General features: G+C 69.3%; 80 protein-coding genes, 1 tRNA gene and 2 pseudogenes (1 of these 83 only partly in view). 50 read left to right on the top strand and 33 right to left on the bottom strand.

Translation table 11 applies throughout. The features are described from left to right. Positions 1-162 precede the first annotated feature (162 nt). From ACIQPT_RS25570 to ACIQPT_RS25540, 7 genes are all read left to right on the top strand, one after another. A complete protein-coding gene (locus ACIQPT_RS25570; RefSeq protein WP_401158829.1) occupies positions 163-603 on the top strand; it encodes a DUF6507 family protein in 441 nt (146 codons plus the stop codon). Next, on the top strand, positions 600-3,224 hold the full coding sequence (locus ACIQPT_RS25565; RefSeq protein ID WP_401158828.1) for a hypothetical protein: 2,625 nt from the start codon (positions 600-602) through the stop codon (positions 3,222-3,224). Before ACIQPT_RS25570 ends, ACIQPT_RS25565 begins: the two co-directional genes overlap by 4 nt. Continuing rightward, positions 3,221-3,997, top strand: coding sequence for a hypothetical protein (locus ACIQPT_RS25560; protein WP_401158826.1), 777 nt, complete (start codon positions 3,221-3,223; stop codon positions 3,995-3,997). The genes ACIQPT_RS25565 and ACIQPT_RS25560 overlap by 4 nt, the downstream gene beginning before the upstream one ends. 163 nt (positions 3,998-4,160) lie before the next feature. After that, complete coding sequence (locus tag ACIQPT_RS25555) at positions 4,161-4,928, top strand: hypothetical protein (RefSeq protein ID WP_401158823.1); 768 nt, start codon at positions 4,161-4,163, stop codon at positions 4,926-4,928. A 648-nt stretch (positions 4,929-5,576) separates the two neighbouring features. After that, positions 5,577-5,771 carry a hypothetical protein gene (locus ACIQPT_RS25550; RefSeq protein ID WP_401158821.1) on the top strand — a complete coding sequence of 65 codons (195 nt, stop codon included), beginning with the start codon at positions 5,577-5,579 and terminating at the stop codon, positions 5,769-5,771. Positions 5,772-5,915: 144 nt separating this feature from the next. After that, a complete protein-coding gene (locus tag ACIQPT_RS25545) occupies positions 5,916-6,149 on the top strand; it encodes a hypothetical protein (RefSeq protein ID WP_401158820.1) in 234 nt (77 codons plus the stop codon). Between the two features lie 203 nt (positions 6,150-6,352). Further along, positions 6,353-6,997, top strand: coding sequence for a hypothetical protein (locus ACIQPT_RS25540; RefSeq protein WP_401158818.1), 645 nt, complete (start codon positions 6,353-6,355; stop codon positions 6,995-6,997). 84 nt (positions 6,998-7,081) lie between these two features. Here ACIQPT_RS25540 and ACIQPT_RS25535 read toward each other — a convergent pair whose 3' ends face one another. Further along, positions 7,082-7,483 carry a hypothetical protein gene (locus tag ACIQPT_RS25535; RefSeq protein WP_401158816.1) on the bottom strand — a complete coding sequence of 134 codons (402 nt, stop codon included), beginning with the start codon at positions 7,481-7,483 and terminating at the stop codon, positions 7,082-7,084. Between the two features lie 127 nt (positions 7,484-7,610). Between ACIQPT_RS25535 and ACIQPT_RS25530 the strand changes: the two are divergent. The 8 genes and pseudogenes from ACIQPT_RS25530 to ACIQPT_RS25495 all read left to right on the top strand — a co-directional run bounded on the left by ACIQPT_RS25530 (position 7,611) and on the right by ACIQPT_RS25495 (position 13,886). Beyond that, positions 7,611-8,848: pseudogene (locus ACIQPT_RS25530) on the top strand (IS701 family transposase). 73 nt (positions 8,849-8,921) lie between these two features. Beyond that, the gene (locus tag ACIQPT_RS25525) at positions 8,922-10,079 is read left to right on the top strand and encodes an Imm49 family immunity protein (protein WP_401158814.1); all 1,158 of its coding nucleotides are present in this window, start codon (positions 8,922-8,924) and stop codon (positions 10,077-10,079) included. 32 nt (positions 10,080-10,111) lie between these two features. Next, positions 10,112-10,333 (top strand): hypothetical protein, encoded by a 222-nt coding sequence (locus ACIQPT_RS25520; RefSeq protein ID WP_401158812.1) that lies wholly within the window; start codon positions 10,112-10,114, stop codon positions 10,331-10,333. A 124-nt stretch (positions 10,334-10,457) separates the two neighbouring features. Further along, a complete protein-coding gene (locus ACIQPT_RS25515) occupies positions 10,458-11,105 on the top strand; it encodes a pentapeptide repeat-containing protein (protein WP_401158810.1) in 648 nt (215 codons plus the stop codon). 166 nt (positions 11,106-11,271) lie between these two features. Then, positions 11,272-11,562, top strand: a complete 291-nt coding sequence (locus tag ACIQPT_RS25510; protein ID WP_401158808.1) for a hypothetical protein — start codon at positions 11,272-11,274, stop codon at positions 11,560-11,562. A gap of 396 nt (positions 11,563-11,958) precedes the next feature. Beyond that, positions 11,959-12,351, top strand: coding sequence for a hypothetical protein (locus ACIQPT_RS25505; protein WP_401158807.1), 393 nt, complete (start codon positions 11,959-11,961; stop codon positions 12,349-12,351). A 168-nt stretch (positions 12,352-12,519) separates the two neighbouring features. Beyond that, positions 12,520-13,335, top strand: a complete 816-nt coding sequence (locus tag ACIQPT_RS25500) for an immunity 49 family protein (protein WP_401158805.1) — start codon at positions 12,520-12,522, stop codon at positions 13,333-13,335. Between the two features lie 272 nt (positions 13,336-13,607). Continuing rightward, positions 13,608-13,886, top strand: coding sequence for a hypothetical protein (locus tag ACIQPT_RS25495; protein WP_401158804.1), 279 nt, complete (start codon positions 13,608-13,610; stop codon positions 13,884-13,886). Between the two features lie 9 nt (positions 13,887-13,895). On the opposite strand, the gene ACIQPT_RS25490 is transcribed toward ACIQPT_RS25495, so the two are convergent. Beyond that, positions 13,896-14,522: a DUF1707 domain-containing protein gene (locus tag ACIQPT_RS25490; protein WP_401158802.1), complete on the bottom strand. Its 627-nt coding sequence runs from the start codon at positions 14,520-14,522 to the stop codon at positions 13,896-13,898. 393 nt (positions 14,523-14,915) lie between these two features. On the opposite strand from ACIQPT_RS25490, the gene ACIQPT_RS25485 reads away from it, so the two are divergent. Beyond that, positions 14,916-15,887 (top strand): S1 family peptidase, encoded by a 972-nt coding sequence (locus ACIQPT_RS25485; RefSeq protein ID WP_401158801.1) that lies wholly within the window; start codon positions 14,916-14,918, stop codon positions 15,885-15,887. A 24-nt stretch (positions 15,888-15,911) separates the two neighbouring features. Here the strand turns inward: ACIQPT_RS25485 and ACIQPT_RS25480 are convergent, their stop codons facing one another. After that, entirely contained in the window at positions 15,912-16,958 is a 1,047-nt protein-coding gene (locus ACIQPT_RS25480; protein WP_401158799.1) for a hypothetical protein, read from the bottom strand. A 117-nt stretch (positions 16,959-17,075) separates the two neighbouring features. Between ACIQPT_RS25480 and ACIQPT_RS25475 the strand changes: the two genes are divergently transcribed. After that, positions 17,076-17,570 carry a hypothetical protein gene (locus tag ACIQPT_RS25475; RefSeq protein ID WP_401158798.1) on the top strand — a complete coding sequence of 165 codons (495 nt, stop codon included), beginning with the start codon at positions 17,076-17,078 and terminating at the stop codon, positions 17,568-17,570. Here ACIQPT_RS25475 and ACIQPT_RS25470 read toward each other — a convergent pair. Beyond that, complete coding sequence (locus ACIQPT_RS25470) at positions 17,567-17,965, bottom strand: Dabb family protein (protein WP_401158796.1); 399 nt, start codon at positions 17,963-17,965, stop codon at positions 17,567-17,569. The genes ACIQPT_RS25475 and ACIQPT_RS25470 overlap by 4 nt on opposite strands. 77 nt (positions 17,966-18,042) lie before the next feature. Here ACIQPT_RS25470 and ACIQPT_RS25465 point away from each other — a divergent pair, with 77 nt between their 5' ends. Together ACIQPT_RS25465 and ACIQPT_RS25460 are read left to right on the top strand one after the other, a co-directional pair. Continuing rightward, the gene (locus tag ACIQPT_RS25465; protein WP_401158795.1) at positions 18,043-18,720 is read left to right on the top strand and encodes a TetR/AcrR family transcriptional regulator; all 678 of its coding nucleotides are present in this window, start codon (positions 18,043-18,045) and stop codon (positions 18,718-18,720) included. A gap of 196 nt (positions 18,721-18,916) precedes the next feature. Then, positions 18,917-19,798 carry a class I SAM-dependent methyltransferase gene (locus tag ACIQPT_RS25460; protein WP_401158793.1) on the top strand — a complete coding sequence of 294 codons (882 nt, stop codon included), beginning with the start codon at positions 18,917-18,919 and terminating at the stop codon, positions 19,796-19,798. 24 nt (positions 19,799-19,822) lie between these two features. Here ACIQPT_RS25460 and ACIQPT_RS25455 read toward each other — a convergent pair whose 3' ends face one another. Continuing rightward, positions 19,823-20,557, bottom strand: coding sequence for a GPP34 family phosphoprotein (locus ACIQPT_RS25455; RefSeq protein ID WP_401158791.1), 735 nt, complete (start codon positions 20,555-20,557; stop codon positions 19,823-19,825). A 192-nt stretch (positions 20,558-20,749) separates the two neighbouring features. Between ACIQPT_RS25455 and ACIQPT_RS25450 the strand changes: the two genes are divergently transcribed. Next, positions 20,750-21,679, top strand: coding sequence for an alpha/beta hydrolase (locus ACIQPT_RS25450; RefSeq protein ID WP_401158788.1), 930 nt, complete (start codon positions 20,750-20,752; stop codon positions 21,677-21,679). On the opposite strand, the gene ACIQPT_RS25445 is transcribed toward ACIQPT_RS25450, so the two are convergent. Both ACIQPT_RS25445 and ACIQPT_RS25440 read right to left on the bottom strand, forming a co-directional pair. Beyond that, entirely contained in the window at positions 21,663-22,250 is a 588-nt protein-coding gene (locus ACIQPT_RS25445) for a GNAT family N-acetyltransferase (RefSeq protein ID WP_401158786.1), read from the bottom strand. The genes ACIQPT_RS25450 and ACIQPT_RS25445 overlap by 17 nt on opposite strands. A gap of 40 nt (positions 22,251-22,290) precedes the next feature. Further along, on the bottom strand, positions 22,291-22,635 hold the full coding sequence (locus ACIQPT_RS25440; protein WP_401158784.1) for a hypothetical protein: 345 nt from the start codon (positions 22,633-22,635) through the stop codon (positions 22,291-22,293). Between the two features lie 133 nt (positions 22,636-22,768). Between ACIQPT_RS25440 and ACIQPT_RS25435 the strand changes: the two genes are divergently transcribed. Both ACIQPT_RS25435 and ACIQPT_RS25430 read left to right on the top strand, forming a co-directional pair. Next, entirely contained in the window at positions 22,769-23,566 is a 798-nt protein-coding gene (locus tag ACIQPT_RS25435; RefSeq protein WP_401158783.1) for a helix-turn-helix domain-containing protein, read from the top strand. Continuing rightward, positions 23,559-23,780 carry a DUF397 domain-containing protein gene (locus tag ACIQPT_RS25430; protein WP_401158781.1) on the top strand — a complete coding sequence of 74 codons (222 nt, stop codon included), beginning with the start codon at positions 23,559-23,561 and terminating at the stop codon, positions 23,778-23,780. The genes ACIQPT_RS25435 and ACIQPT_RS25430 overlap by 8 nt, the downstream gene beginning before the upstream one ends. A gap of 46 nt (positions 23,781-23,826) precedes the next feature. Here the strand turns inward: ACIQPT_RS25430 and ACIQPT_RS25425 are convergent, their stop codons facing one another. The 4 genes from ACIQPT_RS25425 to ACIQPT_RS25410 form a co-directional block, all read right to left on the bottom strand. Next, complete coding sequence (locus ACIQPT_RS25425; RefSeq protein ID WP_401158780.1) at positions 23,827-26,214, bottom strand: ATP-binding cassette domain-containing protein; 2,388 nt, start codon at positions 26,212-26,214, stop codon at positions 23,827-23,829. Positions 26,215-26,385: 171 nt separating this feature from the next. Further along, positions 26,386-26,799 (bottom strand): VOC family protein, encoded by a 414-nt coding sequence (locus tag ACIQPT_RS25420; RefSeq protein WP_401158778.1) that lies wholly within the window; start codon positions 26,797-26,799, stop codon positions 26,386-26,388. 10 nt (positions 26,800-26,809) lie between these two features. Then, positions 26,810-27,229 (bottom strand): helix-turn-helix transcriptional regulator, encoded by a 420-nt coding sequence (locus ACIQPT_RS25415; RefSeq protein ID WP_401158776.1) that lies wholly within the window; start codon positions 27,227-27,229, stop codon positions 26,810-26,812. Between the two features lie 77 nt (positions 27,230-27,306). Beyond that, a complete protein-coding gene (locus ACIQPT_RS25410; protein WP_401158775.1) occupies positions 27,307-27,648 on the bottom strand; it encodes a DUF5713 family protein in 342 nt (113 codons plus the stop codon). 234 nt (positions 27,649-27,882) lie between these two features. Between ACIQPT_RS25410 and ACIQPT_RS25405 the strand changes: the two genes are divergently transcribed. The 3 genes from ACIQPT_RS25405 (at position 27,883) to ACIQPT_RS25395 (ending at position 31,006) form a co-directional block, all read left to right on the top strand. After that, positions 27,883-29,040, top strand: a complete 1,158-nt coding sequence (locus tag ACIQPT_RS25405) for an acyl-CoA dehydrogenase family protein (RefSeq protein WP_401158773.1) — start codon at positions 27,883-27,885, stop codon at positions 29,038-29,040. 17 nt (positions 29,041-29,057) lie between these two features. Then, positions 29,058-29,948 carry an acyl-CoA thioesterase gene (locus tag ACIQPT_RS25400; RefSeq protein ID WP_401158772.1) on the top strand — a complete coding sequence of 297 codons (891 nt, stop codon included), beginning with the start codon at positions 29,058-29,060 and terminating at the stop codon, positions 29,946-29,948. Positions 29,949-30,028: 80 nt separating this feature from the next. Beyond that, on the top strand, positions 30,029-31,006 hold the full coding sequence (locus ACIQPT_RS25395; protein WP_401158770.1) for a cation diffusion facilitator family transporter: 978 nt from the start codon (positions 30,029-30,031) through the stop codon (positions 31,004-31,006). A 43-nt stretch (positions 31,007-31,049) separates the two neighbouring features. Here ACIQPT_RS25395 and ACIQPT_RS25390 read toward each other — a convergent pair whose 3' ends face one another. Both ACIQPT_RS25390 and ACIQPT_RS25385 read right to left on the bottom strand, forming a co-directional pair. Then, a complete protein-coding gene (locus ACIQPT_RS25390; protein WP_401158769.1) occupies positions 31,050-31,484 on the bottom strand; it encodes a YdeI/OmpD-associated family protein in 435 nt (144 codons plus the stop codon). A gap of 73 nt (positions 31,485-31,557) precedes the next feature. Then, the gene (locus ACIQPT_RS25385) at positions 31,558-32,373 is read right to left on the bottom strand and encodes a phosphatase (RefSeq protein WP_401158768.1); all 816 of its coding nucleotides are present in this window, start codon (positions 32,371-32,373) and stop codon (positions 31,558-31,560) included. Positions 32,374-32,714: 341 nt separating this feature from the next. Between ACIQPT_RS25385 and ACIQPT_RS25380 the strand changes: the two genes are divergently transcribed. Further along, positions 32,715-34,406, top strand: coding sequence for a glycosyltransferase family 2 protein (locus ACIQPT_RS25380; protein ID WP_401158766.1), 1,692 nt, complete (start codon positions 32,715-32,717; stop codon positions 34,404-34,406). A 23-nt stretch (positions 34,407-34,429) separates the two neighbouring features. After that, the gene (locus ACIQPT_RS25375) at positions 34,430-37,426 is read left to right on the top strand and encodes an acyltransferase family protein (RefSeq protein ID WP_401158764.1); all 2,997 of its coding nucleotides are present in this window, start codon (positions 34,430-34,432) and stop codon (positions 37,424-37,426) included. On the opposite strand, the gene ACIQPT_RS25370 is transcribed toward ACIQPT_RS25375, so the two are convergent. Continuing rightward, complete coding sequence (locus ACIQPT_RS25370; RefSeq protein ID WP_401158762.1) at positions 37,416-38,018, bottom strand: TetR/AcrR family transcriptional regulator; 603 nt, start codon at positions 38,016-38,018, stop codon at positions 37,416-37,418. The two genes, ACIQPT_RS25375 and ACIQPT_RS25370, sit on opposite strands and share 11 nt — an antisense overlap. A gap of 191 nt (positions 38,019-38,209) precedes the next feature. Here ACIQPT_RS25370 and ACIQPT_RS25365 point away from each other — a divergent pair, with 191 nt between their 5' ends. Beyond that, positions 38,210-39,121 carry an NmrA family NAD(P)-binding protein gene (locus ACIQPT_RS25365; RefSeq protein WP_401158850.1) on the top strand — a complete coding sequence of 304 codons (912 nt, stop codon included), beginning with the start codon at positions 38,210-38,212 and terminating at the stop codon, positions 39,119-39,121. 23 nt (positions 39,122-39,144) lie between these two features. Here the strand turns inward: ACIQPT_RS25365 and ACIQPT_RS25360 are convergent, their stop codons facing one another. Next, the gene (locus tag ACIQPT_RS25360; RefSeq protein ID WP_401158760.1) at positions 39,145-39,810 is read right to left on the bottom strand and encodes a GPP34 family phosphoprotein; all 666 of its coding nucleotides are present in this window, start codon (positions 39,808-39,810) and stop codon (positions 39,145-39,147) included. 113 nt (positions 39,811-39,923) lie between these two features. Continuing rightward, a complete protein-coding gene (locus ACIQPT_RS25355; protein WP_401158758.1) occupies positions 39,924-40,541 on the bottom strand; it encodes a TetR/AcrR family transcriptional regulator in 618 nt (205 codons plus the stop codon). A 121-nt stretch (positions 40,542-40,662) separates the two neighbouring features. Between ACIQPT_RS25355 and ACIQPT_RS25350 the strand changes: the two genes are divergently transcribed. From ACIQPT_RS25350 to ACIQPT_RS25325, 6 genes are all read left to right on the top strand, one after another. After that, positions 40,663-42,285, top strand: coding sequence for a carboxyl transferase domain-containing protein (locus tag ACIQPT_RS25350; RefSeq protein ID WP_401158756.1), 1,623 nt, complete (start codon positions 40,663-40,665; stop codon positions 42,283-42,285). Between the two features lie 7 nt (positions 42,286-42,292). After that, complete coding sequence (locus ACIQPT_RS25345) at positions 42,293-44,236, top strand: acetyl/propionyl/methylcrotonyl-CoA carboxylase subunit alpha (RefSeq protein ID WP_401158754.1); 1,944 nt, start codon at positions 42,293-42,295, stop codon at positions 44,234-44,236. Then, the gene (locus ACIQPT_RS25340; protein ID WP_401158752.1) at positions 44,233-45,204 is read left to right on the top strand and encodes a hydroxymethylglutaryl-CoA lyase; all 972 of its coding nucleotides are present in this window, start codon (positions 44,233-44,235) and stop codon (positions 45,202-45,204) included. The genes ACIQPT_RS25345 and ACIQPT_RS25340 overlap by 4 nt, the downstream gene beginning before the upstream one ends. Before the next feature lie 8 nt (positions 45,205-45,212). Continuing rightward, positions 45,213-46,379 (top strand): acyl-CoA dehydrogenase family protein, encoded by a 1,167-nt coding sequence (locus tag ACIQPT_RS25335; protein WP_401158750.1) that lies wholly within the window; start codon positions 45,213-45,215, stop codon positions 46,377-46,379. Between the two features lie 409 nt (positions 46,380-46,788). Next, complete coding sequence (locus tag ACIQPT_RS25330) at positions 46,789-47,583, top strand: GntR family transcriptional regulator (protein WP_401158748.1); 795 nt, start codon at positions 46,789-46,791, stop codon at positions 47,581-47,583. Continuing rightward, positions 47,580-48,230, top strand: a complete 651-nt coding sequence (locus tag ACIQPT_RS25325) for a YdcF family protein (protein ID WP_401158746.1) — start codon at positions 47,580-47,582, stop codon at positions 48,228-48,230. Before ACIQPT_RS25330 ends, ACIQPT_RS25325 begins: the two co-directional genes overlap by 4 nt. Before the next feature lie 61 nt (positions 48,231-48,291). Here the strand turns inward: ACIQPT_RS25325 and ACIQPT_RS25320 are convergent, their stop codons facing one another. From ACIQPT_RS25320 to ACIQPT_RS25295, 6 genes are all read right to left on the bottom strand, one after another. Next, positions 48,292-48,846 carry a hypothetical protein gene (locus tag ACIQPT_RS25320; protein WP_401158743.1) on the bottom strand — a complete coding sequence of 185 codons (555 nt, stop codon included), beginning with the start codon at positions 48,844-48,846 and terminating at the stop codon, positions 48,292-48,294. Positions 48,847-49,376: 530 nt separating this feature from the next. Beyond that, a complete protein-coding gene (locus tag ACIQPT_RS25315) occupies positions 49,377-51,722 on the bottom strand; it encodes a hypothetical protein (protein ID WP_401158741.1) in 2,346 nt (781 codons plus the stop codon). Between the two features lie 78 nt (positions 51,723-51,800). Next, positions 51,801-52,286: a hypothetical protein gene (locus ACIQPT_RS25310; protein ID WP_401158740.1), complete on the bottom strand. Its 486-nt coding sequence runs from the start codon at positions 52,284-52,286 to the stop codon at positions 51,801-51,803. A 176-nt stretch (positions 52,287-52,462) separates the two neighbouring features. Continuing rightward, complete coding sequence (locus ACIQPT_RS25305; RefSeq protein ID WP_401158738.1) at positions 52,463-56,809, bottom strand: GH92 family glycosyl hydrolase; 4,347 nt, start codon at positions 56,807-56,809, stop codon at positions 52,463-52,465. Positions 56,810-57,017: 208 nt separating this feature from the next. Further along, positions 57,018-57,527, bottom strand: a complete 510-nt coding sequence (locus ACIQPT_RS25300) for a DUF1707 domain-containing protein (protein ID WP_401158847.1) — start codon at positions 57,525-57,527, stop codon at positions 57,018-57,020. A 91-nt stretch (positions 57,528-57,618) separates the two neighbouring features. Then, on the bottom strand, positions 57,619-58,062 hold the full coding sequence (locus ACIQPT_RS25295) for a winged helix-turn-helix transcriptional regulator (RefSeq protein ID WP_401158737.1): 444 nt from the start codon (positions 58,060-58,062) through the stop codon (positions 57,619-57,621). Positions 58,063-58,278: 216 nt separating this feature from the next. On the opposite strand from ACIQPT_RS25295, the gene ACIQPT_RS25290 reads away from it, so the two are divergent. The 10 genes and pseudogenes from ACIQPT_RS25290 to glmS all read left to right on the top strand — a co-directional run bounded on the left by ACIQPT_RS25290 (position 58,279) and on the right by glmS (position 70,074). Beyond that, complete coding sequence (locus ACIQPT_RS25290; protein WP_401158845.1) at positions 58,279-59,718, top strand: MFS transporter; 1,440 nt, start codon at positions 58,279-58,281, stop codon at positions 59,716-59,718. A gap of 148 nt (positions 59,719-59,866) precedes the next feature. After that, complete coding sequence (locus tag ACIQPT_RS25285) at positions 59,867-60,544, top strand: GNAT family N-acetyltransferase (RefSeq protein WP_401158735.1); 678 nt, start codon at positions 59,867-59,869, stop codon at positions 60,542-60,544. 123 nt (positions 60,545-60,667) lie between these two features. Next, a pseudogene (locus ACIQPT_RS25280) lies at positions 60,668-61,522 on the top strand (siderophore-interacting protein); the annotation flags it as partial. Positions 61,523-61,759: 237 nt separating this feature from the next. Further along, positions 61,760-63,208 carry a pyridoxal phosphate-dependent decarboxylase family protein gene (locus ACIQPT_RS25275; RefSeq protein WP_401158733.1) on the top strand — a complete coding sequence of 483 codons (1,449 nt, stop codon included), beginning with the start codon at positions 61,760-61,762 and terminating at the stop codon, positions 63,206-63,208. After that, complete coding sequence (locus ACIQPT_RS25270) at positions 63,192-64,469, top strand: lysine N(6)-hydroxylase/L-ornithine N(5)-oxygenase family protein (RefSeq protein ID WP_401158731.1); 1,278 nt, start codon at positions 63,192-63,194, stop codon at positions 64,467-64,469. Before ACIQPT_RS25275 ends, ACIQPT_RS25270 begins: the two co-directional genes overlap by 17 nt. Continuing rightward, positions 64,466-65,035: a GNAT family N-acetyltransferase gene (locus ACIQPT_RS25265; protein ID WP_401158729.1), complete on the top strand. Its 570-nt coding sequence runs from the start codon at positions 64,466-64,468 to the stop codon at positions 65,033-65,035. Before ACIQPT_RS25270 ends, ACIQPT_RS25265 begins: the two co-directional genes overlap by 4 nt. Then, positions 65,032-66,810, top strand: a complete 1,779-nt coding sequence (locus tag ACIQPT_RS25260) for an IucA/IucC family protein (RefSeq protein ID WP_401158727.1) — start codon at positions 65,032-65,034, stop codon at positions 66,808-66,810. Before ACIQPT_RS25265 ends, ACIQPT_RS25260 begins: the two co-directional genes overlap by 4 nt. Before the next feature lie 118 nt (positions 66,811-66,928). Further along, positions 66,929-67,810 (top strand): DUF4429 domain-containing protein, encoded by an 882-nt coding sequence (locus tag ACIQPT_RS25255; RefSeq protein ID WP_401158725.1) that lies wholly within the window; start codon positions 66,929-66,931, stop codon positions 67,808-67,810. Positions 67,811-67,896: 86 nt separating this feature from the next. Then, positions 67,897-68,172 (top strand): hypothetical protein, encoded by a 276-nt coding sequence (locus ACIQPT_RS25250; RefSeq protein WP_003968990.1) that lies wholly within the window; start codon positions 67,897-67,899, stop codon positions 68,170-68,172. A gap of 72 nt (positions 68,173-68,244) precedes the next feature. After that, a complete protein-coding gene (gene glmS, locus ACIQPT_RS25245; protein WP_401158722.1) occupies positions 68,245-70,074 on the top strand; it encodes a glutamine--fructose-6-phosphate transaminase (isomerizing) in 1,830 nt (609 codons plus the stop codon). A 163-nt stretch (positions 70,075-70,237) separates the two neighbouring features. On the opposite strand, the gene ACIQPT_RS25240 is transcribed toward glmS, so the two are convergent. Continuing rightward, positions 70,238-70,759, bottom strand: coding sequence for a universal stress protein (locus ACIQPT_RS25240; protein ID WP_359764919.1), 522 nt, complete (start codon positions 70,757-70,759; stop codon positions 70,238-70,240). Positions 70,760-71,796: 1,037 nt separating this feature from the next. Between ACIQPT_RS25240 and ACIQPT_RS25235 the strand changes: the two genes are divergently transcribed. The 3 genes from ACIQPT_RS25235 to ACIQPT_RS25225 all read left to right on the top strand — a co-directional run bounded on the left by ACIQPT_RS25235 (position 71,797) and on the right by ACIQPT_RS25225 (position 73,823). Further along, entirely contained in the window at positions 71,797-73,014 is a 1,218-nt protein-coding gene (locus ACIQPT_RS25235) for a helix-turn-helix domain-containing protein (RefSeq protein WP_401158720.1), read from the top strand. A gap of 10 nt (positions 73,015-73,024) precedes the next feature. Then, positions 73,025-73,630: an oligoribonuclease gene (orn, locus tag ACIQPT_RS25230; protein ID WP_401158718.1), complete on the top strand. Its 606-nt coding sequence runs from the start codon at positions 73,025-73,027 to the stop codon at positions 73,628-73,630. Between the two features lie 120 nt (positions 73,631-73,750). Next, a tRNA-His gene (locus tag ACIQPT_RS25225) sits at positions 73,751-73,823 on the top strand. Positions 73,824-73,894: 71 nt separating this feature from the next. Here the strand turns inward: ACIQPT_RS25225 and ACIQPT_RS25220 are convergent. From ACIQPT_RS25220 to ACIQPT_RS25190, 7 genes are all read right to left on the bottom strand, one after another. Next, positions 73,895-74,485, bottom strand: coding sequence for a lytic polysaccharide monooxygenase (locus tag ACIQPT_RS25220; protein WP_401158716.1), 591 nt, complete (start codon positions 74,483-74,485; stop codon positions 73,895-73,897). A 185-nt stretch (positions 74,486-74,670) separates the two neighbouring features. Further along, positions 74,671-76,761, bottom strand: a complete 2,091-nt coding sequence (locus ACIQPT_RS25215; protein WP_401158843.1) for a TerD family protein — start codon at positions 76,759-76,761, stop codon at positions 74,671-74,673. Positions 76,762-76,945: 184 nt separating this feature from the next. Further along, positions 76,946-77,983, bottom strand: coding sequence for a LacI family DNA-binding transcriptional regulator (locus ACIQPT_RS25210; RefSeq protein WP_401158713.1), 1,038 nt, complete (start codon positions 77,981-77,983; stop codon positions 76,946-76,948). 167 nt (positions 77,984-78,150) lie between these two features. Then, on the bottom strand, positions 78,151-79,620 hold the full coding sequence (locus tag ACIQPT_RS25205; RefSeq protein WP_401158711.1) for a GH1 family beta-glucosidase: 1,470 nt from the start codon (positions 79,618-79,620) through the stop codon (positions 78,151-78,153). A 59-nt stretch (positions 79,621-79,679) separates the two neighbouring features. Next, positions 79,680-80,600 carry a carbohydrate ABC transporter permease gene (locus ACIQPT_RS25200; protein WP_401158709.1) on the bottom strand — a complete coding sequence of 307 codons (921 nt, stop codon included), beginning with the start codon at positions 80,598-80,600 and terminating at the stop codon, positions 79,680-79,682. 14 nt (positions 80,601-80,614) lie between these two features. Continuing rightward, positions 80,615-81,613 carry a carbohydrate ABC transporter permease gene (locus tag ACIQPT_RS25195; RefSeq protein ID WP_401158707.1) on the bottom strand — a complete coding sequence of 333 codons (999 nt, stop codon included), beginning with the start codon at positions 81,611-81,613 and terminating at the stop codon, positions 80,615-80,617. Positions 81,614-81,777: 164 nt separating this feature from the next. Beyond that, positions 81,778-83,100, bottom strand: a complete 1,323-nt coding sequence (locus ACIQPT_RS25190) for an ABC transporter substrate-binding protein (RefSeq protein WP_401158705.1) — start codon at positions 83,098-83,100, stop codon at positions 81,778-81,780. Positions 83,101-83,394: 294 nt separating this feature from the next. Between ACIQPT_RS25190 and aspT the strand changes: the two genes are divergently transcribed. Continuing rightward, entirely contained in the window at positions 83,395-85,071 is a 1,677-nt protein-coding gene (aspT, locus tag ACIQPT_RS25185; RefSeq protein WP_401158702.1) for an aspartate-alanine antiporter, read from the top strand. 50 nt (positions 85,072-85,121) lie between these two features. Beyond that, the gene (locus ACIQPT_RS25180; protein ID WP_401158700.1) at positions 85,122-86,789 is read left to right on the top strand and encodes a bifunctional aspartate transaminase/aspartate 4-decarboxylase; all 1,668 of its coding nucleotides are present in this window, start codon (positions 85,122-85,124) and stop codon (positions 86,787-86,789) included. 91 nt (positions 86,790-86,880) lie between these two features. On the opposite strand, the gene ACIQPT_RS25175 is transcribed toward ACIQPT_RS25180, so the two are convergent. From ACIQPT_RS25175 to ACIQPT_RS25165, 3 genes are all read right to left on the bottom strand, one after another. Continuing rightward, entirely contained in the window at positions 86,881-88,380 is a 1,500-nt protein-coding gene (locus tag ACIQPT_RS25175) for a cellulose binding domain-containing protein (RefSeq protein WP_401158698.1), read from the bottom strand. A 213-nt stretch (positions 88,381-88,593) separates the two neighbouring features. After that, the gene (locus tag ACIQPT_RS25170; protein WP_401158696.1) at positions 88,594-90,021 is read right to left on the bottom strand and encodes a sensor histidine kinase; all 1,428 of its coding nucleotides are present in this window, start codon (positions 90,019-90,021) and stop codon (positions 88,594-88,596) included. Beyond that, positions 90,018-90,761 carry a response regulator transcription factor gene (locus tag ACIQPT_RS25165; protein WP_401158693.1) on the bottom strand — a complete coding sequence of 248 codons (744 nt, stop codon included), beginning with the start codon at positions 90,759-90,761 and terminating at the stop codon, positions 90,018-90,020. Before ACIQPT_RS25165 ends, ACIQPT_RS25170 begins: the two co-directional genes overlap by 4 nt. A gap of 133 nt (positions 90,762-90,894) precedes the next feature. Here ACIQPT_RS25165 and ACIQPT_RS25160 point away from each other — a divergent pair, with 133 nt between their 5' ends. Beyond that, a protein-coding gene (locus tag ACIQPT_RS25160; protein WP_401158691.1) for a hypothetical protein crosses the window boundary here: on the top strand, positions 90,895-90,982 show its beginning. Its footprint extends 479 nt past the window's final position; 88 of the gene's 567 nt are visible here — the first part of the coding sequence; its start codon is at positions 90,895-90,897; its stop codon lies off the right edge, out of view.

Here is a 90,982-nt window from a genome sequence, read left to right as displayed (position 1 = left end):
GGACGACGCTGGTGAAGAACGACGGGACGGCTGCGCAGACGCTGGCGCGGGCGAAGGCCGCGGTCGACAGTATCGGCTGACTGCCGGGCTGGTTCGTGGTTGTTGGTGCCCACCGTGCGGGGCGGGGTGGGTGGGTTTGTGGTGTGTACGGGGGTGTGTGGGATGACCGGGTGGGATATCAGGCCGCAGGGTGTGCAGGGCCGGTTGAAGGTGGTCGGGGGGCATGCCGGTGAGCTGGAGAAGGCGCTGAACGCGATGCTGGCGGATCTGGGGGCGGCGGCGCGGGCGGCGGGGACGGTGGCGGTGGGTGGCACGAAGTCGGGTGCGTCGGTGGGGCCGGTGGCTCCGGGGCGGGAGCAGGGCCCGGTCGCGGCGATCGCGCCGCCTGCGATGGGTCCGGTGGCGGCGGCGCTGGGTGAGTACGCGAAGGCGCGGAAGCCGCAGCTGAAGTCGATGTCGGAGCGGGTCCAGGCGGCGGTTGTGGGTGCGGCGACGGCGACGAACGAGTACATGGAGGGCGACCTCGATACGGCGAAGCAGGCGCAGAACGCGGCGAAGGCGGTCCGGCTGGACCTGCTGAAGGAACTGCGGGGCACGAAGTGAGCGGCGGCAAGGAGCCGGTCGACCCGTACGGCATACCGGTGTTCACCGGCAATCTGACGGTGCTGGACCAGCAGGTGAGGGCCCTGGCCAAGGACGGGGCGAGGATCGCCACGGCCACGGGGGACATCCACAGCAGCTTCGGCGGCCTGCAGGCCTTCTACAAGGCGCCGGAGGCGGATCAGCTGTTCGCGACGACGAAACCGGTCGCGGACCGCGGGGCAGCCTTGAAGTCGGACCTGGCCACCATCACCGGTGCCCTGGGCGCTTACGCGGACGACGCGCAGCCGCTGGTGGCGAAGCTTGAGCGGCTGCGGCAGGAGGCTTCGGCCTTCCGGGACAAGGCGGACGCGGACGACACGTGGCGCGAGGACGGCGACCTGATCGAGGAGAACAGACGCCGCCACGACGAGATCACCGAGGCCTGGGCCGCGTTCCAGGCGGTGGAGCGGACCTGCTACAACAAGATCATCGCCCTGGTCCCCGGCGGCAAACCGCTCACCCTGAACGACGGGTCCGGCGGCAAGCACATGCACGGCTGGGACCCCGAGGCCCTGAAGCAGGCCAAGGGCCTGCCCTGGGGCGACCCGGTCGAGGAGTCGACGCGCTGGTACCAGGTCCATGAACACGCCTGGGACTTCGTCAAGGGCTTCGCGGTCGACGGCGTCTGGGCCACGGTCAAGGGCCTGGGCACCCTCGTCGGCACCGAGGGCTGGGACAGCATGAAGCAGTCCTGGAGCGGTCTGGCGGACCTCTCCATCGGGGTATCCATCACCCTGTTGACCGCAGGTGCCGGGGGGACGTATCTCCTCACCACACCTGAGGAGGAGCTGCCCTCCTGGCTGCGGGACTCGAGCCGGGCGATGAAGGAGACCGGCAAAGCGCTGATCGCCTACGACCAGTGGAGCGAGAACCCGGCCCGCGCCGGTGGCGCGGTCACCTTCAACGCCCTGACGACCATCTTCACCGGCGGCACCGGGGGCGGGGTCTCCGGCGCCGGCAAGGCAGCACTCGCGGGCAAGGCCCTCTCCTTCGCGAACAAGGCGAGCCGCATCGTCGACCCCACCGCGTATCTCTTCAAGGGCGCCGGCGCGGGCCTGACCAAGATCAGCGACGTGATGGCCGGCCTGAAGGGCACGGGCAACCTCGAGATCCCGCCGCTGCCCGCGGGGACGGTCACCCTGCCGGACGGGGCGTACAAGGCAGCCGACGGCACGCTGACCCTGCCCAGGGGTGCGACCGTGCCGGATGCCGCGTTCGAGATCCCGAAGGGCTCGGTCAAGCTTCCGGACGGGGCACAGATCCCCACCGGAGCGGTCGACCTCGGCGACGGCATCGTCCACCTCCCCGAAGGCATGGCCCCGCCCGCGGGATCACTGCCGATCCAGGAGGGCACCCTCAAACTCCCCGAAGGCACCACCGCCCTGCCCGAGGGCACCCTCAGGGACTTCGACGCCAACGGCAACGTCACCCACCTCGACCGCCAGGGCAACATCCTCGGCGAGGACGGCACCCTCAAACAACACCACACCGACGCCCGCCGCGAGAACCCACCCACCGGCGCCTTCACCAGGACGGACGCGGACAGCCCCCTGCCCCGCACCCCGGCCGAACAGCCAGCCCTGGTCGGCGCGGGCGCACGCGGCGGCAGCGACACGGCCCGGCTGAGCTCGGACCCGGGCGATGCGGGCCGGGTCGGCAACAACCTCGGCCGCACGGGCGGCGACGCCACGAACCCCAACAGGCCACCGGGCGGCACCGCGAACAACCTGCCGGGCGGCACAGCTGGCAACCACCTGCCGACCAACAGCGTGGACAACGGCACGCCGGGCGGTAGCCCGCGAGGCGGCCAGGGCGACCACATCCCGGCGAACAGCCTGGACGGGAGCAATCACACGGACGCCCCGACGACCAGCGGCGGTCACAGCACCGACACCAAAGGCACGTCCGGTCATGGGGACGGCCATGAGCCACCTCCACTTGGGGGTGCCTCCGAAGTGAGGCCGGACGGTGCCCGGTATGTCGAGGAGCCTACCGCCGAGCACACCGCAGCGGCAGAGTTCTACGACCGAGTGCGGGCTGACCCAGGTTCCCTTGACATCACGCGCATCTCCGAGAACACCGGCGTGAGCAAGGGTGTGCTGGACCGCGTCAGAACGCATTTCTTCCTCACCGAGCACGTGGTGTCTGATGCTCCGGGCAGTGCGCGCACGGCATACTTTACACCTCGTAAAGATATTGCCGATATCCTCGAAGTTGCAAGTCAACGCAACTTGAATCCAGCGGAAGTTGTCAAGTTCGAAAGATTTATCGCTCATGAATACATCGAGAGCCACCTAATGGAGGCGGGTATGCCCTACTTGCGCGAGTATCCGGACGCGTGGGACATTTTCTCCAATGATGGCGGCAAGACGGTTGATTATTATCATGTTTGGCCCCGGGATGCGTTCCACGCGGGTGCCCATGATCTCTCCTTGAATGAAGGTGCGGGCGGGTTCGGCCATTGGCGCTCATTGGGTATGGATGCTTCGCAAGTCGAGGTGGCACCCCAACTGGCAAATATTGACGAGGTTGTTGCAGCTCTCAAGCAGGAGCTGCGATCTAAGGGGATCGATCTGAAATGACTGACGGACAAGGCGAACAGGCAGCATCCAAGGTAACAGATCGTCTCCGCACAGCGGAATGGGATAGAGATTGGGGTGAGGTCTTCGAAAAATCGATGTCGCGGCGGCTGTTGATGCGAGAATACCTACGGCGATCCGCATTGTGGGCCCAGACCTACTCCGCCGAGAGCGTCTGGCCATTCTTCGACATCACGGAGTACATGGATCCGAAATTTAAACTTTCACCCGACACGGAACGCGAATTGGAAGAGTTTCTTCGCGCACGAACGAGTGGAGATGTCAAGGTAACCTGCCGTGGCGCCGTACGCCTTGCGGAACTACGTTCGCATAATCCGACGATCGTGGCTAATAATCTCCCTGACCTCTATGAGCCGCTAATTCTCCTGTATGAGCGAGGCGGCGAGTTCATCACAGACAACGCGGGAGCCCTGGATCTGACAGGTGTCTCGCTTCGGCCCGGAAGCTTGCAGAGCAATGCGAGCAACACCCCAGTCGTCGCGCTCCACGGCATCGTGCTCGACGCGCTGGACGTTGAAGGACGCGTCAAATTCTACGCCTATGATAGTGATCGAGGGCCCGTCTTCAGGCGCCTTTTGCCGCAGGGGGGTGGGCAGCGCGATGAGGTATTCAGTGGGCACCTGGGATGGCAGCCAACGACCCAACTGTCCGCCTCGGAGAATGATATGGACTGCGTTCGCATCTACGACCAGGATGCTGCCAGGATTATCGAGGGCGCCGTACTTGGTGTACCTCGAGTCGCGGGCCAGGAGTGAATCACGTCCGCCCAGTGATGCCCATCAGTAGTCAACAGCCCAGCGGAAAGTTCATGCCGGGAGAAGCATCATGATCACCAGTGCGCCTATTGCGCGATAGACTTGGGGGCGAGATCAAGAGGTCGAGGATGAAATTCTCACCTGCTTCCAAGAATTGTTTGCCATGTATGCCGTCATGATGGACGAACTCCTCATGGCGGGCACGTCGACAATCTCCATCTCCATCCACGAGGCAGGGAAGTCGAATAGCTATCTATTTCATGAGGAAATTGAACTCATTCCTCCCACCTCCCCTTCGAGGACTGCGCGCGAGTTGACGCTTCACGTTCAGTCGACGCTGCGCCGCGGAGGGATTGGGAGTGTCTCCGCCCGCATAAAAAGTGATGGCGTGATCCTCGACGAAGACGGCCGGGCTGATGAGCAAAGCTTGTTTGCGCTCGGGTGCACCGCTTTCGATGAATATGTCAGCGCCCGCCTGATGACGTACTCCGACGCATGGATGACTTATGACCTCAAAGGTAATCCTCAGCCGAAAATTCATGCTACAAACGCACCACGACTGACCTCGACGCTGCGCAGGTTGATGGCAAGGTTCGGTTCAGAAATCGATCCGGATGATTCTTCCCACTTTGGTACGCCAACCGAAACGGGAGTCGACAACCATTTCGAAGATGATGGCACAGCATTTGACGCATGGTCCAGATTCGAGACCCCCAGCAGGAATGCAATTTCCTACGAGACTCCAAAGTTCACTTCTTCCTACAGTCGGCAGCCGGTAGGTCCCGTATCCTATTTCCCTGTGCGCGGAGACCAAGGGATCCTTGGCTATCTTTGGGCCTCGGATGACCAGAATTCTGCTGGCTTCGCGCCACGCGAAGCAGCCGATCTCGATGCCTACAAGGCTGGACTGATCTGGCTGAGCCGATTGTAAAAAGCCTACGATAGCGGCATTGCCCCCTTCGAGGCACAGAGGGAACTCCGACTGGCACCGGCGGACCCCATCGCGGGATGTATCACCAGTACTGAGCCGACGGTAGCGAATGAGCTCTGGATTTTGCGTGATCTAGGCAGTGAATGAGTCCAGCACGAGAGTTGCCCGTCACGACTTCCCAGTAGAAGAAGTTCAGGAGGACTTGGCCAGTCTCACAGAAAGCACCAACCGGGTACTCTCGAGGCTGGATTCTTCGGACATGTCCCGTTCTCGGGCACTCGGCTGCTGCATGACCGTAGCCATGCCCTGCTGCGCAAGAGACCCCCAGGCGAATGAGTTCTTTGCCTGGGAAGCATGGGTCACAGCCATGCTGGTGGGCTCCGCACTTTTCGACTCAGCTATGGCTACAAAAGGCCCGGTGGTCCGGCGGCGAGCACAAACACGGGTACGACGCCGATGCCCTGAAACAGGCCAACATTGTCACGAGCCGTGCCAGGCTGAAGATTCTCGACGCGGCCGCCCAGAAGCGCTACTTCGGAATTCAGTAGTCCTGGGCGGGGCGGACAGGTGCATTCGGTGACCCCACTTCGTGGGGCCGCCGGGCTGAAGGCGCTGGGGCCCTGTCGGCATCCGTAGGGAAGTGTCTCGATGGACGCACATTTCAGAAATTTCTTCAGGGCGTATCTGGATCTTGAGCGGGGGTATGAGAATACAGGTGAGCTGAGGCCCACGTTGTGGGGCTTCAGCGATTCCTACGTGAAACTGATCCGCGAGGGATTCGAGCAGATCATGGCGGACGATTCCTTCGGGCCGGATGAGTATGAGGGGATGACCGATATCTAATTCCCCGACAGGGAAACTCTTCGTACCTATCTCCGGGACATGTGCGACTACCTTTTCAACGATGCACCGGAACAGCCGATGCCGCCAGGCTACTAGTGTCTCGTAACCCCGCCCACGTCAGTTCGAGTCAAGCAGAAGGGCATGATGCCGACTGCTCACCAAGCGATGGAGCACGCTGCGGAGCTCCAGGCCAGGGGAATGAAGGGAATCGAGTTCGAGGTGAAGATTCCCGGAGAAAATCTAGACCTCGACGTGCTGATTGGAAACGACGGGCACATCGATTACGCCGCCCAACTCAAAGACGTCGATACCGTCGGGGGCATCAAATCAGCGGTCAAGAAGATTTCGAACAAGCAGCTCCTGGGAGCCCTGGGCTAAGCGGGCCTACCGAACACCCCGATCGGCGCAATAGCGGGAATTCTAGATATCCGAGGGCTCATGGGCGAAGTCACGGAACGCGATATCCAGGCTGTTCAACGGGCTGCCGACCGCTACAACGCCCCTTTTGATCTAAAGTTCGACGACGGGTCCATCACGGTATATCCGACCAACGCCATCGAACCGTAAGGAGTTTGCCGACCATGCTGATGCGTGCGCCCAGAGAGAGCTGCTCGTGGTCCTGGAACCTGGAGGACGTCGAGGAGGCCGGTCCGGGGATCGCGCTCGTGACCGCTGCGCGTATGAGTGCGGTGCTGGAGAAGCACGACCTGCTGGTGCCGTCTTCACTTGAGTGGGCCTGGTTCGAGACCGGCAGGGGCGGCCTCGGTGTCCATAGTCGCCTGAACCTCGGCACGCGTTCGCTCGACGATCCTGCACTGCCCGATGCGCTCCACGCCTGTCGGCCTATCGGTCATCCGGAGGCAGAAATCGGCGGAATCCGCGTGCTGGGCTTGGGTACCTGGTTCGACGCGGACGGGGAACGGCACAGGGAACACCGTCTGGTGGAGCTCATGGTGGCGCCGGACGAGACGGACCTCTGGGTCGAGCTGTCCGTGCATCATGACGTCTGGGGCCAGTGCGATTTCCGGGGCGAGCCGCATCCGGCCATCCACGCCGCCAACGCGCCGCGGCTCGCCTCCGCCCTCCAGGAGCTCGTTCAGGTGCTCGGAGCCGAGGCGGAGCCCGGCGAGCCGACGTACTACGGTCGAGCGGAGGGATACGGGCCAGAGGCGCCCGACATTGTTGAGGGGCGAGGACCGGACCTCACCGATGCGGTGCTCGGCTAGCACTCCAGCTGTAGATCGCGATCTTGATCGCGGTGCGGCCGCCGCGCGTTGAGCGGTCTCATGCTGGATTGGGCGTCTAGCGGGTCACTTGCTCGAGCCGGCGATGACGATGTCGATGGCGTTGGCTTCTGGCCCCGGTGCGTTTACGGCGACGCGTACGTTGAACTGGCCGCGGTCGCCCACTCGGTGCACGAAGCGGGTCTGCTGCTCGACATCGCCGACTGCGATGCGCCCGTCGGACAGCAGGAGGGGGCCGTGGAAGACGGTGGTGAACGCCGGGTCCGGGCGTTGGACCTGCAGATCATCAGGCGGTGTGAAGAGACGCACCTTGATCAGCCCTCTTTGGGGTCGAACCCGGACGGCCACGTGGGTGGCGCAACTGGCTGCAGGGGCGGCGTCCAAAGCGAGGGAAAGTGGCACCCAGTCGGTTGCCCCGAGGTGCAGAACGGGGTGATTGACGTAGATGTCGACGCCGGCGATCTGCATGGTGTTCCTCCTGGCCGGTATGGCTGCGGCCACCGTTGATCATCAGCATGTGAAGACAAACGATCATGCGGTGGCCGCAGGTCACAGCGTAGACCCTGCCCGCTGGCAGGAGGGGTTCGAGGGCCTGATGGGACGCATAGCCGGACGGTTCGCGCGGGTGAAGGCCCGGAGCCGGGCGGGACGGCTCGTGCTCGGGTTGCTGTCGGACCTGCCGCGCAAGAACTGCTGGACGATCGCCGAGTGGGCCGGGGAAGCGACACCGCATGGCATGCAGCATCTGCTGTGCCGGGCGTCCTGGGACGCTGACGCGGTTCGGGACGACGTACGCGACTATGTCGTGGAGCAGTTGCACGATGGGCGGGCAGTCCTCGTCGTCGACGAGACCGGCGACCTGAAGAAGGGCACCCACACGGTCGGGGTGCAGCGTCAATACACCGGCACTGCGGGCCGGATCGAGAACTCTCAGGTCGCTGTCTACGTCGTCTACGCGGGAGCGCGCGGGCACGCGGCGGTGGACCGTGAGCTCTATATCCCGCGTTCGTGGACAAGCGAGCCGGACCGCTGCCGGGCCGCCGGCCTCCCCGAGGACACAGCCTTTGCGACCAAGCCGGAGCTGGCCAGCCGTATGATCGGCCGGTTCCCTCGACGCCGGACACCGCGTGGACTGGGTCACGGGCGACGAGGTCTACGGCGGCAACCCGCGCCTGCGGACCGCACTGGAAGAACGTGGGGTCGGCTTCATGTTGGCCGTCGCCTCCTCGGCGGGCGTCATCACGGGAGCGGGCAAGTTCCGGGCCGACGCGCTGGCCGCGAAGGTGCCCAAGCGGGCCTGGCAGAAGCTGTCGGCTGGGGCCGGGTCCAAAGGACACCGCTTCTACGACTGGGCAGTCATCGACTTGGCCGACTCCGGACCGAATCATCACCAACTGCTGATCCGCCGCAACCGTACAACCGGCGAACGGGCCTACTACCGTTGCTCCTCGCCTGCTCCGGCACCCCTTGCCACGCTAGTCCACGTCGCCGGGTCGAGATGGAGAGTTGAGGAGACGTTCCAATCGGGGAAGGGTCTTGCGGGACTGGACGAGCACCAGGTGCGCCGCTTCACCTCCTGGTCGCGCTGGGTCACCCTGGCCATGCTCGCGCACGCTTTCCTGGCGGTCACCCGTGCGGCAGAACATGCCCGCCATCCCGCTCCGGACGGGGTTGGTCCCGCTCATCTGCAACGAGATCCAGCGGCTGTTCACGGCGCTCGTTGGCCCCGCGCCCGATGCGGTCCACCGGCTGCGCTGGTCCCTCTGGCGGCGCCGCCACCAGGCCCGATCCAGAACCAGCCACTACCACCGACAAGCCACCGATCAGACATGAAGATCACGATCTACAGTTGGAGTACTAGGCACCCGATCCGCTTCGCCTCGCCCTTCCGTAGCAGGTCCAGGCGATGATCGGCCAGGAACCAGGCCTACGCACTTTCCTGGAAGAGCGGTCGCCGTCCTATGCCATGTCGGAGCCAAAGAACATCGAGGTCACCGACGTGCACGGGAGCACCGTCCGGATCGGCGAACTGGTACGCGCGGTCGCCTCGCGATGGCCGGTCGAGGAGCGCTTCGAGGCCACCAGACAGGAGGCCGAACTCGACCAGTACCAGGTCCGCAAGTACAGCGTGTGGCACCGGAAGCTCACCATGTCCATGCTCGCGGTGGTGCGCCGACGACTCCAAAAGAAGGGCCCTTCCATGACTGTAGAGGTCTCCCGCCATACGTTGCCAGCGGGGGTCGAAGTCGAGATATTCACGGAACGCGTTGGAGCACACCTGTCCAAGGGAATCGGACGTCTCGATCATTCTCCTGAAGCTATCCGCTCAACTTTCGGCACAGCCCTCATGACGTTGCGCGCCATGTGCATCACCGATCCGCGATCGGCAGCGGTGGAAACATGGGAGTCCGCCGTCACCGCAATGCAGGTGGGTTCGGCCCTCTTCGCTGTGACCACCACAAACGATGGGCGGGTGGAATGCCGCATCGACAGGAAGCTCCACTCCATCCCCGCCACCGGCCCTCGTTCATTCGCTGATGCGGGAACCTGGCTGTCCGCGTTCTGGCTGGCCGTAATCTGCCGTGACCAGGAACGCATGACCCAGCTCAGTGAGATCCCCCTGGAACGGCTCCGTTCACCCGAGGGCTCTTGCGACGCGTACATCTACCACTGGGTCGACACGCTCCAGAGCTGGTGGCTCCGCCGGCCCGACCTCGCGGACAAACTCATCGCCACCATCGAGGCATCCGATCCCGCCGTCGCCCGCATCGCACCACAAGACCTGCTCCAGGCCGTGCTCTACCCGCCGATCAACCTCTTCTACCACTACGTCCGCAACGACCGCGACGGCTTCGCCCCCGCCCTCGCGGACGCCCTCAAACTCCACAAGACCTACTGGACCCTCAACGAGGACCGCGCAACGGACATCGACGGCAGCATCGCCCTCAGCCCCCTCGCCATCGCCTGCCTCGCCTACGACGCCGACTTCCCACTCGACATCGAATCCGACTACCTCCCCAAACACCTCCTCCAGCGCACCTGGCTCGGAGAGTTCCCTACCTGACCGTATCTCTTAGGTCTCCGAGGACATATGTCATGAGGCCGTTGATGAGCCCGGCGATGTGGGTGGCCCTCTTCGCCGCCTTGGGCCGGCTGCCGGGCGAAGCGCAGGGCCTCGCGGTGCCGTTCAGCAGTTCCAGCAAGAACCGCGAAACAGAAGGCGCCGAGCCATTCGTCTCCACTGACGTGCGCAATCAAAAGCTACGCGCCGGCCCGTGCCCAGGCGCGTACAACCCAGCCAGGGACGTCCAGACTTGAGTGAATACCTTCACTTCTATGATTCTCGAAAAGGATCCCATAGTAATTATCGACCTACGCAACGCGAACCAAGCGGCAATTGATAGCATGAAGGAAATTGTCGAAACCCACGACTGGGGAGATCATGTCATCTGGTATCCATAGAAAATGGAAGCCGATTGCGTTCCCGAACGACCCTCAAGCAACCCATCAAATGCAGGAGTGGATGGCCGAGGAGGGCTACATCCTCTTCGGCATCGAGCACGATTTCCGGGGTGCCGATCTCTCGGGCGGAGACTTCACGAAGGCATGGTTCACCCAGGCGGTTTTGGTGAACGTACGGCTTACCGAGGCGATCTTCTATCGAGCCGACCTCCAGTCGGCCGATCTCACCGGCGCTGATCTGACAGGCTCAGACCTCGTCAGGGCGAATCTTGACGGGGCTGTACTCCGGTCAGCGCGACTCGACAGCACCGACATGACTAAGGCTTCGCTGCAAGGGGTCGATGCGTCAGGAGCAAGCTTCAGAGACACACGGATCATGGGAGCCTCTCTATTCGACGTCAATATGAGGGGGGCGGATCTGACCAACGCGATCCTGTTCCAGAACACCTTTAAGGTCACCGTCGATGACGCCACAATCATCCAAGGCCTGACAGGTACCGTTTTCGGACCGATCACTGCTTTCGAAGGCAGGTCTTCCCGTGAGTTGGCCGGGGCGGAACTCGAGGCATGGATCACTGAACGGGGTGGACAGGTGCAGGTGATTCCTCCCTCCCGCACACCGCGATAGGAGCCGTGACTCGAAGTTCGCAGCAGAGCGATACAGGAAATCTGCACGACGTTCCATATTCACTATCACACCCAGGGCGACTCTGGTGAGTCCCACTTCGTGGTACTCACCAGGCTGAAGGTGCTGGGGCCGTGGGGCGCTGCCGTCATCCGTAAGGAAGCATTCAATGGACGCGCGTTTCAGGAATTTCTTCAGGGTGTATCTGGATCTTGAGCGGGGATATGAGAACACAGGCGAACTGAGGCCCACATTGTGGGGCTTCAGCGATTCCTACGTGAAACTGATCCGCGAGGGATTCGAGGAGATCATGGCGGACGATTCCTTCGGGCCGGATGAGTATGAGGGGCTGACCGATATCGAATTCCCCGACAGGGAAACTCTTCACACCTATCTCCGAAACATGTATGACTACCTTTTCAGTGATGCACCGGAGCAGCCGATGCCGCCAGGCTACTAGTATCTCGTAACCCTGCCCACGCCAATTCGAGTTGTTATTGACGAGCTTCTTCACGTTGTCCGCGATAAGTCGGACCTTCGCGAGGACCCCTCATCCAGTGGTTGTGGTCCAAGTAAAGTACTGGTCAGCCGAACCAGATGCCACTGACTCCCGTTATGGATGGGTTGCCTTGGCGCCACTCGCTATGACCTGAACACCGAGATTCCTATAGAAGTTCGAGTCGGACTACATGCCTAAACACCTCCTCCAGCACACCCGACTCGGCGAATTCCCTACCTGAATGCTCTCCCAGCGCCACGGCAAAACTGCATGAGCACCGACATAACCCCCAGACCTTGCGGCAATGGGCTAGCGCTACAGTGCAAGCGAAGTCGAAAGCGAGGGGTCAAAATATCAATGAAAATTGCAGGATTCTTCGAAGAACTCTGGCCGCCTTCGTTCGGCGCCCCAGTTGGCAGCATGCATGATTTCACTTTGCCAACACCACACGAGGACTCCGAGGGGATCGTAAAATATCTCCTGGCAGGACATTCTCTGTTTAGTGTGATGGGCTCTTCCCAAGACATCTTGGGGTCGGGCGAGACCGTACTCAGCGGCGACTCAATCTTCAGCGATGGCGACTGGATCTGGCGAGGTGACCTCTGGTTCTATGTGCGGAAACACTACGTGCGACTACCTGACGAATTCCTCGCACGCATGAGAGAGAAGCAATATGCCATACCTGCCGAGAATGATCTCGAACTATGGGAGATTTCCCGGGAGGTTCATGATGGCCTTACGGCAGAGTAACGAAACCAAATGCTAGTGGACCATGGCCTGCGAGGCAGATATACCCATCATAGTCGGATCCGACTACCTCCCAGAACACTTACTACGACGCGCCTGATTCGGTGAGTTCAGCACGTGAAAACGAGAGTGATCCGTCATGTCTTCCCAGCAGAAGAAGCCCAGAAGAACATGGCAAGCTTCACGGAAAGCACCAACCGGGTGCTCTCGCAACTGGAAGTTTCGGAGATGTCGCGTTCCCGAGCCCTCGGCTGCTGCATGACCGTGGCCATGTCCCGCTGCGCAGGAGACCCCCAGGCGAATGAGTTCGACACCTGGGAAGCATGGGTCACATCCATGCAGGTGGGCTCGGCGCTCTTCGACTCAGTTATGGCTGTAGAAGGCCCCGTGACTTGCCGCATCGGAGTCAACGACGAGGTGAAACAGCTTCCCGCGACCGGACCCGCCCGCTACGCGCACGCAGGGGCATGGCTCACGTCTGTTTACTTGGCAGTGATCTGCCGTGAGGAAGCCCGGCTGGACCGGCTCATGCGAGTTCCGGTGGCGTTCCTCCGTGAATCCGGAGCCATTTTTGACGAGTACGTCTACAAGTGGGTCGAGGCGCTGCAAAGCTACTGGTCGCGCCGAGGCGACGACATGTGGAGCAGTCTGGTCGCGGCGATCGAAGGGGCTCGTCCCGGGACAGCGAGGATCGCCGACGAGGAGACTCTGCTCAAAATCCTGTATCCGCCGCTTGAACTCTTCCAGCTCTACAACCGCGGCGAGGCTGAGAAGTTCAATGAATCACTGGCTGAATTCCTCACCTGGCACAGGCAGTATTGGACCGCGGATGAGGCGCGAGCCACAGACCGTGATGGCCTAGTGGCGCTGGCCCCCTTGGCCATTGCCTGCATGGCTTACGACAACGGGTTCTCGATCGATGTCGAGTCGGAATACCTGCCCAGAGAACTCCTTCAGTTCGGGTGGGCGGGTGAGGTTGACGCCTGATTCAGCGAGTTCACCCATTCCTCCAAGCGCCTGCCTCGGCGAATTCCCAGTACCTTTCAACTCCGTGGGACCAGAGAGTGAGCACCGATTCCCTGTGCGGCAGCGGGCCGGCACGACGTCAGGCAGATCCTCGCCGCCGGTGTGGCGTACCCCGGCCAACCCGCCTCCAGGCAACTGGACTTCCGCCCGCCTGATCCGTCAGGAAGCCGACGAGGTTGGATGGCTCCGTGGTGAGACGAGCTCACGTGGAGAAGAGACGGCCTCCCTTCGGCATGCCGAAGAGCATCGTCCTGCTGGCGACGCCGGAAGGTTGGCGCCACAGTGTTCTCACTGAGGAGGGCGGGACGCTCTGCGGGCGCCTTAACGGCGTGCCAGCCGGCACCGACCCGGCCGGGGCGCAGGCCGCCGTGGCCGCCATGGTGGTGGGGCTCGCGCACGACTTCCACGAAGCCGGCGTCGGCGTCGACGTGGCCTGGGATCCGCCTCGGGAACCCGGGGCCTGGACGGCCCAGGTCACCGTTGCCGCAACCCCGCCGAACTACCGGAGTTGAAGGACAAGCTCAGTCCCGCGTCGGGTTGTTGTGCAGCTTCCGTCGTTCCCGGTTGTTGGGGTGGCGGACGACTACTCCGCCCACGCCACCCGAACCGGTGAGCCGGATCAGCGGAGTTCCCGGGAGCCGGTCGGACGTGGTCTCGTCCGTCAGGCCGCCGAGGCCCGGGTCCATGCCGCTGGTGTCCGCGGACCAGCCGTCGGGGATGACGATCGTGACGCCCGAGGTCTCCCCGTACGCCTCCACCGCGACCTCCGTGAGGCGGCACTCGACCCGGGTGAAGTCGATCTGCACACCCCCCATGCCTCCGTGAGCGATCACGCGCCCGGGAACCTCCCAGCGCCCGGGGCCTCGGGACGCGCCGTACAGGCCGCCCTTGAGCACCAGCGGCGGCCCGCTCTCGGCAGAGTTGTGCGACCTCGGCAAGTCGGCGGTCAGGACGGCCAGTTCGGCGTGCGTCTTGGACTTCAGCGCCTGCTCCAGGCGTGAATCCAGCTCATCGAAGTCGATGCGTCCCTCGGCTGCCGCATCCCGCAGCTGATCCACCACTGCTTCCCGGTCGTCGTGAGAGGCGCGGAGCTCTCCTGATGGCACAGGGCGCGGAGGCGGAGAGGGCTCCGGAGGCTGGGCAGTCATGGTCACCAGGATAGGCAGCCGGTGGACCGAGCGGACCGGAGCCGCACCTCTCGAAGCGCTGCCTGGAAGGGAAGGGTTCGGCGCCGGAGCAGGCCTTGGGGAAGGAAGGTAAGGGGATTCGACCCGGATCGGCTGGCCTCGGCAGCGGGCGTGGCAGGCCAGGACGTCGGCGGGTACTCCTCCTCGTCGCCGGTGTCGTCCAGGAGCACGGCCATCAGTCCGGTGGTCGGCTCCCCGGCGGGAGTGCCCTGTATCTGCCGTCGACGGCTCGGCTTTCCCCAGGTCAGGGCTGGGGCTGGCCCCAGTGTCGACCGGCCTGGTGTCCGGATGGTCCAGCAGACGGCACACGACGAGGCTGGCTGCGTAGAGATCCACCGAGCAAGGGAACCACCTGTGTTCAGCTTCACGCCGCTGCGCCTCCGTACCGTCCGGCTCGCGACCGTCGGTGCGCTCGCCGCCGCATGCACGGTCGGTATGGCCGGAACCGCCGGAGCCATCGTCAACGGGTCGGACTCCACCGAGGAGTACCCGTTCATGGCGACCATCCCGGAGTCGGCCCCGGAGCACGGCCTCTTCGACGGGACCTGCGGGGCGTCGCTGATCGACCAGCAGTGGGTACTGACAGCGGCCCACTGCGTGACGGGCGACGGTCTCGAGCTGGACGGCATCGTGCGCGTCGGCAGCGAGCAGCGCAAGTCCGGCGGCACCGTCCGAAAGATCGACCGGACCTTCATCCACCCCGGTTACGTGAACGGCGATGCCAAGGCCGCCAACAAGAACGACATGGCGCTGATCCGTCTGGACCGCCCGGTCGGGCAGAAGCCCATCGGCATCGCGGACCGGGTCGGAAGGCCCGGAACACCGACCCGGCTCCTCGGCTTCGGCACCACCGTCGACACCGAGTTCGCTTTCCCGGACCGGCTCCAGGAGCTGAACACGCGCAGAGGCGCCGAGTCCGAGTGCGCGCCCGGCTACGCGGACAGGACCCGGCTGTGCACCATCTCCACCGTGCCCGCCTCCATGGCGTGCTTCGGTGACTCCGGCGGGCCGCAGGTCGTGAAGGGCCGGGACGGCCGCTGGGAGCTGATCGGCGTCACGTCCGGGCCCGGGGCCCCCGACGTCCCGTGCTCGCAGGGCCCCGGCCTCTACACCAGCGCTCCCGCATACGCCGACTGGATCTACAGGACCTTGAAGAGCAACAGTGCCCAGCCGATCGCGGACAGCGCGGATAAGGGGGCCGGCCTCGCCGCGACCGGTACGAGCGGCAACACCGTGGCCATCGCCGGTGCGGCCGTCGCGCTGATCGCCGCCGGTGGCGGTACCGCGCTCGCGGTGCGCCGTCGCACGGCCCGCCGCACAACCTGACCTGGGCGCCGGTCCCCCATCCCCCTATGTCCCGGCCCAGTACGCTGCCCGCACCTCCCCCTCCGCGAAGTCCCGGCGCGGCAGACGCAGGCCGAGGGACTCCTCCAGGGCGTGGAAGTACAGCTCGAACGTGCTGGTCAGTTCCGGGTGGTCCAGCTCGGCACGGCGTACGGCCCGGTTGAGGAAGTCCAGTTCACCGCCCCGCAGATACGGGGCGCAGCCGCGCTCGTACCAGATCAGCTCCAGGATGCCCCAGTCGTCGTCGACCCGGCGGCCGTCCCTCATGTAGTCGAAGGTGTAGATGGCCTTCGCGGAGGTGGCGGTCAGCCGCACGTTCTCCTTGATCCCGAGCGCCTCGTACGCCTCCTTGTCGGCGAAGGACCCTTGCGGCGTGTCGTGGTACAGCAGGTAGGTCCACTCGCCCGCCTGCCCGAAACAGCAGCTCTCCCACTGACGGTCCCCGCGGGCCCGGCCGTTGTCCACGGCCTGGAGGTCCTTCAGCCGCGTTCCCGCCGCGAGTTGGGCGGGATCGGCCCCGTGCAGCAGGGCCAGCCGCTCGGCGTCGACGGTTTGCCCGGGCGCCGCGCGGAAGAAGTCAAGGTTCGTATACGGGGCCTGCTCCCGCCAGGACCCGGCTATCCAGGCGAGCCCCTCCAGCGGGTCGCGCCCGCACGCCTCCACCGTCCCCGTGTCGTCCAGGCCACCACTGCGGAACCGTCGGCCCCACGTGGGATCGATCCGGTCCAGGGCGTCGGCCACCTCCCCGAGGCTGCCGCCGCGCCGACGTATCGCGGCCTCGGCGATCAGGTAGAGCACCTGCTCTAGGTCGCGGGTGGCGAAGACCTCCCGGTAGGGACCGTGACGGCCGCGAACCGTGCCGTCGTCCTCCACCAGCAGGCACAGGCCGCCGCCGTCCGCCTCCGCCTCCCCCGCCTCCTCGGCGAACTCGGCCAGCTCCTCGAGCTCGTCCTCGGATTGCGCCACCGGCGGCAGACCGACGCCGTCGAGCAGGGCATGGCGCGCGGCCGTCCGCTGCCAGGCCTCCGCGAGTGTCCGCTGATTGATCTCCATGACGTCAAAGTACAAGGGGCCACTGACAACAGGCCGACCCCGCGCACCGGTTCACCACACGCGGCCGCCGAGGACCGGCACGGGACCACCCGTCGCCGCGAGCAGCACCATGGCACGATGCCTGGCGTGATCGGATGGATGAGCCGTACGCCCCGGCCGGTGGTGGCTGTGGTCTGCGTGATCGCGGCGGTGCTCATCCTCGTGGGCGGCGTCGCGCACGTCGCCGACCTCGTACGTCATGGTCTGCGGCCCTACGCGTGGGCCCCGCACCTGCTCAACCTCTACTGGTCGTCGCTCGCCGTCCTCGATCCGCTCGCCGCCGTGCTCCTGCTGCGCGGCAGACGGCTCGGCCTCGACCTCGCCTGCGGTGTCATGGTGACCGACCTGGCTACCAACCTGTACGCCGCCTACGGACTCCTCGACCGTGGGTTCCTCGCCGAGCCGGGGCTCCAGCGGATTTCCGCCTTCGCCGTGTTCGTGCTCGGGTCGGCGCCGTTCGTCCGCAGGCACCTCGCGCCGTCGCGCCGGCCTCCTTCCGGTGAGCCCGCGCCCGGTGAGCCCGCGTCCGGTGAGCCCGCGTCCGGTGAGCCCGCGTCCGGTGAGCCCGCCTAGCCCGCCGGGGCCAGGAGCGGTTCGAGCGTGGCGGCCCACTCCGGGTACAGCTCGGTCTTCTTCCCGTGCAGCGCCATGATCCTGGCGTCCAGTTCCGGGTCCATGTCGTCCGAGACGTCCGGGCCGATCGCGATTCGGGCCAGGTGCGGAAGGATCTCGTCGTCCCCCGCCAGATGGACCGGGTCGTGCATGTACCGCTCCAGGGCGTCCAGGTCCTCGATCGCCACGCAGTAGGCGTGGGTGAAGTCGTCGCCGGGGCCGATCAGGCTCTGGCCCACCGTCGCGAAGGAGACGGATTCCACCGAGGCCGTACGTCGCATCAGGCCGAGCACATGGGCCTTCCGCTCCTCCGTCGCCCCGTCCTTGAAGGTGAACCGCAGCATGTGGACGATCATCGTTCGCTCCTTCTTATTGAACGCATGCGTTCAGAAAAGCTTCCCGATTGGTAACCATCAACCCCTAGACTGAACACATGAGTTCAGTCGAGTCAAGGGGTTCCCGGGCCGCCCCGCGCCGACGTGCCGACAAGCGCAAGGCGATCCTGGACGCCGCGTTCCTCGTCTTCGCCCGGCGCGGGTACGCACAGGCGTGCGTGCAGGAGGTCGCGGAAGAGGCGGGGGTCGCCAAGCCGACCGTCTACAACCACCTCGACGACAAGGAGACTCTCTTCCGCCACGCCGTCGAAGCGGCCGCCGACGTCCTGCTGGCCGAACTCCTCGCCGCGGTCGAGGAGTTGCGCGACCGCGCGGCCGAGCAGGACCCACGCGCGGCGATGACGGACCTCGCCGTCCGCCTGGCCCATATCTGCTGCGGCGAACGCGCCGTCGCCCTGCGGCGGCTGACCTACGCCGAGGCTCCGCATTTCGCCGATCTGGCCGATGCCGTCCAGGAGCGCACCGCCCGCCGGCCCCTCGCCGCGCTGGCCGACCGCCTGGCCCGGCTCACCCTCTCCGGCCGGCTGCGCCCGTGCGATCCGGAGCAGGCCGCCGGCCACTTCTTCGCCCTGCTCACCGGCCCACTGGAGCTCCTGTCCCGACTGGGCGCACGGCCCGTACCGGCGGCCGAGCTGCGGTCCACGGCGGAGGGGGCCGTGGACGTCTTCCTGCGCGCGTACGGAGACGCCCCGAGCGGGTGCGCCCCGGGCGGGTGACCCTGCGACGAGGGCACCGCAGGCCCCGGCCCGGCCGCCTCCCGTTCCGCCGCCTCCCGTTCTGCCCCCTCCCGTTCTGCCCCCTCCTGTTCCGCCCCCGTTCCGCCTTGCGCGCGAGGCCGCCGCGATCGCCTTCTCCTTGCGTTATCAGCAAGCTGATATGCCCCTTGCGCAATCCAGCCGTACGCTCGACGGCATGGCTCACCACGCACACCCCTCGGCCCCCGCTCACGGTCACTCCACCCACACCCACACCCACGGCTCCGACGCGACGCCCAACGGCCTCCCCGAGATCCTCGACCTCGACGCCGCCCTCTTCGCGCCCCACCTGACCGCGCTCACCGGGCGTATCGCCTGTCTGGCCGGTGACGACGTCCAGCACATCGTCGACCTCGGCTCGGGCACCGGGACCGGCACGTTCGCCCTGCTGGAGCGGTTCCCCACCGCCCGGGTGACCGCCGTCGACAGCTCCCCCGCGATGCTGGAGCGGCTCGCCTCGGCGGCCCGGGACCGGAGGCTGGGCGACCGCGTGCGCACGCTGGAGGCCGACGCCGGTGCGGGGCTGCCCGGGGTCGTCGACGCCGACCTCGTCTGGGCGGCGGCCTCCCTGCACCACCTGGACGACCCCGCGACCGCCCTCGCCGGTATCCGCGCCGCGCTGCGCCCCGGAGGGCTGCTGGCCGTCGCCGAGGTGGACGGGATGCCGAAGTTCCTGCCCGAGGACGGGGACGCGGGTGAGCTGGAGGCCCGCTGCCGCGAGGCCCTCGGTGGCCTGCACGCCGAGCGGCTGCCGCACCGGGGGGCCGACTGGGGCTCCCTGCTGGCGGCCGCCGGCCTCCCCGTCGAGCAGGAACGCGCCGAGCGGTGGGAGCTGCGCACCCCGCTGCCGGAGGGCGCCGGCCGGTACGCCTACCTCGTCTTCGAGCGGATCCGCGGCACGCTCGAAGGGCGCATCGGCGCCGGCGACCTGGCCGCGCTCGACCGGCTCATCGGCGGCGGGCCCGAGGACGTACGCCACCGGGACGACCTCGTCGTACGGTCCACCCGTGAGACGTGGATGGCCCGCCGCCCCACCTGAGCCGAACGGGAGCCCGAACGCCTTTCAGCTGGTGACCGCGACGACCGTGCCCGCCGAGATCGCCGCCACCGTCCGCAGCACCGCGGCGTTCACCGCTTCCGCGCCCCAGCTGCTCTGCTCCAGTTCCTTCGCCCGCTGGTAGACCTGGCCGGACCACGGGACGGAGCGGTGCAGGGTCGGCAGCGTGCCGCTCGCGGAGAGCAGTCCCGTCAGCGCCGCCGTACGGTCGTCGGGTTCCGCGCCGTCGATCAGGACGGCCCGGACCTTCTCCACCAGGGCCTTCTTGTACCCGGTGTCCGCGACCGTCGTCGACGTCGTACGGAACAGACCCAGCGTCTTCTTGGTCTCCTGGCGCAGCATGCCCCGCTCGACGAGCCGGTCGAGGACCGTCTCCCGCATGCCCGTACCGATCTCGATGAGGAGGGTCTGGACGCCGCGCACGCGCTCGCCGACCTTCGCATGCGCTGCCCGGAGCAGTGGATCCGACGGCGTACGACCGGCGACGGCGTGGACCTTGACGCCGTTCAGCCCCTTGTCGTTCTCATCGGCCCTGATCCGGCCGCCGAGGCCGAGCTCGACGAGGACCGCGCCGCCCAGCGTGTAGTACAGCGTGCCCGCCCCCGCGATGGCCCCCGACCTGTCGTCCATCATCAGCAGCGTCAGGTCTTCGACGATGAGCAGGCCGTGCTGATTCTCGTACGCGTTCCCGTTCTCGTACGCGTTCCCGTCCTCGTCCTCGTACTCGTTCCGCTTCTGCATGGTCCGTTTCCAACCGTCGGGTTCGGCAACGCGGGCTTTCGTTCACGCTAGGCCCGGAGGCGCGCGGAGGGCCCTGCGTCCTGTCACCACTGTTCATGACAGACGTCATATCCGGCTCCGGGGCAAGGCCGCCCGACCTCACGGCAGCGCCGATAGCATCCGGACGAGACCCGAATGGATGAGGAGCGACGCGTGCGATTCGCACTGGAATCACTGTTCACCGACGTGCCCGCCGAGCAGATCGCCGAAGCTCGCGCCTTCTACCGGTCGAGGGCGGCGGGGCGGGGACCCGGCACCTTCGAGGAACTCAAGGAGGCGCGAGCGAAGAAGCCCGCACCTCGTGCGACCGTTCCGCCTGCCGTCGAGGAGACGATCGAGGCCGCCGGAGTGCGTGTCCCGGTCCGGATCTTCCTGCCGGCCGATGGCCGTCCGCCCCAGGGTGTCTACCTGGGCATCCACGGCGGCGGCTTCTACATGGGCACCGCGTCGCAGGGCGACGAACGCCACCGCGATCTCGCGGACGCCCTGCACATCGCCGTCGTCGCCGTCGACTACCGACTGGCGCCCGAGCATCCCTGGCCGGCCGCGCCCGACGACTGCGAAGCGGTGGCGCTCTGGCTCGTCGAGCAGGCCGAGGACCGTTTCGGGACCTCCCGGCTCGCGATCGGCGGAAGCTCGGCGGGCGCCACCCTCGCCCTGGCGACCCTGCTCCGGCTGCGCGACCGGGGCATCGCCGACCGGTTCACCGGGGCCGCGCTCCGCTTCGGCGCCTACGACCTGAGCGCACAGACTCCGGGCGGCCGGCTGTACGCGGACGAGTACTTCATCCACGCGTACGTCGGCCACGTGCCGGACCGCGACCGCACCCTTCCCGACATCTCGCCCCTCTACGCCGACCTGAGCGGCCTTCCCCCGACACTGCTGGTCGTCGGCAGCGACGACGTCCTGCTGGAGGACAACCTGATCATGGCCGGGCGGCTGTCGGCGGCCGGCAACGACGTCGAGCTGCGCGTCTACCCTGCCTCGCCCCACGGCTTCACCGGCCATCCCACCGCCCTGGCCGCCACCGCGATCGACGGCGTCACCTCCTGGCTGCGTGACCGGATCAGCGGTCACCTCTGACCCGGGCGTGCAGATGCATGTCGTGCCGCCCGTCGTCGTGCACGGCCGCGTTGCGCTTGGTGCCCTCCAGCCGGTAGCCGGCCTTCGTCGCGACCCTGCACGAGGCGTGGTTACGCGTCGAGTGGTCCAACTCCAGGCGGTAGAAGCCGACGTCGTCCAGGGCCCACGCGCTGAGCACCGCGAGCGCCCGGGTGGCCACGCCCGCTCCGCGGGCGGCCGGGAGCACCCAGTACGCGGCGATCGCGACGCCGTCGTCGAAGTCCAGACCACGCAGCGCCATCCGGCCGAGCACTTCGCCGTCGTCGCGCGCGACGGCGAAGTGGCAGCCCTTCTCGCGCTCCCAGTCCTGGCGGTACGCGGCGAACCACTCCTCCACCTGGGCCTCGCTCGTAGGACGGTTCGGATGCCAGCGGCGCGTCTCGTCGTCCTGGTAGGCGGAGAGGAACGCCGCCGCGTCGGCCCGCTCCCAGGGGCGCAGCAGCAAGCCGTCGTCGTCCGTGAGCACGGGCTGCGGGGCACCGGAGAGGGAGCCGGAGGCCATGGCGGGAGGCGTCGACAGCGTACGAGTCATGGCCTCATGATCCCCCGGCGACGAACCCGGGCCCGTGCTCTTACGGTCGCAGCCGGACCAGCCCCGGTCCCGACGGGTGACCCGGCTCGAAGGCGTCCGGGATCCCCAGCCTCAGGCCCCGGCTCCGGGCGACCCGGTGGACGTCCCGCAGCGAGTGCGCCAGCGCGGCGGCGACATGGCGGAGCTGGACGGCTGTGGACCCGTCGTCCGCGACCATGTCGTCGGCGTGGTCGAGGAGTTCGTACGCCATACCGAGCTGCATGGCCTCGACCTTGTCGGCCTCACGCGAGACCTTGCCGTCGCCGTTGCCGAAGACGTAGCACGGCCTGCCTGCCGTGCCGGCCCAGGGGAGCAGGCGGACGGTGGTCGGCAGTTGTTCGTTCATGAGGGCGTCAACTCCGTGAGCAGTGGGGGCGAATTCTTCGCTGCGTAGCGATCCACTCACAGCGTGCGAGCGGCGCGGCTAGGCTCGCCAGAGGGTTTGTGGTGACACCGCGTTCGTCGCACGGGAGTTGGCTGTGAGTAATACCTATGGCGCATGGTTGAAGGCTCAGCGGGAAGCGGCCGGCCTGACCCAGCAGCAGCTCGCGGACCTGGCGATCATGACGCGGTCGCATATTTCGCACATCGAGGCCGGTCGTCGCATGCCGAGCGAGGAGGACGCCCGGCGGCTCGACATGGCCCTGGGGACGGGCGATGTGCTGACCACCTTCCGCCCCGGCGCGGACAACGAAGTGCTCGCGAACTACTTCGCACCTGTACAACACCTTGAGCAGCAAGCGACGGTGATCCGTGAGTTCGCGCCCTCGCTGGTTCCGGGAATCCTTCAGACCGAGGCGTACGCACGAGCGGTTCTCGGCAGAGCGTTTCCCTCAATGAGCCCCGCGGAACGTGACAGGGCGGTCGTCGCACGCCTGAAACGCGCCCAGATCCTCGAGAATCCGGCGACACCGGTGGTCTGGGCAGTGCTCGACGAGGCAGTGCTACGACGCCCGGTCGGCGGTGCAGCAGCCATGGCCGAGCAGATCGACCACATCGTCGCCCTGACGGAATCGGAACGCATCCGCACGCATGTGATGCCGCTGGGACTCGGATACCACCCGTTGCTGGACGGGATGCTGACGTTGATGTGGTTCGACGACCAGCCTCCGGTCGCCTACAGCGAAGGGCTGCGGATGGGGAAGCTGCACGATTCGCCATCCGTGGTCGAGGCGTTCCAGGGCAACTACACTCTCGGCCTGAGCGACGCGCTGCCGCTGAAGGAGTCTCTGGCAGCGATGAAGGCGACATCGAAGGGCTTCAGAGACCATGGCTAGCGAAACCGTTCCGATGACGTCGCTCCTCGACGACTGGCGCAAGTCGTCCTACAGCAATGGTGACAGCGGCAGCTGCCTGGAGGTCCAGGACCACCACCCCACCGCCGTCCCCGTCCGCGACTCCAAGGTCCCCGGCGGGCCCGCCCTGCTCATCCCCGCCGCCGGGTGGACCTCCTTCGTGGACGCGGTCAAGCGCGGGGCCCTCTCCGCCTGACCCGGAAGAGCAGGCGGAGAGGGCCCTGAGGGCTGGCGCCCTCGCCTCACTCCCCCACGTACTCCGCCAGGTGTTCGCCCGTCAGGGTCGAGCGGGCCGCGACCAGGTCGGCCGGGGTGCCCTCGAAGACGATCTTGCCGCCGTCGTGGCCCGCGCCGGGGCCGAGGTCGATGATCCAGTCGGCGTGGGCCATGACCGCCTGGTGGTGCTCGATGACGATCACCGACTTTCCGGAGTCGACCAGGCGGTCCAGCAGGCCGAGGAGCTGCTCGACGTCCGCGAGGTGCAGGCCGGTGGTCGGTTCGTCGAGGACGTAGACGCCGCCCTTGTCGGCCATGTGCGTTGCCAGCTTCAGGCGTTGGCGTTCGCCGCCGGACAGGGTGGTGAGGGGCTGGCCGAGGCTCAGGTAGCCGAGGCCGACGTCCGCCAGGCGGTCGAGGATCTTGTGGGCCGCCGGGATCGCCGCCTCTCCGGAGCCGAAGAACTCCTCGGCCTCGGTGACCGACATCGCGAGGACCTCGCTGATGTCGCGGCCGCCCAGGTGGTAGTCGAGCACCGAGGGCTGGAACCGCTTGCCCTCGCAGTCCTCGCAGGGGCTGGAGACGCTGGCCATCATGCCGAGGTCGGTGAAGATGACGCCCGCGCCGTTGCAGGTGGGGCAGGCCCCCTCGGAGTTGGCGCTGAACAGGGCGGGCTTCACGCCGTTGGCCTTGGCGAAGGCCTTGCGGATCGGCTCCAGGAGGCCCGTGTACGTCGCCGGGTTGCTGCGGCGGGAACCCTTGATGGGGCTCTGGTCGACCGAGATGACGTTCTCGCCCGCCGGGATCGAGCCGTGGACGAGCGAGCTCTTTCCGGAGCCGGCGACGCCGGTGATGACGGTGAGGACGCCGAGTGGGATGTCGACGTCGACATCCTGGAGGTTGTGCGAGGTCGCGCCACGGATCTCCAGGGCACTGGTGGACTTGCGCACCTCGTCCTTGAGGACGGCCCGGTCGTCGAGGTGGCGGCCGGTGACGGTGTCGGAGGCGCGGAGGCCTTCCAGGGTGCCTTCGAAGCAGACGGTGCCGCCCGCCGTACCGGCCCCGGGGCCGAGGTCGACCACGTGGTCGGCGATGGCGATGGCTTCGGGCTTGTGCTCGACCACCAGGACCGTGTTGCCCTTGTCGCGCAGGCGCAGCAGCAGGTCGTTCATGCGCTGGATGTCGTGCGGGTGCAGGCCGATGGTGGGCTCGTCGAAGACGTACGTGACGTCGGTGAGCGAGGAGCCGAGGTGGCGGATCATCTTGACGCGCTGGGCCTCGCCGCCGGACAGGGTACCCGAGGGGCGGTCCAGGGCGAGGTAGCCGAGGCCGATCTCCACGAAGGAGTCCAGCGTCTGCTGGAGGGCTTCGAGGAGAGGGGCGACCGAGGGTTCCTTCAGGCCGCGGACCCACTCCGCGAGGTCGCGGATCTCCATCGAGCAGGCGTCGGCGATGGAGATCTTCTTGATCTTCGAGGAGCGGGCGCCCTCGGTGAGCCGCGTTCCCTCGCACTCCGGACAGGTGGCGAAGGTGACCGCGCGGTCCACGAACTCCCGGATGTGGGGCTGCATGGACTCGCGGTCCTTGGACAGGAACGACTTCTGGATCTTGGGAATCAGCCCTTCGAAGGTGAGGGTCGAGCCCTCGACCTTCACCTTGGTCGGCTCCCGGTAGAGGAAGTCCTGCATCTCCTTCTTGGTGAACTTGGCGATCGGCTTGTTCGGGTCGAGGAAGCCGGAATCCGCGTAGATCCGTACGGTCCACCAGCTGTCCGACTTCCAGCCGGGGATGGTGAACGCGCCCTCGGCGATCGACTTGGAGTCGTCGTAGAGCTGGGTGAGGTCGATGTCGGAGACCGTGCCGCGGCCCTCGCAGCGGGGGCACATGCCGCCGGTGCGGCTGAAGGTCGCCTTGACGGCCTTCTTGTTGCCGCGCTCGACGGTGATCGCGCCGCTCGCCGTCACCGAGGGGACGTTGAAGGCGAACGCGCCGGGCGGGCCGATGTGCGGCTTGCCTAGCCGGCTGAAGAGGATGCGGAGCATGGCGTTGGCGTCGGTGGCGGTGCCGACCGTGGAGCGCGGGTCGGAGCCCATGCGCTGCTGGTCGACGATGATCGCGGTCGTCAGCCCGTCGAGCACGTCGACGTCGGGGCGTGCCTGCGTGGGCATGAAGCCCTGGACGAAGGCGGGGTAGGTCTCGTTGATCAGCCGCTGGGACTCCGCGGCGATGGTGCTGAACACCAGCGAGCTCTTGCCCGAGCCGGATACTCCGGTGAACACCGTCAGCCGGCGCTTCGGGAGCTCGATGCTGACGTCCTTCAGGTTGTTCTCCCGCGCACCGTGCACGCGGATCAGGTCGTGGCTGTCGGCAGCGTGCGGCGCGGGCGGCTGCTGGGTCTTCGTTCGCGGAGCCATGCTCGTTGTCTCTCCATAACTGGCCATTAGCTGGTGCGCGGAGCCTGCTGGTGCTGACTGCTGGTGCTGATCGGTGGTGGTGGCTGCTGGTGCTGACTGGTGCGCGGAGCCTAGTGGTCGTGCGTGAGGGCCGGGGCCCGCATCGGGCCCCGGCCCCTGGTGGGGCGGGTGCTACTTCTTGGCCTGGGTGATGCGCAGCATGTTGCCGGAGGGGTCGCGGAAGGCGCAGTCGCGGACGCCGTACGGCTGGTCGATCGGCTCCTGGAGCACTTCGCCACCCGCCGCGCGGACCTTCTCGAAGGCCGCGTCCACGTCATCGGAGGAGAGGATGACGCCGCGCAGCATGCCCTTGGCGAGCAGCTCGGCCATGGTCTGCCGGTCGGCGGCCGGGGCGTTCGGGTCGGCGAGCGGGGGTTCGAGGACGATCTCCACGTCGGGCTGCGCGGGGGAGCCGACGGTCACCCAGCGCATGCCTTCGAAGCCGACATCGTTGCGCACCTCCATTCCGAGGGCGTCGCGGTAGAAGGCGAGCGCCTTGTCGTGGTCGTCGACGGCGATGAAGCACTGCGAAAGGTTGATGTCCATGCATTTCACGCTACGGGCGGGCGGTGGGATTCGCTTCTCCATTCCTGACCGGTCGTGTGAGCATCTTGGCCACGCACGCGGGGATGGTCTCGCCCGCGTCGTGGGAGCGGGCCCGGTAGGCGCTCGGGGTCTCCCCGACCAGCTCCGTGAAGCGGGAGCTGAACGAGCCCAGCGACGTACAGCCGACGGCGAAGCAGACGTCCGTGACCGACAGGTCGCCCCGGCGCAGCAGGGCCTTGGCCCGCTCGATGCGGCGGGTCATGAGATAGCTGTACGGGGTCTCGCCGAAGGCGGCGCGGAAGCTGCGGGAGAAGTGGCCGGGCGACATCAGCGCGGCGCGGGCCAGCGAGGGTACGTCGAGCGGTTCGGCGTACTCGCGGTCCATGCGGTCGCGGGCCCGACGCAGCCGGGCCAGGTCCTCCAGCCTCACTCCTTCACCTTCCTCTCCTCACCCTCCCACGGCCGCCGGCGCCCGGCCCGTCATCCGGAAACCGGTCGCCGAACCGGTCACCACTCGCGCTCGGCGATCAGCTTCTCCGGGTCCGCGTCCGTGAAGCCGTACGCCGTCGCGATCGTCCAGAAGGCCTCGCCTATCTCCTCGCGGGCGACCGTCTCGATCTCGCTGTCCGCCGCCTCGAACTCCGCCTCCAGATCGTTGAAGGCCTCGGTCGCCACCGCGGTCAGCGCGTACAGGGCGGTGAGGTCCTCGGGCCGCTCGGCCTCGATCCGCTCGCACAGGGCGTGCAGGATCGCCGTTCCCTTGTCCAGGAGGTGGTCCGGGAAGTAGTCGTCCTCGTACAGCAGGGCCATGAAGGTGTGGCCCGTCAGCTGCTCGTTCGTGATCGTCATGGTGCTCCCCCGGTGCGGTCCGTGCGCCGTCGTTCACACGCCGTCGTTCGCCGTTCTTCGCCGTTCTTCGCCGTCGTTCCGATACTCCCCCATGCCACTGACAATCGGTCCGGGTGCCGAGCATCACCCTGGACAGCGGCCACAACCGGCGGGTAACTTCGAAGGGAGTCTGAGCAAGCGCTTAGCCCATGACCGCAAGTTCTGCGAATCGACTGCCGACCTAGGAGGCATCCCGTGCGCCGTACGGTATTCAACGAGGACCACGAGGCGTTCCGGGAGACCATCCGCGCCTTCATCGCGGCCGAGGTCGTGCCGGTCTACGACGAGTGGTTCGCCGCGGGCCAGGTGCCGCGCGACTTCTACCTCAAGCTCGGCGAGCTGGGCATCTTCGGCATCGAGGTCGACGAGGAGTACGGCGGCGCGGGCATCGACTCGCACAAGTACGAGGCCGTCATCTACGAGGAGACCGCCCGCGCGGGCGTCTCCTTCGGTGGCTCCGGTGTGCACACGCTGCTCGGCCTGCCCTACGTGAAGATGCTCGCCACCGACGAGCAGAAGAAGCGCTGGCTGCCGAAGTTCGCCACCGGTGAGGAGATGTGGGCCCTCGCGATGACCGAGCCGGGCACCGGCTCCGACGTCGCGGGCATGAAGACCACCGCCAAGCTCTCCGAGGACGGCACGCACTACGTCCTCAACGGCGCGAAGACCTTCATCACCGGCGGCGTGCACGCCGACCGCGTGATCGTCTGCGCCCGCACCGCCGCCCCGCGCGAGGACGACCGCCGCTTCGGCATCTCCCTCTTCGCCGTCGACACCACGTCGGAGGGCTACTCGGTCGGCCGCAAGCTCGACAAGCTGGGCCTGAAGACCTCCGACACCGCCGAGCTGGCGTTCGTCGACGTCAAGGTCCCGGTCGAGGACCTCATGGGCGAGGAGAACAAGGGCTTCGGATACCTCGGCACCAACCTGGCCTCCGAGCGCTGGGGCATCGCCTTCGGCGCGTACGCCCAGGCCGCGGCCGCCGTCCGGTTCGCCTCGGACTACGTGCGGGAGCGCACGGTCTTCGGCAAGACGGTCGCCTCGTTCCAGAACACCAAGTTCGAGCTGGCCGCCTGCCAGGCCGAGGTCGACGCGGCCCAGGCCGTCGCCGACCGCGCGCTGGAGGCCCTGGACGCCGGTGAGCTGACGGCGGCGGAGGCCGCGTCGGCGAAGCTGTTCTGCACCGAGGTCGCCCACCGCGTCATCGACCGCTGCCTCCAGCTGCACGGCGGCTACGGCTTCATGAACGAGTACCCGATCGCCCGCCTGTACGCGGACAACCGGGTCAACCGCATCTACGGCGGCACCAGCGAGGTCATGAAGTCGATCATCGCCAAGTCCATGGGTCTGTAAGGGGTTACCTTCCCTCCATGAACGAGAGTCCCGATCCCGATCCCCTGCTCGATCTGCTCCACCTGCTCGACCTGGAGCAGATCGAGCGGGACATCTTCCGGGGCGTGAGCCGCAGTGCGCTCGTGCCCCGGGTGTTCGGCGGCCAGGTCGCGGCCCAGGCGCTCGTCGCCGCGGGCCGCACCGTCCCCGCCGACCGGGCCGCCCACTCCCTCCACTCGTACTTCCTGCGGGCCGGCGACCCCGGCGCGCCCATCGTCTACAGCGTCGACCGCATCCGCGACGGGAAGTCCTTCACCACCCGCCGCGTCGTCGCCGTCCAGCACGGGCAGCCGATCTTCCACCTCTCCGCGTCCTTCCAGACGTACGAGGAGGGCATGGAGCACCAGGCGCCGATGCCCGCCGCCCCGGACCCGGAGACCCTGCCGACGGCCGCCGAGATGCTGCCCCGGTACGCGGACCGCTTCAGTGATCCGGGGGTCGTGGACCGGCTCATCGAGGCGCGGGCCGCGGTGGACCTGCGGTACGTGGACGAGCCGCCGTTCGCCACGGTGGGCGAGGCCCGCGATCCCCGTTCGCAGGTGTGGTTCCGGACGAACGGCAAGCTCGCCGACGACCCGCTGCTGCACGTGTGCCTGGCCACGTACGTCTCGGACATGACCCTGCTCGACTCGGTGCTGCTCGCCCACGGGCGGGGCGGCTGGGCGGTCGGGGACGTCGTCGGCGCGAGCCTGGACCACGCGATGTGGTTCCACCGGCCGTTCCGGGCGGACGAGTGGCTGCTGTACGACCAGGAGTCCCCGTCGGCCTCCGGCGGGCGCGGACTTGGCCAGGCCCGTATCTACACCGCCGACGGGCGGCTGGCGATCACGGTCATCCAGGAAGGCGTCGTCCGCGTCCCCCGGGGATGACGCGCCCCCGGGGGACGCCCTCGGGGGACGCCCCCGGGATGAGCACCACCTGAAGTGCCATTTCGGACATACTCCCCACCATGAGTGACGCGAGAGCGGGCAGTGAAACTGATGGTGGGGAGTCCACTTTCACGGTGATCGTGGCGGCCGTCGCCAACCTCGGCATCGCCGTGGCGAAGGCCGTCGCCGGGCTGATCAGCGGCTCCAGCGCGATGCTCTCCGAGGCGGCCCACTCGGTCGCCGACACCGTCACCGAGGTCATGCTCCTCACCGCGCTCAAGCGGAGCGAGAAGCCGGCCGACGAGGACCATCCCCTCGGCTACGGCCCCGAGCGCTACATCTGGGCGATGCTCGCGTCCATCGCCACCTTCGTCGGCGGAGCCGTCTTCTCGATCTACGACGGGGTGCACACCCTGGTCGCGGGCGAGGAGCTGGGCGATCCGCTCGTCTCCTACCTCGTCCTCGGCGTCGCCTTCCTGCTGGAGGGCTACTCGCTGCGCACCGGGGTCAAACAGGTGCGGCGCGAGGCGTCACGGCTGCGGGTGCCGGACACGTACTACCTGCGGCACACCCCGGACACAGCGGTGAAGGCCGTCGTCATGGAGGACTCGGCGGCCCTGATCGGGCTGCTGCTGGCGGCGGGCGGTCTGCTGGGCGGGCAGCTCTCCGGCTCGGGGGTCTGGGACGGGATCGCGTCCTGCCTGATCGGGGTGCTGCTGGTGTACGTGGCGTGGGTGCTGGGCCGCTCCAACGCGCAGCTGCTCATCGGCCGGCCGCTGCCTCCGGCGGTGCGGGCCGGGGTGCGCGAGGAGCTGCTGTCGGTGCCGCACATCGTGGACGTACTGGAGCTGACCACGCTGATCCAGGGGCCGGACGAGATCCTGATCGCCGCGAAGGTCGACTTCCGGGACATGGCCACGGCCGCGGAGGTCGAATGGGCCTGCGATGAGGCGGAGGCGCAGTTGCGCGAGCGGTTCCCGTCGGTCCGGCGGGTCTATCTGGACCCGACGCCGGGGCGGGCGCAGCGGTTGCGACAGCGGCCGGAGTCCGGCTCCTGAGTGTCACGGTCGCGGCAGCCCCCCGGCTCCTGGGTGCTCACGCTCACGGGGTCAGCTCCGCCACCGTCTTCGCGATCCGCCGCTCCCGGGTCTCCTGCGCCTTCGCGCCTTCGATGGACGTGACGTGCGCCTTCTGGCGGCTGGGCGAGAGCGCGGCGAACGCCTCCGCCGCCCCGGGGGCCGCCGCCAGCGCCGCCGCGAGGTCCTCGGGCGGTTCCACCGTGCGGGGCGCGGTGTCGAGGGTCAGCTCCACCTCGATGGCATCGCCGCCGCCGATGCCGGTCTCCTTGCGTTTGTCGGAGCTGAACGGGATGAGGTACTGGCCGCCCATCGGGGCGATCGTCGAGCGGTACGCGTAACCGTTCACCGTCACGTTCACCGGGGGGCGCTTGCCGGCTCCGAGAGCCTCGACCACGGCCTCCGGGACCTCGATGCCGGTGTTGTTCCCGGTCTGGAACATCGTCGTGCTGAACTTCATGGCCTCGCCCTTCGTCTGCGTCGGTGTCAGTAAAGACACCCACCGGGCCCGAAACTCATCGCCGCACCGGCCGCTACGCGGCGGGCTCCTCCACGGGCTCCGGCTCCTCCTCCAGCAGCCCCGCCGCGTGCAGCAGGTACTCCGTCATCGGGTCGTAGAAGCGCGGGTCGGTGACATGGTCGTCCAGCGGGACCGTGACCTGGAGGGTGCCCTCCGACTCGCCGAGGAAGAGGGCCGGGTCGTTGCAGTCCGCGTAACCGATCGCGTCCAGCCCCCGCTGCCCCGCGCAGCCCGCCCAGCCGTGGTCGGCGACGACCAGATCGGGCAGCGGGCGGCCGAGGTGGGCCATGGCGTCCAGGATGGCGGCCATCGGGGCCGGGGAGTGGGTGTGCCAGAGGGTCGCCCCGCGTTCCAGCATCGCGACGTCGGCGAACTGGAACACCATGCCCTCGTCCGCCATCAGCCCGGACGGGATGCGGACGATCTCGCAGCCCGCGCGGCGCAGCGCGTCCGCCGTCTGCCGGTGCACGTCCAGCAGGCCGCCGGGGTGCCCAGTGGCGAACAGGACGCGCTCGCGGCCGTCGGCGGCCTTGCGCAGCCGGGCCGCCATCCGCTCCAGGGCGTCGACCGTCAGCTCGGGGTCGATCGTGTCCTGGCCCTGCCGGTGGGCGGGGTCGTCGTTGACGCCGCAGCGCTCGGCCATCACCGCGAGCACGTCCTGCTCGTCGGTCCAGCGGTCGCCGAGCTCCAGGCCCAGCCAGTAGTGGCGGTCGCCGTTGGCGAGCTTGCGGTAGTGGGAAAGGTTGTTGTCGCGTGGCGTGGCAACGTCTCCCGCGATACGCGTACGGACGAGGTGGTCGACGAGGGCGGCACGGCTGGGTATCGGCATGGACCCATTGTGCCGTCCGGTGTGCGGGGCGTGCCCGGTGTCTTGCCCGGCGGACGGCCCGGCGGACGGCCCAGGAGCCGGTCCGGGAGCCGGTCAGGTGTCGGCCCGGCAAGTCTTCCGGGACTGTTCACCCTCGCGTGACCTGCTTCTTCCCCCGCCGGGCGGGTGCCGGGCTCGAATGGAACCACCCAGAGGTCTGGACCAATTGAGTCGCGCCAATCCGTTGTCTCATTCCGCCCGTTGCAGCCCTCTCGGGTAAGTGGTCTATACCTCTGGCCGTAGGGTGGGCCATCGGAAACGGGCACAGAAAAACGGGCACATACGCAGCCGTGGGGGGCTTTATGACCGTGCATCACCTTCCGCAACCTCCGTCCGACGACGAGCTCTACTGGTACTTCGGGCCGCAACGCCGGTGGGTGCTGGTGAGCAGCTCCCTGGCCTTCGTGTTCACGGCGGCGACGATGTTCACCTTCGCGTTACGGACCCCCGCACTGTGGGCGTTCCTCGCGATCCTCGGGCTGAACGTCGTGGCCCTGCTGCTGTCCTCCGTGAACAGCCTGCGTCAGCGCCGGCTGACCCGCTCCTCGCACGAGGTGCTCGTCCGCGCCTGGCGGCCCGCCGCGCTGCCGGACGTGGACCTCTATCTGCCGACCTGCGGCGAGCCGCTGCCCGTCCTCGCCAACGCCTACCGCGCGGTCGCCGCCCTCGACTGGCCCGACGCGCTCACCGTCTGGGTGCTGGACGACGCCGACCGGGCCGAGGTGGCGGCCCTGGCGGCCGAGCACGACTACCGGTACGTCGTACGCCCCGACCGGGGACACCTGAAGAAGGCCGGGAACCTCAACCACGCCCTCACGCTGTCCGACGCCGAGTTCATCGCCATCCTGGACGCGGACTTCGCGCCCCGGCAGGACTTCCTGCGCCACCTGGTCCCCTATCTCGCGGACCCCGCCGTCGGCATCGTGCAGAGCCCGCAGTGCTTCGACACCGACGCGGGCATGGACTGGATCCAGCGCGCCGCCGGGGCCGCGCAGGAGTGGTTCTTCCGCTGGATCCAGCCCTCGCGGGACGCCAGCGACGCCGCGATCTGCTGCGGCAGCAACGCCGTCTACCGGCGCTCCGCGATCGACCTCGCGGGCGGCTTCGCCCGGCTCGACCACAGCGAGGACCTGTACACCGGACTCGCCCTGCACGAGCGGGGGTTCCGCACCCAGTACGTCCCCGTCCTGGTCGCCAAGGGCACCTCGCCGGACACCGTCACCTCGTTCGTCAACCAGCAGTACCGGTGGGCGATGGGCAACCTGCACCTCCTCGGCACCCCGGTGCTGAAGCGGATGGGCGCGCCCTGGCGGATGCGGCTGTGCTTCTACGAGGGCGTCGTCGGCTACCTGACCACGGCCGTGAACACCTTCGCCGCGCCGCTGCCTCCGCTGGTGATGATGTTCTGGTACCCGGACCACGTCCGGCCCTGGCACGTCCTGCCGCTCCTCGCCCCGCTGTGGCTGTGGCACGTGCTGCTGCCCCGGATCAGCCGGACCCGGTGGCGGGTGGAGGTGATCCGGGCCAACGTCCTCACCAGCGTGGCCGCCGCCACCGCATTCTGGCACACCCTGCGCGGCCGCAGCGCCGCCTGGGTGCCCACGGGGGCGCAGAGCAAGGAGCCCCGGAGCGGCGGGAGTTCGGGGTCGATGGCCCGGCGGGTCGTCGGCGTCTCGCTGGGCTGGCTCGTCCTGTCCAACGGGGCCGCCGCGGCGGGCCTCGCCCTGGCCGTGGCCCGTAACGGCTGGGAGCCCAACTGGGGCCTCGGCCTCTACCTCCTGGTCCAGCTGCAGATCAACGTGCCCCTGATCCGGGACCTCACCCGGGACCTGTCCCTGTCCCTGTCCAGGTCCCGGCCGCGGTCCCGGCCCCCGGGCCGTACGGGCATGCTGCCCCGCCGCTGGCCCGAGGCCCTCGCCGCCTCCGCCGTCCTCCTGCTCACCGGCCTGCTCGCCTCCGGGTGGGTCGACCCGATGCTCCCGTGGCTGAGTTGAGCCGCCCCGAAAGGCGCCACCCGATGCCCTTCCTCCTTGCACCCGGACCCCGCCGAAAGCGGTCCGCCGCCGCGTCCGTCACACCCCTGCGCTCGGGCGGCGAGTCCGGGCCCAGCCCGCACCGGTCCACGTTCCGGCCCGACATCGAAGGTCTGCGCGCGGTCGCCGTGCTGGCCGTTCTCGCCTTCCACGCCCAGATACCGGGGGCGGCGGGCGGCTTCGTCGGCGTGGACGTCTTCTTCGTCATCTCCGGCTATCTGATCACCGGGCTCCTGGTCCGGGAGGCGATCACCACCGGCCGGATCCGGCTCGGCGACTTCTTCTCCCGCCGGGCCCGGCGGCTGCTGCCCTCCGCCGCCGTCGTCCTCGCGGCGGTCGCGGTCGCCGGGGCATGGTTGACCGTGCCGCTGCTCCGCGCCGACCTGGAGCAGGACGTCCTCGCGGCCGCCCTGTCCGTCGCCAACTGGCGGTTCGTCGCCCAGCAGACCGACTACCTGGCCGCCGGGCACGACCAGAGTCCGCTGCTGCACTTCTGGTCGCTCGCCGTCGAGGAGCAGTTCTATCTGTTCTGGGCCCCGCTGCTGGCGGTGGCCGTGCTGGTCGCCGCCCGTGCGGTCCGCCGGGGGCGGGCCGTGCGCGCGGTCGTGGCGCTCGCGACCGCCGCCGTGGCCGTGGCCTCGTTCGCGCTGTCCCTGCACTGGACGCGGGACTCCGTCTCGCTCGCGTATCTCGGAACGCCTTCGCGGGTCTGGCAGTTCGCCGTCGGCGCGCTGCTGGCGCTGCTGCCCTGGCACCTGCTGCGCGGGCCGCGTCCGCTGCGGCTGGTGTGCGGATGGGCGGGGGCGGCGGCGATCGTCTGGTGCGTCGTGGCGTACGACGCGTCGACCCCGTACCCCGGTCACGCGGCGCTCGTCCCCACCCTGGGCACGGCCGCCGTCATCCTCGCCGCGATCCCGGGCCGGGGCGAGCGCGACGCCCAAGGGGCCTTCGGCGTCGGGCGGTTGCTGGCGGGGCGGGCCCCTCGAGCGGTCGGGCGGCTCTCGTACACCCTCTATCTGTGGCACTGGCCGGTGCTCGTGCTCGCCGAGGCCCGACTCGGGGCGCTCGGCTGGCCCGCGAAGGCAGCGCTGACACTGGCGGCCGTCCTGCCCGCCCTCGCCACGATGCGGTGGGTCGAGCAGCCGCTGCGCCGCAGCCGTACGGTCTCCGAACTCCCGCGCCGGGGACTGGCGGTGGGGGTCTCCGCCATCGTCCTGCCGGTGGTGCTCGCGCTGGTCGTCGGCACCACGACCCTGCATCTGCTGGGCCCGGCCACCCCGGTCGACGTCAAGGGCCTGCCGCCGGGTGCGACCGCCGGTCCTTCGCTGCTGGCCCGGACCGACGGCTCCGCGCTCGCGGACGGCCCGCTGGTGCCGGGCCCCGCCCAGGCGCGCAAGGACTTCCCGCCGGACGGGGCCTGCCAGGTCGCCCCGGCGGTGACCCGCAGCCCGGAGTGCCTGTTCGGGGCGGTGGACAGCCCGGACCGGGTGGTCCTGCTCGGCGACTCGCACGCCGGCCAGTGGTTCTCGCCCCTGCTCGCACTGGCCTCCCGGCGCGGCTGGGCGCTTCAGGAACTGGTGAAGCAGGGTTGCCCGTTGCCGCAACTTACGGTCACGAACCCCCAGTTGGGGCGCGTCTACCGGGAGTGCGACAGCTGGCGGGCCGACGCCCTGGACCGCCTGCGTACGGGGCCGAAGCCCCGGCTCATCGTGATCGCCTCGCTCAACCGGTACACCGCCGACGAGAAACTCCTGACCGCCGCGTGGGAGAAGACGCTGAAGCCGCTGCGGGCGACCGGTGCCCCGATCGTGTACATCGAGGACACTCCCGTACCGGGGACGGATATCCCCGCGTGCGTCTCCGGCGCTCCGGATGACGCCGCCGCCTGCGCGTTCAGCCGGGCGGACGCGATGCCGGCCGACCCGCTGGCGCGGCGGATCGCGGCGGGTGCGGTGCCGGGCGTACGGTCCGTCGGCGTGAACCCGGTGCTGTGCCCGGGGGACGGCCCGACCTGCCCGGCGGTACGGGACCGGATCCTGCTCTACCGGGACGACGCCCATCTGACGAACGCGGCGGCCATCGTGCTGGCCCCCCGGCTGGAGCGGCTGCTGACGGAGTCGGGCGCGCTGCCCGCGACGGGCGCCACCGCAGCCGGGGCGGACGGGTCGGACGGCTGGACCGAGCTGCTGCGGGACGACTTCGACGGGCCGAAGGGCGGCCGCCCCTCCGCCGCGAACTGGCAGTACGACCTCGGCACCTGCTACCCCGGCTGCCCGGCACCGCAGTGGGGCACCGGCGAGATCGAGACCATGACCGACTCGACCGACAACGTGCGCCTGGACGGCAGGGGCGTACTGGAGATCGTCCCCACCCGGCGGAACGGGCAGTGGAGTTCGGGGCGGATCACGACCGTGCGGTCCGACTTCGCGCCGCCGCCCGGCGGGGCGCTCCGGATCGAGGCGTCGCTCGCGCTGCCGGACGCGACGGGGCCGGGGGCGGCGGGCTACTGGCCCGCGTTCTGGACCCTGGGCGGCTCACTGCGCGACGGGTACACCGGCTGGCCGGGGGTCGGCGAGCTGGACGTGATGGAGTCGGTCAACGGCCGGGACACCGTCTTCGGCTCGATGCACTGCGGGGTCCTGGACGGCGGCCCGTGCGAGGAGCCCGTGGGGCTGACGTCGGGTCCACAGGCGTGCGCGGACTGCCGTACGGCGTTCCGTACGTACGCCGTCGAGGTCGACCTCTCCCCCGGCGCGGAGGAGGTGCGCTGGTATCGGGGCGACCGGGTGTACCACCGGGTGCGGGCCGACACGATGGACGCCGGGACCTGGAAGCGGGCGGTGGACCACGGGGTGTTCCTGATCCTGAACGTGGCGATCGGCGGCAAGCTGCCGGAGGCGGACGGCGCGACGGTGGCCCCCGCGACCGAGCCCGGTCACCCGATGCGGGTAGACCACGTCACCGTCTCGGTCAGGGGCTGAGACTCCGGTCCGGGCTCGGGCTCGGGCTCGGGCTCGGGCTCGGGCTGAGGCCTTCGACGGTGAGCGTGAACAGGCGGTCCGCCTGGATCGCCGGCTCGGCGTGGTGCTCGGTGGCCAGGGCGATGCCGACGGCGAGGGTGATCAGGTCGTGGAAGGTGACGCCCGGCCTGACCACCTCGTCGCGCAGGGCCCGGCGGAGCAGCGGGGTGGCCGCGTCCTCGATCGCCGTGCCGCAGGAGTGCGGCGCGGGGTCGTCGGTGGGGGGCTCGTAGGTGAGGGCGTCCGCGAGCCCCCGGGCGGAGACGGCGTACCGCACCAGGTCGTGCAGCCACTCCAGCAGAGCGGCCCGGCCGTCCTCGGCCCGGCTCAGCTGGTCGGCGCGCTCGCAGAGGGCCTGGATCCGTTCCTGGAAGACCGCTTCGAGGAGGGCCTGGCGGGTGGGGAAGTGGCGGCGCACGGTGGCGGAGCCGACGCCCGCGGTACGGGCGACCTGTTCGAGGGAGGCGGCAGCACCGTGCCGGGCGACCTCCGCCTCGGCCACGGCCAGGATGCGGCTGTAGTTGCGGCGGGCGTCCGAGCGCTGACCGGTCACATGCTCTCCTTGCTAAGTGGTGGGCCCCGCCATATCGTAGCGAGTGCGAAACGGTGGGCCCCGCCGTTTTCTGTTTCGCGGTCCCGCCACCGATTTCCGACGGTCCCGCCGCCGATTTCCGACGGTCCCGCCGCCGCTCCGCCGCTTCCCGAGGAGACACCGCCATGGCATCACCGGCATCATCGGCATCACTGACATCACGTACCGCCCCCGTACTGGTCACCGGCGCCACCGGTCGCCAGGGCGGCGCTGTCACCCGCGCCCTGCTGGCCGCCGGTGTGCCGGTGCGCGCCCTGGTGCGCGACCCGCACACCCCGCGCGCGCAGGCCGTCGAGGCGCTCGGTGTCGAGCTGGTGACCGGAGACCTCTCCGACCGGTCCTCGCTGGATCCCGCCTGCGCCGACGTGCGCGCGGTGTTCTCGGTGCAGATGCCGCCGATGGACGAGAGCGGAGTCGACTTCGCCGGGGAGCTGGCGCAGGCGACGAACCTCATCGAGGCGGCGCGGGCCGCGGGCGTACCGCAGTTCGTCCAGTCCTCGACCAGCGGCGTCGGGCGGCACACGGAGACACCGGGCTGGGCGGAAGGCCGATGGGCGGCGATGGAGCCCTACTTCGACACCAAGCTGGCGATCCTGGAGAAGGTGCGCGGGGCCGGCTTCGCCCGCTGGTTCGTGGTCAAGCCCGCGTTCTTCATGGACAACCTGCCTCAACTGGCGCCCGAGGGGCCCGGGGGCGGCCTGGCGACGGTCATCCTGCCGGAGACGGTGCTGGCGCTGGTGGCGACCGAGGACATCGGCGCGGCCGTCGCCCACGCCGTACGGGAACCCGACCGCTTCCACGAGGTGGAGCTGGAGCTCGCGGGCGACCGGCTCACGATGGAGCAGGTGGCCGGGGTGCTGTCCACGGCGTGGGGCGTACCGCTGAAGGCCCCCTCGATGGACCTCGACGAGGCGCTCGCGGCGGGCATGCCGGCATGGGGCGCCGGTCACCTGTGGAGCAACGCCATCACCCAGCCGGCCCGCCCCGGACTCGCCGAGGAGCTCGGGATTCCGGTGACCTCGTTCGCCGTCTGGGCGCAGCGGCACCTGACGGCGGCGGCCTGACAACGACAGCCGGCGGGGCGGCCCTACGGCACCGCGGAGAGGACCGTCACCACGGTCACCGTGGAGATCGCCGCCTGGAGGTTGCGGATCGCCTCGCCCACGCTCACGCCCACCCAGTGGCCCTCGGCGATCTCGGCCATACGCGGGGCGACCTGCTTCTTCGGCAGGTCGGGGAAGGCCTGGCGGTGCATGCCCGTGGCGTGCACGAGGGCGACGAGCGCGCTGGTGCGGGCGTCCGGCTCGGCCCTGTGCAGCACCACGGCGGCCAGCCGGGCACGCAGCTCCCGCTCGACCGTTCCGTCGGCTTCCGGGTAGCGGCGCACGGGGAAGACCCCGAGGGCCCGGTGCTTCTCCTCGGTCACCAGACCGCGGGCGACGAGGCTGTCCACGACGTCCTGGGAGCCCTTGGCGTGGTCCCGGGTCAGCCAGGCGACGACCTTGCGGCTGCTGGAGGTCTCGTGGACCCAGCGCGCGAGCCGGCCGAGGCGGCCGTCCAGCAGGGCGTCGCCGGTCGGGGTGGGGTCGAAGACCTCGACCCGGCCGCCCTTGACCGTGACGCGCCCCGCCATGACCAGTTCCAGGAGCATGCCGGCCGCCACACCCCAGCGGGCGGCGCTCTCCCCCTTCGCCGCGCCGGTCTCGTCGTCCAGCGACAGCAGCATGATCTCTTCGCCCAGTGAGACGGTCATGGTGTGCGGCTCCCCGATTCGTAGCGTGTTGACCGGAGAGACGTACGTACCCCGTTCGTGGTTGCTCGGAACCCCAGGTGGCCCGGATGGGAACCGGATGGGAAAGCCGCTGCTCAGGAGGGCTCCGCCGCGGCGAAGGCGCCACGGGCCAGCCGGTGCAGCAGGGCGGCGGTCGCCGCGCGGCCGGGCAGGGCCTCGGGGCGGGCCAGGTGCGGGGTGGAGTTCAGCAGGCCGAAGACGGCGTGCACGGTGACGCGGGCCCGGTTCTCGGGCAGCGCCGGATAGAGGGCGCGGACGACGCCCACCCAGACCTCGACGTACTCGCGCTGGAGCCGCCGCACCCGCTTGCGGTCCGTGTCGCGCAGCCGGTCCAGCTCGCGGTCGTGGAGGGTGATCAGGGGGCGGTCGTCGAGGGCGAAGTCGATATGGCCCTCGATGAGCGCGTCCAGGAGCGCCTCCGGGGAGCCGTCGCCCCGGGCGGCGTCCTCCGTGACCCGCAGCCGTCCGCCCTCCAGCAGGCGTTCGCTGATGCCCACCAGGAGCTCGGCGAGCATCGCGTCCTTGCCGGGGAAGTGGCGGTAGAGGCCGGGGCCGCTGATCCCGACGGCGGCGCCTATCTCGTCGACGCCGACACCGTGGAAGCCGCGCTCGGCGAAGAGGCGGGCGGCCTCCCGGAGGATCTGCTCGCGGCGGGTGGGAGCCGCGACGCGGGCGGCGGCATGGGTGCTCATGAGGATTCATTCTAGACAGGGTCGTTAGCGCTCGTTAACCTGAGGGAAACGCGTTAACGCTCATTAACAGCAGAGACGTGGCACGCACATGATCGCGGTACGGGCAAGGGGGCTCGACACGATGCAGCAGGCACCGGTCCTGGCGAGCGCGGCCGATCCCGCCTCGGAGGCCTGGCAGGCCAACGAGGCGGCGCATCACGCGCTCTCCGACGAGCTGGCGGGACGCCTCGCCACGGCACGGCTGGGCGGGGGTGAGAAGGCACGGGCCCGCCACGAGGCGCGCGGCAAGCTGCTCCCCCGGGACCGGGTGGACACCCTCCTCGACCCGGGCTCGCCGTTCCTGGAGCTGGCCCCGCTGGCGGCCGAGGGGCTGTACGGGGGCGCGGCCCCGGCGGCCGGGGTGATCGCCGGGATCGGGCGGGTCAGCGGCCGGGAGTGCGTGATCGTCGCCAATGACGCGACCGTCAAGGGCGGCACGTACTACCCGATGACGGTGAAGAAGCACCTGCGCGCGCAGGAAGTGGCCCTGGAGAATCGTCTCCCCTGCCTCTATCTGGTCGACTCGGGCGGCGCGTTCCTGCCGATGCAGGACGAGGTCTTCCCCGACCGGGACCACTTCGGGCGGATCTTCTACAACCAGGCCCGGATGTCGGGCGCCGGCATTCCGCAGATCGCGGCGGTGCTGGGCTCCTGCACGGCGGGCGGGGCGTACGTCCCGGCGATGAGCGACGAGGCCGTCATCGTCCGCAACCAGGGCACGATCTTCCTCGGCGGCCCGCCGCTGGTGAAGGCCGCGACCGGTGAGGTCGTCACGGCGGAGGAGCTGGGCGGCGGCGAGGTCCACTCCCGTACGTCGGGGGTCACCGACCATCTCGCGGAGGACGACGCGCACGCGCTGCGGATCGTCCGCAACATCGTGGCCACGCTGCCCGACCGCGCGCCGCTGCCCTGGTCGGTCGAGCCGGCCGAGGAACCGAAGGTGGACCCGGCGGGGCTGTACGGGGCGGTCCCGGTGGACTCCCGCACCCCCTACGACGTACGCGAAGTGATCGCACGCGTCGTGGACGGCTCCCGCTTCCAGGAGTTCAAGGCGGAGTACGGCCAGACGCTGATCACCGGCTTCGCCCGGATCCACGGCCACCCGGTCGGGATCGTCGCGAACAACGGGATCCTGTTCTCCGAGTCGGCCCAGAAGGGCGCGCACTTCATCGAGCTGTGCGACCAGCGCGGCATCCCGCTCGTCTTCCTCCAGAACATCTCCGGCTTCATGGTCGGCCGGGACTACGAGGCGGGCGGCATCGCCAAGCACGGCGCGAAGATGGTCACGGCGGTGGCCTGCACCCGAGTGCCGAAGCTGACGGTGGTCGTCGGCGGTTCGTACGGCGCGGGCAACTACTCCATGTGCGGCCGGGCCTACAGCCCCCGTTTCCTGTGGATGTGGCCGAACGCCAAGATCTCGGTGATGGGCGGCGAGCAGGCGGCCTCCGTCCTGGCCACCGTCAAGCGCGACCAGCTCGGCGACGACTGGAGCGCCGAGGACGAGGAAACGTTCAAGGCCCCGATCCGCGCCCAGTACGAGACCCAGGGCAACGCGTACTACGCCACCGCCCGGCTCTGGGACGACGGCGTGATCGACCCCGTGGACACCCGCCAGGTGCTGGGCCTCGCGCTCACGGCCTGCGCCAATGCCCCGCTGCCCCAGAAGGACCCGGCCGGGCCCGGCTTCGGCGTCTTCCGGATGTGAGGAACAGATGACGATGTTCGACACCGTTCTGGTCGCCAACCGCGGCGAGATCGCGGTCCGGGTGATCCGGACCCTGCGGGAGCTGGGGGTGCGCTCGGTCGCGGTCTTCAGCGACGCGGACGCGGACGCCCGGCATGTACGGGAGGCGGACACGGCGGTACGGATCGGCCCGCCGGCCGCGTCGGAGAGCTACCTGAACGTGGGGGCACTGCTGGACGCGGCCCGCCGCACCGGTGCGCAGGCGGTCCACCCCGGCTACGGCTTCCTCGCGGAGAACGCGGCCTTCGCGGCCGCCTGCACGGACGCGGGGCTGGTCTTCATCGGCCCGCCCGCCTCCGCGATCTCCCTCATGGGCGACAAGATCCGGGCCAAGGAGACGGTCGCGGCGGCCGGGGTCCCGGTGGTCCCGGGTTCGTCCGGCAGCGGGCTCACCGACGCCGAACTGGAGTCGGCGGCACGGGAGATCGGCACCCCGGTCCTCCTGAAGCCCTCCGCGGGCGGCGGCGGCAAGGGCATGCGCCTGGTCCGCGACGCGGCGGTGCTGGCGGAGGAGATCGCGGCGGCGAGGCGCGAGGCCCGCGCTTCCTTCGGCGATGACACCCTCCTCGTGGAGCGGTGGATCGACCGCCCCCGCCACATCGAGATCCAGGTCCTGGCCGACGCCCACGGCAACGTGATCCACCTCGGCGAGCGCGAGTGCTCGCTCCAGCGCCGCCACCAGAAGATCATCGAGGAGGCTCCGAGCGTCCTCCTCGACGAGGAGACCCGGGCGGCGATGGGCGAGGCGGCCGTCCAGGCGGCACGCAGTTGCGGCTATGTCGGCGCGGGGACGGTGGAGTTCATCGTCCCGGGCAACGACCCGGCCTCGTACTACTTCATGGAGATGAACACCCGCCTCCAGGTCGAGCACCCGGTGACCGAGCTGATCACGGGACTCGACCTGGTGGAGTGGCAGCTGAGGGTGGCGTCGGGCGAGCAACTCCCGTACGCGCAGCAGGACATCAGCCTGACGGGTCACGCCGTCGAGGCCCGGATCTGCGCCGAGGACCCCTCCCGGGGCTTCCTGCCCTCCGGCGGTACGGTGCTGGCGCTGCGCGAGCCGCAGGGCGGCGGGGTGCGGACGGACTCGGGGCTCAGCGAGGGCGTGCCGGTGGGCAGCCTGTACGACCCGATGCTGTCGAAGGTCATCGCGTACGGCCCCGACCGCGCGACGGCCATCCGCAAGCTGCGGGCGGCCCTCGCCGACACGGTGATCCTGGGCGTCCCGACCAACGCGGGCTTCCTGCGCCGCCTGCTGGCCCACCCGGACGTCGTCTCCGGCGACCTGGACACCGGGCTGGTGGAGCGCGAGGCGGAGGGCCTGGTGCCGGACGGGGTGCCGGACGAGGTGTACGCGGCGGCCGCGGCGGTCCGCCGGGAGGCGCTGGAGCCGAGGCCGGACGCGGGCGGCTGGACGGACCCGTTCTCGGTGCCGAGCGGCTGGCGGACGGGGGGTGTGCGGGCGCCGCTGCTCTTCCCGCTGCGAGTGTCGGGCGCGGACCCGGTGACGTACGGGGCTCCGGCGGGCGCGATGGTCGGGCCCGACCGAGTGACGGTCGAACAGAACGGCACAATCGTCCACTTCCACCGCTCCGGCGACTGGCTCGGCCGGGACGGCGACACCTGGCACGTCCAGGACCACGACCCGGTGGAAGCGTCCCTGAGCGGGGCGGGCCGGGGCGGGGCGGACACGCTGGCGGCCCCGATGCCGGGCACGGTCACGGTGGTGAAGGTGGCCGTCGGGGACGAGGTCGAGGCGGGACAGAGCCTGCTCGTCGTCGAGGCGATGAAGATGGAACACGTGATCTCCGCCCCGCACGCGGGGACCGTGACCGAGCTGGACGTCACGGCGGGCGCGACGGTGGCGATGGACCAGGTCCTGGCGGTCGTGGCCCCTCGGGAGGACTCATGACCACGCGCACGCTCCCCATGACGATCCCGGCCCCGGGCCTCCCCTCCCGGGTCCGCATCCACGAAGTGGGCGCGCGGGACGGCCTCCAGAACGAGAAGGAGACCGTTCCGACGCCGGTGAAGGCGGAGTTCATCCGCCGCCTGGCGGTGGCCGGCCTGACCACCATCGAGGCGACGAGCTTCGTGCATCCGGAGTGGGTGCCCCAACTGGCCGATGCGGAGGCCCTGTTCCCTCTCCTCGGCGAGATCGCCGACATCGGCGACGTCACCCTCCCGGTCCTCGTCCCGAACGAACGCGGACTGGACCGGGCGCTGGCGCTCGGGGCCCGGTCGATCGCGGTGTTCGGCTCGGCGACGGAGACGTTCGCCGCGCGCAATCTGAACCGGACGGTCGACGAGTCCCTCGCCATGTTCGAGCCGGTGGTGGCCCGCGCCAAGGCGGACCAGGCCCATGTGCGCGGGTATCTGTCGATGTGTTTCGGCGACCCGTGGGAAGGCGCGGTGCCGGTGGCGCAGGTGGTCAGGGTCGCGAAGGCGCTGATGGACCTGGGCTGCGACGAGCTGTCGCTGGGCGACACGATCGGGGTGGCGACGCCGGGCCACGTGACGGCGCTGCTGACCGCCCTGAACGAATCGGGTGTGGCGACGCCCGCCATCGGCGTGCACTTCCACGACACGTACGGCCAGGCGCTGTCCAACACCCTGGCGGCGCTCCAGCACGGTGTGAGCACGGTCGACGCCTCGGCGGGCGGCCTGGGCGGCTGCCCGTACGCGAAGAGCGCCACGGGAAACCTCGCCACCGAGGACCTGGTCTGGATGCTCGACGGCCTGGGCATCGAAACGGGCGTCGACCTGGACGCCCTGACCGCCACCAGCGTCTGGCTGGCCGAACACCTGGGCCGACCGAGCCCATCCCGCACGGTCCGCGCCCTGTCTCCTTCCTCCTCTCCCGCCTCCCACAAGGAGTGAGTTACCCCATGTCTCTGGACCACCGGCTGACCGCCGAGCACGAGGAACTGCGCCGCACGGTCGAGGCGTTCGCGCACGACGTGGTCGCGCCGAAGATCGGCGACTTCTACGAGCGCCATGAATTCCCGTACGAGATCGTGCGCGAGATGGGCCGGATGGGCCTGTTCGGGCTGCCGTTCCCGGAGGAGTACGGCGGCATGGGCGGCGACTACCTGGCGCTCGGGATCGCCCTGGAGGAGCTGGCCCGGGTCGACTCGTCGGTGGCGATCACCCTGGAGGCCGGGGTCTCGTTGGGCGCGATGCCGCTGCACCTGTTCGGCACGGAGGAGCAGAAGCGGCAGTGGCTGCCGAAGCTGTGCGCGGGCGAGGCGCTGGGCGCGTTCGGGCTGACGGAGCCGGACGGCGGGTCGGACGCGGGCGGCACGCGGACGACGGCGGTGCTGGACGAGGCGACGAACGAGTGGGTGATCAACGGCTCGAAGTGCTTCATCACCAACTCCGGTACGGACATTACGGAGTTGGTCACGGTCACCGCCGTAACGGGCCGCAAGGAGGACGGCCGCCCGCTGATCTCCGCGATCATCGTCCCCTCCGGCACCCCCGGCTTCACGGTCGCCGCACCCTACTCGAAGGTCGGCTGGAACGCCTCGGACACCCGCGAGCTGTCCTTCACGGACGTCCGCGTCCCGGCGGCGAACCTCCTGGGCCAATTGGGCCGGGGCTACGCGCAGTTCCTGCGGATCCTGGACGAGGGCCGGGTGGCGATCTCGGCCCTGGCGACGGGCCTGGCGCAGGGCTGCGTGGACGAGTCGGTGAAGTACGCGGCCGAGCGCCACGCCTTCGGCAAGCCGATCGGCGCGAACCAGGCGATCCAGTTCAAGATCGCCGACATGGAGATGCGCGCCCACATGGCCCGCGTGGGCTGGCGCGACGCGGCGTCGCGGCTGGTGGCGGGCGAACCGTTCAAGAAGGAGGCGGCGATCGCGAAGCTGTACTCCTCGACGGTGGCGGTGGACAACGCCCGCGAGGCGACGCAGATCCACGGCGGCTACGGGTTCATGAACGAGTACCCGGTGGCGCGGATGTGGCGGGACTCGAAGATCCTGGAGATCGGCGAGGGGACGAGCGAGGTCCAGCGGATGCTGATCGCCCGGGAGTTGGGGCTGCCGGGCTGATCCCTTCGATGTTCTGACAGGTCCGCCCCGGCCTCCACGGAACGTTCCGTGGAGGCCGGGGCGGACGTGTCAGCGGGGCATCACTCCTTCCCCTCCGGCGGCACGAGATCGGGGCAGAGCGAGTGCCCGCACCGACAGGGCGGCCACCGGAGCGCGGCACCAGGGACGAGGTCGAGGTCGCCCTGGCCCTGGCCCTGGCCACCGTTCGGAACGACGAGAACCCCGTCGCTGCCCAGCTCTCTCATGAGCCGAGAGAGGTTTCGCCGACCACCACTGCTCTCCACCATCACAGAACCAGCCTTTCAGTCCCAGGACTACGACCGCGAGTAACGTCACTGTGACCGACAGTCCCAGGACTGTCAACCTTCCTTTCGCTGTGTTTGACTGCTCCTGTCGAGAGGAGTGACGCATGGCGCCCAAGTGGCGGGACCTGGCCGACAAACTGGCCGAACGCATCAGGAGCGGCGAGTTCGCGCCGGGCCGGCAGCTGCCGCACATCAGGGATCTCGTGGCAGCAGGCGAAGGCTCCAAGTCCACGGTCCATGCGGCGTACAAGGCGTTGGAGGCGGAAGGCCTGGTCACCTCGTCGCGCGGTCACGGCACTGTCGTACGACCGCCGGCCGCTCTCCAGCGGCTGGGCATCGACCGCTACGACAAGGCCAAGTGGCGCGACGGCGACGAAGTGGCCTTCATCGCGGACCGAGTCGCCTCGGGGCGACCGCACAGCCGTGGCGATCAGACGCAGACGGTGAGCCGCATCGAAGCCACGGACACCATTGCCGCCGCCCTTGGCCTGCGGCCAGGATCGGACGTGTACGCGCGTGCCCGCCTCATCAAGGAGAGCGGCCACCCCACCCACACCCTGACCAGCTACTACCGGCCCGAACACATCGAAGGCACCCGTCTCGTCGACCCGGCGCCCGGCCCGGCGGGGCGCGGTGGCGGGTTCCGTGTCCTGTACGACGCCGGGTACGAGATCGACCACTTGCGCGAGGAGCTCTTCGCCCGCTCGGCCACGGCGGAGGAGGCGAAGTTGCTGCAGCTACCGTCCGGCGAAGCAGTGGTGGAGCTTCACCGAACAGCGTTCACCACAGACGGAACAGTTGTCGAGTTCGCCATCGGAGTCCACGCCGCATCAAGGTTCCGCTGGACCTACGACTTCGCGGTACCGGACTCGGCGCACACGAAGGGCAAGCAGTCGTGATCACTACCCAGTCCTGGTCGGATGCCCGGCAGGTGTGGGATCACCACCTCATGCACCACACCCCGCGCCCCTGCTCGGTCATCGTCGGGCTGGGCAGCCATGACCTGGGGGTGGCCGACGTGTCAGCGAAGTTCTACCTGCGCGGGCTGGCTCCCGTCGTCGTGTTCACCGGCTCGACCAGCCCCACCACCCGCGAGCGCATGCCGCGCGGTGAGGCCGTGCACTACCGGGAGCGGGCCGTCGAGCTGGGCGTACCGGAGTCCGCCGTGCTGGTCGAGCCGAAGGCCCGTAACACCGGGGAGAACATCCGCTTCTCGCGGGCCCTCCTCGAAGAGGCCGGGGTGGACGTGGAATCCGTCCTGCTGGTCAGCAAGCCGTACGAGGAGCGGCGCGCGTACGCCACGGCGCGCAAGCTGTGGCCGGGGGTCGACATCGTGAGCGCTTCGAGTCCGATGACCTTCGAGGAGTACGTGGCCTCGATCGGGGACGACCGGCTGGTCATCGACATGCTGGTCGGGGCTCTTCAACGGCTGCTCGTGTACCCCGCGCAGGGGTTCATGATCGAGCAGCCCGTCCCGGGCGAGGTCACGGCGGCGTACGAGCGGCTGCTCGGGGCCGGGTTCACGAGTCGGCTGATCATCCCGTAGGGATCGGCACCGGACCTACAGCCCGCAGTCGACGGTCCGGACCGGGCAAGGGCCTTGACCTTCATGGCCGAGAGGGCTCGTCATCCGCAGGCAGGGGTTCGGCGGCCGAACATCCGTGGCGCTTCGCGGAGCGCTCGGCGAACGTCTTCAGGGCGTCCTTCTGGAGCTTGGGGGAGGGTGGGTGGAAGGTGTTCTTCTCTTCGTCCCAGACCGTTTCCACCGTGTACAGGACGTCACCCTGCGGACAGTCCGCCGTGGTCCACCACAACCCGTCCGAGCCTCCCACATCGGTGAGGAGTTGCTTCCCCCGAATGGTCTCCTGCCGGGCTGCCTTCACATACGGGCCGTAGTAGGCGGACAGATGGAAGCGACGAGTACCGGAGGGTTCAGCCAGCCCGCAGTCCTCGATCGGGGCCGAATCGTCCGCTGACGTCTCAAAGGAGGCCGAGTCGATGCCCGCACAGGTGCCGGTGGCCTTGCCAGCCTGTCGCAGGACACCTGAGGTGTCCTCGGGGATCTCGGGGATCTCGGGGATCTCGGGGATTTCCCCCTTCGCTATCCCCGGCTTCTCGCAGCCCCAACGCTCGGCCGCCCGGTCGAGCGTGCTGGTCACCACGCGTGCCAGCCTCGCACGCCCCTCGGGCTCTCCGAGGGATTTGCCACTGCCCTGGGGTACGGCACTCATCAGCACCGTCACCGGACCGCCCTCACCCTTTCCGCAGGACACGAATCCGCTGGCCGTTCCTGGTAGAGGACCCAACACCACGGGGCGACCTATTCCAGCCGGAGTCACCAGAGCACCACCGTTTTGCTGATTCGCCCGAGCCATTGTGCCGAGCAACATCTTGAAAGTGTCACCCCGAAATATCCGCGCTTGCAGCAATGACCTGCCTGTATCCGAGTCGACGACGCTGCAATACGTCGAATCCGTTCCTTTTCCTCGCAGTTGGTCCGCGGCGAGCAGTTCTTTCAGCTCCGATGTGTCGAGCAGCCCATCACACGCCGAGGCGAGAGAATTGTCGTCCAGCCACACGCCCTTTGCTGCATAGAGGCCCCCACCACCGACCAGCGCCAGAGCGACGGCGCCTCCGATCACCGCACTACGTCGCCTGCCGCGCCCGCCCAGGCTCGACGCGCCCATTCCTATCACGAGCCGGTCCCTCGTCCCAGAACTCCCAGAACGACGTTCCGAGAAGCGCCGTACGACTGCGATGCCTCGCCTCGCATGTTCTTCACCACTGAATCCTCCATATAGTCCATTCCCCGCCCCCCGGCCCACTGGTTGATCAAATCATGAGAGGCCATGCTGTGAGCCATCAAGCCATCGGTTGTCCCCACCCTGGCAATCTGGTCAGCCTCAGCCTTGATATCCTTCGACCATTCATAGGCAGCAACATCCAGGAGGCGTTGCGCAGCGTCACCCACTACTGGGATCATCGTCAGAGGTGCACCTCCCACGTGGTAGCCATAACGCGCGACATCATCGGCCCAATCCTTTCGATTGTCCCGGTCGTCGAGGATGATGTCGGCACCAATCGCATTGAGAGCTCCGAGACCGCTGGCCGCGCTACGTGCGGGATTGTCCCATTCCTCGGTTCCCTTTCCAGGCCCTTCCGGCGCCTCACCCAGCCCTTGAGCGCCCTGGAACCGTTCCGCTTCATACAGCAGGGCAAAGTCCGCCGGATCCTCCGCAACGCCACGCAACACACGTGCCAGGGCAGGCAGACTCACGTTGAGACGCGCCTCGTCCCCCGACGAACGGACCTCTCCGCCCGACGACCAGTCGTAGCCTGCCTCTTCGGAGAAGATGTTATGGGTATCGGGCGCATAGTCGGCCAAGGCTCTGGCCAAAGGTGAATGCATTCTGGCCGGAACACTCTCTGCACCTCTGTCACGGTCGAGAAGAGAGATGGTGTCCTGCATGACGCGAGCCTGCTCAACGGTATGCGTACCATCACGCCCCGAGCCCGATCCTGAGGGCGAGCCCGTTGCAGCCGCTTCAATGGCGGCTCCGAGACCGGCACGGTCGTCAACGTCAGCATGGAAGGGCAAGGAGAAATGATTCTTGCCGTTGTAGCCCGTCTCCCGAGCGATGTTCGTTTCCCGGTCCATAAGGTAGCGCAACCGGTCATTCTCCCGGTTTTCCGCGTCCCTACCCGCTGAGCCAGGATCGAGATAGCCCGTGGCCGCCTCGGGATCCCTGGCCATGATCTGAAGAGCCCCGTCGACCGGGTCGTTGGCGAACCACCCGCCCTCCTTCCCGTTGTACAGACCGATCAGGTCCCAGACGTCCTTGTCGTTGCTCTCGGCAGCGATCATGTCATCCGTGACATCAGCCAGGAACTGGGGCGAGTATCCATCTCCCTGCTGCATGAGCGAAATCAGACTCTGATATCCACGCGCCTGCTGGCCGTAGCCAGATCCCAAGGGGACCTTTTCACCCACGATTTCGAGATTGAACTGCTTGACGCCCACCTTCTGCATGCCTTCGCGCCAGCCATTGTAAAAAGCGGCGTCGTCAGACTTCTTCCACGCGTTGAGCTCTCTCTGGTAGCCATTGGCCCCATACGGAATCTTTTTACCATCAGAATCCTTGAATTCCGGCACTCGGGTGGCACCGGCCAGGGTGTTCGCGAGGCCCCTTTCCAGGGCCTGGTAGTCCTTCCTATTGCCGGTTTCACCAAAATGACCCAGGTCGCTCAACTTGTTTTCAAGCTTGATGGTGTTCTCGATACCAAGAGAGTTCAGCAGCGTCTGGCTGTATTTCTTGTTGTCCGCGTTGTCACGATTCAGACGCTCCCAGTTAGCGCGTTCCTCCGCTGTGAGCTTCCCATCGTCCAGGAGCGTGTCCGCGTACGCCTTCGCCTCACGCGCCTCGTAGATCTCGATGTCTCCGACGGCCGTGTTGTTGAAGCCATGCTGGGCCATGCTCGGTATGGCCTTCTCCATACCGGTCTTGACCCCGGCGGCCTTCCTCAGAGCGAGCTTCGCTCCCTGATCCGCGTCATCGACCGCTTGCACCGCAGCCTTGATGCGCCGGGTCCAGGCCGCCTCCGCCTCGGTGCGCTTACGTACGTATTCGTGATAGACGGCTTGGTAGTCGGGGTCGTTGCGGTAATGAGCGATCTTGCTGAAGTCGTATGTCGCTTTGCCCTGGGAATCGATAGACATGTCATCCTCGATCGCCTTGGCCACGGTGTCGGTAACCACCTTGCACAGCCTGACGAACTGGGTGTGGGCGTCACGAAGCAGCGAGGCGATGGCCTTTGCCTCGGTCTGTGCGCCCTGGAGTTGCGCGCGGGTCGCTTTGAACTGCGCGGAGGCGGAGTCTGCTGTGAGCCCGTACCACCCGCCATCGCTGGCAAGCGGCTGGACCTTGGCCTTGTACAGGTCCTCGACCTCTTTGAAGGCCTTGGCCATCGCGACCCACTTGTCGGCTGCGGTGGTCAGCGAGTCCAGCTTCGTCGTGACGACGTCCTGATAGGTCAGCATCCTTGCCCCCGTGCGCTCTGTACTGCTGTGGTGCGGCCGTTCTTCGTCATGCCACGCACTGCGCGGCCGTTCGCTGCACTACTCGGCATCCGGGATGAACGGGCCGTGGACCGGCGGCGCCGGGGGGCCGCTGAACGGTGGCGGCTGGAGGCCCGGGCCGTAGAGTGCCGGAAGCTGCGGGCCGCCGAGCCTCCGCAACGCGCTGCCCGTGTCCTGATCATCAAGGATGAAGTTCTGCTTGGCGCCTTGAAGGGCGTTCTTGTCGTTGGCCAACCGCCCCTGGAGGCTCTTCACCTGAAGGCCCCACTCCTCCAGAGCATCCTTGAGTCCGGTCGCTGTCGCCCAGCCCTTGAATCCGGTCACCGCACTGTTGGTCGACTCGTCGGCGGTCACACCCGCCTCCCCGGCCGCGGGCTCGATCTCGGTGGTCAACGCGTTCGCCGCCGCTGTCTTGCCCGAGGCGTTCGTCTTCAGGTCGGCCTGCCCGCCCCCCTGGGCGCCAGCGGCGTTGAGGCGCATCATCACATCGTTCTTGTGCGCGGCCCATTCCTGCTCGAACGACACCAATTCCCCCGAAGATCGCTTGATCGGATCAGCACACCACCCTACGTACAGGGTTTCAGGTTGCGTGAACCGACCCGTGACTGCACTCCCCCTTAGCTTCTGCTGCACGGGGACAGGTGTGGCCTCGCCGCTGCCACTGCCAGTTGCGAGGCCACCTCTGGCCGATCGACCGCCCCCTACCGGAGCGCGACGGACGGCACCGCCACCCCGTCCTCCGTCACGTACTTCACGCCGGCGTCGTTCTTCGTGATCGTGAACGCGTCCAAGGTCTCCCCCACCTCCTTGTCCGTCGTCGACCTGTCGTCCCACTTGGCCCCGATGACCGCCTCGTAGCGGATCGTGTTCTCCGTGACCGTGATGCCCTGGAACGTCGACGTGTGCGCCGCGCGGGCCACCTGCGTCGCGCCGTTGCGGGTCCAGACGTTGTCGTCGGCCGGGGACAGCTCGTAGTACTTCGGGCCCGCCATCGCGACCGCGTAGACCGGGCCCGTCGTCACGCCCGGGATGTCCGTCGCGTCCGCGTTGACGTAGCCGCGGGCGTAGACGTGGTCGTGGCCCATCAGGACCAGGTCGATGTCGTGGCGCTGGAAGACCGGCAGCCAGGCGTCGCGGATCGGCTTCTCGTCACGGCCTTCCGCCGCCGAGAAGACCGGCTGGTGGAAGGTGGCCACCGACCACTTGTTGGGGTTGTCCGCCAGGATCGTGTCGAGCCAGCGGGCCTGGAGGTCCAGCCACAGCTTCTGCGGGTCCGGGCAGTCGACCGAGCAGGACGGGAGGTCCGGCGGGGTCATCAGTTCGCGGGCGTCGTGCGTGCTCGCGTTGAGGGTGATGAAGCGGACGTTCTGGTAGTCCGTGTAGTACGCCGTCTCCACTATGGACTTCGCCATGTGGGTTTCGTACGCCGCCCGTTGGCGTTCCGCCGGGGTGCCGTCCTTCGCCGGTACGGGCGTGGGGCCGTTGGCCGGGTACGCGAACGTGGACTTCCACGTCTTCAGGAACAGGTCCGCGTTGTACTCGTGGTTGCCCGGCGCCGCGATCACGTTCGTCGTCTGGCTGTGGCCGTTCATCGCGCCGAACCACTCGTCCCACAGGCCGTCGTTGCCGCCCGAGTCCACCAGGTCGCCCGCGTTGACGCTGCCGATCGCCTTCGGGAAGCGCTTGTACGCCTGGTCGACGACCGGGGCCCACTTCGCCTTCAGGTCGTTCTGCGCGTCGCCGAAGTAGAGGAACGTGAACTCCTCGCCCGGCTTGCCGGCGGAGGTGAAGGCGTACCGCTCGCTCAGCTTGCTTCCCGTGCCGACCCGGTACTCGTACGCCGTGCCCGCCTTCAGCCGGTCCATCACCGCCGAGTGCGTGCGGGTCGGGACTCCGCTGCTCAGGAGTTCCTCGTTCGTCACCGCCTTTGCCTTGCGCCAGGCAGAGTTGGATCCCTTCTCGCGGTACTGCGCCTCACCCTGCGTCGTCCCGCTGCCCGTCCGCCACGTCACCGCCTGGGAGGTGGCGGGAGTCTCCGTCGGGGTGAGGACGATGCGCTCCGGGGTCACGCCCGGCGCTTCCAGGTCCGGGTTGGTCGTCAGCGCCACGTCGAAGATGTGCATGATGCCGCGGTCCGTGCCCTGGGGCAGGGTCACCGACTTCACGCGCTTCTTCCCGTCCAGCACCTGCGGGACCGTGCCGAAGACCACCGTGCGGGTGGTGTCCGACGTGCCGTCCACCTTGTTGCGGCCCTCCGTCGCTACCAACGGGACGTTGCCGTAGAGGTAGTTGGTGCCGGGCGTCCAGTCGGTGAACTGCACCGCCACGTTCTGCGTCGAGCCGTCCTCGTACTCCACCGTCGCCAGGCCCTGCGAGGGGCCGTTCGTCGCGAGGCCGAGGAAGGAGATGCCCGTCGCCTTGACGCCCTTGCCGTTCCTGCCGGAGAGGTTCACCCGCTGGCCGTGCGGGATCCAGTTGTCCGGCTGGGCGTTCTTCGTCTTCGGCCAGGTGAAGGTCACTCCCGTGTCGGCCAGTGGCAGCTTCGCTCCCGGCGACGCGCCCGCCGCCGCCAGCTTCTCCCGGGACAGGGAGTTGTCGCTGAGGTCGAGCGAGCCCAGCTCGCCCTGGCCGTCGGGGGTCGAGCCGATGTTGTTGCGGGCGTCGGAGCCCTCCGTGTACGACGGCGGTACGTCGGCCGCCCCCGTGCCCCAGGTCTTCGGGGTCTCCCCCATCGTGAACGTCAGCTCGCCACCGGCCCGTGCGAAGTCCTCGTTCAGCCAGGACTTGGCGGAGCGCTTCCCGTTGACCTTCAGGCCCGTCACGTACGGCTTGTCCGCCGCCGCGCCCGCCGCCTTGATCGTGATCCGGCGGTCGCTGTCCGCGCTGTCGATCGTGATCCGGTCGAACATCGGCGAGCTGAGCACCAGGTTCGCCGTGCCGTACACCGTCGGGTTCATCCCGAGGTTCGCCCACACGTACCAGGAGCTGAGCGAGCCCAGGTCGTCGTTGCCCGGCAGGCCCGACGGCGTCGTGCCATACATCTCGTCCGTCGCCCGGCGCAGCACCTCCGACGTGCGGTGCGGCTGCCGAAGCCAGTTGTAGACGTACGGCATCGAGAAGCTCGGCTGGTTGGAGAGGTAGGCGCCCGTGGTGTTGTAGACCCCCGCGTCCAGCGCCTTCGTGTGCTCGTCCAGGTCGCGCGTGACCGGCTCGATGCCTCCCCGCTTCTCGATCAGCGTCCCGATGTTCTGCGGGACCATCCAGCCGTACTGGTAGCCGGTCGCCTGCTCGAACTGGTTGCCGCGCTCACCGAGGTTGAAGGACCGGTCGAAGCCGTTGCGGCCGCGCGGGCGGATGCGCTGCGTCTCCGGGTCCAGCAGGTTCTGCCAGTTCTGCGCCCTCGTCATGAACCGGTCGTGGGTGGCCTTCTCACCCAGCCGGTCCGCCAGTTGGGCGATCGCGAAGTCGTCGATGGCGTATTCGAGCGTCTTCGACGTCGCCGAGTCGCCCTTGCCGTTGTCGATGAAACCGGCGCTGAAGTACTGCTGCGCGTGCGCCCGCTTCGTCGTGTCGGCGGGCAGCGACTGCGTCTTCCGCATCGACGCGAGCGCCGCCTTGCGGTCGTAGTCCACGCTGCCGAACGCGTCGATCGACGACAGCACCACCTGCAGCGAGTCACCGCTCATCTTCTGCTGCGACTGGTTCAGATGCGGCCAGTTGGGCCACGCGCCCGTCTGCTTCACCAGGTCCACCAGGGACTGGTTGATGTCGGAGCCGACCTTCGGGAAGAGCAGCGCGATGAGCTGCGCCTGGCCCCGGTACATGTCCCAGCCCGCGTACGTGACGTAGTGGTGCCGGCCGGGCGCCACCTTGCGGACCTTGCCGTCGTGGCCCGGGTACTGGCCGTTCACGTCGTCGGAGACGTTCGGGTGGAGGAGGGAGTGGTAGAGCGCCGTGTAGAACTTCACCCGTTCCGACTTCGTGCCGCCGGTGGCCGCCACCGTGCCCAGCGCGTTCTTCCAGACCGTCGCGGTCGCCTTCCGTATCTCGTCGAAGGTCCGGCCGCCCGTCTCCTCCTCGGCGTTGCGCGCCGCGCCCGCCACGCTGACGTAGCTCAGGCCGGTCCGCGCGGTGACCGTCGCGCCCTTCGGGAAGACCAGGTACGCGCCCGAGCCGTGCCGGGCCTCGCCGCCGCGCGCGGTGGCCGCGCCCGGGGTGATCTCGCCGCCCTGCCAGGTGCCGTACGAGGTGAACGCACGGTCGAAGGTCGAGGAGAAGTAGGCCCGGTAGCGGCCCCCCTCGTCGCACACCGACGCCGTCTCGACCCAGCCGCTGACCGTGCGGCCCTCGACCTTGACCTCGCTGTCGAAGACCCGGTTGTTGGAGCCCGCCACGTCCAGGATCAGCGTCGAGGAGTCCTTGCGGGCCGGGAACTCGTACCGGTTGACAGCCGTACGCGTCGTCGCCGTCAGTTCCGTTTCCACGCCGTTGGCGAGGCCGACCGTGTAGTGGCCGGGGGCCGCCGTCTCGTCGCGGTGGTCGAAGTCCAGGTAGTACGGGTCGATCTTCGTGCCGGGGCTGCTCGGCAGCGCGCCGCCGTCGAGCTTGCCCGTGTACGGCAGGACCGGGAAGTCGAAGGCGCTGAACCGGCCTTCGCAGCCGGTGCCGGAGAGCCGCGTCATCCCGAAGCCGCGGATCTTGTCGGCGCTGTACTCGTACCCGCCCTTCTGGTCGCCGTCGGACGAGCGGTACGTGGTCGGGCTCGACTGGACCATGCCGAACGGGGTCGTCGCACCCGGCCAGGTGTTGCCGTACGCGCTGTTGCCCTTGTTCTGGGCCGGGTCCAGCTCCGTGCCGATGAACGGGTCGACGGCGTCGTACGGGGTGATGGAGGAGGCGCGCGGGGCGGCCTTCTCCGGGGCGGCGGCCGTGGCCGGCGCCAGGCCCGCGACCAGTGCGCAGGCCGTCAGGGCGGCGGCGGCCGCGACGGCGCGCAGCCGGCCCGGTCTCGTCCGGGCGGCCGGGCGTTCGGCGGTGGGTTCCCGCATGGGCGGTCCTCTCGGGTCGGGCGAATGGCGTGGATCTCCGACCCGGGAGGTGGGTGGGCCATGTCGGATGACAACGTTGTCCAACTCCCGTTCGGGCGCGTGCACCACAGTGCTCGGCACAGTTTTCCCCGAGAGGGCCGCCAGGGGAAGACCTGGCCAACATGCCATTTCCAGCAACGCCGCGTCAGCCGTGCGGGAGGTCTGCCCCTCAGCGCCGGGCGTGGCGGATCTTCAGCCGCCCGTATCCCATCGCCCCGGAGAAGCGGATGCGCGGCCCGCCGGGCCGGGACGGCTGCCGGGGCTTGTAGCGCAGGTCCTTCCAGCCGGTGTTCACGCCCTCCACCTCGACGATCGCGTCGCGCGGCACCGTGACGCTCGCGCTGCCGGTGCCGAGGCTCAGCTCGATGTCGACGACCGGGTGTTCGACGATCGCCCGGGACAGGTCCAGGCGCACCCGCCCGAAGGCGGACTCGACCTTGAGGAACCGGGGCACCCGCCAGGTGCCGCGCCGGGTGATCCGTCCGCCGGCGGCGGCGATCGTCGATGTGGTGCCCGGGTCCTCGGCCGGGAGCACGTCCAGGGCCGCGGCGAGCTCGCCGTGCGTCGTGGCGGCGAGCACCTGGCCGAGGCGCGCGTCCATCTCCTCGTGCGAGATGCGCTCCTCGGCGTACGCCTCCCGCACGCGCCGCACGGCGCTTTCGCGGTCGTCCTCGCCCACGCGCGACACGGCGTTTCCCTGAGGTGCCTGAGGTGTGGTCACCGCTCAACTGTAGTGCGGTGAACGGCGCGTGGACATGGGGAGGCACCCCTCAAGGGGCGGGCGCCCCGGCGGCCTGACGGCTGTCGTAGTCGGCGCGCGCCTTCGCGATCTCCTGCTGGTGGCCCTCGGTCCAGTCGACGAGGGACCGGATCGTCGTGTGCAGCGTCGCGCCCAGCTCCGTGAGCTCGTACTCCACGCGGGGCGGGACGACGGGGTAGACCGTGCGCCGCACCAGGCCGTCACGTTCGAGCTGGCGCAGGGTCACCGTCAGCATGCGCTGGCTGATGCCCTCGATCAGCCTGCGCAGCTCGGAGAAGCGCAGCGTGCGGCGTTCCAGGTGGGCGATGGCGAGGAGCGACCACTTGTCCGCGACGCGGTCGAGGATCTGCCGCACCTCGCATCCCTCGCGGACGTCCCACTGACTGATGTCGTAGTCCGGCCCGCTGCCGGTATCCCCGCAGTTACTCGGTGACTTCGAAGTGCCTTCTTCCATACCTCCCCACGGTGCCGCAAGCTTCAGGTGGTTACAAGAGGGAACCGACCAGCATTTCGGTAACTCGCCTCCGTTCCGCGCTGCTTGCGGCCTCTGCAAGCGAACTCCGTTCCGACTGACCGCTGTTGCGGCCATGCGCCATGCCCGTTTCGCCCGCGTACAAGGAGAAGACCCGTGTCCTCATCACCCTCCCTTCCGAGTCCGAGCAGCGACCGCATGACCGGGCGCGCCTGGGGCGTGCTGCTCGTCCTGTGCGGCGCGATCTTCCTCGAAGGCATCGATGTGGCCATGCTCAACGTGGCCATGCCCGCGATCCGTGAGGATCTGGACCTGTCCACCGGCACGCTCCAGTGGGTGATGAGCGCGTACGTCCTGGGGTACGGCGGTTTCATGCTGCTGGGCGGACGGGCGGCCGATCTGTTCGGCCGTCGCCGGATGTTCGTCCTCTGGCTCGTGGTGTTCCTGCTCTTCTCCGGGCTGGGCGGCCTGGCCACCGAGGGGTGGATGCTGATCCTCGCCCGCTTCGTGACGGGGATCGCCGCGGCCTTCATGACCCCGGCCGGACTGTCGATCATCACCACCGGCTTCCCGGAGGGGCCGCAGCGCAACAAGGCCCTGCTCGTCTACGCGGGCACCGCCGCGGGCGGCTTCTCCATCGGCCTGGTCGTGGGCGGGCTGCTCTCCGCCATCGACTGGCGCTGGGTGTTCTTCGCCCCGGTCATCCTCTCCTTCGTCATCCTGGTCGCCGCGCTCGCCCTCGTCCCCGTCTCGCCCCGCCCGGACCGCACCGGAAAGGGCGTCGACCTCGCCGGAGCGGTCACCGTCACCGCCGGGATCCTGCTCCTCGTCCTCGGCGTCGAGCGGGCCACGCACGCCGCGGCCGGCTGGACCGTCGTGACGATCGGCGCGGCCCTGCTCCTCTTCCTCGCGTTCGTCCTCATCGAGCGCGCCTCGTCCTCGCCGCTGGTGCGCCTGGGCCTCTTCCGCAGCGGGTCGCTGGTCCGCGCCAATGTGTCGGGGCTGCTGTTCGCCGCGGGGTTCTTCGGCTTCCAGTTCATCGCCGTGCTCTACCTCCAGGAACTGCGCGGCTGGTCGTCCCTGGAGACCAGCTTCGCGCTGATCGTCATCGGCGTGGACGCGGTCCTCTCGCCGCTGCTCACCCCGAAGCTGGTGGCCCGGTTCGGCAACGCCCGGATCATCTTCGGCGGGCTGCTCGTCGCGTCGCTGTCGTACGCCCTGTTCCTGCCGCTCGCCGCGGACTGGACGTACGCGGCGATGTTCCCGGGCCTGCTGCTCCTGGGTGTGGCCTTCTCCCTGGTCTACGGGCCCCTCACCATCGTGGCCACCGACGGCATCGCCGAGGAGGAGCAGGGTGTGGCGGGCGGGCTGCTCTACACGTCCTTCCAGTTCGGTGCCGCCATGGGGCTGTCCGCCGTGGCCGCCGTCAACGTCGCCGCCACGAACGGCACTTCACCGGCCGCCCTGCTCGACGGGTACCGGGCGGCCCTGGTCGTCCCGCTGGCCGCCGCCCTGATCGCCGCCGCCGTCAGCGCGTTCGGGCTCCGTACCCGGCGGGCGGTGACGACGGGCGACGACTCCCCGGACGGCAGCGGTGACGACAGCCGGGTCGAGCGGCCGGCCGGGGTCGGGGTCTGAGCGCGCGGGCACACGGCAGCGGGGGTACGGCCGGGGCGCCCGGTCGTGCTCCCGCTGCCGCGTGCTGCCGACTGTTCCGGTCGCCCGTCCCCGTCCCCGTCACCTATTCCGGTCGACACCCCTCCTGCCCGTCCGGCAGAGTCACGTCATGGACCCCATGGACCCGGTGGATCTCGAAGACCGCGCGCACCCCCGGCACTGGCCCCTCTACGGGCTTCGCCTCCGCACCCCGCGCCTCGAACTGTGCCTGCCAGGCCCCGAACTCCTCGACGAGCTGGCCTCCGTGGCGGCCCACGGGGTGCACGACCCTGACCGGATGCCGTTCAACGTGCCGTGGACCGACGGGACACCCGACGCGGTGGGACGGGCGGTGTTCCAGCATGTGCTGGGGACCGTGGCCGGCTGGTCCGTGGACGACTGGACGCTCAGCCTGGCCGTCCGCCACGAGGGGAAGGTCGTCGGGCGGCAGGACCTGATGGGGTGCGGCTTCGGGGTGCGGCGGGAGGTGGAGACCGGGTCGTGGCTCGGACTCCCGTACCAGGGGCAGGGGTTCGGCACGGAGATGCGCGCCGCCGCCCTTCACCTCGCGTTCGCCGGGCTCGACGCGCGGTACGCCGTCTCCGCCGCCATGACCGACAACCCCCGGTCGCTCGGAGTCTCGCGACGGCTCGGGTACACGGACGACGGCCTGCGAACGGACGTCGTGCGCGGGGCCCCCGTCACGCTCCGGCGGCTGCGCCTGGACCGGGCCCGGTGGGAGGCGCACCGGAGCGTGGACGTGACCGTGGAGGGGCTCGACGCCTGCCGGGCGGAGTTCGGGGTCTGAGCACGGCTCACCGGGCGGCCGACCCCCCTATTTAGCAAGGGTAGGCTAACCTCACTTCGGACCGCCCCAGCCGGAAGCCGGGCCCGTCCGCCCGCCGCTCCGGCCGTCCCGGAGGAGCTCCCGTTGACGCCGACGACCGCCACCGCCCCCGAAGTCGCCCCGTTCCGGCTCTTCGACCTGGCCGTTCTGCGGACCAGGCGGCTGGGCCCGTCCATCCTGCGGATCACCCTCGGCGGACCGGGAGCCGACGGCTTCAGCGGCGGGGGCCGTGATCAGAGCCTGTCGGTCCTCCTGCCCCGCCCGGGCCAGAGCGAAGCCGTGGTCCCGGCGGGCGGGAGCGGGACCTGGCACGAGAAATGGCGGGCGCTGCCCGAGGACGTACGGGCGGTGCCGCGTTCCTACTCCGTACGGGCGCAGCGGCTGCGGGCCGACGGCCTCACCGAGGTCGACCTCGACTTCGTGCTGCACGGCGCCGACGGCCCCGCCTCCCGCTGGGCACTCGCGGCCGCGCCCGGCGACCGGCTGAAGGTGCTGGGCCCCGCCGTGGCGGACAACGCCGCCGTACGCTTCCGGCCGCCGGCCGACACCGACTGGGTGCTGATCCGGGCCGACGAGACCGCCCTGTCCGCCGCGGCCGGGGCCCTGGAGTAGCTGCCCGCGGGGCTGCCGGCCCGGGTCTGGCTGGAGGTCCCGTGCACCGAGGACCGGCAGGCGCTGAACACCGCGGCGAAGGCCCGGATCAGCTGGCTCGTCCGCAACGAGGGGGCCGCGTGCGGCGTGGAGGCCGTACGCGCCGCCGAGCTGCCCGGGGGCACACCGTACGCCTGGATCGCGGGCGAGGCGTCCAGGGTGCGGGCGTTGCGCCACCACCTGGTCCGGGAGCGGGGCTTCGATCCCGCACGCGTGACATCCGCCGCGTACTGGCGGCGCGGACTCAGCGCGGAGCAGGCACGGGAAGCGGAAGCGGAAGCAGCGGCGGACGTGCAGGCGGTGATGGCCCCCGGGGGCAACGGCGTGGACCGGCCGGAGGGGGACAGGGCAGGCAAGCGAACGGATAGCGAAGGGAACGGGGACAACCTGCGCACCCCCAGGGGGAGGGACAGGAGCAGTTTTTAGTTAGGTTAGGCTTGCCTTACTTCGACATCGCGGCTCTCGTCCCCCCCTTCCTGCCCGGAGGGCCGCGATGAAGTTCCCCTCACCCGGGAGGACCCCTTCATGCGTTCGCACCTGCTCAACAACACGACTGCGGAGCACTATCGGAGCACCGTCTCCGCAGGAGTGGAACGGGTCGCGGCCACCCTCGCCGCCACCGAGCGCCCCTTCAGCGGGGTCGGTGTCGACGCGCTCTCCCCCGTCGTCGACGCGATCGACCTCGACCGGCCGCTGGGCGACGCCGCCGCGGCCCTCGACGAGCTCGGCGAGGTCTACCTCCGCGACGCCGTCTACTTCCACCACCCCCGCTATCTGGGGCACCTCAACTGCCCGGTCGTCATACCCGCCGTGCTCGGCGAGGCCGTGCTCTCCGCGATCAACTCCTCCCTGGACACCTGGGACCAGAGCGCGGGCGGCACCCTCATCGAGCGCCGGCTGATCGACTGGACCACCGAGCGGATCGGGCTCGGCCCGGCCGCCGACGGGATCTTCACCAGCGGCGGTACGCAGTCCAACCTCCAGGCGCTGCTGCTGGCGCGGGAGGAGGCGAAGATCCGGCCGGAGCACCTCACCCGGCTGCGGATCTTCACCTCCGAGTGCAGCCACTTCAGCGTGCAGAAGTCCGCCAAACTGCTCGGACTCGGACCGGACGCGGTCGTCTCCGTGCCCGTGGACCGCGACAAGCGCATGCGGACCGTGGCCCTCGCCCGCGCGCTGGAGAGCTGCGTCGCCGAAGGATCCGTGCCGATGGCCGTCGTCGCCACCGCCGGCACCACGGACTTCGGCTCCATCGACCCGCTGCCCGAGATCGCCGCCCTGTGCGAGCAGTACGCCGTCTGGATGCATGTGGACGCCGCGTACGGCTGTGGGCTGCTCGCCTCCCGTGCGCGCGGCGGGCTGCTCGAAGGCATCGCGCACGCCGACTCGGTCACCGTGGACTACCACAAGTCCTTCTTCCAGCCGGTGAGTTCATCCGCCGTTCTGGTCCGCGACCGGGCGACCCTGCGCCATGCCACGTACCACGCGGAGTATCTGAACCCGCGCCGGATGGCCGAGGAACGGATACCCAACCAGGTCGACAAGTCCCTCCAGACGACCCGCCGGTTCGACGCGCTCAAGCTGTGGATGACGCTGCGCGTCATGGGCGCGGACGGGATCGGCGAGCTGTTCGACGAGGTCTGCGACCTGGCCGCCGAGGGCTGGCGGCTGCTCGCCGCCGATCCGCGCTTCGACGTGGTCGTCGAGCCGCAGCTCTCCACGCTCGTCTTCCGCTACATCCCGTCCGGTGTCACCTCCCCCGACGAGATCGACCGCGCCAACCTCCACGCCCGCAAGGCGCTGTTCGCCTCCGGCGAGGCGATCGTCGCGGGCACCAAGGTGGGTGAGCGCCAGTACCTGAAGTTCACCCTGCTCAACCCCGAAACGACCGTGCACGACATCGCCGCGGTCCTCGACCTGATCTCCGGCCACGCCGAGAAGTACCTGGGAGACTCCCTTGTCCGCGCTTCCTGACCCCCACGACTTCATCGGGATCGGGCTCGGCCCGTTCAACCTCGGTCTCGCCTGCCTGACCGAGCCGATCGACGAGCTGAACGGCGTCTTCCTGGAGTCCAAGCCGGACTTCGAGTGGCACGCCGGAATGTTCCTCGAAGGGGCCCATCTCCAGACGCCGTTCATGTCGGACCTGGTCACCATGGCCGACCCGACCTCGCCGTACTCGTTCCTCAACTATCTGAAGGAGCGCGGCCGGCTCTACTCCTTCTACATCCGGGAGAACTTCTACCCGCTGCGGACCGAGTACAACGACTACTGCCGGTGGGCCGCCGCGAAACTGAGCAGTATCCGGTTCGGCGAGACCGTGGAGTCGGTGACGTACGACGAGGGCTCCGGGCTCTACACCGTGGCCACCGTCTCCGGTGAGCGGTTCCGGTCCCGGCATCTGGTCCTCGGCACCGGTACGCCGCCGCACATCCCGGACGCCTGCCAGGGGCTCGGCGGGGACTTCCTGCACAACTCCCGTTATCTGGAGGGGAAGGCCGAGCTCCAGAAGAAGAAGTCCATCACGCTGATCGGCAGCGGGCAGAGCGCGGCGGAGATCTACTACGACCTGCTCTCCGAGATCGACACCTACGGCTACCGGCTCAACTGGGTCACCCGCTCCCCGCGGTTCTTCCCGCTGGAGTACACCAAGCTGACGCTGGAGATGACCTCCCCGGAGTACATCGACTACTTCCACGCGCTGCCCGAGGAGACCCGCTACCGGCTGGAGACCGGGCAGAAGGGGCTGTTCAAGGGCATCGACGGGGAGCTGATCGACGCGATCTTCGACCTGCTCTATCAGAAGAACCTGGCCGGCCCCGCGCCGACCAGGCTGCTCACCAACTCCGCGCTCGTCAGTGCTCGTTACGACGAAGACGGCGGCGCGTACAGCCTGGGGCTGCGCCAGGAGGAGCAGGGCAAGGAGTACGAGCTCACCACCGAGGGCCTCATCCTCGCCACCGGCTACCGGTACGAGGCGCCCGCCTTCCTCGCGCCGGTCACCGGGCGGCTGCGCCACGACAGCCGGGGCCGCTTCGACGTGGCCCGCAACTACAGCATCGACACCACCGGGCGCGGGGTCTTCCTCCAGAACGCCGCGGTGCACACCCACTCGATCACTTCGCCCGACCTCGGTATGGGTGCCTACCGCAACGCGTACATCATCGGCGAACTTCTCGGCCGTGCGTACTACCCGGTCGAGAAGTCCATCGCCTTCCAGGAGTTCGCCGTATGAGCCGCCCCGACAAACAGCAGCCCCGCACCATCGGCACGTTCACCGTCCGGCCGCTGGACCCCGCCGCCGACGCCGCTCTGGTGCACGGCTGGGTGACCCACCCCAAGGCCGCGTTCTGGCTGATGGGCGGAGCCGAACTCGCCGACGTGGAGCGGGAGTACGCGGACATCGCCGCCCACCCGCACCACGACGCGTTCATCGGGCTCCACGACGGCGAGCCCGCCTTCCTGATCGAGCGCTACGACCCCACCGAGGTCGAGCTGAAGGGGCTGTACGAGGCGGAGCCCGGCGACGTCGGGATGCACTTCCTCGTCGCTCCCACCGACACCCCGGTGCACGGCTTCACCCGGGCCGTGATCACCGCCGTGATGGATTTCCTGTTCGCCGACCCGTCGGTGCGCCGGGTCGTCGTCGAGCCCGATGTGACCAACAGCGCCGTACAGGCCCTCAACAAGGCCGTCGGCTTCGAGGTGCTCCGGGAGATCGCCAAGCCGGAGAAGTACGCCCTGCTCAGCGCCTGCACCCGTGAGCAGTTCGAAGCAGCAACCGGAGGAAACGACCGATGACGACCGCCCTCACCGACAGCGTCGCCCACCTCTCCCCGGACCGCTGGGCCACCGCAAACCGACTGCTGGTGCGGAAAGCACTGGCGGAATTCAGCCACGAGCGGCTCCTGGCCCCCGCGCCGCTCGGCGACGACCGTTACACCGTCCGTAGCGACGACGCGTCCACCGAGTACCGTTTCACCGCACATCTCTTCGCCCTGGACCACTGGCAGGTCGCGGCCGAGACCATCACCCGGCACCGGCACGGCTCCGAACTCCCGCTGGACGCAGTGGAGTTCTTCATCGAGCTGCGGCACACCCTCGGGATCTCCGATGAGGTCCTGCCGGTCTATCTGGAGGAGGTCTCCTCCACCCTGGCCGGAACCGCCTACAAACTCACCAAGGAACCGGCCACCTCCGGCCAGCTCGTCGCCGCCGGCTTCCAGGCCATCGAGACCGGGATGACCGAGGGCCACCCGTGCTTCGTCGCCAACAACGGGCGGCTCGGCTTCGGCGTGGACGAGTACCGCGCGTACGCCCCCGAGACGGCCTCGGAGATCCGGCTGGTCTGGCTGGCCGCCCACCGGGAACGGGCCACCTTCACCGCGGGCGCCGGTCTCGACTACGAGGCGCTGGTGAAGGGCGAGCTGAGCGAGGCGACCCGGGAGCGGTTCGACGGCGCGCTGCGCGGGCTCGGCCTCGCCCCGGACGACTACTTCCTGCTGCCGGTCCACCCCTGGCAGTGGTGGAACAAGCTCGCGGTCACCTTCGCCGGAGAGCTGGCCGAGCGGCATCTGGTGGTGCTCGGCGAGGGCGAGGACGGCTATCTCGCCCAGCAGTCGATCCGTACGTTCTTCAACACGGACCACCCCGAGAAGCACTACGTCAAAACGGCGCTGTCCGTCCTCAACATGGGCTTCATGCGCGGGCTCTCGGCCGCGTACATGGAGGCCACGCCCGCGATCAACGACTGGCTGGCCGGTCTGATCGAGCGCGACGACCTGCTGCGCGGGGCCCGGTTCTCGATCATCCGCGAGCGGGCCGCGATCGGCTACCACCACCGGTCCTACGAGGCGGCCACCGCCAAGGGCTCCCCGTACCGGAAGATGCTCGCCGCGCTGTGGCGCGAGAGCCCCGTGCCGGGTCTCCAGCCGGGCGAGCGGGTCGCGACGATGGCCTCGCTGCTGCACACCGACCACGAGGGCGGCTCGGTGGCCGGGGCGCTGATCGCCGAATCGGGCCTGGACCCGCAGGCGTGGCTGCGGCACTACCTGGACGCCTATCTGGTGCCGGTGCTGCACAGCTTCTACGCCTACGACCTGGTCTTCATGCCGCACGGCGAGAACGTGATCATGGTCGTGGAGGACGGCGTCGTCACCCGCACGATCTTCAAGGACATCGCCGAGGAGATCGCGGTGATGGACCCGGACGCGGTGCTGCCGCCGCAGGTCGAGCGGATCCGGGCCGAGGTCCCCGAGGACATGAAGCTGCTGTCGGTCTTCACCGACGTCTTCGACTGCTTCTTCCGCTTCCTGGGCGCGGGCCTGGCCAGCGAGGGCGTCCTGGACGAGGACACCTTCTGGCGGACGGTCGCCGCGTGCGTGCGCGACTACCAGGAGTCGGTGCCGTATCTCGCGGAGAAATTCCAGCAGTACGACCTGTTCGGGGCGGAGTTCGCACTCTCCTGCCTCAACCGCCTCCAGCTGCGCGACAACCAGCAGATGGTCGACCTCAACGATCCTGCCGGAGCACTTCAGTTGGTGGGGCGCCTGAAGAATCCGATCGCGGGGTTCTGAGATCCGGCCGCCGGATCCCGGCGGCCCCCTCGACCGGTGAGCGCCCGAGGACGGTCCCTCGGGCGCTCACCTCTCCGTCCCCGGGGCGGGAGGACGGCGGGCTGGCAGAATCGGGGTCATGGCAGAAATCATCCAGCGGGACGGAACGTGGACGTTCGACGGGGACACCGTGCGCATCGTGCCGGGGGGCAAGGCGCACCCGGTCCGGCAGGAGCTGGGTGAGATAGCCGTGCCGGTGCAGGCGGTGGCGGGCATCTCCTTCGAACCCGAGCGCAGGGGCGGGCGGCTTCGGCTGCGGCTGCGCGGCGGCGCCTGCCCGGTGCTGCGGGCCGCCGACGGCCGGCTGAAGGACGGCGCCGACCCGTATGCGCTGACCGTGGAGAAGGACCGCACGGGGGTCGCGGAGTACTTCGTCGACGAGGTCCGCAACGCGCTGCTGATCGAGCAGGTGCCGGACGGGCCCGTGGACCGCTTCCTGCTGCCCGGCCCCGCCCTGCCGGTCTCCGGCGGGGGTGGCGACGGCACGGCGTCCTTCGACGGCGAGACCGTCCGGCTGACCTGGAACTGGAAGACCGAGGAGTCCAAGACCTCGGCCGGGCCCTCGTCCTTCCCGCTGTCGCGGATCGCGGGGGTGCGGTGGCTGCCCTCGATCGGGCTGGAGAACGGCTATCTGCGCTTCGAGCCGGTGGACGGCCCCTCCTCCGCGCCTCCGAAGTTCGACCCGTACTCCCTGGAACTGTGGGGGTTGTCGAAGAAGGAGTACATCGCGGTCCTGGTCGCGGCGGCGGTGCTGATGCGGCTGCCCGGGGCGCGTGCGGCCCTGGACGCACCGGAGGCGGCCCCGGCCCTGGTGAAGGCGGCCGAGCCCGTCGCCCCGCCCGCGGGCGACCACGACGCACTGCTGCGGCGGCTGCGGGAGCTGGGCGAGCTGCACCGGGCCGGGGTGCTCACCGACGAGGAGTTCAGCACCGCGAAGCAGGCCGTTCTGCGCAGCATGTAACGCGAACGAGCGGCCTTTCCGGGCACTCCTGCCCGATTTCGGGCAGATTTCTTGCATAAGCGCGCCCCGGCAAGCAATATCGACGCGTGCTTGAACGCCGCTCGTCGCACGACGACCTCATCGATCACCTCGTACGCTCCACCGCGCTGCAGCGCGGCGAGGCGGCCCGGGTGATCCTCGACGTGCTGGCGTACTTCGACGAGAGCACCGACGACTTCGTCCGGCGCCGCCACCGCGAACTGCAGTCCGGCGGCCTGGTCAACACGGAGATCTTCGAGCGGATCGCGGCCGAGCTGCCGCACCGCGCCGTGGCGCCGCCGGAGCTCTCGCTCCGCCAGCTGCGCCGCATCGTCTACGGCTGAGCGGGCCGGGCGCCCGTGCGGGGCGCCGAACGCATGCGTGTACGTGTACGTCGATGGAGGGGCAGAGAACTCATGTGCGGGATCGTCGGATATATCGGAAAGCGTGATGTGGCACCGCTGCTGCTGGAGGGTCTTCAGCGGCTGGAGTACCGGGGCTACGACTCCGCGGGCATCGTCGTCACCGGCAAGGCCGCCGCGGGCAGGCCGGGCACGCTGAAGATGGTCAAGGCCAAGGGCCGGGTCCGCGAGCTGGAGGCCAAGGTCCCCAAACGGTTCGCCGGCACCACCGGCATCGCGCACACCCGCTGGGCCACCCACGGCGCGCCCAGCGACGAGAACGCCCACCCGCACATGGACGCGGAGAACAAGGTCGCCGTCGTCCACAACGGGATCATCGACAACGCCTCCGAGCTGCGCGCCAAGCTCACCGCCGACGGGTTCGTCTTCCTCTCCGAGACCGACACCGAGGTGCTCACCCACCTGATCGCCCGCGCCCAGGCCGACACCCTGGAGGAGAAGGTCCGCGAGGCGCTGCGCCACGTCGAGGGCACCTACGGCATCGCCGTGCTGCACGCCGACTTCAACGACCGCATCGTGGTCGCCCGCAACGGTTCCCCGGTCGTCCTCGGCATCGGCGAGAAGGAGATGTTCGTCGCCTCCGACGTCGCCGCCCTGGTCACCCACACCCGCCAGGTCGTCACGCTCGACGACGGCGAGATGGCCACCCTGAAGGCCGACGACTTCCGTACGTACACCACGGAGGGCTCGACCACGACGGCCACGCCGACCACCGTGGAGTGGGAGGCCGAGTCGTACGACATGGGCGGCCACGACACGTACATGCACAAGGAGATCTCCGAGCAGGCCGACGCCGTGGACCGCGTGCTGCGCGGCCGGATCGACGACCGGTTCTCCACCGTGCACCTGGGCGGCCTCAACCTGGACGCCCGCGAGGCGCGCGGGGTGCGCCGGATCAAGATCCTCGGCTGCGGCACCTCGTACCACGCGGGCCAGATCGGCGCGCAGCTCATCGAGGAGCTCGCCCGGATCCCGGCCGACGCCGAGCCGGCCTCCGAGTTCCGCTACCGCAACCCGGTCGTGGACCCCGACACCCTGTACGTCGCGGTCTCCCAGTCGGGCGAGACGTACGACGTGCTGGCCGCCGTCCAGGAGCTGAAGCGCAAGGGCGCCCGCGTCCTCGGCGTGGTCAACGTGGTCGGCTCCGCGATCGCCCGGGAGGCCGACGGCGGTACGTACGTCCACGCGGGCCCGGAGGTCTGTGTGGTCTCCACCAAGTGCTTCACCAACACGGTGGTCGCCTTCGCGCTGCTCGCACTGCACCTGGGCCGGATCCGTGACCTGTCGGTCGCGGACGGCAAGCGGATCATCGACGGGCTGCGCCGGCTGCCGGAGCAGATCAGCGAGATCCTGGCGAACGAGGACGAGATCAAGCGACTCGCGGCGGAGTACGCGGACGCCAAGTCGATGATGTTCATCGGCCGGGTGCGCGGCTACCCGGTGGCCCGCGAGGCCTCGCTGAAGCTGAAGGAGGTCTCGTACATCCACGCCGAGGCCTACCCGGCCTCCGAGCTGAAGCACGGCCCGCTCGCGCTGATCGAGCCCGCGATGCCGACCGTGGCGATCGTGCCGGACGACGACCTGCTGGAGAAGAACCGCGCCGCGATGGAGGAGATCAAGGCCCGCAGCGGCCGCATCCTCGCCGTCGCCCACCAGGTGCAGGAGAAGGCCGACCACACCATCGTCGTGCCGAAGAACGAGAACGAGCTGGACCCGATCCTCATGGGCATCCCGCTCCAGCTCTTCGCGTACCACACGGCCCTCGCGATGGGCCGCGACATCGACAAGCCGCGCAACCTGGCGAAGTCCGTGACGGTCGAGTAGACGGCGGAGCGCGAACCGTTGGGCCCCGCACCGTCGCGAAGACGGTGCGGGGCCCAACGCGTGCCGCTACAGGGCTTCCTGGCGGCCCCTCAGGCATTTCCCGGCCCACTCGGGTCGCTCGGCCCGCTCAGGTCGATCAGGTCGCTCGGGTCGCTCGGGTCGCTCAGGGAATGACGATGACGGGGCGTTGCGCGCGGCGGGCGAGGCGGCCGGCCACGGATCCGAAGATCCGGCCGACGATGCCGTGCGTGGAGCCCACGACGATGGCGTCGGCGGCGTACTCCCGGCCGACCTCCTCCAGTTCGTGGCAGATGTCGCCGCCGCGCTCGACGAGCACCCAGGGCACCTCGGAGAGGTAGTCCGCGCAGGCCAGTTCCAGGCCGAGGACCTCGGTGCGGTGATCGGGGACGTCGACGAAGACGGGGGGCTCGCAGCCCGCCCAGACCGTGGTCGGCAGCCGGTTGGCGACATGGACGATGATCAGGCCGGAGCCCGAGCGTCCGGCCATGCCGATGGCGTAGGCGAGAGCCCGCTCACTGGACGTGGAGCCGTCGAAACCGACCACGACTCCGTGCCGGAAGGCGGGATCGCACGCATGGCGTGCTTCTTCGACCGTCCGCGGCTCCGACGCGGGGTCGGCTACCGGCTTGCGGTCTTTGGGTTCAGGGATTTCGTGACCGGCCATCGGTGTCTCGGCGAAGAGAATCCTCGTGAGGAGGGAACGGTTTCGAGAGGTGCATCAGCTGGTGGTGAAGCTCTGTCCGGGAATCATCTTCCCAACCCCATACCCCCAAGGGTACGGCGTCACTCCTCCACCGCCCAGACCCCCGCAAAAGCGTGCGCGACGCTGGAGGGAGCATGCCCGAGCCGGTCCGGTATGGCAATGCCGGTTGTGTCGTACACGGGCCTCGGAGGGGCCGAACACCGTCGGTCGTCCTGTTTTTAACGACCGCCCGCGACGGCCGACGGACGCTCGGCGCACCCGCTGATGACGCCCGCACCCGGTCTCCGTTGGCCACACCGCCACCGGGCCCGCACCCCGGGAAGCGACTCCGCTCCGCCCGCGACGCGACCCCGTCCGGGACGAGCCCGGCGACAGCGTCCGGGCCGGCGGCCGCCACGGTCCGGCCGCCGCCGCCCGGCCGCCCGCCGGAAACCCCCGGTCCTTATGTTTCACGGCACATCGGTCGGTAATGCGGCCCTGTGGGACCGCGGCCCCGCCCTCGCCGCGACGGCCCGCCACCCCCTCCCGCGGCTGCCCGAACGCGCCATGGTTCACGGGAGCGAGGGAGCGCACCGGCGCGGCTTTCCCAGGGCGGTTGTGCGCCCGGCGTGACCGGATACAGCACACACAACCGATGGTTTTCAGCCAACTTCGCTCGGGTGCCCGACCCTTCGCCGGATGGCCGGACACCCCACCGCCCACCAGGCAGGAACGGACCGCGCGGTACGCTTTCACCCGACGCGGACGGGCCACGTTGTCGAGGAGCACTTCCCTGTGCGCTTCGCGAGTGAAACGCTTCGTGATCGAACGCTTCACGCCACGTTTCCTTATCGACATTGAGCTGGTGGGGGAAGGTGTCACGGCGGGACCACGCGACGCAGTAGATTCGATCTTGGAAATCGGAGACTGGGGACACGTGCGACACCGAGGGGAAACGTGCAGGAGCGACAGGCCCGTAAGGACCAGGGAGACGCGAACACCGAGGGGGGCTTAGCGTCATGAGCCAGGACTCCGCCGCCGCGACCGAGGCCGCACGCAAGCTGACCGGGCGGCGACGCCGGGAAGTCGTTGCCGTGCTGCTGTTCAGCGGCGGCCCTATCTTCGAGAGCTCCATCCCGCTCTCCGTTTTCGGAATCGACCGGCAGGACGCGGGAGTTCCCCGCTACCGCCTGCTGGTCTGCGGCGGCGAGGAAGGACCGTTGCGCACCACCGGTGGGCTCGAACTCACCGCGCCGTACGGCTTGGAGGCGATCAGCAGAGCCGGCACCGTGGTGGTGCCCGCCTGGCGGTCGATCACCTCGCCGCCGCCCGCCGAGGCACTGGACGCGCTCCGGCGCGCCCACGAGGAGGGCGCCCGCATCGTCGGTCTGTGCACGGGAGCCTTCGTGCTCGCGGCCGCCGGCCTGCTGGACGGCCGGCCGGCCACCACACACTGGATGTACGCACCGACGCTGGCCAAGCGCTATCCGTCGGTGCACGTCGATCCGCGCGAGCTGTTCGTGGACGACGGTGATGTGCTCACCTCCGCCGGCACGGCCGCCGGTATCGATCTCTGCCTCCACATAGTCCGCACCGACCACGGCACGGAAGCCGCCGGGGCACTCGCCCGCCGGCTCGTCGTGCCGCCGCGGCGCAGTGGCGGGCAGGAGCGCTACCTGGACAGGTCTTTACCGGAGGAGATCGGGTCCGACCCGCTCGCCGAGGTCGTGGCCTGGGCCCTGGAGCATCTGCACGAGCAGTTCGACGTGGAGACGCTCGCGGCGCGCGCCTATATGAGCAGGCGGACCTTCGACCGCAGGTTCCGTTCGCTCACCGGCAGCGCACCGCTCCAGTGGCTGATCACCCAACGGGTGCTGCAGGCACAGAGGCTGCTGGAGACCTCCGACTACTCGGTCGACGAGGTCGCCGGCAGGTGCGGCTTCCGCTCCCCGGTCGCGCTGCGCGGGCACTTCCGCCGCCAGCTCGGCTCCTCCCCCGCCGCGTACCGGGCCGCCTATCGGGCCCGTCGTCCGCAGGGGGTGGCGGAGAGTGCCGCGACGGTGGTCGAGACGATGGTGCCCAGCCAGGGGCCACCGTCCGGACGCCGGGGCTCGCCCGTGTCCTCCGCACCCGTCGCCGTGGCGGCGTCGGTGGGGCCCGGGGAGCACTCCCTGCCGGGTCCTGACGCGTACGTTCCCGGACGCCCGGCCCTGCCGGGACAGCGGAGTGCCCCGTAGGGTGGGGCTCATGAACGACCGCATGGTGTGGATCGACTGCGAGATGACCGGGCTCTCGTTGACGGACGACGCACTCATCGAGGTGGCCGCCCTGGTCACCGACTCGGAGCTGAACGTGCTCGGCGAAGGGGTGGACATCGTGATCCGCCCGCCGGACGCGGCCCTGGAGACCATGCCCGAGGTGGTGCGGCAGATGCACACCGCCTCGGGCCTCCTCGACGAGCTGGCCGGGGGGACCACCCTGGCGGACGCCGAGGAGCGGGTCCTGGCCTACGTCCGTGAGCATGTGAAGGAGCCCGGCAAGGCCCCGCTCTGCGGAAACTCGGTCGGAACCGACCGCGGGTTCCTGGCGCGGGACATGCGGGATCTCGAGAGCTACCTCCACTACCGGATCGTGGACGTGTCCTCGGTCAAGGAGCTGGCCCGGCGCTGGTATCCCCGGGCGTATTTCAACAGCCCGGCCAAGAACGGCAACCACCGGGCGCTGGCGGACATCCGTGACTCCATCACGGAGCTCCGCTATTACCGGGAAGCGGTCTTCGTACCGCAGCCCGGCCCGGACTCGGAGCGCGCCAAGGAGATCGCGGCGCGTCTGGCGGCCCCGGCAGCACCGTAGGAACCCGCTGGTCACGGGCGCGAAAGCGCCCGTGGACCGGCCCCGGGAAACGGGGGCGCGAGCACCCTCCCGGACCCTGTACACTTTTTCTCGGCCGGTCGGAAACGACCGGACGACATGGTGGGTATAGCTCAGCTGGCAGAGCACCTGGTTGTGGTCCAGGATGTCGCGGGTTCAAGTCCCGTTACTCACCCTGAAGGAAGGGCCCCGGTCTTTGGACCGGGGCCCTTCCGCGTGCCGTGCGGCGGTGTGCTGCCCAGCCGCTCAGAACGTGACGTCGGAGCAGGCGTAGAAGGCGTTGCCGGTGTCCGCGATGGTCCAGACGCCGAGGATCAGATGCTTGCCCGACTTCTGCGGCAGCGCCCCGTCGTGCGTCACGGTCGAGCCCGGCTGCCGGCCGCCGAAGGGCACGGTCAGGAAGGGCTGCGGCTCCAGGTCGGCCCGGGTGAGGGGCTTGGCCGGGTCGTAGCCGTCCTTGGTGACGTAGTACCGGAAGTCGGTCGTGGCGTGCCGGGCGGTGATCCGCCAGCGGAAGGTGTGGTTCGCCCCGGCGCTCACCCGGGAGGCGGGCCAGGCTCCGCCGCGCGGGTCGTCCAGCTCGGCGAACCGCTGGTTGCCCCCGGCGCAGATCAGACCGTCGCGGGGGCCGCCCGTCGGAAAGCCCTTGGGGCCTTCGACGCTCGGCGGCTCCCACTGGATCTGCCCGCAGTCGCGGACGGTGCCGTCGCCGCAGAGCTGCTGCCTGCTGACGGGCGAGTCGGTGTACCCGTGGCTCTGTGCGCTGCCGGAGGTGGCCAGCAGGGAGACCCCGGCGATGCCGAGGCCGAGGAGTAAGGACGTGATCTTTCTGCGCATGTGGTGCTCCTGAGGTGAGGGGTGGAGCGTGCGGACAGACGGACCGGACGGCCGGACCGGGCGGCGGCTCGCCGCACTTGGTCTAGACCAAGACGGAGGCTAGTCCTGTCTTTTGGTCATGTCCATACCACTGAAAGGGCCCCGGTCCGAAGACCGGGGCCCACCTGATCGCTCCGGGTCCGCCGTCAGACCGCCGGCGCCTCCACATGAGCGACGACCTGGGCGTGGAAGCGGTCCACGGCCTCGTCGACACTGCGGATGAAGCCGGTCTCGGCGCTGCCCCGGCCGCTGCCCATGCCCTTGAACAGGGAGAGCCGGAAGCCGGTGATCTGCGCCCCGTCCTTCGGGAGGATGTCGGCGGGCTCCGGGCGCAGCCGTTCCAGCGTGCCGCGCGGGCCGACGCCCTGGCCGTCGACGAGCGTCTCGATGTGGAGGTCGGCGGGAGCCTCGGAGAGCCGCCGGACCAGCCGTTTGACCCGGCTGAGGGGATAGCCCGGCTCCACGGCGGGGACCTCGATGGACGTACGGAGTTTGCCGGTGCGCAGATCGGCGGTGATGGCCAGGACGCCCGGGGTGCCCTCGATGCGGATCTCGGCGCCCAGCCTCCCCTGCTCGCAGAGGTGGTCGGCCAGCTCGGCACGGCGGGCACTCGGGTCGGAGCCGCGCCGCGCGCGCTGGACCGGCAGGACCTTCTGCCCCAGCTCACCGCCCAGCCGCAGGCAGACCTGCCGGACCAGCCGCTCCCAGTTCTCGATGACCTCCAGGGCCCGGGCGTCGCCCTGGCACAGGGTCTCGTCGTCGATCCCCCGGCGCACGGGGACCCAGGCCGCGCCCATGTTCTGGAAGCCGTGACATCCGGAGTTCTCGTGCTGGAGGTACTGGAGGAGTTCCTGGAGCAGCCAGGCGTGCGCGGCGTTGCCGACCCCCTCGTGACGGATCAGCATCTGCGCCTGGTGCACGACCTCGGCCCAGGACAGATGCCAGAGCGCCACCTTGTGCTTGCGCCGCCGGTCGATCCGTACGTCGACGAGCGGGCTGCCCTCGAGCGCGACGTCGTTGGACAGGGTGATCACGGCCTCGTACCCGCGCCGGGCCGCGATGTCCATGTACGCCTGCACCTGGTCGGGCTTGAGCGCGTTCCCGTTGGTCTTGGTCTCGACGAGCGCGGTCCACAGCTTGCCCGCCCGCTCGACCCGGACCACCCCGTCCGGACGGCGCGGCGACTCCCCGTGCGGCAGGGTCACCTCGGTGAACGTCTCCATCCGGCCGGCCGGTGCGCCGAACCCGGCGGTGAGACGGCGGCCGAACTCCGGCACCTGGGCCATCACGGACAGCACGACGGAGGTGGCCCGCGTCTCGCGCTCACGGTCGCTCTTGAGCGCCGACACGGGGAACAGCCGGGCGGAGCGCCAGGTGTCGTTGTCGGCGAGCGACTTCTTGGCCGTACGGGGAAGCGTGACCTTCTTCTTCGCCGTACGGGGGCGGCGGCGAGCGGGCTTCGGTACGGGGGCGGGGCCGAGGTCGGGGTCAGGGTCGCCGGGTTCCGGCACGGCAGGCGTCCGCGATGCGGCGGGCGCCTGCGGTGCGGCCGGGGCCGTCTCCCTGACGCCCCGGCTCTGGGCGGGAACCACCGCCGGCGGCTCCGGCACGGCCTCCCCGGCGGCGGCCGGCTGATCGGGCGCCTCCGGTTCCGGTTCCGGTCCTGCTTCCGGTCCTGCTTCCGGGGACTCCTCCGTCGCGTCGTCGTCGATGTCGACGCCGTAATCGGTCGCCAGCCCGGCGAGGCCGGACGCGTACCCCTGGCCGACCGCGCGGAACTTCCACTCCCCCGAGCGCCGGTACAGCTCGCCGAAGATCACCGCGCTGACCTCGTCGGCCCCCTCCACGGCGAACCGGACCAGGCCGTCGCCCGCGCTGTCCGCGAGGGTGAGGCGGAGGTCGTCCAGGTCGCCGAAGCGGGAGCCGGCATAGCGGCTGGCGGCGACGACCACCTTCTCGATCTCCTGCGGGACGGCGTCCAGATCGAAGCTGATCCGGTCCTCGCTGCCGTCGGCCGTGGGCGTCTTGCCGAGCAACTGCACGCTTCCGTTGCCGGCCACGGGATTGTTGTAGAAGCAGAAGTCGACGTCGCTGCGGACCTTGCCGTCACCGTCGAGCAGAAGTACGGATACGTCGGCGTCACCTTCGCCCGTGGTGCTGCTCCACCCCAGGCTGACCATGACCGAACCGACATCCTCGCTCAGCGTCGCAAGACCGACGTTGGCGCCCTTGGTCATCTCGTGCACGAGGCCCCCCAAATGCACAGCCGCCCGGAACGCACCCCGGCAGCCCACTGTGTGACATGTGTGGTGCGTCACACATTCGCCGTACTCCGCGAACATTAGCCGCCGGAGCCCGGGAGCGTGAAGAACTTGTGAAATCCGGAGGTCAAGCCATCGCAAAGACGGTCCGGGAGGGCGGTCACGACGAGTCGCGGACCACCAGCTCCGTGGGCAGTACCACCGAAGGGCGCTCGTCGCCCGGGGCCCGGCCCGCGATCTCGTCCAGGAGGAGCTGGGTCATGCGGCGGCCCATCTCCTCGATGGGCTGGCGGACGCTGGTGAGGGCCGGGTGCATATGGCGGGCGACCACCGAGTCGTCGAAGCCGATCAGGGCCACGTCCTCCGGGATGCGGCGGTCCGCCTCGCGGAGGACCTGGCGGGCGCCGGCGGCCATCACGTCGGAGGCGACGAAGACCGCGTCGAGGCCGGGGCGGCGGGACAGCAGGTCGCGCATCGCCCGCGCGCCGCCCTCCTCGGTGAAGTCGGCGGGGGCGATGAGGCGTTCGTCGGGGGCCAGGCCGGCGGCGGAGAGGGCGGCGCGGTAGCCGTCCAGGCGGCGCTGCGCGCCGTAGACCTCCAGGCGGCCGGTGATCGTGGCGATCTGGCGGCGGCCCCGGGAGACCAGGTGTTCGACGGCGGCCCGCGCGCCCTCGAAGTTGTCGGAGTCGACCGAGGGCAGCGTCTCGGCCGCGTGCCGGGCGCCGCTGATCACACAGGGCATGCCCAGCTGCTCCAGGAGCTCCGGCAGCGGGTCGTCGGCGTGCACGGCGACCAGGAGGACCCCGTCGACGCGGTGGGCGGTGAGGTACTGGGCGAGGCGGCGGCGTTCCCGGTCGTTGCCGACGAGGGTGAGGAGCAGTTGCATCTCGGTGTCCGCCAGGGCCGCGCCGACGCCGCGCACTATCGCGGAGAAGTACGGCTCGGCGAAGAAGCGGGTCTCCGGCTCGGGCACCACCAGGGCGATGGCGTCGGTGCGGTTGCCCGCCAGGGCGCGGGCCGCCCGGTTGGGGACGTACCCCAGCTCGGCCACGGCCGCCTCGACCGCCTGCCGGGTCGCGTCGCTGACCCGGGGCGAGCCGTTGATGACCCGCGAGGCGGTGCCCCGGCCGACCCCGGCCCGTGCCGCCACTTCTTCGAGCGTGGGCCGCCCGCCGCTCCGTACTCGCGCTGCCGTCATGGCCGCCTCCCCGTTCCCGGTCAATTTCTCACAGCCGTAACGTCAATCCAAGTCCTGGATCGATCACCCCGGCGGGGGTACGGACAGTGTATTGGGAGCGCTCCCAAGCGGTGACGGAAGGGCCGTGGGCCCGGTCGGGAACGACCGGGCCCACGGTGTTCACGAGGTCAGGCGTCCGGGGCGGCCGCCGGGGGCAGTGCGTGGCGGGCGATCACGTCGCCGTACCAGTAGGCGCTGGACTTCGGCGTACGGCGCTGGGTCGCGTAGTCGACGTACACCGCGCCGAACCGCTTCGCATAGCCGTAGCCCCACTCGAAGTTGTCCATCAGGGACCAGAGGAAGTAGCCCCGCACATCCGCCCCGTCGGCCGCCGCCCGGCGCACCGCGTCCAGGTGGCCCTCCAGATAGACGATCCGCTCGGGGTCGTGGACCCGGCCGTCCGCGTCCGGGGCGTCGTCGAAGGCCGCGCCGTTCTCGGTGACCATCAGCGGCAGGTCCGGGTGTTCGCGCGCGACGTCCATGAGGAGGTCGTACAGGCCCTCCGGCTTGACCGACCAGTTCATCGCGGTGACCGGGCGGCCCTCGGCGAGGTGGAAGGCGACGTGCTCCGAGCCGGGCCACGGGGAGTGCGCGCTGCTGCCGTGGCCGTCGTTGCGGGTGTCGCCCGCGCCGGTGGGCGACGCGCTGACGATGGTGGGCGTGTAGTAGTTGACGCCGAGCACGTCGATCGGGTGCGCGATCGCGGCGAGGTCGCCCTCGTGGATCAACTCGGGCCAGTTGACGATGCGTTCGGTGTCGGTGAGGAGGTCCTCGGGGTAGGCGCCCTTCAGCATCGGGCCCGTGAAGACCCGGTTGCCGACCGCGTCGATCCGGCGCGCCGCGTCCGCGTCCGCCTCGCTGTCGGTCAGCGGGCGCACCTGGTGGAGGTTGAGGGTGACCGAGGTCTGCGCGGCAGCGGGGAGGTTCGCGCGCAGCGCCTCGGCCGCCCGGCCGTGGGCGAGGTTGAGGTGGTGGGCGGCCCGCAGCGCGGCGGCCGGTTCGGTGCGGCCGGGGGCGTGGACCCCGGAGCCGTAACCGAGGAAGGCCGAGCACCAGGGCTCGTTCAGCGTGGTCCACATCGAGACCCGGTCGCCCAGCGCGCGGGCCATGATGGCCGCGTAGTCCGCGAACCGTTCGGCCGTCGCGCGCTCGGGCCAGCCGCCCGCGTCCTCCAGCTCCTGCGGCAGGTCCCAGTGGTAGAGCGTGGCGACGGGCGTGATGCCGGCCGCCAGCAGCTCGTCGACGAGCGACCGGTAGAAGTCCAGGCCACGTTCCACGGCGGGGCCGCGGCCGGTGGGCTGGACGCGGGACCAGGAGACCGAGAAGCGGTACGCCTGGAGCCCGAGGCTCTTCATCAGGGCGACGTCGTCGCGGTAGCGGTGGAAGTGGTCGGCGGCCACGTCCCCGGTGTCCCCGCCGAGGGTCCGGCCGGGCGTGTGGCTGAAGGTGTCCCAGATGGAGGGGGTGCGGCCGTTCTCGGCGGCCGCGCCCTCCACCTGGTACGCGGCGGTGGCCGCGCCCCAGAGGAAGCCGGTCGGGAAGGGGGCCGTGGCGGCGGGGGCCTGCTGCGGGACCGTGTCAGGTCGGACGGCTGTCATGCGGGAGCGCTCCCTGGGGGAAGTGAGGGCGGTAGGAGGAAAGGAGGGTGAGGTGGTGGTCAGCCCTTGACCGCGCCGGACATGATCCCGCCGACGATCTTCTTGCCGAAGACCACGAACACCACCAGCAGCGGCAGCGTGCTGATCAGCGCGCCCGCCATCACGATGGACTGGTCGGGGGTGTACGAGGCGCTGAGCTGGCCGAGGGCCACCTGAAGGGTCGGGTTCTGCTGGTTGAGGGCGAGGTAGGGCCAGAAGAAGTCGTTCCACGCCTGGACGAAGGTCAGCATCCCGAGCACCATCATCGCGGGGCGGGCCACCGGCAGCACCACGCTCACCACGATGCGGAGGTTGTTCGCGCCGTCGATCTTGGCCGCCTCGATCAGCTCGTACGGCAGCGCCTCGATCAGGTACTGGCGCATGAAGAACACGCCGAACGCGCTGACCAGCGTCGGGAAGATCACCGATTCGAGCTGTCCGCCCCAGCCGAGGCCGGACATCATCATGAAGAGCGGGACGACGCTGAGCTGCGGCGGGATGGTCAGGGTGGCGATGACCGCGGTCATCAGCCAGCCGCGGCCCCGGAAGCGCATCTTGGCGAAGGCGTATCCGGCGAGCGTGCAGAAGAAGAGCGTCGCGAGGGTGATCGAGGACGAGACGATGATGCTGTTGACGATCGCCTTGCCGAGGTTGGCCTGCTCCCAGGCCGTCTGGACGTTCTCGATCAGCTTGCCGCCCGGGAGGAACGGCGGGGTGGAGGCGAGGACTTCGTCCTGGGTGCGGGAGGCCGCGACCAGGGTCCAGTAGAGCGGCAGCAGCGAGCCGAAGCCGACGACGGCGAGCGCGATGTACGCGAAGGGGCCGCCCTTCATCTGCTGGCCGGCGCCCATCCGGAAGCGGCCCGGGCGCTGCGGGGCACCGCCCTTCGGGGCCGGCGCGAGCTTCACGGGGGCGGTGTGCGTGGGGCTGGTCATGGTCATGGAGGTGCTCCCGGTCAGACCGCGGACTTGCGGACGAATCGGCCGAAGAACCAGTTGGCCGCGGCGATGATCAGCAGGAGGGCGAGCATCGCCCAGGCGACGGCGGCGGCCGGACCGAGATGTCCGAGGTTCCAGCCGTAGTTGTAGAGGTAGATGCTGAGCGTCTCGTACTGGTTCTCGTTGCCGCCGGTGGCGCCCATCGCACCGCCCTCCAGCAGCAGCGGTTCGCCGAAGAGCTGCATGGAGCCGATGGTGGAGATGACGATGGTGAACAGGATCGTCGGCCGCAGCGAGGGGATGGTGACCTTGCGGAACTGCTGCCAGCGCGACGCGCCGTCCAACGAGGCTGCTTCGTAGAGGTCGTTGGGGACCGCCTGCATCGCCGCGAGGTAGATCAGCGCGTTGTAGCCGGTCCAGCGCCAGATCACGATGATCGAGATGGCGAGCTTCGAAGTCCAGTGTCCGTTGGCCCAGTTGACCGGGTCGAAGCCGACGAGGCCGAGCGTCCAGTTGAGCAGTCCGCCGTCCGCCCGGAAGACCAGCGCGAAGACGAGGGCGGCCGAGGCGACCGAGGTGGCGTACGGCGTCAGGATGATCGTGCGCCAGAACGTGCTGGCGCGCAGACGGTAGTTGAGGAGGTGGGCCAGGCCCAGGGCCACCAGGAGCTGCGGGACGGTGGAGATGACGCCGATCAGGAAGGTGTTGCTGACCGAGGTCCAGAACTCGGGGTCGTGCAGGATCTTGTCGAAGTTCTCCCAGCCCACCCACTCCATCGAGTCCAGGCCGGTCATCTCCACCCGGTGCAGGGCGATCCAGCCGGTGTAGAGGAGCGGGTAGAGCCCGAAGGCCCCGAAGACGAGGAAGAACGGTGCGATGTACGCGTACGGGGAGGCCTTGTCGTCGAACCGCCACAGCCGGCTGCGCCACAACTGCCGCCGCTCGCTGGGCGGTTGTTTCTGCGGCTGGCGGGGCGGGGGTACGTACGCATCCCGGGTGGGGGTCGAGGTTGCCACGGGCGGGGAGTCCTTCCCTGGGTGCGCCGACGGACGGCCGGGGCGGCTGGGGGTGGGCGGCTGGAGGGGCGACGGGAGGTGGACGGGCGGCGGACGGGCGGCCGGGGCGGGCGGGTGCCGCCCGCCCCGGCGCTGCGATCGGCTCGGGCCGGTCGGGCGTCAGGTCAGCCGATGGCCTTCTCGATCGTCCGCACGGCCGCGTCCCAGGCCTTGTCGGGGCTGGTGCCGCGCTGCTCCATGTTGTTGATCTGGGTGGAGATGGAGTCCTTGATCACGCCGTCCTTCGGGCCGAGGACCGCCTCGGGGATGGACTTCGCGCCGTCGGCGTAGATCTGGCCGATGGGGGCGTCGTTGAAGTACGGCAGGGTCGCGTTCTTCACGTCGGGCAGTTCATAGGCGCCCTGGTTGGACGGGAAGACACCGATCGCCTTGAAGACGGCGGCCTGCTGCTCGGGGGCGGTCAGCCACGCGACGAGCTTGGACGCCTCGGCGACGTTCTTCCCGGACTTGGGGACGGCGAGGAAGGAGCCGCCCCAGTTGGCGGAGGTGTTGCCGGGGGCGCTGGTGATGTCCCACTTGCCCTTGTTGGCGTCACCGGCGTACGTGGAGATCTGGCCGGCCATCCAGGCGGGGCAGACGACGGTGGCGATGGTGCTCTTGCGCAGGGCCGCCTGCCACGGGTCCTCGAACTGGGCCAGGCCCTGCGTCAGCTTCTTGGACGCGGCCTCGGCGGCGAGCTTCCAGCCCTTCTCGACGCTGGCGCTCTTCTCGTAGATCGGCTTGCCGCTCGCGTCGTAGTACTGCTCGGGGCTGGAGCTGACCACGGCGTTGAACATGGCGCTCGCGGAGTCCATGAAGTAGGTGCCCTTCGGCGCCTTCTTCTTGTACTGCTCGCCGAGCGCGAGGAAGTCCTCCCAGCCGCCCTCGGTCAGCTTGGCGACCTCGGCGCGGTCGGTGGGCAGTCCGGCCTTCTCGAACAGCTCACGATTGTAACAGAGGGACATGGGGCCGATGTCGGTGCCCGCGCCGATGACCGCGCCGCTGGGGGCGGTGGCCTGCTTCGCCTTCCACGACACCCACTCGTCCACGCCGATCGCCTTGGAGAGGTCGGCGAAGGAGTCCGCCTTGGTGTCGACGATCTCCTTGATCCGGCCGACCTCGATGCCCTGGACGTCGGCGAGGCCGCTGCCGGAGTTCAGCTGCTGGAGGAGCTTGGGGTAGTAGTTCTTCTCCTCGGCGGTGGTGTCCTCCTTGACCGTGATCTTCGGGTTCAGCTTGTGGTACTTCTCGAAGAGCCCGGCCTCCTTGTACCCGAACTGCCCGAAGTCGGCGACGGTCAGGGTGATGTTCCCGTCCGCGTCGGCTCCCTTGTCCGAGTCGGACGAGCCGCCGCATCCGGCGAGGAGGAGGGCGGTGACCGTGAGGCCCGTGGTGGCCACGAGGGCGGTTCTGTGGCGTCGACCGGCAACGCTGCGGGTGATGCGCATTCCACTGCTCCTTGTTCCGGGGATTCCGGCAATGGCGCATGGGAGCGCTCCCATGCATCGTTGCCGGAAGGTTGCTGCCTGAAGGGGGTGGGTGTCAAGAGTTGAAGACGATTCCGTTGCCGAGGGATGTCCGGCGGGTCACGGAGGGGCTGTTGGGCCGCCCTCCCGTCGGAAGGTGAACGAGGGCAGGCCGGGCCGAATGAGGCGCCCGAGCACCCCACCCCTGTTAATTTCTCCCTTATGTACCTTTTGATCATCCCGGTCACCGACACCAGCCACGGTGAGTGAGGCGGGATGGGCGTCCTGCGTGACCATCCCGAACTGGCCCTCTTCTTCTGCCTCGCGGCCGGCTACCTCGTCGGCAAGCTCCGCGTCGGCCCGATCACCCTCGGCGGCATCTGCGGCACCCTGATCGTGTCGCTGCTGATCGGCACCCGGCACGTCAGCGTCGACGACGACGTCAAGACCGTCTTCTTCGCCCTGTTCATCTTCTCGCTCGGCTACCTGGCCGGGCCGCAGTTCTTCGCCAACCTCAACCGCAAGAGCCTGCGCTTCTTCACGCTCTGCCTGATCGAACTGGTCTGCGTCCTCGGCATCGCCTACGGGCTCGCCAAGGCCTTCGACCTGGACGTGGGCACGGCGGCCGGAATCCTCGCGGGGGCGGCCACCGAGTCCGCCGTCGTCGGGACGGCGACCGAGGCCATCGGCAAGCTCGACAACCTGACCTCCGAGCAGATCAGCCAGTACCAGGGGCACGTGGCCACCGCGTACACGGTCTGCTATCTGTTCGGCCTGATCACCATCGTGCTCTTCACCAGCCAGATCATGCCGATGCTGCTCCGCATCAACCTGGCGGACGCCTCCCGCGAGCTGTGGGAGAAGATGCGCGGCGGACAGAGCGGTCTCGAGTCCGACGAGCGTGAGGCGCTGCCCGGCATGGTCGGCCGCACCTACCTCGTGACGCTGGCGGACGGGCGGACCGTCGGTGATCTGGAGAGCGCCCTGGGCGGCCGGATCACCGTCGAGGGCGTCAAGCGCGGCAGCAGGCTGCTCACCCCCTCCCCCGGTCTGGAGCTGACGCTCAGCGACCTGATCCAGGTGGTCGGAGTGCGCTCCGCCATCATCGAGGCGGGCCGGGAGATCGGCCCGGAGACGCCGGCCGTGCCGGGGCTCGACACCCCGCTGGCCACCGGCCAGGTCGCCGTCACCGAGAAGGAGACGATCGGCGCGAGCATCGACCGGCTGGTCAAACGCCATCCGGAGTTCCGCAAGGACGGCGTCTACGTCACCGACGTCCTGCGCAACGACCAGCACCTGCCCGCCAGCGGGGAGACGGTCCTGGCCCGGGGCGACGTGCTCACCCTGGTCGGCGCCCGGGGCGGGCTGAACCGGGTCGTCGCGAAGCTCGGCGCGGTCGTGAAGAACGACGCCACCGACTTCATCTACCTCGGCTTCGGCATCGTGGCGGGCTCCCTGCTCGGCCAGATCGTCGTCACGTTCGGGGACGTCCCGATGTCGCTCGGCACCGGCGGCGGCTGTCTGATCTCCGGCCTGGTCTTCGGCTGGTTCCGCTCCCGCAGCCAGACCTTCGGCGCGTTCCCGCCGCAGGCCGCGACCACGCTCAAGGACATGGGCCTGGCCGTCTTCATCGCCTGCACCGGGCTGGCCGCCGGACCGCAGGCCTGGCCGCTGCTGAAGGAGTACGGGGCGTTGCTGCCGTTCGCGGGCATCGCCATGGTGCTGGTCCCGGCGACCATCTCGCTGGTCGTCGGGCGCAAGCTGCTGAAGATCGAGAAACCGCTGCTGATCGGCGCCATCGCCGGACAGCAGTGCTCGACCCCGGCGATCACCTCCATCACCCAGGTGGCCCAGAGCTCCGTCCCGCTCCTCGGCTACACGATCACGTACACGCTCTCCAACTTCCTGCTGCCGCTGACCGGGCCCATCCTCGTCGGCGTCCTGGGCAGCTGACGTGATCGCCCTCCGCGACCACCGACCCGTACGGAACGGACACCACCACCATGGACACCACCCCGCACAGAACCAGCTTCAGCCGTGAGGAGATCCGGTCGTTCGCCCAGCTCTCCCCGTTCGAGCTGAAGGACAAGTTCATCCAGATCGCGACGGCCGCGCAGAGCGGCCGGCCGGGCCAGAAGGGAAAGTCGGCCCGGACGATGCTCAACGCGGGCCGCGGCAACCCGAACTGGGTCGCCACCGGGCCCCGCGAGGCGTACCACGCGCTCGGCTACTTCGCGCTCTCGGAGTCCCGGCGGGTGTGGACGGCCGACAACCTGGGCGGCATGCCGGAGCAGGCGGGGTGTGCGGAGCGCTTCGAGCGCTTCGTCCGTACGCACCCGGAGCTGCCGGGCATCGAACTGCTGAAGGCGAGCGTGGACCTGGCGGTGAAGCGGTTCGGCTTCGACCGGGACGCGTTCACGCACGAGCTGGCGGACTCCTCGATCGGCGACAACTACCCGGTGCCGGACCGGATCCTGCACCACACCGAGCAGATCGTGCGCGGCTACATCGCGGATGAGATGTTCGACCACCGGCCGCCGGAGGGACAGACGCTGAGCCTGTTCGCCACCGAGGGCGGCACGGCGGCGATGTGCTACGTCTTCGACTCGCTGATGAAGAACGGGATCCTGGCGAAGGGCGACCGGATCGCCCTGATGGTGCCGGTGTTCACCCCGTACCTGGAGATCCCGGAGCTGGACACGTACGGCTTCGACGTGGTGCGGGTGGAGGCGAGCCTGTTCACGGAGACCGGGGTGCGGCAGTGGCGCTACCCGGAGGAGGAGATCGCCAAGCTCGCCGACCCCTCGGTGAAGCTGGTCTGCTGCGTGAACCCGAGCAACCCGCCCTCGCTGGCGCTCTCCACCCGGGTCTCCGAGCAGATCGTGTCCATCGTCGGCGAGCGGAACCCGAACCTGATCATCGTGACCGACGATGTGTACGGGACCTTCGTGGAGGGCTTCCGCTCGCTCGCGGCCGACCTGCCGCGCAACACGCTCCTCGTCTACTCCTACTCCAAGCACTACGGGGCGACCGGCTGGCGGCTCGGGGTGATCGCGCTGCACGACGACAACGTGATCGACACGATGCTGGCGGAGCAGGACCAGGAGCAGAAGGACCGGCTCGACCAGCGGTACGGGACCCTGTCGCTGGAGCCGGGGAAGATCCGGTTCATCGACCGGCTGGTGGCGGACTCCCGGCAGGTGGCGCTGAACCACACGGCGGGGCTGTCGCTGCCGCAGCAGGTGATGATGACGCTGTTCTCGCTGTTCGACATGCTGGACGAGGGGCAGGACTACAAGCACCGGATCCGGGCGATCGTCCAACAGCGGCTCGAACTCCTGCTGGAGGGCGTGCACATGAAGGTCTCGGAGGACCCGAAGCGGGCCGCGTACTACATCGAGCTGGATCTGCTGGCCGAGGCGGAACGCGTGCACGGAAAGCCGTTCGCGGACTTCCTGGAGAAGACCTACGAGCCGGTCGACCCGCTGTTCCGGCTGGCCGAGCAGACCTCGGTGGTCCTGCTCAACGGCGGTGGCTTCGACGGTCCGGAGTGGTCGGTGCGGGTGTCGCTGGCCAACCTGGATGACCTGGACTATCTGAAGATCGGCCATCATCTGCGGGCGATCTTCGACGAGTACGCGCAGGAGTGGCGGGCCGGGGATTCCACGTGAAGGGGCGCGCCCCGGCCGGGGGTGGGGTGGGGCCCGGCCGGGGCGCGCGGTGGGGGGCTCAGCGGTTCGGGGGGAACAGAGAGCGTGCGGGCTACTTGTAGGCCGCGAACGCCTTCGTGAAGGCCAGCGGCTCCTGGTCGATCGAGCTGCACGTGGCGTCGGCTTCCGGCTTGGGCCCGCCCGGGCAGGCCTTGTCCCGGGTGCCGGACCACATCGCGAGGCGGCCGATGCCCTTGTCCTGGGCGAACTTCACCAGTTGGGTCGCGTCCTCGACGGTGAAGATCTCGGTGACGACGTCGTTCACGCCGATCATCGGGGTGACCGCGACGGCCTGCCACGCGGCGGCGTCGGAGAGGCCGAGGACGCCCTTGATCTGGGCCTGGGTGGCGGTCGCCGCCTGGATCGCGTACTCGCCCATGTCGTCGCTGTAGGCGGGACCGTAGTCCATCGCCATGATGTTGACCCCGTCGACGCGGACGCCGTTCTTCTCCGCGTCGGCCAGCAGGTCCACGCCCGGCTGGGTCAGGCCCTCGGGCATGACGGGCAGCGTGAAGGCGACATCGAGGTCCGGGTACGTCTTCTGGAGCTGGGCGATGGCCTGGGAGCGGCGGGTGTTGGCCGCCGTGTCGGGCAGGGCGGCGCCCTCGATGTCGAAGTCGACCTTGGTGAGGTCGTAGGCGTCGACGACCTTGCCGTACGCGGCGGCGAGCTCGTCGGCGGAGGAGCAGTTGAGGGCCAGTTCGGCGCCGGCCGCACCGCCGAAGGAGACCCGGACGTCACCACCCTTGCCGCGCAACGCGCCGATCTGGGAGGCCACTTGGTCGTCGCCGAGGCCGGTGACGCCGCCCCAGAGCGGTGCGCAGCCGCCGCCGGAGGTGATGAAGGCGAGGTGGAACTCGTTCACGCCGGTCTTCGTCGCGGTGTCCAGGAGGTCGTACGCGGGCTGGAGCGAGGTGTCGACGTACGGGGCGAACCCGGCGCCGGTTTCCCCACCGCCACCGGGGCGACCGGTGGCAGTGGGGGTCGGCGTGGGGGGCTTGGTGGGGGCGGTGGCGGAGGGGCTGGACGAGGGAGTGGACGAGGGGGTGGCCGTCGGCGTGGGGGCCGTGGTCGGGGCGTTTGTGGGGCGGCCGCCGGGGGTGGGGGGCGCGCCGCCGTCGGCGGAGCAGGCGGCGTCGTTGATCAGGCAGCCGGCCGGGTCGCCCGCGGTGCCGGTGGCGGAGGTGACGAAGCCGACGGTGACGGACGCGCCGGGGGCGAGTTCCTTGTCCCAGCTCGCGGGCTTCACGGTGACGCGGCCGTCCTTCACCGTGTGCTCGCCGTTCCAGAGCGAGCCGATCTTCGTGCCCGCCGGGAGGTCGAACTCCAGCGTCCAGTCGGTAAGGGGCTTGTCCGTCTCGTTGGTGACGACGTACTGGCCGGTGTAGCCGCCGTCCCAGGCGCTGGTACGGGTGTAGGCGGCGCCGATCGCGGCGGCCTGCGCCGTGCCGGTCAGCGCGAGGACCGTGCCGCCGATGACGGCGGCGGCCACGACCGCGCCGATCGCCTTGGTGCGGGTGGTCGTCGTGCGACGGTGCGTACGGGAAGCCATCAACGTGCCCTGCCTGACTCTGCGTTCTGCGGATCTGCGGATCTGCCCGGTATTTCCTGTCCGGGATCTCGAGAGCACGCTAGCCGCAGCGGAACGGGCAAAGAGGGCGTTACGGGCGGGAGTTGATGTTCTTAGGACGCGCTTAAGGAACGCATGGGCGCGGGTTAATGCTGGAGCCCCGGTGGCGGGTCGATGCCAGGAAGCTGCGGCGGCTCAGTGCTGGGACCCGGTGGCGGTACGGCTCTCGCCGCCCCGCTGGCGGCCCAGCCGGCGGCCGACCCGGCGGCCGTGTCCGCGCCGGCCGCGCTCGGGGCGGCTGCCGTGCAGGCCGATCCAGATCCGGACCTCCGTGCCGCCGAGGACCGACCGGCCGATGCGCAGGTCGCCGCCGGTGGACTCGGCGACCCGGCGCACGATGTCCAGGCCGAGGCCGGTGGAGCCGACGGACCCGTTCGCCCCGTCGCGCCCGCTGGCGCCCCGGGCGAGGGCCGCCTTCGGGTCGGGGATCCCCGGGCCGGCGTCGGAGACGAGCACGATGACCGCGTCACCGCTGTGGTGGACGTCGACGGAGAAGGCGGTGCCCTCGGGGGTGTGGCGGAAGACGTTGCCGAGCAACGCGTCCAGGGCGGCGGCCAGTTCGGGCCGGGCCACCGGGATGCGTACCGTACGGTCGACTCCCGCGAGGCGCACCTCGCGGCCCTCGTCCTCCGCGAGCGCCGACCAGAAGCCCATGCGTTCGCGGATCACCTCGGAGGCGTCGCAGCCCGCCCCCGTCTGCACTCCCTGGGTCTGCGGTCGCTGTTCGCGGGCGGTGCGGATGATCGTGTCGACCTCGTGCTCCAACTGCTGGACCGCCGCCCGGGTCTGCTCGGCCGCCGGGCCCTCGCCGAGCGACGCGGCGTTCAGCCGGAGCACGGTGAGCGGGGTGCGCAGCCGGTGCGAGAGGTCGGCGGCCAGCTCGCGCTCGTTGGCCAGGAGCTGGACGACCTGGTCGGCCATGGAGTTGAACGCGACGGCCGCGGAACGCAGTTCGGTGGGCCCCTCCTCGGGGACCCGGGTGCCGAGGCGGCCCTCCCCCAGGTCCTGGGCGGCGCCCGCGAGGCGCTGGGCGGGCTGCACCATCCGTACGCCGAGCCGGTCGGCGACCGCGACCGAGCCGACGATCAGCGCGACGCCGACGCCCGCCAGCATCAGCCAGGCGGTGGCGACCCCGTTGGACACCTCGCCCTCGGGGACGAACACCTCGACGACGGCGATGTCCCCGGTGCCCAGCGCGGTCGGCTGGAGGAGGGCGAAGCCGCCGGTGACCTCGGTGATGGAGGCGCGCCCGGCCTTGCGCACGGTCTCCACGTCCTTGGGGGTGGCGCGCCGGGTGCCGATGTCCAGGGGCCCGTCCTCGGCGGGGACATGGACGGCGAGGCGTCCCCGGTCGCCCGGTTCGGTGGACAGGACGGCCCGGGTCAGTTCCTCGCGGTCGGTGGTGATGGAGAGGGTCGGGGCGATCATCGCGGCCTGGCGTTCGGCGTCGGAGAACGCCCGGTCGCTGGCCATCTCCCGGATGACGAGTCCGAGCGGTACGGCGAAGGCGATGACGACCATGGCGGTGACCGCCAGGCAGACCTTGACCAGGGCCCATCTCATGCGGGCGGCTCCGCGACCGGCGAGCCGTCCGGGGCGTCGGGGTGCCCGGCGTCGGCCGGCGGCTGGAGCTTCACGCCGACGCCGCGCAGGGTGTGCAGATAGCGCGGGCGGGCGGCGGTCTCGCCGAGCTTGCGGCGCAGCCAGGACAGATGGACGTCGATGGTCTGGTCGTCGCCGTAGGACTGCTGCCAGACCTCGGCCAGCAGCTCCTTGCGGGCGACGACCACGCCGGGCCGCCCGGCCAGGAAGGTGAGCAGGTCGAATTCGCGCCGGGTCAGGTCGAGTCCGGCCCCGTCCAGCTCGGCGCTGCGGCGCAGCGGGTCGATGGAGAGCCCGCCGACGCGGATGACCCGGGGCGGCGGGGCCTCGCCGCCGGCGGCGCGCGAGCGGCGCAGCACGGCGGCCATCCGGGCGGAGAGGTGCTCGACGGAGAACGGCTTCGTCAGGTAGTCGTCGGCGCCGTCGTTGAGCAGCCGGACGATCTCGCTCTCGTCGTCCCGGGCGGTGGCGATGATCACGGGCACATCGGTGATGGACCGCAGCATCTTCAGCGCCTCGGCGCCGTCCAGGTCGGGCAGCCCGAGATCGAGGATGACCACGTCGAAGCGGAAGTGCGCGACCTCGCGCAGCGCTTCGAGCGCGGTGCCCACGCTCCGTACCGTGTGGGAGGCCTCACTGAGGTGCCGGATGAGGGCGGAACGTACGAACTGGTCGTCCTCGACCACGAGCACACTTGCCATGGGCGGCACCGTACGCCATGCCGGCGGGCCCGGTCCCGGCCCCGTCGGAAACCTCCGCAAAGGCCGGAGAAGAGCGTTTGTTCGGGGCCCCTGACGGAAGCCATGGCGGGCCGGGTGGTGCAGGATGTGCCGGATGCAACGAGGAATCGCACACGCGCTGGCGTGGACGCTCGCCACCGGCGCGGCGGTCACGCTCTCGTGGTGGGGTGTGCACACGGTCA

Source organism: Streptomyces sp. NPDC091289, assembly GCF_044757365.1.
Taxonomy (GTDB): domain Bacteria; phylum Actinomycetota; class Actinomycetes; order Streptomycetales; family Streptomycetaceae; genus Streptomyces.
This window is presented reverse-complemented; position numbering and strand designations above follow the sequence as displayed.

Excerpts from the sequence above, each read along its gene's own strand:
- ACIQPT_RS25570 (WP_401158829.1), top strand. The coding sequence starts at position 163 with ATGACCGGGTGGGATATCAGGCCGCAGGGTGTGCAGGGCCGGTTGAAG.
- ACIQPT_RS25560 (WP_401158826.1), top strand. The coding sequence starts at position 3,221 with ATGACTGACGGACAAGGCGAACAGGCAGCATCCAAGGTAACAGATCGT.
- ACIQPT_RS25555 (WP_401158823.1), top strand. The coding sequence starts at position 4,161 with ATGTATGCCGTCATGATGGACGAACTCCTCATGGCGGGCACGTCGACA.
- ACIQPT_RS25550 (WP_401158821.1), top strand. The coding sequence starts at position 5,577 with ATGGACGCACATTTCAGAAATTTCTTCAGGGCGTATCTGGATCTTGAG.
- ACIQPT_RS25545 (WP_401158820.1), top strand. The coding sequence starts at position 5,916 with ATGCCGACTGCTCACCAAGCGATGGAGCACGCTGCGGAGCTCCAGGCC.
- ACIQPT_RS25540 (WP_401158818.1), top strand. The coding sequence starts at position 6,353 with ATGCTGATGCGTGCGCCCAGAGAGAGCTGCTCGTGGTCCTGGAACCTG.
- ACIQPT_RS25535 (WP_401158816.1), bottom strand. The coding sequence starts at position 7,483 with ATGCAGATCGCCGGCGTCGACATCTACGTCAATCACCCCGTTCTGCAC.
- ACIQPT_RS25525 (WP_401158814.1), top strand. The coding sequence starts at position 8,922 with ATGATCGGCCAGGAACCAGGCCTACGCACTTTCCTGGAAGAGCGGTCG.
- ACIQPT_RS25520 (WP_401158812.1), top strand. The coding sequence starts at position 10,112 with ATGAGGCCGTTGATGAGCCCGGCGATGTGGGTGGCCCTCTTCGCCGCC.
- ACIQPT_RS25515 (WP_401158810.1), top strand. The coding sequence starts at position 10,458 with ATGTCATCTGGTATCCATAGAAAATGGAAGCCGATTGCGTTCCCGAAC.
- ACIQPT_RS25510 (WP_401158808.1), top strand. The coding sequence starts at position 11,272 with ATGGACGCGCGTTTCAGGAATTTCTTCAGGGTGTATCTGGATCTTGAG.
- ACIQPT_RS25505 (WP_401158807.1), top strand. The coding sequence starts at position 11,959 with ATGAAAATTGCAGGATTCTTCGAAGAACTCTGGCCGCCTTCGTTCGGC.
- ACIQPT_RS25500 (WP_401158805.1), top strand. The coding sequence starts at position 12,520 with ATGGCAAGCTTCACGGAAAGCACCAACCGGGTGCTCTCGCAACTGGAA.
- ACIQPT_RS25495 (WP_401158804.1), top strand. The coding sequence starts at position 13,608 with ATGCCGAAGAGCATCGTCCTGCTGGCGACGCCGGAAGGTTGGCGCCAC.
- ACIQPT_RS25490 (WP_401158802.1), bottom strand. The coding sequence starts at position 14,522 with ATGACTGCCCAGCCTCCGGAGCCCTCTCCGCCTCCGCGCCCTGTGCCA.
- ACIQPT_RS25480 (WP_401158799.1), bottom strand. The coding sequence starts at position 16,958 with ATGGAGATCAATCAGCGGACACTCGCGGAGGCCTGGCAGCGGACGGCC.
- ACIQPT_RS25475 (WP_401158798.1), top strand. The coding sequence starts at position 17,076 with ATGCCTGGCGTGATCGGATGGATGAGCCGTACGCCCCGGCCGGTGGTG.
- ACIQPT_RS25470 (WP_401158796.1), bottom strand. The coding sequence starts at position 17,965 with ATGATCGTCCACATGCTGCGGTTCACCTTCAAGGACGGGGCGACGGAG.
- ACIQPT_RS25465 (WP_401158795.1), top strand. The coding sequence starts at position 18,043 with ATGAGTTCAGTCGAGTCAAGGGGTTCCCGGGCCGCCCCGCGCCGACGT.
- ACIQPT_RS25460 (WP_401158793.1), top strand. The coding sequence starts at position 18,917 with ATGGCTCACCACGCACACCCCTCGGCCCCCGCTCACGGTCACTCCACC.
- ACIQPT_RS25455 (WP_401158791.1), bottom strand. The coding sequence starts at position 20,557 with ATGCAGAAGCGGAACGAGTACGAGGACGAGGACGGGAACGCGTACGAG.
- ACIQPT_RS25445 (WP_401158786.1), bottom strand. The coding sequence starts at position 22,250 with ATGACTCGTACGCTGTCGACGCCTCCCGCCATGGCCTCCGGCTCCCTC.
- ACIQPT_RS25440 (WP_401158784.1), bottom strand. The coding sequence starts at position 22,635 with ATGAACGAACAACTGCCGACCACCGTCCGCCTGCTCCCCTGGGCCGGC.
- ACIQPT_RS25430 (WP_401158781.1), top strand. The coding sequence starts at position 23,559 with ATGGCTAGCGAAACCGTTCCGATGACGTCGCTCCTCGACGACTGGCGC.
- ACIQPT_RS25425 (WP_401158780.1), bottom strand. The coding sequence starts at position 26,214 with ATGGCTCCGCGAACGAAGACCCAGCAGCCGCCCGCGCCGCACGCTGCC.
- ACIQPT_RS25420 (WP_401158778.1), bottom strand. The coding sequence starts at position 26,799 with ATGGACATCAACCTTTCGCAGTGCTTCATCGCCGTCGACGACCACGAC.
- ACIQPT_RS25410 (WP_401158775.1), bottom strand. The coding sequence starts at position 27,648 with ATGACGATCACGAACGAGCAGCTGACGGGCCACACCTTCATGGCCCTG.
- ACIQPT_RS25400 (WP_401158772.1), top strand. The coding sequence starts at position 29,058 with ATGAACGAGAGTCCCGATCCCGATCCCCTGCTCGATCTGCTCCACCTG.
- ACIQPT_RS25395 (WP_401158770.1), top strand. The coding sequence starts at position 30,029 with ATGAGTGACGCGAGAGCGGGCAGTGAAACTGATGGTGGGGAGTCCACT.
- ACIQPT_RS25390 (WP_401158769.1), bottom strand. The coding sequence starts at position 31,484 with ATGAAGTTCAGCACGACGATGTTCCAGACCGGGAACAACACCGGCATC.
- ACIQPT_RS25385 (WP_401158768.1), bottom strand. The coding sequence starts at position 32,373 with ATGCCGATACCCAGCCGTGCCGCCCTCGTCGACCACCTCGTCCGTACG.
- ACIQPT_RS25380 (WP_401158766.1), top strand. The coding sequence starts at position 32,715 with ATGACCGTGCATCACCTTCCGCAACCTCCGTCCGACGACGAGCTCTAC.
- ACIQPT_RS25375 (WP_401158764.1), top strand. The coding sequence starts at position 34,430 with ATGCCCTTCCTCCTTGCACCCGGACCCCGCCGAAAGCGGTCCGCCGCC.
- ACIQPT_RS25360 (WP_401158760.1), bottom strand. The coding sequence starts at position 39,810 with ATGACCGTCTCACTGGGCGAAGAGATCATGCTGCTGTCGCTGGACGAC.
- ACIQPT_RS25355 (WP_401158758.1), bottom strand. The coding sequence starts at position 40,541 with ATGAGCACCCATGCCGCCGCCCGCGTCGCGGCTCCCACCCGCCGCGAG.
- ACIQPT_RS25350 (WP_401158756.1), top strand. The coding sequence starts at position 40,663 with ATGCAGCAGGCACCGGTCCTGGCGAGCGCGGCCGATCCCGCCTCGGAG.
- ACIQPT_RS25345 (WP_401158754.1), top strand. The coding sequence starts at position 42,293 with ATGACGATGTTCGACACCGTTCTGGTCGCCAACCGCGGCGAGATCGCG.
- ACIQPT_RS25340 (WP_401158752.1), top strand. The coding sequence starts at position 44,233 with ATGACCACGCGCACGCTCCCCATGACGATCCCGGCCCCGGGCCTCCCC.
- ACIQPT_RS25335 (WP_401158750.1), top strand. The coding sequence starts at position 45,213 with ATGTCTCTGGACCACCGGCTGACCGCCGAGCACGAGGAACTGCGCCGC.
- ACIQPT_RS25330 (WP_401158748.1), top strand. The coding sequence starts at position 46,789 with ATGGCGCCCAAGTGGCGGGACCTGGCCGACAAACTGGCCGAACGCATC.
- ACIQPT_RS25315 (WP_401158741.1), bottom strand. The coding sequence starts at position 51,722 with ATGCTGACCTATCAGGACGTCGTCACGACGAAGCTGGACTCGCTGACC.
- ACIQPT_RS25305 (WP_401158738.1), bottom strand. The coding sequence starts at position 56,809 with ATGCGGGAACCCACCGCCGAACGCCCGGCCGCCCGGACGAGACCGGGC.
- ACIQPT_RS25295 (WP_401158737.1), bottom strand. The coding sequence starts at position 58,062 with ATGGAAGAAGGCACTTCGAAGTCACCGAGTAACTGCGGGGATACCGGC.
- ACIQPT_RS25290 (WP_401158845.1), top strand. The coding sequence starts at position 58,279 with ATGACCGGGCGCGCCTGGGGCGTGCTGCTCGTCCTGTGCGGCGCGATC.
- ACIQPT_RS25285 (WP_401158735.1), top strand. The coding sequence starts at position 59,867 with ATGGACCCCATGGACCCGGTGGATCTCGAAGACCGCGCGCACCCCCGG.
- ACIQPT_RS25275 (WP_401158733.1), top strand. The coding sequence starts at position 61,760 with ATGCGTTCGCACCTGCTCAACAACACGACTGCGGAGCACTATCGGAGC.
- ACIQPT_RS25265 (WP_401158729.1), top strand. The coding sequence starts at position 64,466 with ATGAGCCGCCCCGACAAACAGCAGCCCCGCACCATCGGCACGTTCACC.
- ACIQPT_RS25260 (WP_401158727.1), top strand. The coding sequence starts at position 65,032 with ATGACGACCGCCCTCACCGACAGCGTCGCCCACCTCTCCCCGGACCGC.
- ACIQPT_RS25255 (WP_401158725.1), top strand. The coding sequence starts at position 66,929 with ATGGCAGAAATCATCCAGCGGGACGGAACGTGGACGTTCGACGGGGAC.
- glmS (WP_401158722.1), top strand. The coding sequence starts at position 68,245 with ATGTGCGGGATCGTCGGATATATCGGAAAGCGTGATGTGGCACCGCTG.
- ACIQPT_RS25240 (WP_359764919.1), bottom strand. The coding sequence starts at position 70,759 with ATGGCCGGTCACGAAATCCCTGAACCCAAAGACCGCAAGCCGGTAGCC.
- ACIQPT_RS25235 (WP_401158720.1), top strand. The coding sequence starts at position 71,797 with ATGAGCCAGGACTCCGCCGCCGCGACCGAGGCCGCACGCAAGCTGACC.
- orn (WP_401158718.1), top strand. The coding sequence starts at position 73,025 with ATGAACGACCGCATGGTGTGGATCGACTGCGAGATGACCGGGCTCTCG.
- ACIQPT_RS25220 (WP_401158716.1), bottom strand. The coding sequence starts at position 74,485 with ATGCGCAGAAAGATCACGTCCTTACTCCTCGGCCTCGGCATCGCCGGG.
- ACIQPT_RS25215 (WP_401158843.1), bottom strand. The coding sequence starts at position 76,761 with ATGACCAAGGGCGCCAACGTCGGTCTTGCGACGCTGAGCGAGGATGTC.
- ACIQPT_RS25210 (WP_401158713.1), bottom strand. The coding sequence starts at position 77,983 with ATGACGGCAGCGCGAGTACGGAGCGGCGGGCGGCCCACGCTCGAAGAA.
- ACIQPT_RS25205 (WP_401158711.1), bottom strand. The coding sequence starts at position 79,620 with ATGACAGCCGTCCGACCTGACACGGTCCCGCAGCAGGCCCCCGCCGCC.
- ACIQPT_RS25200 (WP_401158709.1), bottom strand. The coding sequence starts at position 80,600 with ATGACCATGACCAGCCCCACGCACACCGCCCCCGTGAAGCTCGCGCCG.
- ACIQPT_RS25190 (WP_401158705.1), bottom strand. The coding sequence starts at position 83,100 with ATGCGCATCACCCGCAGCGTTGCCGGTCGACGCCACAGAACCGCCCTC.
- aspT (WP_401158702.1), top strand. The coding sequence starts at position 83,395 with ATGGGCGTCCTGCGTGACCATCCCGAACTGGCCCTCTTCTTCTGCCTC.
- ACIQPT_RS25180 (WP_401158700.1), top strand. The coding sequence starts at position 85,122 with ATGGACACCACCCCGCACAGAACCAGCTTCAGCCGTGAGGAGATCCGG.
- ACIQPT_RS25175 (WP_401158698.1), bottom strand. The coding sequence starts at position 88,380 with ATGGCTTCCCGTACGCACCGTCGCACGACGACCACCCGCACCAAGGCG.
- ACIQPT_RS25170 (WP_401158696.1), bottom strand. The coding sequence starts at position 90,021 with ATGAGATGGGCCCTGGTCAAGGTCTGCCTGGCGGTCACCGCCATGGTC.
- ACIQPT_RS25165 (WP_401158693.1), bottom strand. The coding sequence starts at position 90,761 with ATGGCAAGTGTGCTCGTGGTCGAGGACGACCAGTTCGTACGTTCCGCC.